Source organism: Pelistega sp. MC2, from assembly GCF_900099475.1.
Classification (GTDB): Bacteria; Pseudomonadota; Gammaproteobacteria; order Burkholderiales; family Burkholderiaceae_B; genus Taylorella; species Taylorella indica.
Genome location: NZ_LT628273.1, coordinates 145209 through 260551 on the forward strand (window position 1 = coordinate 145209; position 115343 = coordinate 260551).

Sequence of the window (115343 nt, forward strand, 5' to 3'; positions counted from 1 at the left end):
CCCCCCCCCCCCCCCTTTAGGTATCCTGGTTTTAGTGGTAAAATCAAGCTTTGATTTATCATCACTAGGTACAGTTCAATGAAAGACAATATGAAAAGCTTACAAAATAAGGGTGCTAACCATGAGCGTTACTCTTTAGATAAGAGTAAGAAAAATTTTCAAGGCGTTGTAGTGGGTACTGCCTTGCTAATCGGGGGGGGGTTGACACTAAGTGCGCAGGCTAATAGCGTACCAGATGGTACGAATCCTGTTGTTAGGTACTATGCTTTATATAAGATGGGCCAATCTACATATCAACTGCGTGAAGTGATAAAAAAAGCAGACGGTACTTATGTTTTTATGAACGACCCTAATCTCCCCGTGCCTGAAAATCAAGTGATTGCAACTAATGAGCAGCATTATATTAGTATCAAGAGTCCTTGGGCGGGCGCTGGCGATGGTAATTATGATAATAAAGGTGCCAAAGGTGCTGGGGATATTGCTATCGGTGTGGGTGCTTATGCAGATTCCGTCTATAAAGAAGGTATAAGCACAGGTAGCACAATGGCCATCGGTTCTAATGCCAAAACAGACAAACCGAATAGTGTGGTCATTGGACACCGTGCACAGGATATGAAACTGACCCTAGCTGATGGCAGCAAACTGCCAAGTGCTGGGGGTTCTGTGGTGATAGGAGAAAGGGCTGGTGAAATAACGGAGGACTTTAGTAAGTTTGACGAACGGGCTAAAGAATATCAACAACATGGGGTGAAAGCTAAAAACGACCCATTTGAAAAGGGTTCTAGGGCTATAGAAACCCCCGGTGGTGGTCGTCCACTTGCTATTGAAGGGAATGTGTTTACCGGAAGAGAGGCGGGGATAAATGCCTTTACTACTCAGAGTGTGTTGGTTGGGGCAGGCTCAGGTACAAAGCTTTTTGGTTATTCCAATACCATGCTAGGTGCATTTAGCGCTACTAATCTGCGTGGCGACTATAATACAGGTGTTGGTTATTATGCGGCTGATAAATTAAAAGGTAATGACAATATTGCCCTTGGACGTCAGTCGGGGCGAGAATTGACTGGTGATTATAATCTATCGGGCGGTACAGAATCAGGGAGAGGATTAGAAGGTAATAATAATATTTCCCTTGGGCATTCCTCGGGGAAAGCTCTAGTTGGTAGTCATAACCTTTCTAGCGGTACAGCCGCGGGGCAAAACTCAAAAGGTGATTACAATATTTCGCTAGGATACGGCTCAGGAGTGGAGTTAGAAAAAAACTATAACGTATCCGTCGGCTATGCCTCAGGGAACAAGTTAAAGGGTGAGGCTAATGTGTCGAGCGGGGTGGCTTCTGGACTAGGTCTGAAGGGAGACCATAATATCTCAAGTGGTACAAACGCAGCACGTGACCTAAAAGGTAACAAAAATATTTCCTTCGGATACAGCTCGGGTAATGAATTAGTTGGTGATGGTAATATTTCGAGCGGAGAAGGTTCAGCACAAAAATTAAAAGGTAGCAATAATATTTCCCTTGGTAGGTTATCAGGGTCACTGTCGAATGGCAGCGATAATATTTCTCTAGGAAATAGAGCTGGATATAATTTTTCAGGCAGTAAAAATATTGTCATTGGTAATAACACTAATTCTTTCGAAAAAAGGCCACCTGATATGAGAAGACTACCTATCGAAGGAGCTATTGCTATCGGTAATGACTCAGAAGTGAGGGGCAAGAATTCGGCGTCTATTGGTAATGATAACGTGGTTCATCAAAATGTTGAAAACACCTTTGTGCTTGGTAGTAAGGTTCTGGCTGATGTCGAAAATTCCGTTTATTTGGGTCATCAAACCGTAGTTACGTATGGCGACGATATAGGAACAAAGAATTGGACAGAAGGTCCAGATGGTGTAGAGGGAAATACCACAACTGCTGGTAACACAGGTGAAGTAGACAAAGCTATATTTACAGTAAATGGTGAAGAGAAAGAGCAAGATTTCACTTTTGCTGGAGCGAAAGCTTCTGGGGCGGTGAGTGTTGGTTTTAGTGGCGGTGAGCGTCGACTCCAAAACCTAGCTGCCGGTGAGATTTCGGCTACTTCCACAGATGCTATTAACGGCAGCCAGCTATTTGCAGTTGCAAGTGAAGTCTACAAAGGTCTTAACTTTGATGCCAACACGGGTGGTGTTCAGACGTCTAAGCTAGGTTCTACCGTGACGATTAAAGGTGCTGATGCGAATACAGATGCGTCTAAGTTCGATGCGGGTCAGAACCTCATGACTTCTATTGAGAAGCAGGGTGAGGATAGCGTCGTTCGAATTGCCTTAGCGAAAGACTTGACGGGTTTAAATACCATTCAATTGGGTGGTGAGAAAGGGCCTGTGATTGGTGGTCGTGATGATGGTAAGACGCTAGTTTTAAATCCGGGTGATAACGGCACATTAGGTGCACCAGTGCAGATCACGAACGTGGCGAGTGGTTTGGGTGATAAAAAACTATCTGAGCTTGAAGAGGAAGAGTTAAAACCACTACTCAATAATGCGGTAAACGTCGCTGACCTTAAGCAGTCGGTTGATGGTGTGAGTACGGGCTTAGTAGACAAAGGTCTTAACTTTAATGCCGATAACGGTGGTTCTAAAACCTCTAAGCTAGGTTCTACCGTGGCGATTAAAGGTAAAGATCAGAATATTCAGACGGAGATTAGTCAGGAAGGTGGTAACACTAATATTAGTATTGCCTTAGCGAAAGATCTTGACATTAATAGTGTCAAAGCCGGCGAGACGTCACTGAATAACGATGGCCTAAGCGTCGGTGATAAGGTAAAAGTGAGCAACACAGGCATTACCGCCGGTGATGTAAGTCTAACCACCGAAGGCATTAATGCGGGTAATACGAAGATCACGAACGTGGCGGCTGGAAAGGCAGATACCGATGCGGTGAATGTTAGTCAGCTAAAAGCAGTTGAGGCTCAAGTGAAGGCATCGTCCACCAAGCTGGTTGCTGGTGATGGTGTGACTGTTGAGTCTAAACAGTTAGCGGATAAAAGCACGGAGTACACGGTTTCAGCCAAGACGGACGGTACAACCATGACGACAGTTGGTGGTGCCATCGCAGCGAAGACCACGACCTTTAACACCACGACAGATGGTACCGTGGGTACACCGGTTACGCCTGGTGCTTTAGTGACGGCGGATACAGTTCAGTCAGCGATTAATAGCACAGGCTTTAACGTGATAGGTGCCGGTAATAAAGCCGATCCAGGTGCCGAGTTTAGCAATCAGCTGGTGAAAGCAGGTAATACCGTGACCTTCGAGGCAGGTGATAACTTGACCTTGAAGCAAGAAGGCACGCAGTTTACCTTTGCCTTAGCCAAGGATGTTAGTTTTGATAGCATCAGTGTTGGTGATGTAAAAGTGACGAATACCGGCATTACAGTAGGTGACGTTAGCTTAAGCGCGGGAGGCATTAATGCGGGTGGCAAGCAGATCACAAACGTTGCGGCTGGAAAGGCAGATACCGACGCAGTAAATGTTAGCCAGTTAAAAGCGGCTGTCGGTGGTTTTAATAATGTAGTGAACCACCTAGGTAATGAAATTCACCGCGTGGATCGTGAGGCTCGCGCTGGTACCGCCTCTGCAGCAGCAATGGCGAACTTACCGCAAGCCTATCTACCTGGTAAGAGCATGTTTGCGATTGCCAGTGCTGGTCATCGTGGTGAGCATGGTTACGCCGCTGGGTTATCCACCATCTCCGATAACGGTAAGTGGATTATTAAGAGCTCTGTCTCTGGTAATACACGTGGTGATGTAACTTACGGCGCCGGCGTGGGTTATCAGTGGTAACTTGCCATTGAGGACCTGAATAAGCTGACTTCAAGCCATTACGCGGCCTTTGATGCTAGCAATGGCTTGATTTCAAACTGCTCAATCGTCCGCCCATGCGGTGGTATCAAAGCTTAAATAGTAAGGCACCGACGAGTCGGTGCCTTAATTCTTACAAGAAGCAATCGCTTTATATCGAGCGTAGCAATTAGCTAGGCACAATGTCTAAGCCTTGCGACGCTCAGCAATATCGGCAGCAGCGGTGAAAAGTACGTCGGTTGAAGAGTTTAAGCCCGTTTCAACCGAGTCTTGAATCACACTGATGGTGACACCAATAGCAATCACCTGTGCTGCGATTTCATTACTGACACCGAATAAGCTGCACGCCATTGGAATCAGCAGTAATGAGCCACCAGGAACGCCGGAGGCGCCACAAGCGGCAACCGTAGCCAGTAAGCTCAGTAAAAAGGCGGTCGCAATATCTACCTCAATACCTAGGGTATGCACAGCGGCTAGGGTTAAGACGGCGATGGTAATTGCTGCACCAGCCATATTAATGGTGGCACCTAAGGGGATGGATACGGAATAGGTTTCCTCACGTAAGCCAAGCTTTTTAGCTAAATCCATATTGACTGAGATATTGGCTGCAGAGCTGCGTGAGAAGAATGCCATTAAACCACTTTCAGCTAAACACTGCATCACCAATGGATAGGGATTTTGGCGGATTTTGAACCATACGATGAGCGGGTTGGCAACGACCGGACTGCTGGCGACAGTACTGATTATGAAGTATGCTGACCATCTGCCGTTGCACCGTCAAGAAGCCATCTTTGAGCGCAGCGGTGTACGCATTGCCCGTTCTACGCTGGCGGATTGGGTAGGCACCTGTGGCGCACAGTTACAACCGCTCGTTGATGCTTTACGCCAAGAGGTGCTCTCGCATTCGGTATTGCATGCCGATGAGACCCCCATCACTTACATGCACCATAAAAAGGGCAAAACGCAACGTGGTTATTTCTGGGTCTATGCCCCGGGTGCTTATGAGCAGATGAAAGCGGTGATTTATGACTTTAAGCCAGGTCGCTCAGGCGCTCATGCCCGCGAATTCTTAGGCGATTGGCGCGGTAGTCTGATGTGTGATGATTACGCCGGTTATAAAGCCCTCTTTGCCGATGAGCAAGTGATTGAGGGGGGATGTTGGGCGCATGCGCGTCGCAAATTCCACGATATTTACCAAGCCAACGGCAGCTCAGTGGCTGAACAGGCCTTACAACAAATCCAACGACTTTATCACTACGAGGCCGAGGCCAGGAACTTAAGTCCACCGGAGCGATTAGCTCATCGACAACGCCACATGGAGCCGGCACTTAAGCAATTAGAAAGGTGGTTGCGCAGTCAGTTTGAGCTGGTGCCGCCGAACTCGGCGATCGCCAAAGCCATTCGTTACAGCCTGAACAATTGGCTTGCCTTGACGCGCCTCTTGGAAGACGCTCAACTGCCGATGGATAATAATGCGGTAGAGAATTTGATTCGTCCACTCGCGATTGGTCGCAAGAATTGGCTCTTTGTAGGTTCAGAGAAAGCGGGTCGACGTGCGGCTGCGGTGATGTCGTTAATTCAATCGGCTAAGCTCAATGGCCATGACCCTTATGCTTACCTTAAGGATGTGTTGGAACGATTGCCGACACAGAAAGCGAAGGACATTGCTGAGCTTCTGCCTCATCGTTGGCAAGCGCCAAACGACACCAAGAATTAACACAATGCCCCGACAAAATCGGGGCATTGAACGTTTAAAAACGGAAGTCAATCGGAGTTCACCGGACGCTTACTTTAGTAGTTGTAGGCTGACATCACTAATGGGTTCTTGTTCATTTAATGCGACTAACTGTCGTTCAGCACGGCGCGTAACAGTGCGACATATATGGGCTTGATCACTTGCTGCGCAACCACCTGGTAAGATAAATTCCTTGAGCGCGGGTAAATTCTCTAAATAAACACTAATAAAACCCTCTATACGTTGAATATGTTGCATTGTTAAGGTGTTATAGCCTGGAATACAAACTTCAGCACCAGCATCGAATAAGCAATGTTGGACGTATTGTAATTCTGCCTGAATGGAAGAAGGGTGTTTTTCATTAAGAAAGGCACTAATGAGCAATCCTATCGTAGCATTAAGCTCATCGAGACAACCTAGACATTCAATACGGTGATGATTTTTTTTGATTCTTTGTCCATCACCTAAAGAAGTGGTACCTTGATCGCCAGATTTGGTGACAATTTGATCTAAACGGTTAGTCTGCATAGTAGAAATCTGATGATAGGATAAAAAAGACCAAGAAAAATGCTACTTGGTCTGATTTAAATATAATAAGAAGAGCAAAAAAGGTAACTCTTCTTGATCCTATTATTAAAAAGAAAAGGATAAGAAGTGATTATTTGCTTTGGGGAATAATCGTTACAGGACATATGCCAGAGTTGATAATGGCATAACTAACACTGCCTAATACACCACTGAACATAGGATTAGTACCACGGGAACCCATGACAATTAAATCAATAGGATCATCTGTTTCTCTACTTTTTTTAACTAAATCTACAATAACTTCTTTCGGGTCACCAATACCCATCTCCATACTTGTTTGTAAGCCAGAAGCATCTAATAGTGCTTTTACGCCCTCTGTGCATTCACCAAAAAGCTGCTGTTGATATTCTTCAATATCGTTTTTACTAAATAGCGCTTTAGAGTGAATAGTTCGAAAACTTGGTTGAATATTTACTACACGGATATGTGCTCCAGATAGCTTTCCATGGTTGATTGCCCATTCTAAGGCACGTTTGGCATTATTTGAGGCATCGTAGGGGACAAGATACGTAAAAGACATAAAGTATACTCCAGTTGAGAAATCTATCTATAGCTTTAATTCTAAAACAAATTACAATTTTGAACCACCTCAAAAAGGGTTGTAAGCAATAGAAATAATTGTTCTTAGAAAAAAAAGTATAATGGCTAGCTAACGGTATAATGAATAAATGCTTAGTAACAAGATAATGTTGAAAAGAGGTGAGGTTAGTTGTAATGAAAGTTCTTGGTAAATCTTTATTGGCAGGTTTGGTAGGGCTGTCGTTGACTGGGTCTGTATTTGCCCAAGAGGAAGCTTCATCATCTGGTGAAATTCGTAGAATTGATGAGGCAAAAGGTAAGATTGCTATCAAACATGGTGCAATTGCTGATTTTAAATTGCCTGCGATGACACTAGTGTATGAGATTGATAAAAGCCTATTGTCAACGGTAAAACCAGGTGATCAAGTGAAATTCAAAGCAATTCATGAGAATAATCATTATATTATCAAAGAGATTAAAGTGAAATAAGATATGTCTAACCTTTTTTTCAGTGGGTGCTAAGAGAGAAGGTTATACATTGTTGATTTGACTGCTTAGGTATAAAAAACCGAGATACTTTAAAAGTGTCTCGGTTTTTTGTGTTACTTATACTTGAATAAAGTGATTATTTTTGGCCTAACATATCAGGTAGTCCAAGCGAGATTTCAGGGACATAAGTGATAAGGATAAGGAAACCAAGCATAATCATTAGCCAAGGAGTGGCGGCTTTAATAACTTTGGTGACTGGAAGTTTGGTAATTGCTGAAGAAACGAATAAATTCAACCCTACAGGTGGTGTAATCAAGCCAATTTCCATATTTACAACCATAATGATACCTAAATGGATAGGATCAATACCTAAGTGCATAGCGATAGGGAATAAAATAGGTACAAGAATTAAGATAATGGCAGATGGCTCCATAAACGCACCAGCCACTAATAACACCAAGTTAACAATGATTAGGAATTGCCATGGTGCTAAGTTCATCTCCGCTACAATCGCTGTTAGTTGCTGAGGAATTTGTTCAGTAGTGAGTACATGAGCAAATAGCATAGCATTGGCAATAATAAACATCAGCATAACGCTTAATTTACCAGCTTCTAGTAATACTTTAGGGCATTCTTTGAGGGAAATGTCTTTATAAATGAATACAGCGACAAAAAATGAATAAGCAGCTGCTACTGCGGCGGCTTCTGTTGCTGTAAAGGCTCCTGAATAAATACCGCCGAGGATGATTACCATTAGGATTAATCCCCATAGTGCTTCACGGGCAGCTTTAAACCACTCTTTAACTGTAGCGCGTGGTAAAGCAGGTAAATTTTTCATACGAGCAACAACATAAATCGCTACCATAAGAATAACGCCTAATAAAACGCCAGGCACAACGCCAGCCATAAATAAGCGACCTACGGACTGTTCTGTTGCTGCCGCATAAACAACCATTACTACTGACGGTGGAATTAGAATACCTAATGTACCTGCATTGGTAATAATACCTGTACCAAATTCGATCGGATAGCCAGAACGAACCATACCAGCAATAGCAATAGATCCAACAGCTGCTACAGTTGCTGGACTTGAACCAGATAGTGCAGCAAAAAGCATACATGACAATACTGAAGCGATAGCTAAGCCTCCACGAATATGTCCAACAGTTGCATTAGCAAAGTCAATAAGACGTTTGGCAACACCGCCAGTGGTCATAAAAGCACCAGCGAGTAGGAAAAATGGAATCGCTAAGAGGGTATAATGTTCAGAGGTTTCAAAAATTTTAACAGCAACAGAACTTAAAGAATCATTACTGAAAAAGATAATAACCAATGATCCTGCTAAACCAAGTGATACGGCAATAGGCACGCCTATAAGCATAAAGAGGAATAGGGCACCAAATAATAAAATAATAGACATTGTGTTATTCCTTATGTTCTTCGTTTAGTTTGAGGGCGTCACTAGCTTCGTCTGCTAATCCTAAATCTGTTTGTTGACCACGGAATAGACGAATCAGAATTTCGATAAAACGGAAAAAGATAAGTGTATAACCGATAGGGATAATTAAACCAATTTCCCATACTTTGATATTAAAAGTATTTAAATCTTCAGCGCCTACGTCAGCAACAAACATAGCCTGAATCCATTCAAGACTGGCGTAAGCAATGAGCGCAGCATAAAACAGGCATAGTAAACAAGCAATAATGCTAATATTGCGTTGTCCTGTTTTAGAGAATTTTTTAACGAGTACATCAATCCCAATATGACCCGCTGTACGCACCCCATAAGAGGCACCTAAGAAAATTAACATACCAAAAAATAATTTGGTCAGTGCAACACTCCATGTCATCTCCATAGCCATCGTCATGATAAAGATGCCAATGGGTTCAAGAATGGATTTGAGAGATTCAAAATAATCTGCTAAATCCAGAAATGGCTGGTACAGATTGTTGAGAACAACATAGATAAATGTTACAAGTGTCATAAGAGATAAGGAAAGAATGATAAGAATCTCTTCTAACTTATCCCAGAATTTGGACAGCAGTTTCATGGGTAATGCCTTTGAAAAGTTAAAAAGGGTAATAGTCAGCATAAAGCATGCTATTACCCCCTAATCTTATTTAATTATAGAATAATTATTTATTTGCTTCTTCGGCTGCAGAAATCAAATCAGCACCGATTTGATTTTCAAATTTTTTCCAGACTGGACGCATAGCATCACGCCATTTAGCACGCTCTTCGTCAGTTAGGGTAATAATTTCAGTTGTGCCTGCAGCAACAATTTTCTCTTTGTCTTTTAGGTTCAACTCATGAGAAACTTTGTTTACTTCAACAGTTACTTCATCTAAAGATTCTTGTAGACCTTTGCGAATGTCTTCAGGTAAACCTTCCCAGAATTTCGTATTTACGATAACCATGTAAGACAATAAACCGTGATTAGATTCGGTAATGTATTTTTGTACTTCGTGAATTTTTTGAGAGTAAATGTTTGAGTATGGGTTCTCAGCACCATTTACAACACCAGTTTGAAGACCTTGGTACATCTCAGCAAAAGCCATTTTACGTGGTACAGCTAAGATTTGTTTAAATTGAGCATCTAACACTTCAGAGTTTTGTACACGGAATTTTTGACCACGAGCATCCTCAGGTACACGTAATGCTTTGTTAGCAGACAATTGTTTTAGGTCATTGTTCCAGTAAGCTAAACCAGTAATACCTTTGTTAGTCATGCTATTTAATAGCTCTTTACCTTTTGCACTAACTTGGAATTTTTGAACGGCATTAATATCGTTAAATAAGAAAGGCAAATCGAAAAGTTGGACTTTGGGTGTGAACTTATCAAATTTAGCTAAAGATGGTGCTAACATTTGCACGTTACCAGTTAAAAGCGCTTCCATCTCTTTGCCATCACCGTATAAAGATGAGTTTGGATACACTTCAACAGTTACGCGACCAGGGAATTTCGCTTCTACTTTTTCTTTAAACATTTGAGCGCCTTGACCTTTTGGTGTCTCAGCGGCAACCACGTGAGAAAATTTGATAACGATTGGTGCGTCTGCTGCTAGTGCTTGGCTAGAGGCTAATGCACCTAAAACGGCAGCTGAAAGCATTTTTAACATAGTGCTTTTCATGGCATAAATCTCCAAAAAAGAAAAATAAACTTACAAAATAGAATAAATTTATAATAGTCTAAAAACCCGATTAATAGGGAGTCCTTACTCTCAATATAGGGTAATTACCTATATTGAGAATGGGGCAGAAGCGAATAATAGTTTAGTTTTGGTTAGACTGAATTGCCGCATCAATCAAATCTTTACCAATTTGATTTTCAAATTTTTTCCATACAGGAGACATCGCTTTTTTCCATTGATCTCTTTGATCTTTAGTGAGCTCAATAATTTCAGTAGTTTTAGCATCAAGAATACGTTGTTTATCACGAAGATTATCTTCTAGAGCTAATTTATTTACTTCAGTCGTTACTTTATCTAATACTTCCGTTAGACCTGTTTGAATGTCTTTGGGAAGTTTATTCCAGAAATCTGTATTGACAATTACCATGTAAGCAATCAAGCCATGATTACTTTCAGTTAGGTATTTTTGTACCTCATGCATTTTTTGCGAGTAAATATTTGAATAGGTATTTTCTGTACCGTTTACTGTACCTGTTTGTAAGGCTTGATAAACTTCAGCAAAAGACATTTTGCGAGGGATAGCCAATAACTGCTTAAATTGTGCATCTAGTACTTCAGAGTTTTGTACACGGAATTTTTGACCACGAGCATCTGTTGGTAATACTAATGGTTTGTTAGCAGTTAACTGTTTTAAGTCATTATTCCAATAGGCCAAACCAGTAATACCTTTATCAGCCATACTATTTAGTAGAGATTTGCCAGCATTACTTTTTGTAAAGCGTTCAACGGCATGAAGGTCATCAAATAAAAAAGGTAAATCGAATAATTGGATTTTTGGTGTGTATTTATCAAATTTAGCTAAAGATGGTGCTAGCATTTGTACATTACCAGTTAGCAGTGCTTCCATCTCTTTACCGTCACCATATAAAGATGAGTTAGGATATACTTCAACAACTACCCGTCCAGGAAACTTTTCTTCTGCATATTTTTTAAAAAGTAAGGCTCCTCTGCCTTTAGGGGTATCATCAGCCACTACATGTGAAAATTTAATAGTGATAGGTGCTGTGGTTTGTGCTTGAACTTGAGTCAATGCCGTTGTAGCTAGCACGCTAATTGCTAGTAAGTTTTTTATAAATTTAGATATAAGCATATAGTTATCTCCTGTTTTTTTAATAAATATTGAGTGTATGAGAAAACTAATAAGCTGTGTTTTGGACTTTTAAAAGAAGGTTTTTTAAAAATTAAAAGCCTAGGATATTCCCTAATAATCAATGAATTAGCTTTATTAAATTAAGTAAAAAATAAGCGAGTAAGTTAATCATAGTTACTTACTCGCTTTCAAGTTAATGCAAATTTATCAAATCGTTATAAAACATATCTTGATAAGTCTTGGCTACTTGCTGCTTCTTCTAATTTACTATCTACGTAGGCTGAGTCAATAATAACTGTAGTGCCATCTTGAACAGAGGTGGCATCGAATGATAAGTCTTCAAGGAGTTTTTCCATCACTGTATATAAACGACGTGCTCCGATATTTTCTGTTCTCTCATTTACATCAAAGGCTAAGTCAGCTAAACGTTTTAACCCCTCAGCAGTAAACTCTAATTTAACCCCTTCTGTTTCCATAAGCGCGGTATATTGTTTGGTGAGTGACGCATCTGTTTCATTTAAAATACGCACAAAATCTTCAGAGCTTAACGAATCAAGCTCAACGCGAATAGGAAAACGACCTTGTAATTCTGGAATCAGATCCGAAGGACGCGATAAGTGGAAAGCACCAGAGGCAATAAACAAAATATGGTCAGTTTTAATCATGCCGTATTTAGTATTAACCGTTGTACCTTCTACTAAAGGCAAGAGGTCGCGTTGAACGCCTTGGCGAGATACATCGGCACTGCCTCCGTCAGAGCGGTTAGCGATTTTGTCGACTTCATCTAGGAATACGATGCCGTTTTGTTCTGCATTACGAATAGCGGTATTGCGAATTTCTTCTTCGTTAACACGTTTTGCTGCTTCTTCCTCTGTTAAGAGTTTAAAGGCATTTTCAATCGTCATTTTCTTAGGTTTAGTTTTGTCCTTACCCATATTGGAGAACATGCCACGTAGCTGCTCACCTAAGTCTTCCATGCCTGCAATACCCATACCAACGATTTCCATTTGCGGTGTAGGAGGAGCTACTTCAATTTCGATCTCCATGTCATTAATGGTACCTTCACGTAGTTTCTTGCGGAAAGTTTGGCGTGCTGTATTTTCTTCACGGATTGGTTGTCCATGAGCATCACGAGCAGGTGTAACTAGGATATCTAGTATACGATCTTCAGCAGCATCTTCTGCTTGAGTACGTACACGACGCATTTCTAATTCGCGAGTCTGTTTTACAGAGATATCGACCAAATCTCTAATAATGGTATCAACATCTCTACCGACATAACCGACTTCGGTGAATTTGGTTGCTTCTACTTTAATAAAAGGGGCATTCGCTAATTTTGCTAAACGGCGTGCAATTTCTGTTTTACCCACACCAGTCGGACCAATCATTAAAATGTTTTTAGGATGAATTTCATGGCGCAAAGGCTCTGCTACTTGTTGGCGACGCCAGCGATTTCTGAGAGCAACGGCGACAGATTTTTTAGCTTTGTGTTGCCCAACAATGTGCTTATCTAACTCAGAAACGATTTCTTTTGGTGTCATAATGCTTAAGTCACTCATTTTTATTCCTTCTGTATTAGAGTTTTTCAATAATATGATTTTGGTTTGTATAGATACATAGATCACCAGCAATTTCTAACGATTTTTTTACGATTTCGTCTGGTGAAAGATTAGTATTATGCAAAAGAGCTTGGGCTGCTGATTGTGCATAGGCACCACCAGAGCCAATTGCGGCAATACCATGCTCAGGTTCTAGTACATCACCATTACCTGTTAGTACAAGTGTGTGCTCTTTATCCGCTACGATGAGCATTGCTTCAAGACGGCGTAATACTCTATCTGTACGCCAATCACGAGTTAACTCAACAGCTGCACGTAATAAATGTCCTTGGTGCTTTTCAAGTTTTGCCTCAAAACGTTCTTGTAAAGTGAAGGCATCTGCTGTAGCGCCAGCAAAACCAGCGAGAACCTTATCATGATATAGGCGTCGAATCTTGCGAGCTGTACCTTTAATAACGATATTGCCTAGTGTGACTTGTCCGTCACCCCCGATAGCGACTTCATCACCGCGACGAACGCAGACAATGGTAGTTGCGTGAAATTGTTCCATTTGCTTTCCTTAAATAAAGTGGAAAAGATTTTGTCTAAGTGGGGGATGGTTATCATTTTTCAAGTGCTGGTAAGAAAGACTACCTGTCAAAATCGTAAAGAAGGTGAAATAAAAAAGGCCACCGTGAGGATGACCTTATGTGTACTACAAACAGTTTTATAAAACGTTTGCTAATTTATGAAAAAGGCGTTTAATCACCGTAAAGCTTTTGACGTTTTTCGCGACGCTCTTGTGCTTCTAGTGATAGTGTAGCTGTTGGGCGAGCAAGTAAACGGCCTATGCCTATAGGCTCACCTGTTTCTTCACACCAGCCATATTCTTTCGATTCAATCAGTTGCAAAGAATGCTGAACTTTTTTCAGTAGTTTACGTTCACGATCACGCGTTCTTAACTCTAAAGCGTGCTCTTCTTCAATAGTAGCGCGATCGGCTGGATCAGGAACAAACTGAGTCTCTCTAAGGTTTTCTGTGGTTTTATCCGCCTTATTGAGAATATCATGCTCCAACATTTTTAAGCGATTTTTGAAAAAGGCAAGTTGAGCATCATTCATGTAGTCAGATTCAGGCATGGCTAAGATTTGTTCTTCGCTTAATAATGGCTCTTCTGTAGTGGTTGTCTTTTTTACTGATTTGGCCATGTTATTAGCCTCCTAAAATATTGAAACAGATTAAAAAGAAAAAAGTGATTTTAGGCGAGACATTGAGTCAAGCCTTGCTTGAAAATTTCTTGTGGTAATTTTCTGCCGATAAACACAATTTTGTTATGTTTTTTCTCATTGCTACCCCAAGGTTTACCTGGGTTGGTGCCTAAAATCATGTGTACCCCTTGCAGTAAATAACGTACTGGAGCACCTTTTATATAAAGAATGCCTTTGTAACGGTATAAATCAGGGCCATACACTTGGACTAAACCACTTAAAAAATCATCTAGTTTAATGGGGTCAAATGGTTTATCCGAGGTAAATAAGAAAGCACCAATTTCATCATCATGGTGCGCATGGTGATGGTCATGGTGGTGACAATGTTCATCACACTCATGGTCATGCTTGTGGTCATGATGGCAATGCTCGTCACACTCATGGTCATGATGATGGTGGTGGTGATGTTCATGGTCGTGGTGATTATCTTCTTTGAGAAATTCTGGGTCAATGTCAAGGACGGCATTGAGATTGAAGCCAGAAATATCAATAATGCTATTTAAATCTACTTCTCCAAAATTAACAGGTGTAATTTTGGCTCGTGGATTCATATGGACTAGGCGCTTATAAAGAGCTTTGTGTTCTTCCTCACTGACTAAGTCAAGTTTTGATAGTAGAATACGATCGGCAAAACCTACTTGTTGTTGTGCTTCTGGTTGGGTATCAAGTGTTTCCATACCATGTTTGGCATCAACAACAGTGATTACCGCATCCAACATATAGTAGCTAGCGACTTCTTCATCAATAAAAAATGTTTGGCAAACTGGTCCAGGATTGGCTACGCCAGTTGTTTCAATCATTACGCGCTCAAAAGAAAGCTCGCCTTTTTCACGTCGTTCTTTTAAGTCTAGTAATGTACGCTGTAAATCTCCACGTACGGTACAACATACGCAGCCATTGTTTAACTCAATGATTTCTTCTTCTGAGTCTTGAACCAACAGTTCGTTATCAATACTTTCGGGCCCAAACTCGTTTTCAATGACAGCAATGCGACGACCATGAAATTCAGTCAGAATACGTTTTAAAAGGGTTGTCTTTCCAGAACCCAAAAAACCAGTCAAAACAGTGACAGGAACCATTTTATTGCTCATTTTATTTCCTAGTGCAGGTAAAAATGCTATCAAGCCAGACAGCATAACATGTCAATACTACATGTATATGACATCATAGGTTTTAGCATAGTTTTCAAAATATCGCACCTAAATATGGGCAAAATGAAAAATAACAAGGCTGAAAGTGCAAAAAATGTATTTTCTGTGCTCAATAAGGGAAACTTGTCTATAAATTTTTGGATAAATGATTTTTTTTACAATTTGAACAAGTGGCTCGAATTTCTGTTTCGTGAGTATTAGGGCTAAAGCCAACATCATTTAAAAGAGCATTTAGCTTTTTACTAATATCAGGGGCGCTGATTTCTTTTACGGCACCACATTCGGTACAAACGGCGAGCAAGTCGTGGTGATGTTCGTGGCCTTCGTGATCCTGATGAATATGTTGACAAGCAGTCCAGCCATTAATAGCATCAAGCCTATGAATAAACCCTTCTTCGGCTAAAAAATCTAAGGCACGATAAACCGTAGCAGGCTTAGCGTTAGGCATGATAGCCTGAATTTTGCTGAGTAATTCGTAAGCTTTTAGGCTACGACCATCTTGGAGCATTAGCGCAAGAACTTGGGCTCTAATAGGTGTTAAGCGTTTTCCCCTTGCGTCACAAAGTGCTGCGGCTTCTGACAGGCTTTTTTGTACTGATTGTGGTGATAAGCTTTGCATTTACGACCCTAAAATGTAATGTTATATTATAACATTATGCTATAATGCATGAAAATAAAACGAATAGTTGATGATTATCTATGAATTTTACAATGAAAACGAGTGCTTATGGCGATTCCTTGGATGCTCAAGCGGAGGTAGTGAGTCCGACTGACTTATCCAAGTGTTCAAGTACTATATGGCTGCAGTCAGCCTATTCTAGAGTATTTCCTTTAAGCTTGTTAATTGCTTTATTATGGCTATTGGTGGCTAATGTTTTAGGTTGGATTTAAATGTTTGCCATTAGGGTGTCTGATTTGTCGGTCGGTCAACGAGACAACTCTCAAAATGAAATTTTAAAAAAAATAAATGGACAATTTGAAAAAGGTTCGATGACGGCAATACTTGGCCCTAATGGAGCTGGTAAGTCAACATTAATTAAAGCTATCACAGGGGTTATTCAGCCATCATCAGGCAGTATAGAAATTGCGCCAGATTTAACGTCAGGTATTGGATTACTTCCCCAAAAAAATGAAATTGATCATGCATTTCCCATTACTGTTTTTGACTTAGTGGCTATGGGAGCATGGAAGCGTGTCGGTGCCTTTAGAGCATATTCTTCCCAAGAAAGAGACTATATTCATCAGGCATTAACGTCAGTTGGTCTTCAACATAATGCTAATCAGTTAATAGGCACCTTGTCGGGAGGACAATTTCAGCGTGCTTTATTTGCTCGGTTGATTGTTCGACGCCCTGATGTTTATATTTTAGATGAGCCATTTACAGCGATAGATGAGCATACTAGTGCAGAGTTGATGCAAATTATGTTGGATTGGCATGCGACAGGCAAAACGGTTATTGTGGTTCTACATGATGTTGAGTTAGCAAGACAAGTTTTCCCTCAAACCCTACTATTAGCACGTGAAGTGGTTGCATGGGGGGAGACACAGTCAATATTGACTGAAGATAATTTGCAAAAAGCTCGACGGTTAGCATTACAGGGGTTCTAAGATGTATGAAATTTTTTTAGCCCCTTTTGTTGATTTTAGTTTTATGGCGAGAGGGTTGTTTGGTGGTGTCTTTCTCGCCTTATCTACTAGTTCATTAGGCGTTTTTTTAGTGCTTAGAAGAATGAGTTTAGTCGCGGATTCGATGTCTCATGCTATTTTGCCTGGCGTTGCACTAGGCTTTCTTTTTGCTGGCATGTCGATGATGGCAATGTTTATAGGTGGTTTAGTGACTGGGCTTATTGTGGCGATAGCTGCTGGCGTTATTGCTAGGTTAACTATGCTTAAAGAAGATACGAGCTTTGCGGCTTTGTACCTTATTTCTTTAGGACTTGGGGTAGTCATTGTCTCTGCTCGTGGAACCAATATGGATTTATTGCATGTGCTGTTTGGGTCAGTACTGACATTAGATGATACAGCCTTATTACTTATTATGATTATTAGTAGCGTATCTTTGCTTGTGCTTGCATTAGTTTATCGACCACTAATTATGGATTGTTTGGATCCTACCTTCTTTAAAGTAGATGGTGGAAAAGGCAAAACGCATATTGTGTTTTTATTGTTATTAGTCATGAATTTATTGTCGGGATTTCAGGTCTTAGGTACGTTAATGGTAGTGGGGATGATGCTTCTACCTGCGATTGCGGCTAAGTTTATTGGAAGAACCTTAGAACAACAAATTTTTACTTCAGTGTTGATAGGCATTTGTAGTGTATATGTTGGAATGGTAATTTCCTTTCATATTAGCCTTCCAACATCGGCTTGTATTATTCTGACTGCCGGCATTATTTATCTGCTGGCGTTAAGTTTTGGCCCACAAGGTGGGTTATTAAAGCATAAGCTAAATAGGAGAAAATAAAGATGAAGTTATTTTTGGCATTGGCATTAGGTATAAGTGTGGGTACATTCGCTCACGCAGAAAATATTAAAGTAGCGACGAGTTTTTCTATTATTGAAGACATGGTTAAAAATGTTGGTGGTGATAAGGTTGAAGTGATTAATCTTGTCGGTACTGATGCAGATATGCACCAATATGAAATGCGTCCAGAGGATATTAAACGTTTTGCCTCTCATGGTGATATTAAAGCTTTTTTTGTAAATGGCTTAGAGTTAGATTCTTGGGCTAATAATTTAGCGATGGCGGCTGATTTTTCTGGTAAGTTAGTGGCTGTATCAGATGGTATCAAGGCTCGTAAGCTCCAAGAAGAAATAATAGGTGAGGAAAGTAAAAAAGAAGAGCATGAACATGAACACGATGATGATCATCAACATGCCAAAGAGCATGCTACACATGATCATAAGGATCATGATCACGAGCATGAAGGACATGAGCATGGACATGAAGGCCATCACCATCATGGAAATATTGATCCCCACGCATGGCAAAGTTTAGAAAATGCGGTAGTGTATGTAGATAATATTGAAAAAACATTAAGTGAAGTAGATAAGGCAAATGCAACTTTTTATGCAGAGAATGCCAAAGCGTATAAAGCTAAACTAACAACCTTGAATGAAGAATTAAAAAAAGCATTTGCAGCCTTACCAGCTAATCACCGTTATTTAGTGACATCACATGAAGCATTAGGTTATTTTGCGGATGCTTATGGTTTGACAGTCTTAACTCCTTTAGGTGTTGCATCGGAGTCGGAACCATCAGCAAAAGATATAGCGAATGTCATTAAAGAAATTCGTGCGAAAAATATCCCCGCAGTATTCTTGGAAAATGTCAAAAATCCTAAATTGCTAGAGCAAATTTCACGTGAAACAGGTGCAAAAATTGGAGGCACTTTATACACAGACGCCTTAGCGAAAAGTGGGGAAGGTAGTACATATTTTGGCATGATGCAATCTAATGCACAAAAGATTTTAGAGGGCTTGAAATAATATAAGAACATGCTTTCTCAAGTAAGAGAGGCATTCGATAAATTATATTCATTAGAAAACCTGCGCGTCAAAATTAACTTATGGCTTGGATATTTTAGTAGGCAAAGCTAAAAAATAGGTTTTGTTTTTTTTACCAAGACCTATTTTTTTAGTTTGGCTCTAGGGTGAGTTTGATCATACACCTTAGCTAAATGCTGGAAGTCTAGCTTAGTGTAAATTTGAGTCGTAGAAATATTTGCATGCCCCAATAATTCTTGTACAGCTCGTAAGTCTTGAGAGGATTGTAATAAATGACTGGCAAAGCTGTGGCGTAAGACATGGGGATGTATATTAGCAGGAATATTACTTTTTATACCTAGTTTTTTGAGTTGTAGTTGAATCACTCGAGGCGTAATTCGTGCACCTCGCTCGCCCAAGAAGAGGGCGTAAGCATCTTTCTCAGAAGTATTTGGCTTTAATAATAAGGGGCGTTTGGTAAGCCAGAACTCAATGGCTTGGACGGCTTTCTCACCGAGAGGAAGAATACGCGTTTTTTTGCCTTTACCAATAACAGTGACTTCTCGTTCTTTTAAATCTAGCCAGCCTTGTGATTCATAATGACCTGATTGATGAAATTGAATATCAATATTAATCAATTCAGATAGACGTAAGCCACTCGAATAAAACAACTCAAAAATAGCTTGATCGCGTGCTGCAATGACTTCGTTGCCTGTGATGGCTTCACCAGTATCTAGCAAAGTTTTGGTTTGGTCAGTACTCAGTGCTTTTGGTAGGCTGCGAGCAATTTTAGGTGCTTTGATATCCAAGGTTGGGTTAATAGCAAGATGTGCTTGCAAACAATACCATTTATAAAAACTACGCCAGGTCGATAATAGTCGTGCTAATGATCGGGGACTATAGTCTTGAGAGTGTAATCTAGCAATAGCAGATCTAATTTGAGTAGGTGAAATTTGTAGCAGTGAATGCTGAGGGTACAGCTCTACTAATTGAGCCATATCACGTTCATAAGCAGAAAGTGTATGAGAGGAATAGCGCCTTTCTTTTGAAAGATAGTTAAGCCATTCATTGATAGCTGTAGAGCTGTCCTCAATATTCATCATTGCCTCAAGTATATGTATGTTCTATGCTGGGTCTAATTCAGGATAATCATCATCCTCAGCATTATGGCTATTTTGTTCTTGCTCGTCTTCTTGAGTGGTAATCGAAACTTCTTCATCCATAATTGAAGGAGCAAGACGTGAAATGGCAGCACTTGCTAGGTAACCAAGATTTTCAAGGAAGAATACGCCCATGTCAGGATAGAAATGTTTCGCATCTTGACTAGCAAATACTAGGGCGCCAATGGCGATGTCATTCACATACAAAGGTGCAATACCGATAGAACCAGCGGGATTACTTAACCAAGCCGCGATGCCGGGGTGGATATCTGAGCCTGTATAAGGAGCAACCAATGATTTGATATATTGTTGAACCTCAACATTTTCTTCTAGCTGGTAGTCTTCTAGTTGGTCAAACCCCCAAAGTAATAATTCAACTTCAAGTTCAGGAAAAGCGTCTTGTAAACCAGTCACAATAGCTGCTGGAATTAATTCCTCTTCTTTTTGTGCTAATAGCGTTGCACACCAATCTGTGATAGTGTCATTAATTCCTTGATTTTCAACAGCAATATCACCTAAATCATATAAATTATTTTGCGTAGAGTGTAAGCGGTCACGTAGGGTGCTTACTTGTTTTTCCAGTAACGATAATGATCCAGGTCCGTCAGGGTTAGGAACACGAATCTCAGAAAAAATATCAGCATGTTCAGTTAAAAAATTTGGGTTATTACGCAGAAACTCTGCAATTACCTCTGGAGATAGATGTTCATTTGTCATGGGTTTAATACCTGTGTTGGAATGGAGGCAACTAGTTTATCAATATCAATTGAGCCCGAATAAACAGTGGTTGCTGGTCCAGTCATTTCAATTTCTTGATGGTCATAATCAATGATTAAATCACCACCTTGAGTGTGTACGGTTACGGGGCTTTGTAAAAGACCACGGCGAATACCAGCGACAGCGGCAGCACAAGCACCAGTACCACAAGCCAATGTTTCTCCGGCACCACGCTCATAAACGCGTAACTTAATTTCATGGGTATTTACAATTTGCATAAAACCCGCATTAACTCGATTTTTAAAACGTGGATGAGACTCAATTAATGGGCCTTGTTCTAATACGGGTGCAGTAGCGATATCTTCAACTACTTGAACCACATGTGGATTAGAGATACCAACGACAGATAATGTTACCTGATCATGGTTAGGCAAAGGTAATACCCATAAGGTATCTTCACCTTGCTGAGTACTAGCTAAATCCGTTGTATCAAATGCAATGGCATCCGGTGTAAAACGAGTTTGCCCCATTTTTACTGATACCGTGTAATCCTCATGTTCTTTAAGGATAATAAGTCCTGTCGCAATTTCAGCCTTTAGAGGATTACGCCCAGATAATTTTTGCTCATGTACAAAACGCACAAAACAACGCGACCCATTACCGCAATGCTCCACTTCGCTACCATCTGCATTAAAAATACGATAGCGAAAATCAGCTTCTGGATGAGTAGGCTCTTCAACTAAAAGGATCTGATCCGCGCCAATACCAAATTGTCGATGGGCGATGGCTCTTGCACGTTCAGGAGTCATTTGTATCGATTGACGTACACCATCAAGCACCACAAAATCATTACCAACGCCATGCATTTTTGTAAAGTTCCAAATCATGCCATTAATCCTTAAGCAAGTTTGCTTTTGAGTAACTCATTGACTTGGGCTGGGTTAGCTTTGCCTTTAGCGGCTTTCATCACTTGACCAACTAAAGAGTTAAAGGCTTTTTCCTTGCCGGAACGGTACTCTTCAACAATAGCTGGGTTAGCTGCCAATACGTCATCAATCATTTTACTGATAGCCCCAGTGTCGCTAATTTGTTTTAGTCCTTTAGCCTCAATAATAGCATCTACATCAGCGTTATGCTCTCCAGCCCACATTGCTTGGAATACATCACGAGCGATTTTATTGGAAATGGTATTGTCATTAATACGCTGAATAAGTTTAGCCAGATTAGCTGGTTGAACAGGACAGTCTGAAAATTCTTTTTCATCGCGATTTAAGCTTGCCATGACATCGCCCATGACCCAGTTGGCTACAATTTTGGCGTTTTCTTTGCCAGAAGCATTAACAACTTGCTCAAAATAATCAGAAATAGGACGACTCAACGTTAATTGTGCTGCATGATAAGCAGATAAACTAAAATCTTGCTCATAACGCGCACGACGTGCCGCAGGTAATTCAGGCATGTCCGCTTTGACTTTATCCATCCATTCTTGTGAAATGATTAATGGTGGTAGATCAGGGCAAGGGAAGTAACGATAGTCATGAGCGTCTTCTTTGCTACGCATACTACGAGTTTCATCTTTTGTTTCATCGTATAGACGAGTTTCCTGAACAACTTTTCCACCGTCTTCAATCAGTTCTATTTGGCGACGAGCCTCAAATAAAATAGCTCTCTCCAAGAAACGGAATGAGTTAACGTTTTTAATTTCTGTGCGCGTTCCAAATTCACTGGCTCCTTTGGGGCGTACGGAAACGTTTGCATCTACACGGAAAGAGCCTTCTTGCATATTACCGTCACAAATGCCTAGCCAGACAACTAAGCCATGCAATGCTCGAGCATAGGCGACAGCTTCAGCAGCAGAGCGTAATTCTGGTTCAGTCACGATTTCTAATAATGGTGTACCAGCACGATTCAGGTCAATTCCTGTTGATAACTCACCATGTGGCCCAGTGAAGTCATCGTGCAGTGATTTACCAGCATCCTCTTCAAGATGGGCACGAGTAAGATTTAAGGTTTTTTCCTCTTCACCGACGAAAAAACTTACTTTACCACCAAGTACTACAGGTAGCTCAAATTGGCTAGTCTGATAGTTTTTGGGAGAGTCAGGATAGAAATAGTGTTTACGTGCGAAAATAGACAAAGGAGCAACTTTGGCGCCAATAGCTAGACCAAAGGCGATAGCTTTAGCAACGGCTTCTTTGTTCATTACTGGTAGACTGCCAGGTAATGCCATATCCACAAGGTTGGCTTGAGTATTTGGCGCAGCACCAAATGCTGTGCTACTACCAGAGAAAATTTTAGATTTGGTTGAAAGCTGTACGTGTGTTTCTAAACCAATAACAATTTCCCAGCTCATTATTTCACCTCCGCTTGGCGTAGGTGCCAATCAGTATGTTGTTGGAAGCAATCACTTAAAGCTAAAAGCTGACCCTCTTTAAAATAATTACCGATGATTTGTAAACCAATAGGTCTATTTTGTTTTTCGCCGCCAAATCCACAAGGAATAGACATTGCAGGAAGACCAGCAAGGCTTACGCCAAGTGTATAAATATCAGCTAACCAGTCGGCAGTCACATCACCTTTGTTGTCGCCAATATTTTTAGCAACAGTTGGTGTGACGGGTCCCATGATAACATCACATTTGTTGTTTAAAGCTTCTTGGAAATCATTGGCAATCATACGACGAATACGTTGCGCTTGAAGATAATAGGCATCATAGTAGCCTTGGGATAAAACGTAAGTACCGATTAAAATACGGCGTTGTACTTCTGGCCCAAAACCTTCGGCACGAGAGCGACTAATCATTTGTTCTACACCAGAATAGTCTTGTGCTCTATGGCCGTAGCGTACACCGTCATAACGCGATAAGTTACTTGAGGCTTCTGCTGGGGCAATAACATAATAGGCAGGAATAGCTAAAGCAGTACGAGGAAGTGAAATATCTACTCTTTCTGCACCTAGCTCAACAAATTTAGCAATCGCTTGCTCTACAGCTATTTTGACCTCTGTTGCAATACCCTCAGCAAAATATTCTGCAGGAATACCGATACGGATGCCTTTTAATGGTTGACTACCATTAGATTGAAATAAAGCAACTTGGTGATTAAACGCATTTTTAACGCGTTGTTGGCAGTTTTTGACGCCATCGCAGGTCATTACGCTAGTTGAATCTTTGTCATCAAAGCCACTCATTATATTGAGTAGCTCCATTAAATCTCTTGCGTTGCGTGCAATAGGACCTGCTTGATCAAGACTAGAAGCGAAAGCCACCATACCAAAACGAGAAACAGTACCATAAGTTGGTTTGATGCCAGAAACACCACAAAGCGCTGAGGGTTGGCGTACAGAGCCACCTGTATCTGTACCAGTTGTACCTAGAACAATACCAGCGGCAACAGCAGCGGCAGAGCCACCAGATGATCCTCCCGGTACTGCAGTTGTATCCCAAGGGTTAAGGCAAGCACCAAAAGCAGAGTTTTCGTTGCCTGATCCCATTGCAAATTCATCACAATTCAATTTGCCGATATTTACGCAACCTGCTTGGGCAAGTTTTTCAACAACAGTAGCATCAAAAGGGCTGACATAATTTGCTAGCATCTTACTTGCTGCTGTCGTTCTCCATCCTTTAGTCACAAAAACATCTTTGTGTGCAATGGGTAAACCAGTGAGTATTCCTTGTTCTCCCTTAGCAATAGTAGCATCAGCTTGCTTTGCTTGGGCTAAGGTTAGTTCAGGATCAATCTGTAAAAAAGCATTAAGGTGAGAAAGCTTTTCTGCTTTGTTTAAAGAATCTTGAGCGAGCTCAACAGCACTAATTTGTTTGCTATCGAGTGCAGCACGAACTTCTTGAATAGAGTTAAATAAGGTCATAATTACTCGATAACTTTAGGAACTAAAAATAAACCGTTAGATTCAGCGGGTGCATTCGCCATTAATTCAGCACGTTTTTCTAGTGAAGATGTTTCTGTGACGATGTCTTCACGTAAACGTAAACTAATTTCTTCATGCACAGATAATGGGTGAGCTAATGGAGTTACACCGCTAGTATCAACAGACTGTAATTGGGCAATTAAGCCAAGCATGCTATTTAATTCAAGAAGTGCTTGAGCTTGCTCTTGTTCATCTAATTCAAGACGAGAAAGACGAGCAATTCGATTCACATCGTTAAGTGTAAGAGACATAAAATGTATAATTTTTAAAAATAAAATGTAAAAAAAGGAAATTTACCTTAAAAGCGTATATTTATGCTGCTTAAAAATGATAAAATCTCGGAATATGTTTCATTATAAGTTAATATTAAGAGTTATCCAATTTATAACACCTTAATAAAAAACTCTTTTTGCTCACCTCACACCAAAGAAAAGACAAATGTTTGGATTTTTAAGAAATTATTTATCTACCGATATGGCAATTGACCTCGGTACTGCGAATACTTTAATTTATGTACGCGGCAAAGGAATCGTGCTAGACGAGCCATCAGTAGTGGCAATTAGACATGACGGTGGTAATGGTCGTAAAGTTATTCAAGCCGTAGGACAAGCGGCAAAACAAATGCTTGGACGTGTTCCTGGCAATATTGATGCTATCCGTCCTATGAAGGATGGTGTTATTGCTGATTTCTCTGTAACAGAGCAAATGATTAAGCAATTTATTCGCATCGTAAACCCGAGAGGACTTTTCTCTCCTAGTCCACGAATTATTGTTTGTGTACCTTGTGGATCCACACAAGTGGAACGCCGTGCGATTCGTGAGGCTGCTTTAGGGGCTGGTGCTAGCCAAGTATTTTTAATCGAAGAGCCTATGGCTGCAGCTATTGGTGCCGGGCTAAATGTCTCAGATGCCAGCGGATCTATGGTGGTTGATATCGGTGGTGGTACAACCGAAGTAGCGATTATCTCCTTAGGTGGTATGGTTTACAAAGGTTCTGTGCGTGTTGGTGGCGATAAATTTGATGAAGCTATTGTTAATTATGTTCGTCGTCATCATGGAATGCTAATTGGTGATCAAACGGCTGAAATGATTAAAAAAGAAATTGGCTCGGCGTTCCCTGGTAGTGAAGTTCGTGAGTTAGAAGTTAAAGGTCGTCATTTATCTGAAGGTGCACCACGTAGTTTTACAGTGACTTCTACAGAGATTTTAGAATCACTAACTGATCCATTAAATCAAATAGTGTCTGCTGTAAAAATCGCCTTAGAGCAAACTCCTCCAGAGTTAGGCTCGGATATTACAGAAAAAGGAATTGCCTTAACTGGTGGTGGTGCACTACTAAGAGATTTAGATAGACTTTTACAGGAAGAAACAGGGTTGCCTGTTATGGTGGCTGAAAATCCATTAACATGCGTTGTGCGAGGTTGTGGTGAAGCATTAGAGCACTTAGAGCTTCTAGGTCCTGTTTTTATTAATGAATAATTATTTTAAATAGCACTATACTACGCCTTTATTGATTGCTCATAATGCCGTAAGATAAGTTTCGTAGGGTAGTGCTAGTTTGTGTTTCAGGACATTAGATGCCACAAAATAATTCCTTGAACCTTTTTCAGCGGGGTCAGGTCTCTGGGTTGCGACTTGTTGCTTTGGGAATTTTATGTGTCATTCTTATGATTGCAGACTCTCAAACAAACTATATAGAACCCGTTAGAAAAGTCGTCGCTAGCGTTATTCATCCATTGCAGCGTGCTGCCTTATGGCCACGTGATGTTGTGGTACAAATTTATAATTGGTCAAATGCTGTTGAGTTGGTACGTACACAAACCGAAGAATCTCAACGTCAGCGAATTGGTTTAACACAGTTGTCTGTGCAAGCATCGCAGATGGCTGAAGAAAACATCCAATTACGCCGCTTGTTAGGGATTAAGAAATCAGTCAACATCCCATCTGTTGCTGTTCAAATTTTATATGCTGCACCCAATCCTTTACATCAAACCTTAGTTCTGACCAAAGGTGCTAATGATGGCATAGCACCAGGGATGCCTGTGATTGGTGAAGGTGGTTTGGTGGGGCAAATTCAACGAGTCACTGCTAATACAGCAGAGGCAGCACTCATTACCGATGAGAGAGTGTCTTTACCAGCGATTATTTTGCGCAATGGCTTACGTGTTGTAGTTTATGGTAGTGGTCATCCTAGCCGTGTAGAAGTGCGTTATTTGGCGTTGGGTGCAGATATCAAAGAGGGCGATCAACTTGTTACGAGTGGTATTGGTGGTGTTTTCCCCGCAGGATTGGCAATAGGTCAAGTCAATAAAATTGAAAAAAATTCAGCACAAGGGTTTGTTAGTGCTTATGTAGAGCCCACAGCACACCCAGAACGCTATTTGCATTTTTTAGTATTATTAACCGATGTAGCAAAAACACCATCTGATTCCGATCAGGATACGGGTAAGGATGGGCATAATGGCGAGTAAACAATCTAAACATATAGGTAATTTACGACCTATTGATTCAGGAGATGATACTTTTTACCCTCCAACAGCATTGGCGTGGGTGAGCATTTTTATTGTATTTTTGTCTTCTTTATTGCCTTGGCGAGATTGGCCAGGTTCACCTGATATTTTGTTATTGGTGTTAGCATTTTGGTGCTTTTACAATGTTAAAGGTGTTGGGTTAGTAACAGCCTTTCTCTTTGGTATCGTGATGGATGTACATGATACCAATATTCTCGGGCGGCATGCACTGTACTATATACTTGTCTTATATGCCATCATTCTTATGAGAAAACATATGTCGCAGTTCTCTGTATTTGCCCACTTTACAGCTGTGTTACCTGTATTTGTGTTGGCTGCCATACCTAGTCGATTGTTTGAGTCTTGGCTGGCGGGTGTTTGGGCTGGTTGGGGCTGGTTATGGTCTGGCGTGATTACTGCCTTGCTTTGGTTTATTGCTGATTTACTGTTTAAGTTTTTCTTTTATCAGCCAATTGATGACAACACCTTAAATTGATAGGCTTGCTATGTTCGAGTTTAGCCAGAAAACAGGCCCTGACAGAAGAAAATTGTTGATCCGCATAATTGTTGCGACGATGTTCATTTTGTTGTGCTTTAGTCTATTGATTTATAGATTGTGGGTGCTTCAAGTTGAGCGGTATCAAGGTTTTTCAGAAAGAGCAGAAAGAAATCGTATTACCTTAGTACCAATTACGCCTAGAAGAGGCGATATTGTCGACAGGAATGGTATTGTACTCGCTCGTAGTTATAGAGACTATACCATTGAAATTATTCCTGCTTACGCTAATAAAAATATTGATGAAATAGTTTCTCAAATTAAAGAATTTATTCCTATCAGTGATCTTGATTTACGTCGCTTTAAACGTCGTTTAGCTGGTTCTAACCGATTTTCATCCGTAATGCTCCGACACAATATTACCGATGAAGAGGCGGCATTATTTGCGGCTAATTCATACCGGTTCCCCGGGGTGAGTGTTAAGGCTCGTTGGGTAAGAGAGTATCCACAAGGTGAGTCTGCTGCTCATTTAGTGGGGTATGTGGGAAGAATCTCGGAAAAAGATAAAGAAAAATTAGAAAAAGATGGACTTGAGGGTGAGTATCGAGGTGCCGAAGTTATTGGTAAAAAGGGTATTGAAGCGAGTTATGAACAGTCGCTAAAGGGTAAACCAGGCTGGGAAGAAGTAGAAATTTCTGCTTCTGGTCGACCTGTTCGTGTATTGCGTAAAATTGACCCAATTCCCGGAGATAATCTACGTTTATCCATCGATATGGGATTACAAAAAATGGCTGAGGGGCTTTTTAATCATTCCAAATATTCAGAAAAAGGTGCGTTAGTTGCTATTGAGCCAGAATCAGGTGAAGTTTTGGCCTATGTATCAGCACCATCTTATGATCCTAATTTATTTGTGGATGGTATTGATGTTGAGAATTGGCGTAAATTATCTGAAAATGAAGATGCTCCTTTGCTTGATCGTCCAATTTCAGGGACCTTCCCTATCGGTTCAACATATAAACCGTTTGTTGCTTTAGCAGCATTATCGTTGGGGGTGCGTGATGCAGATACTCGATACCCTGATCCAGGCTATTTTGAATATGGTGGTCAGAGATTCCATAATGCTGGGAGAGCTGTATATGGTCCAACTAATATGCATAAGGCAATAGTCGTCTCTTCCGATACGTATTTTTTTAGTTTGGGACCAGCCTTAGGCGTGGATAGATTACATGATTTTGCTATTCAGTTTGGTTTTGGAAAGCGTACAGGTGTTGATTTACCCAATGAAAAACGTGGCATATTACCCTCAAAGGAATGGAAAAAGCAAGCCTATAAAGATCCTAAAAAGCAAACTTGGTTAGCAGGGGAAACTATTTCTGTGGCTGTAGGACAAGGATATAATGCATTGACAATTATGCAATTAGCTCAAGCAACATCTGTACTGGCTGCAGATGGTGTGTATATGCGTCCCCATGTTGTTAATTGGTTAGAAAACGAAGTTACTCGTAAGGCCGAACAAGTAGTTAAAAAACCAGAGTATACAATTCCTTTAAATCCTGCTGATATTAAAGTGATTAAGAATGCAATGACTGATGTGACTCGCTTTGGTACAGCAAAAAAAATATTTTATGGTGCAAATTATTTATCGGCTGGTAAGACGGGGACCGCTCAAGTCTTTAGCTTACGAGGTTCTCGTTATAATGCTAGGGGATTGCATAAAAAGTTACATGATCACGCACTGTACATGGGTTTCGCACCTGTGAATAATCCTAAAATTGCAGTGGCATTGATTGTTGAGAATGGTGGTTGGGGCGCGAAAGTTGCTGCCCCAATGGCAAGAAAAGTATTTGATTATTGGCTGTCCCCGAATCGACAGGAAGTGCCTGATTATGTACCGGCTTTCTTGGAAGAAGATGAGCCTAATGATGAAACTTCATCAGATGTAGAGGTTCCTTCAGAAACGCCAAGTAATCCTGAGGATAAAACACAAGATGCATTGCCAGATATTTTGGATAATATACCGTCAGGTGTAGATAGGCAAAATCCTCAACCTGATTCAAAAGAGCAAACAACCAGTCAGGGATAGTGAGAGATGAAGAATATATTGACTCAATTCTTAGTAAGAGCGATAAAGGCGTTTGACTGGCCTTTGTTGATTATTCTATTGCTATTTGCTGGTCTGGGTATGCTGGTTATGCATTCTGCTGTTGGTGAGGCAGAGGGCCGTTTTTTAGGACAAGGAAGAAATTTTATCATTGCTTTTTTTGTGATGTGGTTTGTTGCATTATGGACACCTTCACAAATAATGAAAATTGTTATTCCATTTTATGTCATTGGTTGTTTGTCGTTGTTAGCTGTACTGTTATTTGGTTATACCAGCAAAGGTGCAACACGTTGGCTTGATATTGGTTTCTTACGGATACAGCCATCAGAAATGATGAAACTATGTGTACCAATGATGTTGGCATGGTATTTTGATAAGCATAGAAGTGATTTAAAGATCTTTGATTTCTTTATTGCTGGCATTTTGTTATTAATTCCCTTTGTGTTAATTATCAAGCAGCCTGATTTGGGAACAGCTATTCTGGTATTTACCACAGGGTTTTGTGTGATTTATTTTGCTGGATTATCCTTCAAATTATTAACTCCTTTATTTATTATTGGGGTAACTGTAATTACTTTAATCTTGTATTATGAGCCTATTTTATGTCAGCCCGATTTTGATTGGGTTATCTTGCATGACTATCAGAAAACCAGAGTATGTACCTTATTAGATCCTACTTTAGATCCGCTAGGTAAAGGCTTTCATACCTTACAAGGGATGATTGCGATTGGTTCTGGTGGCATTTATGGTAAAGGCTATATGCAAGGTACTCAAACACATCTGGACTTTATCCCAGAACAAACAACGGACTTTATTTATGCAGTGTATGCTGAAGAATTTGGTATGTATGGTAGTATCTTTTTACTTATTTTATATACCTTATTATTAGCTCGTTGTTTTGTTATTGTTCTCAAAGCAAAAACACAATTTGGTGCGTTATTAGCAGGTGCTTTAACGATGATGTTTTTTGTTTATATCTTCGTCAATATGGGTATGGTTATGGGAATCTTACCGGTCGTGGGTGTGCCATTACCATTTATGAGTTATGGGGGAACAGCTCTTGTTACCTTGGGCTTAGCAAGCGGTTTACTAATGAGTATTTCTAACTATAAACCGTCAAAACCATCTAATTAACACTATATCAATAGTGCTTTTTAATCCTTAATTCGCTCTAGGACTTAGTGGGTAAACACATTTGCGTACTTGTGGTTGAGTCTGTATCTAAAAGACTTAAGCCACTTAAAAGGTTATGAATTGGACGAGGTAAAGCTAATTTGTCTAGATTCTCAGGGTGAATATCATACCATTGAGTATCCTCAATGAAGATACTGTCTTGTAGCGTATTTCGCTGAGCTGTAATCATCACCGGATGGATAATGAGTCGATAGTGTGAAAAAACATGTTCAAAACTAGCCAGTAGTTGTGTAGAAGAGTGTTTTTCTGTCGTCTGACCAAAACTATGTTTACTTAAATAACTATTCACAGCTGATAGACTTTCTTGTTCAGGTAATGATAAGAGTCCCCCCCAAATTCCTTGTTGTGGACGTTGTTGTAACAAGACATGATGATGTGCTTTGAATATCAATAAATAGGTTTCTTTGGTAGGTAATGTTTTTTTAGGTTTTTTAGTGGGCAAACTATTTTGCATATTATGTTTGGCAGCAAAACAATCCTTTTGCACTGGACACTGAGAACATTTTGCTTGAGTTCGGGTACAAATTAATGAACCCAAGTCCATTAATCCCTGATTATATTGCCCAATGTTTGTTTCATTAATAACATTTTTGTAGGCTTGTTCCCATAACTGTTTATCAATGGCACTACCATAGCCAGTAATTCCATAATAACGGCCAAATACTCGTTTAACATTACCATCCATAATGGGTGTCTTTGCATCAAAGCAAAATGCGGCAATAGAATTGGCTGTGGATTGACCAATCCCTTTTAGTTTGATGAGCTCATCGGGAGAGTGCGGAAATTCGCCTTGATAGTCTTGCCAGATGGTAACAGCACAATGATGTAAGTTACGTGCTCTAGCATAGTAACCTAGTCCTGCCCAATATGGCATCACTTCTTCTTGTGATGCCATGGCTAAATCAGCAATAGTGGGGAATCGTTGTAAAAAACGCTGGTAATAATCAATGACCGTAGTGACTTGAGTTTGTTGCAGCATAATTTCTGATAGCCAAACCCTGTACGGATCTTTGGTGCCTTGCCAAGGCAAATTGTGGCGGCCTGACTGTTGTTGCCAGGCTTGGATTTTTTGAACAAAACTTGGCATTAGAATTTAGAGTGCTTAGTCACTGACCAACGCGCTGATAGGGCAGCGATAAACATCACCAAAATAATCGCTAAAATTAGCCAAAATGCTGAAGGCAAGTTTAATGAAAATGACTGACCATAACTTTCAGATAACACCAAAATTGCATCATTCATCATGCTTAAACCAAAGATTGTTAAAACAATGGCTAATAATCCAGCAAATAAACCAGTAATTGCACCTAAGTAGAGAAAAGGGCGACGCACAAATGATTCAGTTGCCCCAACCAAACGAGCAACAGCAATTTCATCTCGTTGAAGAAGTGCCTGCATACGAACAGTATTAAAAATAGTAGCGATGACAATTATTCCTACCCCAATAGCTAAAATACCAAGTAGGACTTTGAAGAAATGCAAGATACCTTCAAGCTTTTTGAGCCAATCGCTATCAAACTGCACCATATCAACGGGTTCTAAATCGCCCCATTGATTAGCTAATTGGTTTGCCTGCTCGGTATTAATATTAGAAGCTAGGGTGATAATAATGCTATGTGGTAAAGGGTTGTTTGATAAGGCATTTAGAGAGTCGGCCCATTGTTTTGATGAGCGTAATGAATCAAGCGCTTCTTGCTTAGACACTACTTCAATTTTATCAATAGAACTAGCAAATTCTTTTTGCAATGACTCTGATAATTCTTTTGTAGAATCCAGATTAGTCGTGTTCTTCATAAACAAAGTAATGACTGGATTAACTGATACAACCTGAGTAACAGGTGCTAGGGACGTAATAATAGCACTCACGACTAAGGGGAGGGAAAGCACAAAAGCAATCACAATAATATTTGTGATTGTTGAGAATGGCGTTAGACTCAAACGACGAATAGCCGTTTTAAATGCATAAGAATGATGATGTAACCAAGTTTTCATTAGTGGTATCCCAAGTCAGTAAAGCGTCCTGGCTCAATCAGTAAAGTACGGTTTGAATAGCATTGTAGCAAAGGGCGATCATGTGAGGCGATTAACGTAGTCACGCCAACACGATTAAAATCACGAAAAACATCTAAAATAAGATGAGCATTTTCTTGGTCTAGATTTGCTGTAGGCTCATCAGCAATAAGAATACTAGGGCGATTCACAATGGCTCTAGCAATGGCAAGGCGTTGTTGCTCACCACCAGACAAGGCAATAGGATTTAACTTTTCCTTGCCACCAAGCCCAACTTTTACAATGGCTGCTCTCGCACGTGAGGCAGCTTTGTCAGGGTTAAGCCCCATCACAGATAAAGGCAACATCACATTTTCAAAAGCACTTCTATCATAGAGGAGGTGAGTGTCTTGCAGAATAATTCCTACAGCACGGCGTAAGTATGGCATCGCTCTAGGGGTGATTTTATCTACGCGTTCGCCCTTAACAGTAATAGCACCTCTACTCGGTGGCTCTAAACCGCCAATCATTTTTAATAAGGTCGATTTGCCAGCACCAGAAGGGCCAGAAATAAACACAAACTCACCACTATTAATTGTAAAGTTAATATCGGCAAGGATATTGGCACTTTGACCATAGGATTTAAAAACGTGCTGAAATTCAATCATATTGCAACTTTATACGCTATAGATAATAGATAGACATTATAGGTAAATAATAGTCAGATTGTTATCAAGCTTTTGTTTGAATTTTGATAGGCAGGTTTTCAAATTGAGTAACCCAGCAAATAGTGGCTTATTGTTCATTATGAAAATCTACTCACAGAAAGTACCGCATTAATGACAGTCTGACTATTATAAGTAAATAACGTTTTTGTTATTTTAGCACTAGATTCATCATGGTAAGGGCTGAAAACTTGAAATTCCTAAGCTATTAAATGGTATAGTCAAGAAAAGATTTTTTACAACAACTATAAGTATATGCAAAAACGAAAAATATCCTTTTCTTGGAATGATGAACGTGTCCGTTCATGGATCTATCAAGCTATTATCCTAGCGATAGTGGTATGGGTGGTATGGTATTTAGTAAGTAATACCATGGATAATCTATCCTCAAGAAATATTCAAACAGGTTTTGCATTTTTACACAAAGAGGCAGGATTTGCTATTGGTGAGTCGCTAATTGATTATCAACTTACTGATACTTATGCCAGAGCGATTAAAGTTGGTTTACTGAATACCTTATTAGTATCTTTTATCGGTATTATTTTGTCTACATTACTTGGAACCTTGATCGGTATTGGTCGATTGTCAAGTAACTGGCTAGTCAATAGATTGGCATCCATTTATGTAGAATTAATGCGCAATATTCCTTTGATGATACATTTGTTTTTTTGGTATGCATTACTGACGGAAAATTTGCCTGCACCTCGTCAAGCATTATCGCCTATTGACGGTATATTTTTATCAAATAGGGGTATCAAGATTCCTGCCTTAGAGGGTGCATCACTGCTATGGTTATTTGTCGGTTTGCTGATAGCTATACTCCTTACTTATGTCATTACTGTGGCAGCAAAGCAAAAACAACGAAAAACTGGGCAAACAACACCTGTATTTTGGATAAGTTTAGGGTTGTTTATCCTGCTACCTATGATGGGAGTATTACTTTCTGGGGGGCAATTGGAGCTGATCAAACCGGCATTAAAAGGGTTTAATTTTGTGAATGGATGGAGTTTTAGTCCAGAACTAGCTGCGTTGATAATAGGGTTAGTTTTATACACAGCAGCTTTTGTGGCTGAGATTGTGCGTTCAGGGATTCAAAGTGTTGGCAAAGGGCAATGGGAAGCAGGGGAGTCTTTAGGGCTCTCACGGCTAAAAACATTAAGGCTAATTGTCATGCCTCAAGCTATCCGTGTAATGATTCCTGCGCTGAGTAATACATTTATGAACTTAACTAAAAATAGTTCATTAGCCGTTGCTATTGGCTACCCAGATATTGTTTCTATTGTAAATACGATGCTTAGCCAAACAGGACAAGCGATTGAGGCAGTAATGATTATTATGCTGGCTTATTTTACGATTAGTGTGAGTATCGCTATATTGATGGCATGGTATAACAAACGTATGGCATTAGTGGAGAGATGAAATGACACAATTATCTTCTGAAACAATGCCAAACTCATCACGATCAGCAAAAGCATTCACATGGGTTAAAGAAAACTTATTTGCGACACCGGCTCATAGTTTGACAACTATTTTAGTCCTTTGGTTGTTATTGTTTTTGTTGCCACCAGTCATTGAATGGTTTTTTGTACAAGCGAATTTCACGGCGAGTGATGGTCAGCAATGCCACCAATCTCAGGGAGCCTGTTGGTCTTTTATTCAACATAAATATCGTTTAATTTTATTTGGTGTCTATCCTTTTGATGAGCAGTGGCGACCATTTTTAGTTACGTTATTATTGATTGGATTAATTGTTTATACCGCCATACCCAAAGCCTGGAATAAGACTATTATCCCTATTTGGATTGTTGTGTTAGCGATTGCTTGGTTGCTAATGCGAGGAGGTTTCTTCTCTCTTTCTTATATTGAAACAGCACGTTGGGGTGGACTACCCATCACCTTGATTTTATCTATCTTTGGCATATTAATAGCGACACCGCTTGGGGTTTTATTAGCATTAGGTAGACGATCAGAAATGCCTTTAATAAGGTCACTATCAATTGCTTATATTGAAATAGTCCGTGGAGTGCCGTTTATCAGTTTATTGTTTATGGCGTCGGTTATGGTGCCACTATTTTTTCCAGAAGGTGTCTCTATTGATAAGTTATTACGCGCACAAATTGCCGTGATTATTTATGTTTCAGCTTATATAGCAGAAGTGGTTCGTGGAGGTTTGCAATCCATTCCAAAAGGACAGTTTGAAGGAGCTGCCTCGTTAGGGCTGAATTACTGGCAGACCATGCGTCTCATCATTTTGCCACAGGCACTAAAAGTAGCTATCCCGCCGTTAGTGAGTATATTTATTTCCATTTTTAAAGATACTTCATTGGTGGTTATTATTGGGATTTATGATTTAACCTTATCCGCTAAAGTTGCTTTAGCTGATCCTGTTTGGCAAGGGTTTAGTATAGAAGCTTATGTCTTTATAGGATTGATTTATTTTATTTTTTGCTATGCTATGTCCCGATACTCTCGTTTTCTTGAAACTAGAGCAGAGCTTGGAAAGCAACACTAGGAGCCCCTAATTCATGACAAAAGTAATGATTGACTTAAAAGATGTCAATAAATGGTATGGTAATTTTCAAGTATTGAAAAATATCAATCTACAGGTCAAAGAAGGTGAAAGAATAGTGATTTCTGGACCCTCAGGATCAGGGAAATCTACGCTTATTCGCTGTTTAAATGGTTTAGAAACTCATCAAACTGGTACGATTACGATTAATGGAGTAGAGTTAAACCATAACCTTAAACATTTGGAAGAAATTCGCCGTGATGTTGGTATGGTATTTCAACATTTTAATTTGTTTCCCCATCTTACAGTGATTGAAAATCTTACCTTAGGACCAATTTGGGTATTAAAGCAAAGTGAAAAACAAGCGTATGAGACAGCGCTAAAGTACCTAGAAAGAGTGCGTATTGCCGATCAGGCAGATAAATATCCGGGACAGTTATCAGGAGGACAACAACAGCGGGTTGCCATTGCTCGATCACTATGTATGGCACCCAAAATCATGCTATTTGATGAGCCTACTTCAGCACTTGATCCTGAAATGGTAAAAGAAGTGTTAGAAGTAATGGTGGAATTAGCCGAAAAAGAGGGTATGACTATGCTTTGTGTTACCCATGAAATGGGTTTTGCACAGAAGGTAGCAGACTCAGTTGTGTTTATGGATCAAGGGCAAATTATTGAACAAACACCACCGGCAGAGTTTTTTACTCACCCTCGTACGGAAAGAGGGCGTCAATTTTTAGCGCAAATTTTATAGCTTAACTTTGTAACTGATTTTGTTATAATCAGAGTTTTAATAGCCATTTTCGAGAATACTATGTCGAAAAGTTACGAATCTGAAGCAACATTGTTTTTAAAACAATACAAAAAAGACCACCCAGAAACGATGGAAAAGCAGCTTGCTGGCCGTGCGAGATTGTGGGATAAAGTTGTGGATACTGAGCAACAAGAGCAGTATAAGGCTGCCCGTGTTTATCAGCAGCCTTATGTATACCTGACCAAATAATGTCTCCTGTTCAGGCGGAGTTAGACGCATTGATAGATCCTAACGTAGATACCACACCGAATGTTATTGATTCGGTGGCGTTGGCACGTCTATATGGTGAGCCTTTATTTAATATTCCCCAAGACCTTTATATACCCCCAGATGCTTTGGAAGTTTTCTTGGAAGCATTTGAGGGACCTTTGGATCTATTACTTTATCTGATTCGCAAACAAAACTTTAATGTGCTCGATATTCCTATGGCGGAAGTAACGATGCAGTATATGAGTTATGTTGAACAGATTAGGCAAAAGAATCTAGAGCTGGCAGGAGAGTATTTATTGATGGCGGCTATGCTTATTGAGATCAAATCAAGAATGCTTCTACCAGTTAAGAAGAGTGATACTGGTGAAGAGGTTGAGGATCCCCGAGCAGAGTTAGTGCGTCGTTTATTGGCCTATGAGCAAATGAAAATTGCGGCTAAACAATTAGATGAAATGCCGCAGTTAGGAAAAGATTTTGAGCGAGCCAATGCACAAGCCAATATTAGCGTTGAAAGGATGTTGCCTGATGTCAATCCAGATGATTTGCGACAGGCGTGGTTAGATATTTTAAAACGAGCTAAGTTAAATCAGCGACATCATATTAGTCGAGAACAATTATCTGTGCGAGACCATATGACACATATTTTGCGTCGCTTGTCTGATGTTCGTTTTATGGAATTTACTGAATTGTTTATGGAGCGCATTGAAGATGGTGCTCCACAGGCTGTTATTGTGGTGCATTTTATTGCTATGTTAGAGCTAAGCCGCGAATTATTGGTAGAAATTACGCAGGCAGAGCCTTACGCGCCTATTTATGTACGTTTAGCGTATACCAGTAATACAACTGTTTAAAAGGATATACCGTGAAAGTTGTTCATACTATTGAAGAATTAAGGGACCAGTTAAGAGGTCAATTACGAACAGCCTTTGTCCCTACCATGGGGAATCTACATGAAGGGCATTTATCGTTGATGCGCTTGGCTCGTCAGCATGGTGATCCTGTAGTAGCGAGTATTTTTGTCAATCGCTTGCAGTTCGGTCCGAACGAGGATTTTGATAAATATCCACGTACTTTAGCAGATGATATTGCTAAGCTAGAAGAACGCCGTGATGTGTATGTGCTATTTGCTCCTACTGAAAAAGAAATGTATCCTGAGCCGCAAAATTATCGTGTACAACCTCCTAGCGATTTAGGTAATATTTTAGAGGGTGAGTATCGCCCTGGCTTTTTCGAGGGCGTAAGTACTGTTGTGCTGAAACTATTTTCCTGTGTACAGCCTAAAGTGGCCGTATTTGGTAAAAAAGACTATCAACAATTAATGATTGTGCGTAGTATGTGTCGTCAGTTTCAGTTACCTGTACAAATTTATGCGCATGAGACTGTACGTGAGGCAAATGGGCTAGCCTTATCTTCCCGGAATCGTTATTTAAGTCAAAGTGAATATGCTGAGGCGCCAATGTTATATGCCACATTAAATGATGTAAAAAATCAGTTAATGGCAGGTAACTTGAATCGTGAAGAGCTTGAGTACAATGCCACTAAGTTACTGAATGATCGTGGTTGGAAAGTGGATTATATTGCTTTACGTAAACAAAGTAATTTATTAGTACCTACAATGGAAGAATTACAAAATAAAGAGCCATTAGTCGTACTAGCAGCCGCCAAACTTGGTAACACACGTTTGATTGATAATTTAGAAATCTAAACGTGATGTAGCTGTCTTATAGGATACTTTTATCAAATTGAAGTATCCTATCTTTTTTTGCATGATGAGTCTTTTATGTGAATAGGAGAACCATTATGCTAGAGCCATCAGTTAATTTATCTACCAATCCTTTTCAGCAACTTACGCCTAGAGAAACACAAGTTATGTGGTTGGTATCCAAAGGAATGCCGAATAAGTTATGTGCGACAAAATTAGGCTGCTCTACAAGAACCATTGAAGTCCATCGTTCTAGGATATTTCGTAAGTTAAAAGTACGTAATGCTATAGAATTAGTTTCCTTACTTCAACAAACCTTAATGCAACAAGCCTCTACTACGCATTAATGAGTTTATGATAGTGATGCAAGAGGCTTTATATTATCTCATAAGAGATAATGTAATAATTCAAGGGGGGATTGTAGTCATCATGGGTATGATGTTATTACCCACATTGATGCGCTACACAGTCTGGTCATTTTATAAGCACTACCCCAAAGACTCGCATTTTTATAGTCACCAAACATATGCTAGACGACTTTCTACTTATAAGATTCAAGGCTTGTTTGTGCTATTCATCAGCATTCTTATAGCCTATGATGCATTTGGAATTAATATTATTTATACCGATAAGCAATTTATTATCTTGCCTCTATGTTTTTTACTGATTTGGATTTTTTGTTGTGATTTCCATTTGTATTTGATTCCGTTTACTCCTTTAATTATTTTATTTTTATTGGGACTGTTATTTGAGGGGCAGCAGTTATATTGGCTTTGTGAGTATTCTTATGCAAATAGTTGTCAATGGCAGCTGTTACTCAGACAACGGGGTCAGGACTTAGTGTTGTGTATGGCGCTTTTATGGGGGACCTATTTTTTGACTCGTAAAGGCATTGGGCAAGGGGATATTTATTTTTTATCGGTATTAACGCTATTTTTTGCCGTAAAAGTCTGGTTAATACTCATCTTGGTCGCCTGTGTGTTGGGGCTAATACATTTGCTTGTGTTAAGATTACTGGGATATAAAAAACCATTTATTCCTTTTGCACCATGGATTTGTACATCGGCTTGGTGCTTGTTTTTGGTGGGTTAGGAGCAAATATGTCGCAGACTTCTCTCTTTATTGGTCTTACAGGCGGGATAGGATCTGGTAAGACAACAGTGTCGCAATATCTAGCTAAACAAGGGATTGAAGTACTGGATGCCGACCAAATCTCTCGACAATTAACCGCGCCAAATGGGTTAGCGATGGATCAAATACGAGAGGTCTTTGGGGATACGGTAATTACTCCAGAGAATGCTTTGGATAGGGATGCTATGCGCACATTAGTTTTTTCAAATCCAGAAGTAAAACAAAGATTGGAGCAAATTATTCATCCCTTGGTTCAACAAGAAATGATTAGTCAGGCATTAAGGTTGCATCATAGTCCCTATATCATCTTTGATATTCCTCTATTAATTGAGTCTATTAATCGTTATCGTCCTTTATTGAATAGAATTTGTGTGGTGGACTGTGAGCCTGAAGTACAAATTGAGAGAGTAAAAAAAAGGAATGGTTTGTCTGAGCAAACTATTCGTCAAATTCTTCAAACTCAAGCGAGTCGAGAAACAAGACTTTTATATGCAGATGATGTAATTTACAATGGAAAAGGGATAAGTTTGGATAAATTGCAAGAACAAGCATATAATTTTCATATTCAGTGGCTAAAAATGAAACCGTGATGACACCCCTATAAGTAAGGACAAGGTACTGTTTTGATTTTATATGAACACCCATTTAATGAGAGAACGCGCTTTATGATTCGTTTGGAATATTTGTTCCAACAACTTATTGCGTATAGTCAAAGTCCAACTCCTGCTAGTCAGCATGTGACTTTTTCTATGCTTTTTGAGATTATGGATGTGTGTGATCGTGGTGACTCAAGAAATTGGGTTTTACAAGAAATCGATAAACAGAAAGCGAGCTTAGAGTCTTTTCGTCATACACCGGGAGTAGATATAGAGTCTTTGGATAAAACGCTTTTACAATTGACCACTGTTGCCAAAAATCTCCAAACCTCTACCAAATTAGGTTTTTATGTAAGGGAGAATGAGTGGTTACTATCACTCAAAAATCGCTTCCTAACACCGGGTGGAACTTCTCCAATGGATTTTCCATCTTATACCGCTTGGTTAAATGGTAATGAGAGTGAAAGAGTGCGAGTCATTCAGCAGTTGATTGCACCATTTATGCCTATGTATGAAGCGATTACTCAATCGTTGCGAGTATTGCGTGAAGCAGCTTTGCCTAGCATGGAAAGTAGCAAAGACAATGGTGTATTTGAAAAAAGCATTGGTGGTAAGGTTTATCAAATGGCACGAGTTTGGTTGCCCAAAGGACAACGCATTTATCCTGAGATTAGTGGTAATAAGCACGTTATTATGATTCGCTTTTTTAGGATTAGTGAAAATTTCCGCCAACAACTTATTACAGAACCTCAAGGTTTTCGTATGGCATTGTGCCAAATTTAGTGTACTTACTTTACAAGACTGATAGAACTTACAAAAAGTTATAAGCATTTTGTTTCAATACATAGCTTTTTGTACAAAAAAACGTGAATATGGGTAAAAATATAATAGTTGCCTAATCAGTTTTTATGTATGCGTACCTTAATTAAAATTTTACTTTTATTAGTAGCAGTAATTGCAGCTTATTTTTGGTTTCAAAATAACCCTGACGTATGGAATAAATTGCTGGGGAAATCCCAAACAAACACAACCGTTACTGCGGATAACAAAACCTCAGTAGCTTCCTCGTCTGTGGGTAACAAAACAACGTCAGCAACAGGTGAGCGTAAGGCTCGTCAAGGTATGCAAGGTGCCGGTGCAATGAGTGTTGCTGTGAAAGTCATCAAGGCAGAGCATAAGTCAATTTCACAAGCGGTATCTAGTTTAGGTACTGTTGTACCATCTCAATCTGTCATCGTACGTAGCCAAGTTGATGGACCATTGCAGAAAATCCATTTTGAAGAAGGACAATTAGTCAAAAAAGGGGATTTGTTAGCAACGATTGACCCACGTCAATATGAAGCAGCACTTAATCAGGCAAAAGGGTCTTTACTTCAAAATCAGGCTAAATTAAATAATGCAAGACAAGACTTAAAACGTTATCAACTATTATTTAAACAAGATTCAATTGCTCGCCAACAAGTGGAGACACAACAGGCACTGGTGAATGAGTATGAGGGGTCGCAAAAGAGCCTACAAGCTGCTGTAGATCAAGCGGCTTTGAATCTTAGCTATACACAGATTAAAGCTCCAATTAGTGGACGTCTTGGGTTACGTACTGTGGACGTGGGAAATTTAATCTCAGCTAGTTCGACAGATGGATTAGTGACAATTACCGAGACTCAACCAATAGATGTTAGTTTTGCGATTGCTGAAAATTACATTCCAGCGGTAGCGAGTCAGTTTTATAACGGTAAAGCACTAAAAGTATTTATTTTTAATCGAGATAACTCAAAACAATTAGGTGAAGGGGTTCTCGTTTCCATGGATAATCAGGTAGATGCGACAACGGGAAGTGTTAAGTTAAAAGCGCGTTTCGACAATAAAGACTTTCAGCTATTTCCTAATCAATTTGTCAATGCCAAAATTATTATTGCTGAGCAAGAAGCTGCATTGGTGATTAGTAATGATGCGATTCAGTATGGTAATTTTGGTCCTTTTGTCTTTGTTGTTCAGCCTGATAATACCGTTAAAACTCAAAATCTTGTACTTGGTATTGTAGATAATGGTTTTACTCAAGTGGAATCAGGGCTAAGTGCTGATGAGCAAGTTGTTGTAGAAGGTCTTGACCGTTTACGTAATGGTTCCAAAGTTGAGATTCTCCCGTGAACATTTCTCGTCAATTTATTTTAAGACCAGTAGCCACCATTCTATTAATGATCGCCGTTGTGATTGGTGGTTTTTTGGCATATAAAAATTTAGCTGTTTCCGCTTTACCGCAAGTTGATTATCCAACTATTCAGGTAACGACACAGTATCCTGGTGCGAGCGCTGAGGTGATGGAATCTCTAGTGAGTAGCCCATTAGAAAAACAATTAGGGCAAATGCCAGGGCTTACATTAATGCGCTCATCAAGCTCTGCGGGTATCTCAGTGATTACCTTGCAGTTTTCTTTGACACTCTCTATGAGTGTTGCAGAGCAACAGGTTCAGGCGGCGATTAATGCAGCGAGTAATTTATTACCCTCAGACTTACCGAGTCCACCAGTATACAACAAGGTGAATCCAGCGGATACACCGGTGCTAACTTTGGCGATTACCTCTCATAGCTTGCCACTATACGAGGCGAGAGATTTAGTAGAGACTAGGATTGCTCAAAAGATTGCGCAGATTGACGGTGTAGGCTTATTAAGTATTTCTGGTGGGCAAAAACCTGCTATCCGCATTCAGGTAAATCCTCAGGCTTTAGCAAGTAATGGGTTAAGCCTAAATGATATTAAAACGGCAATTTCCAGTAATAATATTAATTCACCAACAGGTAATTTTGATGGTCCAAAGCGATCTACAACGATTTATACTGATGGACAATTAAGAAGTCCAGAGCAATATAAAAATATTATATTAACCTATCAAGACGGCGCTGCTTTGCGGCTACAAGATGTGGCACAAATCGTTAATGAGGCCGAGGATATTCGTCAGGCAGCATGGTATGGTACTGAGCCTGCTTTGTTATTGAATATTCAACGTCAGCCAAATGCAAATGTGATTGAGGTAGCAAGTAAAGTACAGGAAATGTTACCTGATTTACAAAAAAGCTTACCTCCTTCTATCGATATTGCTGTTGTGTCGGATCGCACTATTTCGGTCAAACAATCTATCTCGCATGTACAAACCGAAATGCTAATGGCGATTTTACTGGTGGTATTAGTCACATTTGTGTTTTTACATAGCTTTACCGCCACCTTTATTCCTTCTGTTGTTGTACCGCTTTCTATTATTGGTACATTTGGCATTATGTATTTTTTAGGCTTTAGCTTAAATAATTTATCATTGATGGCGCTTACGATTGCTACTGGTTTTGTGGTGGACGATGCGATTGTGATGATTGAAAATATTGCTAGGCATATTGAAGAGGGTGAGCGTCCACTTGCTGCTGCTCTAAAAGGGGCTCAGGAAATTGGTTTTACATTGGTATCGTTGACGATTTCATTAATTGCGGTATTAATTCCATTGTTATTCATGGGCGATGTTATTGGTCGATTATTTAAAGAATTTGCGGTTACTTTAGCGGTAGCTATTTTAATTTCATTAGCTATTTCTTTGACACTAACCCCCATGCTATGTGCGCGATTGTTAAAGTCACATACGGAAAACGCACAGGGGTCTATTTCTAAAATTTTAAGTAATATGATTGATAAGCTTATTCATCTGTATGATAAGGCTTTACAAGTAGTGTTACGCCATCAATTGATTACTTTAGCAGTTGCTATAGCTACCTTAGTATTTACAGCATTATTATATATTGTTGTTCCCAAAGGTTTTTTCCCTGCTCAAGATGCCGGAATGATACAGATTGTCACTGAAGCACCTCAATCTTCTTCATTTAAACAAATGTCCGAACGACAATTAAAAGTAGTAGAGCAGTTATTAAAAGATCCTGATGTGGCTAGTGTGTCTTCTTTTGTGGGTGTTGATAGCAATAATTCAACATTGAATACGGGCAGAATTTTAGTGCAATTACATACAGATCAAGAGCGAGATTCTGTGCAAGAGGTGATGGCGCGGTTCCAACAATTATTGCAGCAAAATACTGGTATTCAAGTTTTTATGCAAGCTGTTCAAGATCTTACGATTGATACGCAAGTCTCTAGGACTCAATATCAAATGACCTTGAGTTCAGTCGATGAGCAGTTACTCAAAGAGTGGGTGCCTATATTGGTAGAGCGGTTAAAAGGATTGCCGGGTTTATGGGGTGTCACGGATAATTTCCAGACAAATGGTTTACAAGTTAATGTTGATGTTGATAGAGAAGCTGCTAGTCGCTTAGGTATTTCTATGTCAGAGATTGAGGAGGCGCTTTATAATGCTTATGGGCAGCGCTTAATTTCGACAATTTTTACCCAATCAGCACAATATCGAGTTATTCTGGAGGTAGCACCAGAGTTTAGACAATCTCCAGATAGCCTAGCATCAATCTATGTGACCGGTACTAATGGTGTTGTCCAATTGGATAAGGTAGCGAAGATTTCTCAAAGTCAAGCACAGTTAGAAAAGCAACGACTTAACCAATTCCCTTCAGCGTTGATTTCATTTAATATCTCTGACGGTTATTCATTGTCAGAAATGGTAGATGAAATTTATGCACAAGCAGCAGATATTCATTTGCCAGCTAGTGTTCAATTGCAGCTACAAGGGGCAGCTCAAGCGTTTGAAGGCTCTTTAACCAATACGCTATGGCTATTATTAGCAGCAGTGTTTACGATGTATATCGTATTAGGCGTATTGTATGAAAGCTATATTCATCCTATTACGATTTTATCAACATTACCTTCTGCCGCGGTTGGTGCTTTATTAGCGTTGATATTTACTGGCAAAGAGCTAGATATGATCGGCATTATAGGGATTATTTTGCTGATTGGTATTGTGAAGAAAAATGCAATTATGATGATTGACTTTGCTTTACATGCAGAAAGAGAGCAAGGTTTATCACCTCAAGAAGCGATTTATAAAGCCGCACTATTGCGTTTTAGACCTATTATGATGACAACCTTAGCCGCTTTATTTGGTGCTGTGCCATTAATGCTATCAACAGGTATGGGTGCAGAATTGCGAGCACCATTAGGGTTGGTGATGGTTGGTGGGTTACTCTGCAGTCAGTTATTGACTATTTTTACAACACCAGTTATTTATTTATTCTTCCATCGTTTTCAAAAAAGTGAGTCAACTAGAGTGGTAGAGGAATGAGTATATCAACGCCTTTCATCAAAAGACCTATTGCTACCACACTTTTAGCGTTGGCATTAAGTGTGATGGGAGTGCTGAGCTATTTTCTTTTGCCAGTTGCTCCTTTGCCCAATATGTCTATTCCTATGATTTTTGTACAAGCATCCTTATCTGGTGCTAGTGCAGAAACTATGGCGAGTAGTGTTGCGACGCCTTTGGAGAGGGCCTTGGGAGGTATTTCTGGATTAAGCTCTATGAGTTCTAATAGCTCTGAAGGGAGTATGAGAATTTTCCTAGAGTTTGATTTTAATAAAAATATTGATGAGGCAGCTCAAGAGGTACAAGGAGCGATTAATGCAGCTAGACCATTAATGCCTAGTAGTATGCGTACGCCACCGTCATTTAAAAAATTAAACCCATCTTCCATGCCTATTATGGCGTTGGCATTAACGTCAGAAACTCATGACCAAGGGCAGTTATATGACTTGGCAAGTACTATTCTTACACAAAAACTAGCGCAAATTGAAGGGGTAGGTGAGGTCTCTTTAGGGGGAAGTTCTCTACCTGCGGTGCGTATTGACTTAAATCCTTTTACTATGAGTGCGTATGGGGTTAGTCTGAGTGAAGTACGAGAGGCTATTAATCAAACTAATACACTAAATCCAACAGGTCTTTTGGAAAATGACCAGTATCGTTGGCAAATTAAAACAAATGGTAAGTTAAGCAAAGCTAATGACTTTAGAGACTTGATTATTCGTTGGCAAAATCAAAATGCTTTAAGATTAAAAGATATTGCTAATGTATATGACTATATTGAAAGCGAATTTAATAACGGTTTTTATAATGATCAAAAAGCCATTAACGTATTAATTCGACGAGAGTCTAGTGCCAATATTATTAAAACGGTTGATAGCATTAAAGCAAGCTTACCTGAACTGCAGGCCTTATTACCAAGTACAGTAAATCTCACGGTTGTGCAAGATCGTAGTCCGAGTATCCGTGCTACTTTACATGAGGCGGAGGTGACCTTAATCGTTGCGGTGATATTAGTGATATTGGTGGTTTTGGTATTTTTAGGTAGATGGAGGGCTACACTTATTCCAGCTATCAGTGTCCCGGTATCATTATTAGGTACCTTTATTGCGATTTATTTTTTAGGTTACTCATTAAATACTATTTCGCTAATGGCATTGATTGTCGCTACAGGCTTTGTGGTGGATGACTCTATTGTTGTTTTAGAAAATATTATGCGGCATATTGAAGCAGGTGAAAAACCATTATCTGCTTCATTAAAAGGCGCAGCGGAGGTAGGTTTTACGGTACTCAGTATGAGTCTCTCATTGATTGCTGTATTTATCCCTTTGTTATTTATGAATAATTTGCTAGGGGTGTTATTTAAAGAGTTTGCGGTTACGTTATCCGTATCTATTTTGGTCTCTTTATTGATTTCTTTAACCTTAACACCTAGTCTATGTGCGCGTTGGCTAACAGCTCAGGAAGAGGAACGAGCTAAACCTATTTTTTTTCAGAGCTTTGATAAGCTTTTTAATGTTATTCAAAAGCTCTATGGTAAAACCCTAGCTATTGCTTTAAAGTTCAAGTTTATTACCCTTTTTGTATTTATAGGAACGATAGCACTAAACGTGTATATGTTTGTGATAGTCCCGAAAGGAATGTTTCCGACCCAAGATACAGGGGTGATTATGGGATTTTTTAGGGTGGATCAAGGGACATCGTTCCAAGCGATGGTGCCTAAATTAGATTACTACCGTAAAATAATTCTAGCTGATCCTAATGTCGAAACAGTAATGGGCTATGCTGGAGGACGAGGTGGTACAAATAGTAGTTTTTTAATGATTCAGCTTAAGCCAGTTAAGGATCGTGAAAAGGGAGCCCAAGAAGTTATCAATGGCTTGCGACAAAAATTTGGCAAAGTGGCTGGAGCCCAAATTTCTTTGGTGGTACAACAGGATATTCGTGCTGGTGGTGGACCTCCTGGTGGTTCGACAGGCTCTTATGATTTATTACTAAAAGCGAGTGATTTAATCGTTTTACGAGAATGGACGCCCAAAGTCAAAACAGCACTGGAAGCACTACCTGAGCTAACTGATGTGATGCAGGGTACACAAGATAGTGGACGTAGAGTTGAGCTAAAAATTAATCGTGAAGCGGCACAACGGCTAGGGGTTAGTATGAATTTGATTACTAATACACTGGGTAGTTTATTTGGGAGTGCTCAAGTCTCGGTTCTCTATGGATCACTTAATCAGTATTATGTGATTATGAGTGCAGCAAGAGAGTTTTCACAAGACCCTAATGTACTTAAAGAAATTACCTTAATCACGGCAGACGGTAAGGCTGTTCCACTTAGTGCTGTGACAGAGTTTACGACTAGTGCAGCACCATTGGGTGTACGACATCAAGGGTTGATGGTATCTGATTCTGTTTCCTATAATTTGGCAGAAGGGGTTCAATTAGAAACAGCCATGAAAGCCATTGATAAAGCGTTGGAAAGAGTATCGCTACCTACTAATCTTATTCAAGCTGAGGCGAGTGGTACATCACAATTGCTACAACAAAGTACACAGCAACAGCCGTTCTTATTCTTGGCAGCGATTATTGTAATGTATTTGGTGCTAGGAATTTTATATGAAAGTTTCGTGTTGCCATTGACGATTCTATCGACTTTGCCTTCAGCAGGGTTAGGAGCTCTGATGGCATTGATGCTAGTTGATATGGAGTTTTCTCTAATAGCCTTGATTGGGGTATTCTTATTGATTGGGATTGTGAAAAAAAATGCCATTATGATGGTAGATTTTGCTGTTAGTCGAGAAAGGGAATTGGCTATGTCACCTGAGCAAGCGATTCATGAGGCTTGCTTAGTGCGTTTTCGTCCTATTATGATGACGACAATAGCAGCTATCTTTGGTGCTGTGCCATTGATTGTCGCTACTGGTGCAGGTGTGGAGATGCGTCAACCTTTAGGTGTCACTATTGTGGGTGGATTAATTTTGAGTCAATTATTAACACTATATTCAACACCAGTCATTTATTTATTATTAGATAAAATGCGTCACCGGTTTATCAAAAAAAGCACCTAATTGTTTTTGTAAAGGTTTATCAATGATAGTGAAAAAAATCAGTATTATTCTCCTAAGTGGTTTGTTATCAGCCTGTGCAGTAGGACCTGATTATAAACAAGCCCCTGAAATTGAAATGGGTGAAAATTACAAAGCGACTACCTTTAAAGACTGGCAACAAACGGCAACGGATAGTTTAAACAGAGGCGCTTGGTGGGAGCGTTTTCAAGATACTCAGTTAAATCAATTAGTTCAAGAGCTAAATACCCATAACTATCAACTAGAACAGGCTTTGGCAAATTATGATGCAGCGCTAGCAACGATGAAAAGTGCTCAAGCCTCTTTGTTTCCTACTGTAAGTTCCGGTGCAAGTTATACCAAATCTGGTGGTAATCAGCAAAATAGTACTAATGCTTATTCAGCGACAGGAACAATTGCTTGGGAAGCTGATTTATGGGGAAAGGTACGTCGCCAAGTTGAGTCTAAACAGTATTCTGTCCAAGCCAGTGCGGCCGATATTGCCGATACAAAATTAAGTTTACAAGCTCAACTCGTTAAAGCATATATTGCCTTGCGTATGACGGATGAACAGCAAAAACTACTTAATCAAATAGTGGCTACTTATGAAAAATCGGTCAAAACAAATCAAAATCGTTATGATCAGGGTGTGGCGGCTAGGGCAGATGTGGTGGCTGCTACGGCGCAATTGGAAAATGCTAGAGCTCAGGCGATTAGTTTGCGTTCAACAAGGCAGCAATATGAAAGTGCTATTGCGGTTTTGTTAGGAAAGGCACCAACGTTATTTACCTTAAGTCCTACAACATTTAACTTAACTATGCCTAGTATCCCATTATCTGTACCATCAGCTCTATTGCTACAGCGCCCAGATATTTATTCAGCCGAGCGTTCAGTGGCTGCTGCAAATGCGGAAATTGGTGTAGCAAAAGCAGCATGGTTTCCTACATTAAGTTTAAGTGCGAGTGGAGGATTGCAGCATAGTAATTTTGCTGATTGGATTGCTGCACCCTTGAATTTTTGGTCTTTGGGTCCCCAGTTAGCGTTAAGTATTTTAGATGGTGGTGCTAGAAGAGCGGCTATTGCCACAAGTGAAGTCAATTACCGTGCAACAGTAGCTAACTATCGACAAACAGTAGTGACGGCATTAAAAGAAGTGGAAGATAATTTAACATTGATGTCTGTGTTAAAAGATCAGGATGCTGTTCAGCAAAGAGCCTTAGTGGCGGCTAGAGAATCACTAAAAATTACACGCAATCAATACCAAGCAGGTTTGGTTGATTATCTCAGTGTTTCACAGGTAGAACAGAGTACGTATAATACAGAAATTAGTGCGTTAGAATTAAAAAGTCAGCGCTTACAAGCTGCCGTTGATCTGATAATGGCGCTAGGAGGTGGATGGTCTGTACCAAATCCGGGAACCATCTCTACATCATTAACGACACAATAGAATGAGAAGAAAATATGCCTTTTTATAAATGCAAAGAAAAACAGCCTCTAACATTTGATCAAGAAGAAATTGTGAAAGGCTTGCGTGAGGTACGTCAAAAATGGCGTGCGTCGCAAAATCGCTTGAACGAAGAAGGTGGTCGTCACCTTCCGTCTCCTAGTGCGATTGATGATGCTGTTAAACAGCTAAGTGGTGCATTATTCCCGATGCGACTAGGGCCAGATGATTTAGTCCATGAAAATGAGGATTTTTATGTGGGCTATACTATTGGTCTTGCATTGAGTGCCTTATTGGCACAAATTGAATTGGAAGTACGACATCATTATCGTGATGATCAACATCACACTCCGGAAGAAATCAAGGATCAGGCCTCCTGTATTGTTCGTGCGTTTGCTAAAAAGTTACCAGAGATTCGTTCGCTCTTAGACAGTGATGTGTTGGCCGCTTATGCAGGTGACCCTGCGGCACAAAGTGTAGATGAGGTATTGCTTTGCTATCCTGGTATTCAAGCCATGATTTACCATCGTATTGCACATGAATTTTATAAATTAGGTGCTACGCTTACCGCGCGTATCATTGCTGAAATATCACATAGTGCAACAGGGATTGATATTCACCCTGGTGCAACTATTGGTGCGGGATTTTTTATCGATCATGGTACGGGAGTTGTTATTGGTGAGACGGCGATTATCGGTCGTAATGTCAGGGTATATCAAGCTGTGACCTTAGGGGCTAAGAGCTTCCCAGCAAATGAGGATGGTAGTCTTCATAAAGGGCTTGCTCGTCATCCTATCGTAGAAGATGATGTCGTTATTTATGCGGGAGCAACGATTCTAGGACGAATTACGATAGGTAAAGGAGCTGTTGTTGGTGGTAATACATGGGTAACAAATGACGTGCCAGCAGGAGAGTTTGTGCGTATTGTGAGCTCACATTCAAAGCATTGTGATTTTTAGCTGAGAGTGGTGTAAGAGTGACAATTATGCCCACCTATGGTAGCTCCATTAGGCTATATTCCTTTAAAACGAATAATACACTTGTATTACAAGTGCGGGAGAGGGTAAATGACGACAATCAGTTTGAGAGCGACGGATACTGAGAGGAAATTAATCAGAGATATAGCGAAATTACATGGTAAAACCATATCTCAGTATATTAAAGATGTTGTGCTGGATCGTATCGAAGATGAATATGACCTCAAGGCTTATGATGATGCTTTAACAGAGTTTAAGCGAAACCCGGTCGCTTATTCTTTAGAAGAAATTAAAAAGCGCCATGGTTTATAAACTCCTTTTTTCAGAGCGGTTTGATAGACAATTTAGTAAATCGGATAAATCAGTACAAAAACTACTGATAGCATGGTTTCAGAAAAACATAGAACAGACTGATAATCCTAGGCAGCATGTAAGGCTTCAAGCCATAATCGTTCCGAACAATGGCGTTATAGAATAGGCGCTTATCGAGTTATATGTGATATCCAAGACAAAGAGTTAGTCGTACTAGCCTTGGAAGTAGGGCATAGAAAAAACGTGTATATATAAATAAAGGAAGTAATGTTGACCGTATTGGATCGCCTTATTTTTTTGAGGGAAAATCTAGTATACACTTACTGAATATTTAACCATTAAGGCTATATCTTGCAAGGAGCGATAGAGGCTATAAAATTGTTTAGAGTTGAGTTTTATTACTTGATAAATATTTATATGTTGTATGCTATTCTATTCCATGGCGTTTCATACGCTACAGTCCATAATAGAATTGATTGTATCTTTTTTACAAAAAAAGAAAATAAATGAATAAAACACTTGATTATATAACGGCGATTGATCAAAATTGCCTGCCTGCCTGCCTGCCTGCCTGCCTAGGGTAGGTTTTTCTTACTCTACATTTTTCAGTATCGTACGATTAGATTCTTTAGTTTTTTATAAAACTAGCTGCATGGAGGAGTTATCCCATGCAAGTTAAGTCTAAGCAAAGAGTAACAGATCACGGAGAGGTTTTTACAAGTGAGCGTGAAGTTAACGCAATGCTTAACCTTGTAGGGAGTCAAGTTGAAAACCCTGAGAAAACGTTTTTAGAACCAGCTTGTGGAAATGGGAATTTCTTAACTGAAATTCTTAGGCGAAAGCTAGAGGCTGTATCGAGAAAGCACAAAAAAAATCAATATGAGTATGAACACCAGTCGCTTATTGCATTGGGTAGTATCTATGGTATTGATCTACTTATTGATAATATAAATGATTGTAGAGACAGACTATTTGAAATTTTTAAACAAGCCTACGTCAAACAATACCCCAATACTTTTCAACAATCATGTCTACGTTCTGCTCGGTACATTTTATCCTGCAATATATTGCAAGGTAATGCACTGACACTCAAATCAGTTGATGGTGAAAATAACATTATTTTTGCTGAGTGGAAAGCTGTTAATGGAAGTTTTATACAACGCCGAGACTATATTTTCTCTGATTTAGTCAATAAGTATAGTGAAAGAGATATGCCTTTATTTTCTGATTTAGGTGTTGAGTCTTTTATTCCTAATCCTAGTAGAAATGATTATCGTCCAACACATTTTTTGGAGTTGGGCAATGACTAATATTTCCCATATTTTATATAACCCAGATGTTCTAAATTGTTTAGCAAACTTATCAAATGATGAGGTATTTACTCCTCCAGAGATTGTTAATCAAATGCTAGATACTTTGCCTAATAATTTATGGGGAAATCCTAATGCAAAGTTTTTGGATCCAGTTTGTAAATCCGGGGTTTTTCTTAGAGAGATAGCAAAAAGATTAAATAAAGGTTTAGAAGGAAAAATTCCTGATTTACAACAAAGAATAAATCATATTTTTAGTCAACAGCTTTATGGTCTGGCAATTACAGAGATGACAGCGCTACTTTCTAGGAGAAGTGTGTATTGCGCAAAAAATGCAGCAAGTGCTTTATCAGTCTGTACTGATTTTGAGGATAATCAAGGAAATATTTATTTTCAGAAAATACCTCATACATGGGAGGGTACTACATGTAAAGAGTGTGGTGCGAGTAGGAGTGTTTATGAGCGAGAAGAGGAAGAATTAGAAAATCATGCTTATGTTTTTATTCATAAAGGATATGCACAAAAAGTACTAGGATTAGAAAAGATGAAGTTTGATGTCATTATTGGTAATCCCCCTTATCAACTTAGTGATGGTGGGGCACAGGCAAGTGCTAAGCCGATTTATCATTTATTTGTGGAACAAGCAAAAAAATTACACCCAGATTATTTAGTGATGATTACCCCATCACGTTGGTTTGCTGGGGGGCGGGGGTTAGAGGAATTCAGAAGTCAAATGCTAATGGATAGACATATTAAGGAGCTTTATGATTATCCTGATTCAACAGATTGTTTTCCGGGGGTGAGTATTGAGGGTGGTGTAAGTTACTTTTTATGGGATAAACAATACCAAGGAGATTGTATTGTAAAAACCTTAGAGAAAGGTAATGTTATTTCAGAAATGAAGCGTCCATTAAAAGAGAATAATATTGAAACATTTATTAGGTATAACGATGCAATAGCTATTCTTAGAAAAGTCCAGTATTTTGAAACAAAAAGTTTTATGGATATTGTAAGTGCTGGGAAACCATTTGGGTTAAGGACTTTCTTTTTAGGAGCCACAGAACCATATGAAAATGATTCAATTTTAATTTATCAAAATGGTGGAATAGGGTATGTTAGACGCACAGAGGTTATTACAAATGCGAACCTAATTGATGCTCATAAAGTTTATATTACATATGCTTATGGTATGGGGAATAATGAGCCTTATCAAGTAATAAATAAACCATTTTATGGAAAACCAGGTAGTTGCTGTACAGAGACTTATCTTGTTATTGGTCCATTTGAGAATGAGATGATTTGTAATAATGTGATGAGTTATATGGCAACATGTTTTTTTAGGTTTTTGGTCTTACTAAAAAAGAATACTCAGCACGGTACAAAAAAAGTTTATGAACTTGTTCCTCAACAAGATTTTTCTAAGCCTTGGACGGATCGTGAATTGTATGAAAAATATGCATTAACAGAAAGAGAAATTGCTTTTATTGAAAAAATGGTACGCCCAATGGAGTTGGATAATGTCTAGAAGGACGATTTATTATCTAAAAAGAAATAATATTTATTTTCCAACGAAAACAGCTTTTCAAAAACATCTTAAAGATATTCGTAATCGAGCAAAGCAAAATTTTAATGGTGAAATATTAGACAAAAATGATCTGAATGATTTAAAAGATTTTATTGAGGATTTTTCTGATAAAAGAGATTATCTTTGCCAGAATATTGATATCAGTAAATGTCATTTTATTATTAGAAAATCACCAAATTATTCTACAGATTGTTTGTATGTCATAGATAAAAACACAGGATTTGAGGAGCAAATTAGTACAACAAGATTTGGAAACCCACCTTCTGATTTAGAAAATTTTTGTAAGTGCTTAAGGTACGCCATCCGCAATGACAAATTACAAAAAAGACAAATTTATGCAGACAGGGAAGGTAAACGTATTGATCAGGTTGATCTGTGGCATGTTGATCCAAATTTTAAAGAGCTTGTGGCGGAGTTTCAAGCATTGCAAGGTTTAGATGATTTGAGTGTTGTGGTAACACCAAATATAGGGCAACATAATGTCCCAGAGTTATTACCAGACTATCAATATCTTGAAAATGAATTCTTAGATTTCTATAAAAATAGAGTGACAGCTTATGAGTTGCGAACTAGGAGGTAAGTAATGGAATCTGATCCAGAAATTAGTGTAGAAATGGATGATGATAAAACCAGTTTTGCTAAATTAGCAAAACCACGTATCTATGCGTATAGTGACATCCATTATAAAGGTTACTTAAAAATTGGCTATACCTCTAAATCAGTTATTGATCGTGTAAAAGCACAATACCCTATTACTACGCCAGAGCAATCATGGAAAATAGAATTAGATAAATTTGCTGTGAGAGATGATGGTGGATTATTTAAAGATTATGATGTGCATCGTGTTTTAGAGTCAAAAGGTATTAAAAGAGTTCGCGGTGAGTGGTTTGAGTGTACGGTTGATGATGTTGAAAATGCTATTCTTGAGCTAAAAACAGGTCAGCAATTAGAACCTAATCGTAGGTTTGATTTTGGTATGAGACCAGAGCAGGAACAAGCCGTAAAAAAAACAATCGCTTATTTCGAAGCATTAAAAAAAGAGAATAGTAATATAACACCTCATTTTCTATGGAATGCAAAAATGAGGTTTGGTAAAACATTTGCAACTTATCAATTAGCCAAAAAAATGGCATGGAAAAAAGTACTAATACTTACATTTAAACCTGCTGTTCAAAATGCATGGCAAGAGGATTTAAAGTCTCATATTGATTTTGTTGATTGGCAGTTTGTTGTGCGTAATGGATTAACTTATGAGGCGTGCGATAAGAGTAAACCAATTGTTTGCTTTGCTTCTTTCCAGGACTTTTTAGGTAAATCTAGATCTGGTGGTATTAAATTAAAAAATCAATGGGCTCATGAGATTAATTGGGATTGTGTAGTTTTTGACGAGTACCATTATGGAGCATGGAGAGAAACAGCAAGGGATTTATTTGAGGGGGAGGATGAGCAAGAAAGGCTTTTTGCGCAGAGTAAAGATTTAATAGAATTTGAAGAGGAAAATTTACCAATAACTACTAATCATTATTTATACCTTTCAGGTACTCCGTTTAGAGCAATGTCATCAGGAGAGTTTATTGAAGAGCAAATTTTTAATTGGACGTATTCTGATGAGCAAAAGGCTAAAAAGGAGTGGCTTGGAGAAAATAATCCTTATGATGCACTTCCTGAAATGGTGATGATGACATATCAATTGCCTGATTCTGTGCGTAGTATTGCATTGAGAGGAGAATATAATGAATTTGATTTAAATGAGTTTTTCTCTGCTACAGGTGCTGATGATCATGCCAAATTTCAACATGAAAATGAGGTACAAAAGTGGTTGGATTTTATACAGAATAAACTTAGTGAATTAAATATAGATACGCTTAGAATGGGTAAAACTAAACCTCCAATGCCTTTCTCTGATGTAGACTTGATGTCTAGTTTATTACATACCTTTTGGTTTTTACCTAATGTAGCAAGTTGTTATGCAATGAGGAATTTATTGAGAAGAGAGTGCAATCAGTTCTTTTCTCAATATCAGATTGTGGTAGCTGCTGGAAGTAGAGCTGGGGTTGGCATAGAGGCACTACCGCCTGTAAAAGAGGCAATGGGAGACAATCCACTTGAGACAAAAAGTATTACGCTTTCTTGTGGGAAGTTAACGACAGGAGTATCAGTTTCTCCTTGGGCGGGTATTTTTATGTTGAGAAATATGTCTAGTCCAGAGACTTATTTCCAGGCGGCATTTAGAGTGCAAACGCCATGGGTACTTAGAGGGAATGACTGTAATGATCCAAATAATGAAGAGATAGTAAAAAAACAATGTTATGTTTTTGATTTTGCTCCAGATAGAGCGTTGCGTCAAATATCAGATTATAGTTGTCGTTTAGATACTGAAAATAGTAATCCAGAACAGAAAGTGGCTGAGTTTATTCGCTTTTTACCTGTGCTGGCATATGATGGAAGTTCTATGCGAAAGATTGATGCTAGTGGCATTTTAGATATAGCGATGAGTGGTACAACAGCAACCATGTTAGCTAAACGTTGGGAAAGTGCTCTTTTAGTTAATGTTGACAATGCAACGCTACAAAGACTAATCAATAATGAAGATGCAATGCGAGCATTGATGAAAATAGAAGGGTTTCGTAGTTTAAATCAAGATATTACAACAATCATTAATAAGTCTGATGCAGTGAAAAAAGTTAGACAAGAAAAAGGGGATAATATAACCCAAGTAGAAAAGAAACAATTAGATAAGGAAGAGAAAGAATATAAAAGTTTGCGTAAAAAAATTCAAGAGAAATTGATTAAATTTGCAACGCGGATTCCTGTGTTTATGTATCTTTCAGATTATCGAGAACACTGTCTAAGGGATGTTATTACAAAATTAGAACCTGATTTGTTTTATAGGGTAACAGGGCTTACGCAAGATGATTTTGAGCTTTTGGCACGTCTAAATGTATTTAATGAGTCTTTAATGAACGATGCTGTGTATAAATTTAGACGTTATGAGGATTCAAGCCTATCCTATACTGGTATTGATAGGAATCAAAATAATTCTGTAGGGTTATATACAACAGTACTCTCAAGAGAAGATTCTTTAAATTATTAAATTGACAAAGCGCATCAATACCAGTGATGTGGGTTTGTTGCTTCTTAACGAGTTGATACTCAAAGCTGCTATCTCTATCGTAAGCGTCCGGTGAACACATGTATTCATTCCTGCTAAATTGCGCGACACTATGGTTTTGTGTATGTTAGGAGAAATCAATGCCGTCTTTAATGCGTATCGAGACCGCCCAACGAGTGGGAATTCAAGAGCAAGCGTCTAGCCTACTGGCACTAGATAAAATCATCCTGGTGAGTGAGGCGACAGATTTACGAGCGGGGATGGATACCTTGCGCACTAAGGCAATTCAGCGCTTTGGTCAGGTGGCACCTCACGAAGCCTATGTGTTTATGAATCGCACGCACACGCTTCTTAAATTACTCATGCACGATGCGATGGGGTCGTGGCTATGTGTTCGTCGACTACATGAAGGACGCTTTCACGGTGCAGGCTCACGGATGAATCCGGCACTGTCAGCAGAACAACTGCAGGCCTTAGCCTTGGGGCTGCCTTGGCATCGTTTAGGTGAAGCCGGTATCTATCGTTATTGTTAGTTTGATCGTGAGCTAAGTGGGGCGATCTTGTCAATTAGGTATTCTCGGGATCGCTTATTTTATCGGCATAAGGCATACTACGTCTTATGCCGAATTCTTTTGCTTTTCTTTCCTCTGATTTATCCCAGTTAACTGCTGAGCAGTTGCGCGAACTCGTGCTGCAACAACAAGCCTTAATTGCTCAACAAGACGCATTGATTGTAAAAAAAGCAGCACAGGTGGAAGAAAAGGATCTGGCCTATCGTCGTGTTCTGAGCGCTTACGAACAAGTGAAGATGGAGTTGGCGATCTTAAGACGTATCAACTTTGCTAAACGTAGCGAACAGCTCCCTGACCTACAAGCGAAACTTTTTGAAGATGACGCCCATGAGGATTTGGCTGAGCTAGAAACGATGTTAGACAACATCGGTCAGCAATTAACGTCCATGAGTGGTCAAGAGCACACACCTCGCACACCGTCTCGTATGCGTTTGCCGGCGGAATTGCCCTCGGTGGATATTCATTATACGTTGGAAAGCACGACCTGTGGTTGTGGTGCTGAGATGCGTCATCTTGGGGATGAGGTGAGTCAGAAACTGGATTATGTGCCCGGTACTTTTAGCGTGGAGAATCACATTCATCCGAAATACGTGTGTGATTGTTGCAAGACTCTCAATCAAGCGCCGGTACCTCCTCACATCATTGATAAGGGGTTGGCAACGACCGGACTGCTGGCGACAGTACTGATCATGAAGTATGCTGACCATCTGCCGTTGCACCGTCAAGAAGCCATCTTTGAGCGCAGCGGTGTACGCATTGCCCGTTCTACGCTGGCGGATTGGGTAGGCACCTGTGGCGCACAGTTACAACCGCTCGTTGATGCTTTACGCCAAGAGGTGCTCTCGCATTCGGTATTGCATGCCGATGAGACCCCCATCACTTACATGCACCATAAAAAGGGCAAAACGCAACGTGGTTATTTCTGGGTCTATGCCCCGGGTGCTTATGAGCAGATGAAAGCGGTGATTTATGACTTTAAGCCAGGTCGCTCAGGCGCTCATGCCCGCGAATTCTTAGGCGATTAGTCTGATGTGTGATGATTACGCCGGTTATAAAGCCCTCTTTGCCGATGAGCAAGTGATTGAGGGGGGATGTTGGGCGCATGCGCGTCGCAAATTCCACGATATTTACCAAGCCAACGGCAGCTCAGTGGCTGAACAGGCCTTACAACAAATCCAACGACTTTATCACTACGAGGCCGAGGCCAGGAACTTAAGTCCACCGGAGCGATTAGCCCATCGACAACGCCACATGGAGCCGGCACTTAAGCAATTAGAAAGGGGGTTGCGTAGTCAGTTTGAGCTGGTGCCGCCGAACTCGGCGATCGCCAAAGCCATTCGTTACAGCCTGAACAATTGGCTTGCCTTGACGCGCCTCTTGGAAGACGCTCAACTGCCGATGGATAATAATGCGGTAGAGAATTTGATACGTCCACTCGCGATTGGTCGCAAGAATTGGCTCTTTGTAGGTTCAGAGAAAGCGGGTCGACGTGCGGCTGCGGTGATGTCGTTAATTCAATCGGCTAAGCTCAATGGCCATGACCCTTATGCTTACCTTAAGGATGTGTTGGAACGATTGCCGACACAGAAAGCGAAGGACATTGCTGAGCTTCTGCCTCATCGTTGGCAAGCGCCAAACGACACCAAGAATTAACACAATGCCCCGACAAAATCGGGGCATTGAACGTTTAAAAACGGAAGTCAATCGGAGTTCACCGGACGCTTACTCTCTATCCACTAAAGGTTCAATTTGGAGCTCGCCAAGTTCTGTGACAATGGTTTTGCTCATTTTGCCATTGCGTCTGTTGGTTTGCTCAGATTTCTCGTGTTTAGCATAGGTGTTCTTTCATCTATGCTATTCCTTTTTAGTTGGCCAACCATGTGAGTTGTGCTAACTCATTTAGTTTGTCTGTCATTGCTTATTCTCCTATCTAGGGGATTTATAAGCAGTTACACAGTTTTAGGGAAAGTCTCTGAGAGACAGTCGCATATGTTTGGATTCTTAAAATTTTCTATTACTTTAAACGGACTTACTTAATTCCACCACATAATCAATGAGCTGAGGATTATGTTGGCGTATTTTCCACAAATCGTATTCCGCTTGCATATTTAGCCAATAGTTTGGACTTGTATTCAGCCCCTTTGCTAATCGTAGAGCAGTTTCTGCTGTAATAGCTGTTTTACCGTGTAATATACGAGATAAAGATACTCGAGAAATACCTAATTTTTGTGCAGCTTCAGTAACGGTGATTCCTTCGAGGTATTCTTGTAAGACTTCTCCAGGATGCGCTGGATTAAACATAATATATTCCTTAGTGATAATTTTGATAGTCAACAATCTCTGCGTTACCATCTTGAAATTTAAAGGTTATTCGCCAACTTCCATTAACAGAAACCGCCCAATGCCCTTTTAAATTTTTATGTAATGAATGTAAGTTCCAATGAGGAGCATTCATATCATTGGGATTATTAGCATTGTTTAATGCTGTTAATAATAGGCGTAATTTAGTTGCATGGCGCGCTTGTATGCCTCTAGTTGAGCCAGTTCTAAAAAATAGTGGTTAAAAGACACTATCATTCTTTACACCTTTTACATGTTAACAGTGTACAAAAATACCCTTTTTTTGTAAAGACTAAGGATACACTTTTGAATGGATGTTCTAAACATGCCAAGTTTTTGATGTAAAAAACTTGATAAAATCCATAGAGGATATCATCTCAGTTATCTCTTTTTTGTCAATCTGGAAGTGTGACAATTATGCCTACCTAACCCCTCATAAACGCCACACCATGAGCCCCATGTTCTCGTGCTTTTTCTAAGCGATTAATAGATTGCCCGCCAATGGCAAAAACAGGTCGTCCTGCTTCTTGAGCAAATTGTTGAAATTGTTCCCAACCTAGGGGCGTCTGATTAGGGTGTGAGGGAGTAGCTTCTACATGACCTAGTACGACAAAGTCTGCATTAAGAACATTTGCATAAAGAATATCGGCAAGATGGTGGCAAGATATTCCTAGCAGCTTATCGCTAGGAATAGGGCGTTCCTCTAATTGAACAGCATCTTGAGCACGTAATTGTACACCGTCAGCCAATGCCCACCATGCACGAGGATGAATACTATTGACTAATAGCTTTGCACCGTGTGCATGGCATTTCGCTAGCATTGCGTCAAAGAGTGCTTTGAGTGACGTACTACCTACACCGTCATGCCATGTAGGCTCTCGGAATTGAAATAGTTTTACGCCTTGCGCCAATAACTGTTCAAATCGTTGCCAGTAAGCTTCTTGTTGATCAGGATTGTCAAAATGACTAATCGCATAGGCTTCTGGAATGTTAAGCCATTTAAGAGGATCTACAGAGGCAGGAAGTAGTTCACCAAGTTCATGTGCTTTTTCTGGTGTTGTCCATGCAAACGCTTGTTGTTCTAGCCCACGGACTTCTCCAGTCCAAGTGTATACTCGTCGGAAAGAAAGCTCCACAGTGGTTTTTGGGTACTCATAGGTAAAATGCATCCATGGATAAGAATCCCCAATATGAATATCTAATTCTTCTTTTAATTCACGAGCCAGTGCTTGATGCTCCGTTTCGCCTGATTCTATTTTCCCTCCAGGAAATTCCCACCAACCTGCCCAAGGCTTACCCTCTGGGCGCTGTGCTAATAGAACTTGACCTTGGGGGTTGAGGACTACCCCGACAGCGACATGAATAAATGGTTTGTTCATAGTGACTCCGGAGAGTGATCAGAATCAATGGAAGACGTTAACGCTGGATTGGTAACTCCCGTAGATTTTGGTGCATGACTGGTAGATGTTGATTGATCATTTTCTAAACCCATATGTCTTGCTGTCCAATCCCGAGCAAAGTGCTTTGCCACTCGACCAGAACGAGAACCGCGTTGAATTGCCCATTGCAATGCTTCTGTGCGACTTTCTTCGATATATTGTTCTGGACAACCCATATCTCTTAACCAGTAATAGACAATGGCGAGATAATCTTCTTGACGGAAAGGATAAAAAGACAGCCATAAGCCAAAACGTTCTGATAAAGAAATTTTTTCTTCAATAGCTTCACCGGGGTGTACTTCACCGTCATCTTGATAAGCGGTGGTCAAGTTTTCACTCATATATTCAGGCATTAAATGGCGGCGATTAGAGGTTGCATAAATAAGCACATTATCACTACTAGCAGCGATTGAACCATCGAGAATAGACTTAAGTGCTTTATAACTAACTTCACCCTCATCAAAAGATAAATCATCACAGAAAATAATAAAACGCTCTGGTCGTGTATGGATTAAGTCCACAATATCACTTAAGTCACCAAGATCTGATTTATCTACCTCAATTAAACGCAGACCTTCATCATGAAATTGTGCCAGCATAGCTTTTACTAGAGAGCTTTTTCCAGTACCTCGAGCCCCTGTCATTAATACATTATTGGCAGGTTTTCCTTGGACAAAAAAACGAGTATTGCGTTCAATCGCTTCTTTTTGTTTTTCGATATGCATTAAATCGCTGGGCTCAATAGAGTCAATAACATTGATGGCTTCTAACCAAGCAGTCTCACCTTTTTTACGCCAACGGAAAGCTTTGGCATTCCAATCTGTTTGATCGGGTGTAGGAGGAAGCCATGCCTCTAACTGAGAAAGAACACCAATGGCTTTTTGAATTAAAAGGTCTAAATTATGCTGGCTCATAAGTAAAAATAGAAGTTAAGTCTAAAAATCGAAGATAAATAATATCCTGTTTAAGGGTAAGGATATCATGCTATAAATCATAAGCTATTTTCCCAATTTAAATACCCATATAGTAGAATATAGGAAATATTGTCACTTTTTAACATGGGATTACCGTGAGTATTCAAGAAATTATTAGTCCAATTGCAGATGATATGAAAGCCGTTGATGCGGTGATTCGCTCTCGTTTGAATTCTGAAGTCGTCATGATTCGCACTATTGGCGAATATATTATCAGTGCTGGTGGCAAACGTATGCGCCCCGCCATGGTGTTAATGATGGCAAATGCACTTGGATACAAGGGTAATTTGCATCATATCTTAGCGGCAGTTATTGAGTTTATTCATACCTCAACCTTATTACATGACGATGTGGTGGATGAGTCAGATATGCGTCGTGGGCGAGAGACAGCTAATGCTGTGTTTGGTAATGCGGCGAGTGTATTGGTTGGCGACTATTTATATTCACGTTCATTTGAAATGATGGTAGAAGTTGATTCAATGCGTGTGATGCAGATTCTTTCTCAAGCCACGACAGTCATTGCTGAGGGAGAAGTCTTACAACTACTTAATGTCCATGATCCAGATGTGACGGTTGAGCGTTATTTACAAGTGGTACGTTATAAAACAGCCAAATTGTTTGAGGCAGCAACGCAAGTGGGAGCAGTATTAGCTGGTGTTAGTGAAGAATTAGAAGAGGCTGCCGCTGCGTATGGTCGCCATATCGGTACAGCTTTTCAATTAATTGATGATGTGTTGGATTATTCAGGTAATGTAGAAAGTTTAGGCAAAAATGTGGGTGATGACTTACGCGAAGGTAAGCCAACCTTGCCGCTTATTCGAGTGATGGAAGTAGGTACACCGGAACAACAGCAGCTAATTCGTCAAGCCATTGAAACAGGTGAAGCAGATTTTGAGGCTGTTGCGACAGCGATTCGTTCGACAGATGCGCTTGACTATACACGCCAGATGGCAGTTAAAGAAGCACAAATGGCGCGTGATGCGTTACAAGATTTTCCTGAGTCTGCTTATAAAAAATCATTGCTTGACTTTTGCCAATTTGCGGTAGAAAGAGATCGATAGTATTTTTTTGTTGAGAAAACAAGGGTATTTCCCAATAGAGGGAAGTACCCTTTTTTATTACATTGATTTATAAGAGAATATTCTTACCCGATTATTTATTTTACTTGGAGAAAATTGTAATGAAAAAGAGTTTTACTTCAGCAGTATTAGGATTAACGGCGGTTTTTGCACTCAATATTGGTGTGGCATCTGCCAAAGAGATTATTGTAGCCACAGATACAGCATTTGTACCTTTCCAATTTAAAGAGGGAGACAAGTACACAGGCTTTGATATTGACTTATTTGATGCTGTTGCTCGTGAAGCCGGTATCCAATACAAATTACAACCAATGGACTTTAACGGTATTATCCCTAGCTTACAAACACGTAATGTGGATGCGGCTATTGCGGGTATTTCAATTAAGGAAGAACGTAAAAAAATCTTAGATTTCTCAGATCCTTATTACAATAGTGGTATTGCGATCATGGTACGTACTGAGGATGTAAACAAAATTAAGAGTCTAGATGACCTTAAAGATAAAACCATTGCCATTAAAACTGGCTCTGGTCCTGTGGATTTTGTGAAAAAGAATGTTCCTAGTGCGAAAATCAAACTTTTCCCTAATAGTGATAACTCATTCCTAGATCTACAATCAGGTAACTCAGATGCGGTTGTATATGACACTCCAAACTTGCAATATTATGCGAAAACAGTAGGTAAAGGTAAAGTGGCTGTCAGTGCTATTTTGAACAGTGATGATCAATATGGTATTGCTTTCCCGAAAGGTAGTGACCTTGTTGCCAAAGTCAATGAAGGGTTGAAAAAAGTGAGAGCAAGTGGTGAGTACGATAAAATTCATGCTAAATGGTTTGGAGAAAATCCTGCTAAGTAATCACTAACATCATCTTATTTATTCTTATGTTGCTCAGGTGATGAGTTTTAGCGATTCATCACCTGATTTTATTTATTTTATGTGGTTGTTAGCATGGATTTTGATTTTCAAGTCATTATAGATGCCTTACCCGATTTATGGAAAGGGGCACAACTTACGATAAAAATTACCTTATTAGGGTTAATAGGTGGTGTCCTTTTAGGAGGATTAGTAGGGGTTATCTTAGCCTATGTTCCTGCTTGGGCAGACAAAGAGTTTAGACAAAAGCATCCAATAGAAAGTTTGTGGCTACCAATATTATCTTGGATAGCACAGGCTTATGTATTGCTCATTCGTGGGACACCAATGGTGGTACAAGTGATGTTTATCTATTTTGCCTTCCCATTGATTTTTCAGATTAGAGTAGATGGTACGACGGCAGCTATTGCAACGTTAATAATTAATTCTGGGGCGTATATTGCTGAAATTGTTCGAGGCAGTTTATTGTCTGTATCAAAAGGCTTATATGAGGCAGGTCAGGCAATGGGGCTCCCTTTTTACAAGATTGTGACGAAAATTATTGGTCCAATCGCCTTTCGCCGCATGATTCCTGCCCTAGGAAATCAATGTATTATCAGTTTAAAAGACACTTCCATTTTTATTGTCATTGGTGTGGCTGAATTAACACGCCAAGGTCAGGAAATTATGGCGACTAACTATAGAGCTATTGAAATTTGGGGGGCCGTAGCTTTCTTTTATTTAGTGATGACGGGTATCTTTGCAATTGCATTAAAAATAATTGAGAAAAGGATGAGAATCCTATGACGACAACACCAATTGTTCAATTTAAAAATGTGACCAAAAAATTTGGCGACAACATCATTTTAGATGGTGTGGATCTCACGATTAACGAGGGAGAGGTTGTTGTAGTGATTGGTCCTTCAGGATCGGGTAAATCAACCTTTTTACGCTGTATTAACGCATTAGAGTCCATTCAGGGGGGCGATATTATCGTTGGTCATCATAGTGTTAAATCTAAGCCAAAAGAAATTCGTGAATTACGCCGTGAAGCCGGTATGGTGTTCCAACAGTTTAATTTATTTCCTCAGCTAACAGCGTTAGAAAATGTTATGTTTGGTCCTTGTCAAACCAGAGGTGTTTCACGGCAACAAGCGAAAGTTGAGGCTGAGGCCTTATTGCAAAAAGTAGGCTTGGCTGAAAGAATGAATCATTATCCAAGTGAGTTATCTGGAGGGCAGCAACAACGTGTAGCCATTGCACGTGCCTTGGCAATTAAACCTAAGCTAATGTTATTTGATGAGCCTACTTCTGCATTAGATCCAGAGTTGCGTCAAGAAGTATTAAAGGTCATGCAGGATTTGGCTCAAGAGGGAATGACAATGGTAGTTGTCACGCATGAAATTAGCTTTGCAGAGAAAGTAGGTACGAGATTGATTTTTATCGATAAAGGTAAAATAGCGCATGACGGTCCTCCGTCCGAACTGATTAACCATCCTCCAAGTCAGCGTTTAAAAGATTTCTTAACGCATGTGAAGTAAAATAATCTTTTATTAAATTTTTTTGACGGAAACTATAGTATGCCTGCATATCGTTCAAAAACTTCAACACATGGTCGTAATATGGCTGGAGCACGTGCTTTGTGGCGTGCTACTGGAATGACAGATAAAGACTTTGGTAAGCCTATTATCGCCGTGGTGAACTCTTTTACTCAATTTGTACCAGGTCATGTGCATCTGAAAGATATGGGACAGCTAGTCGCACGTCAAATTGAAAAAGCAGGAGGTGTTGCCAAAGAGTTCAATACCATTGCGATTGATGACGGTATTGCGATGGGGCATGGAGGGATGTTGTATTCTCTACCGTCACGAGACTTAATTGCTGACTCAGTTGAATATATGGTCAATGCGCATTGTGCTGATGCAATGGTTTGTATATCTAACTGCGACAAGATTACCCCAGGCATGCTCATGGCAGCGATGCGGTTAAATATTCCAGTGATTTTTGTCTCTGGTGGCCCAATGGAAGCAGGTAAGGCGGATCTTCAGGGTGAAGAAAAAGTAGTCAAATTAGACCTTGTGGATGCCATGATTATGGCTGCTGACCCTAATGTTTCCGATGAAAACACGGAGATTGTGGAGCAAAATGCTTGCCCAACGTGTGGTTCTTGTTCTGGTATGTTTACAGCAAACTCAATGAACTGCTTAACAGAAGCATTAGGCCTATCTTTACCGGGAAATGGTACGATTGTGGCGACACATGAGAGTCGAAAAGCCTTATTTGAACAAGCTGGTTCTTTAATTGTTGAATTAACTAAACGCTATTATGAACAAGGTGATGAGAGTGTATTGCCTCGTAGTATTGCTTCTAAGAAAGCCTTTGAAAATGCGATGGTACTAGATGTATCAATGGGTGGCTCAACGAATACAGTCTTACACTTATTAGCGGCAGCACAAGAAGCTGGTGTGGACTTTACCATGAAGGACATTGATACCATCTCTCGTCGAGTTCCTTGTTTATCTAAAGTAGCGCCAGCGACCAATAAATATCATATCGAGGATGTACACCGTGCAGGAGGTATTTTAGGTATTCTTGCTGAGTTAAACAGAGGTGGGCTATTACATACCGAAGTGGGTAATATTCACAGCGGTACATTGGCTAAAGCGATTGAAGCTTGGGATATTAACTCTCCTCATACAAAACCAGAAACATTAGCATTTTACCGTGCGGCACCTGGTGGCGTACGGACACAAACTGCGTTTAGCCAAAATCGCTTTTATTCAGAAAATGATTTGGATCGTGCAACGGGCTGTATCAGAGATATTGAGCACGCTTATTCTAAAGACGGTGGTCTAGCTGTTCTTTATGGTAATTTGGCGACCAATGGCTGTATTGTTAAAACAGCAGGTGTTGATGAAAGTATTTTAACATTCACAGGTAAGGCTGTTGTATTTGAAAGTCAAGAAGATGCAACCGCAGGAATCCTAGGGGATAAGGTTAAAGAAGGCGATGTGGTGATTATTCGCTACGAGGGGCCTAAGGGTGGTCCTGGTATGCAAGAGATGCTTTACCCAACCTCTTATTTAAAATCCAAAGGCTTGGGTGCCAAAGCTGCACTATTAACAGATGGTCGATTCTCAGGCGGATCTTCTGGTCTTGTGATTGGTCATGCGTCACCAGAGGCAGCAGAGGGTGGAAATATTGCGCTTGTTCAAGATGGCGATGAGATCCAGATTGATATTCCCAATCGCACGATTCATTTAGCGATTTCAGAGGAGGAGCTAGCCAAGCGCCGTGCTGATATGCAGGCTAAGGGTGATAAAGCATGGCAGCCTGCTAATCGTGATCGCTATGTATCACAAGCATTGCAAGCTTATGCTGCGATGGCTACATCAGCTGACCGTGGTGCTGTGCGTGATTTAAATCAATTAAAACGTCATAAATAATTTATCTTTACGACTGTTTTGCTCTGACCTCTATTCTTCGGAATGGAGGTTCATTTTTTAGTAAAGGTATACAAGAAATACTAACACTTATTTTAGATAGTTAACATATTAGAAAAATAAATAGGAAAGACTTTTGATGTATCAACCCTCGGTATTAATAATTACTGTCTTATTGATTTTGCTCTATGAGTTAGGGTATTTTTTTGTGATGAGACAGTGGATGGTAAGCACCTTTGTTTCTCAAGATATTCGCCAAGATTCTAGTCACCAGGCATCATTGAAGAAAATGTATGTTTTAGGAATGCGATTTGATGTGAAGATTTTGACAATTAGTCTAGGTGGCTTGTTAATTATTGCCTTGCTATTTTCTTATTTTCTTTCTCATATGGCGATGGGCGTAGCGATTGCTATAGGGCTTGTATGCCTTATTCTGAATGGGATTGTAATAGGTAATGTATATTACTTTAAAACTTATCAAAATCACTACGATATTTTTATGTTTGGTTTAGTCGATGATGATACCAAAGCTGTGTTAAAAAATATTCTGGATGATTATCCAATTTTGCGGTTAATACTGATTGTATCGTTAAGTGCGGTTGTTCCTGCTGTATTTGCGTATTATGCTATTGATCAGCAATGGTTTACTCTCCCATCAACAGCAGCACAAATAGTTTTGACTGTTGTCGTTGTGTTGTTATTAGCACTAGGGATGCGAGGGACAATTCATTCCAAACCATTGGGTAAAGGGCACTCACAAGTATGCCAATTAGGGATTATCAATAAAATGGTTCCTAATGGTGTGACGGCTATGCAATGGGCATTTACAGACAATAAAGAGCAAATTTCATTTAGTCCGGTTAGCCAAGAAGAGGGAGATGACTTATTAGGAAAATTAGGTTATGCAGATGGGTTTTATCAACAAACACCAGTGAATAAGGAGTTAGTACAAGCCGCACCACATGTAGTTGTTGCCATAATGGAAAGTTTTGGGACTAATGTCTTGGTGTTTGATGATCCTATAAAAAATGATTTATTAGGTCGCTTAAGGCCTATGTTGGATAAGAGTTTTTATTTTTCACGGTTTTGTGCTGATTGTAATGGTACGGCTCCAACGCTAGCGAATATGTTCTTTCATAGTCCTATCCAAAACATTAGCCAGTCTGTCGCACAGAAAATAGCACTACCAGAGACGCCCTTTAAGGTATATAAAAACAAAGGCTATAAAACAATTTTTATTACGGCTGGGAATATGATGTGGCGAGGTTTAGCCAATTATATGCCACTACAAGGCGTGGATGAAATGTATGACCAGAATGATATTATTGAGCGTTTCCCAGAGGCAAAAGCCTCAATATCTTACTGGGGAATTGCGGATGAGTTTGCTTTTGCCTTGGCCGAAACATTATTAAGAGAAAGTACTCAACCACTTTTCATCAGTATTTTATCCATGAGTAATCATCCTCCTCATGAGATACCGCCTAACTATGTTTCTAAGCCACTTGACGTAGATTGTTTACTAGATCGATTTGGCAAAAATGAACAAGAGCGCACATCAGCCCTGACTACTTATCAATATGCAAATGATTCTCTCGGTCATTTTATGCAGACTATTTATGATGATGAAATACTTGGTAGCAAAACGATTATTGCGGCTACAGGAGATCATCATTTCCGTGGGGTAAGTGTAGAGATGCCAAGCGAGCTTTTCTTATCTAAAGCGGTCCCATTTATTTTATATATTCCAGAACAGTTACAGGCGATATTACCGATAGCGTTTGATTCAAAAACGTTGGGTTCTCACAAAGATATTTTACCTACGCTATACCATGTGAGTTTATCGGATGCTCGCTATTGGCATGCTTGTGGACGAAATTTATTGGCTGAGCATAAAAATACATCCTTGGCATTTGCTTATAACGATTCGTGTTGGGCGGATGAGAAAGGCGTGGTGGATTTTAGTACCACACCCTTGACGCAATACCGTTGGCAAGATGATAGCCTACTCGTGTCAGAAGTGATGCCTATCACACCCACAGAGGAGGCTAAAATCAAGGCCTTCCAAAAATTTTTATATTGGCAGATTAATTATTTGGTTGGAAAGGGAGAGGCGCAATAAGTTGTGCCTCAATAAACCCTAAGACATAGTTAACTTTTACCCAGAGTTGCGTAAGCCAGCCGCAATACCATTAATCGTTAAGTGGACACTGCGTTCATCGCGAAGACTTTCGTAACGATTTTGGTCTTTGTTGGCTTGATGTTGACGCAAGCGTCGAATTACCTCAACTTGTAAATAATTAAGAGGATCGATATAGGCAAAACGCTCTTTTAAGGTATTAGCCAATAAAGGATTATTAGCTAGTAGCTCATCAATTTGCAAGATTTCTTTTAGGCTTGCCACTGTGAGAGTATGCTCATGCCTGATTTTGTCAAAAATAGTCTGACGTAATTTAGCATTATTAACTAGCGTACTGTATTGTTCGGCAATCCTTAAGTCGGATTTTGCTAACACCATTTCCATATTGGAGAGTGTTGTTTTAAAGAATGGCCAACCTTGCGCCATTTCACGGAGACGTTGTAAACGTTTTTCACGAGTGTTTGGTTCGCCCTCAAAGCCTTTGTCTAAATAGGTCTGTACAGCTGTACCAAAACCAAACCAACCAGGTAAGAGTAATCGGCACTGTGCCCATGAAAAGCCCCATGGAATAGCACGTAAGTCCTCTATTCGTTGTCCTTTTTTACGCGAGGCAGGTCGGGAGCCAATGTTTAACCCCGCTATTTCATTAATTGGCGTAGCAGCGAAGAAGTAATCTACAAACCCTTCTGTTCCATAAACAAGCTCTCTATAGCTTGATTGCGATAGTTTAGATAGTTGCTCCATTAAGCCACCATAATTTTCCATAAAAGCATCTGGAGCATTGGCTTTAGCACTTAATGATGCTTGTAACGTAGCGCTTAATAAATGCTCTAGATGCCATAATCCGAGAGGAGCAGAACGATATTTTTTCTGAATTACTTCGCCTTGTTCCGTTAAACGGATTTGACCAGCCACAGACCCGGGAGCTTGTGCCAGAATAGCCTCAAAACTAGATCCACCACCACGTCCCACAGCACCACCACGACCATGAAATAAACGTAGACGAATCTGGTGTTTTTTAAAGACCCTAACTAGAGCAATCTCAGTCTTGTATAAAGACCAATTAGAGGTTAAATAGCCACCATCTTTATTACTATCAGAATAGCCTAACATGACCTCTTGCAAGCCATTTTGAGCCTTTAAAACTCTATCGTGGATGATAGGAATACTTAACCAGTCATCCATAATGTTAGCCCCTGCTTCTAAGTCAGGAATAGTTTCAAATAAGGGGACAACAATTAAACCATCATTTTCTTGTATAGGAAGTAACTGACCTTGCTCATCCGCTTGGATATTAATGAGTCCACTTTGTTGCTGCAATACCAAAATTTCTAATAAGTCACTAAGAGTCTCTGTATGAGAAACAATATATTGTTTAATGGCTTGTGGACCAAACTGTTGTCTAATTTGTGCGGCGGTTTGCAGAATAAGTAGTTCTTTTGTGGTTAATTCACTGTATTTTTGCCATGTTGAATAAATAGGACGAGGGTTGGTAAGTTCTTCGAGTAACAATGAAACTTTTTGCTCTTCGCTAAGTTCTGAATAAATAAAGGGTTTACCTTCGAATAAGGTACGACTACGGGTGTAAAGCTCACTTAGGATAGTTTCATGTACATCTGAACTTTGGCGTAAATCAATGCTGGCTAAATGAAAGCCAAAAATATTCACTGATTGGATGAGATTTTTGAGACGAATATGAGAGAGTTTCTCCGCTTGATTTAAACGCAATGATTCCTCAATCATCAGTAAGTCAGTTAAAAAATCTTGTGGGGTAGTATATGGAGAGGCTGCCTTGACATGTACTAGCTGTACCGCACCATTTGAGAAAACATTAGCTGTGGCAGCCAAACGAGCGTAAATGGTAATAATCACTCTGCGATAGGGTTCATCAATACGATGAGGAGAGTGATCAATGCTGTGATCAGATGCCTCTTGCAAAGAAGAGGATACATTATGTAGCATAGTACTGAGAGATAGCTCGGTACCTAACTGATGCACTTCTTCTAGGTAATAGCTAAATAAGGTAGCCGCTTGTTTATAAAAAGCAGATTTAAGTGTACTAGCATTGACATTTGGATTGCCATCTCTATCGCCACCAATCCATGAGCCGATAGTGAGAAATGATGGTAGCTTAGTGGTAGTCTTATAACGCTTAAATAGCTCCTTATCCAAGCGTTTGTAGAGTTGAGGAATAGCTTTTAGAAAAGTGGTGGCAAAATAATTATTAACGTTATCGATTTCATTTTCAACAGTGAGTTTATTCGTACGCAACATACGAGTTAGCCATAATAATTGAATATGAGCACCGAGATTATCTAGTACTGTTTCACGATCATCTTGATCTAATTCTTGATGGTATGCTGTTAGTGTATCACTAATTGCCTGATGGGCATCCAATGTGCTTTTACGTTGAACCTCTGTGGGGTGTGCGGTGAGGACAGGTACTAGTTGGGTATGTTTTAATTTTGCTAAGAAGGTTTGACTATCGACACCATCTTTTTCGAGTAGGTCAAGTGTATAGGTAAGATTAGCATGCAATTTGTGGGTTTTTAAATGGCGTTGTTGGTCTTGATCTTCGGCAATATTGGTTAAATGTAAAAAATAACTAAAGGCACGTGCAATTTTATTAGCATCCTCATCGCTGAGTGCATCAATAGCCTTATTCAGATCTTGAATATGCTCATTAGTTGGTTCGCGGCGTGTTTTGACGGCTGCTCTACGTAGGGACTCAATTTGCTGGAACGTATTTTCACCTTCTGTCGTTAAAATGGCCTCTCCCAGCAGTTTACCTAATAAATAAATGTCTTCATGCAAACTTTTATTGACTTCTTTGATTGTATTTGACACAGCATTCCTCCCTTTTTCCATTAAAAACAACAGCGTGGATAACAACAGTATAGGGGATTTTTAGAGAATACAAAATCAGTAGGACTCTCTCAAAAAAGAAAACCAAGGGAGGTAAGAAGCGCCCAATATCTCATGAACAGTGATAATTAAACTGAATAAATAAAAAAGGGTATACGGATTTAATGGTTGATGGGGCACCTTCACCCCATCAATCTGATACCACCCTCAGATGGTTGATAGATCGACTCCGTAGTTGAGTTCCTCTGCGAAGTCCGGCAGTCCGTAACCGATGGTTTTCTTGTAGAAAGGAGAGACCTTCGCAGTCGGTGCCTTCTTCTTGTGCTTCGTGGTGTAGAGCATTCGTGCCCGCATCACCTCGAAGGAGTAACCGCGCCCTTCACGGTTCTTGTCCTTGGCCAGTCGGTTGATGGACTCCGTGTAAGCGTTGGTGACGGGCATGTCCATCTCGAAGTAGGTCATGGTCTCTTCACGCCAGTTTCCCACTGCCCTGACCAGATCGCTCCAGACTTCCTTTTGGCCCTTCGGGATGGTGGCTATCCACTCGTCCAGGGCGGCTTCTGCCTGGAGCCGTGTGGTGGCGTCCCAGATGCCGTAGAAGCGCTCCTTGTGCTCGTAGGCGGCCAGCAGTTGCGGGAACGCGCCTGTCCAGGTCTCCATGATGAGGCGCTCCCGGTCTGAGGCTTCGTGAGCGCGTTTCAGCAGGATTTTCCGGTCTCCCTTGAGAGTCCGGCTCTGGGACGGTTTCAGCTCCTTTCTGAGGCCCTTGCGCACTCTCTCTAGGGCATCGTTGGCCATGCGCACCACATGGAACTTATCGACCACGATACGGGCCTGGGGCGCTGCCCGGTAGGGGTTCCACATGTCCATGCTGACGATCTCGACCTTCTGCCGGTCTTTCAGCTTCATCAGGTAGTTGGTCACCACGTCCTGGCGGCGGGTGGCCAGCAGGTCGAGCAGGGTTCGCTCCTCAATGTTGGTCAGAATGCAGCGGTAGCGCTTGTTCAGGTATAGCTCGTCAATGCCCAGGATGCGGGGCGTCTCGAAGCGGTGCCAGCGCCCCAGGAACTCAGCGCGGGCGTTGAAGATGTCGCGCACCGTCTTCTCGTCCAGGCCGGTCTGTGCCGCCACAAAGGTGTAGGGGTGGTTGAAGGATTCCTTCTCCACGTACTCATGCAGCCGCAGTGTCATACGGAATCCATCCACCATCTCCGGTAGCTGGGGCCTGAATGTTGTCTTGCAGGCCCGGCAGGTGTATCGGCGGCGGACCACCCAGAGAGTGACCCGCTTGCCGTGGATGGGCAGATCACGATAGGGAACGTCACGCTTGCCGAACCGTACGAACTCACCCTGCACGCCGCATTCCTCGCAGGCGATGGGATCGGGCACGTCCACCTGGAAGTGCATTTCGTCGTCGGTTGATTTGCAGCCCAGTACTTGGTATTGCGGCAGGTGAAGGATGTTGTCGGGAAGTTCGGTCATGGTGTTGTATAGGCGTAGGTGTCAGTCAGATCCATCCGACTCGGCATTGGTGTTTGCTTTTTTACCCAACAAGCTGCTGGAAACGAAAAGTAAGGCACCGAGGACAATTGCAATATCAGCCAGGTTGAAGGCCGGCCAATGCCAGTCTCGCCAATAGAAATCAAAGGAATCCACAACATAGCCGCGAAAGACCCGGTCAATCAGGTTGCCCATGGTGCCACCGAGGATAAGACTGTAAGCGATGGCTTCTCCTTTATGACGATTTTCAAGGATCAGCTTGATCAGAAAAATCGAGACCACTACCGCGATTCCGATAAAAAAGTAGCGCTGCCAGCCTCCACCATTCCAAAAAAGACTGAATGCGGCACCGGTATTCCATACGTGTACCCAGTTAAAGAATGAGGTCACTGAAATAGACTCGCCATATGCCATTGATTGTTGCACCAGCCATTTTACGGCCTGATCAGACGCTGCCAGCAGGCCCGATATGGACAATAGGGCATACGGCGAGAGCTTTTTGCCAATAATGAGCATTATTTAACCCTTCAACGCCAAAATGCGTCTGGCACCGTTAAGTACAATTACCCCCGCGATGGTGCCGATAATCAGATCCGGATAATTGGACCCGGTCCACGCGACCAGAGCGCCGGCGGTGATGACCCCCAGGTTGATCACCACGTCGTTGGCCGAGAATATCCAGCTTGCCTTCATGTGCGCCCCGCCCTCCCGATGTTTGGATATGAGCAGCAGACAGGCGGTATTGGCAATCAATGCGACGAAGGCGATCGCCATCATCATCAGCGATTCAGGCTCACTACCGAAAACAAAGCGTCGCACCACCTCGACGAGTACGCCCACAGCCAAGATCAGTTGCAGTACACCAGCAAGATGCGCGGCACGTACCTGCATTTTCGCACTGCGCCCTACGGCATAGAGAGCCAGGCCATAGACGGCTGCATCGGCAAACATATCCAGGGAATCAGCGATCAGGCCGGTAGACTGGGCGATCAGGCCAGCAGTCATTTCCACCACGAACAGAAGTGCATTGATGCCGAGCAACCAGCGCAGGGTCCCGGATTCTTGCTTAGCAGAAGCTGCCGAAAACTCGGCGGCCTTGATGGTCTCCGGATTTGCAGCGACGGTTTCCTGAAGCGAGGCGCCTAGCCCCAAGGTCTTCAGTTTCGAGGTGACGGGCTCGACCTCGCCGTCATGCACGACCTTCAGCCGGCGGTTCGACAAGTCGAAGGACAGCGCCCGAATCTCCTCAAAGCCGTTCAGGGCTAGGCGAATCATTCGTTCTTCTGATGGACAGTCCATCTTCGGCACGGCATAAACACTGACCCATCTCCCTGGCGCCTCGGAGGAGGCCTGTATATCGGTATCCGCTGCGGACGTTGCATCACCGCCACAGGCGCCACCACAGGATTTGCTCATGATACTACTCCACTTGAACAATGTTGTGGTACCATTTTAAACTATAAAGCTACTATAAGGTCAATAGAGTAAAGAATCCGTTGGGGAGGAGGCTGATGCGCATTGGTCAGTTGGCGCAGTTGGTAGGGGTCGAAACACAGACGATCCGCTTCTATGAACAGCAGGGCTTGTTGCAGCCGCCTGATCGGCAGGACAACGGTTACCGTGTCTATACCGAGAAGCATGGTGAGGGGCTGGCCTTCATCCGTCGCTGCAGAATCCTGGGCCTGTCACTGGCTGAGATTCACGAACTACAGAGCTATCAGGACGACCCTCATCAGCCTTGTACCGCCGTCAACGCCTTGCTCGATGATCACATCTCTCATGTGCGGTCGCAGATAACCGCTCTGCAAGCGCTTGAGAAACAACTCGTTTCACTGAGAGCGAGTTGCAACGATGACCGGGAAGTTGAGGCGTGTGGGGTTCTTGCTGGAATTAGCGAAGGAAACATGCACCAGCAGTAGGTGAAGCATCAACCAGATAATCCGATGAGATGCCGGTCTGTCTCACTCTCATGCAAAGGTAAGATCAACCATTTAATCCGCTTACCCATAAAAAATAGTTTGAGGGGGTGGTAATACTAGATTGCTTGGGAAGGTTTACAGTAGCACTAAATTATTCCGATGAATCAATTCTTCATTATGAATACTACCCAAAATATCCGCAATTTTAGTGGTGGGTTGTCGTAGAATACGACGGGTATCTGATGAAGCATAGTTAATTAAACCACGCGCATACTCTTTACCTTGTTCATCCACACAGGCAACTAAATCCCCTCGTTTAAATACCCCGATAACATCAATAGCACCGATAGGGAGAAGACTTTTACCCTGTTCAGTAATGGCTTTAATAGCGCCAGCATCAATAATAATTTTACCTTTTACGCGTAAATGATCGGCTAGCCATTGTTTGCGAGCAGAGCGCAGGTGTGTACTTGCACGTAATTCAGTACCGATAGCTTCACCACGCGCAAGACGTGTTAAAACCTCTGGCTCGTGTCCAGACACAATGACCGTATGAGCACCTGTGTTGGCAGCACGTTTGGCAGCGAGTACCTTGGTAATCATGCCACCAGTCCCAACAAAAGAACCACTGCCTCCAGCTATTGCTTCTAAAGCAGGGTCACCCGCAGTGGCTTGATGAATAAATTTAGCTTGAGGATTTTTACGAGGGTCGCTGTCATATAGCCCTGTTTGATCTGTGAGAATGATTAAGGCTTCGGCTTCAATTAAATTAGTCACCACAGCACCAAGCGTATCATTATCCCCAAGACGAATTTCATCGGTGACAATAGTATCGTTTTCATTCACAATGGGCACCACGCCTAAATCTAATAGGGTAAATAGTGTGGCACGAGCATTGATATAGCGTAAACGGTCTGCTAAATCTTCATGGGTGAGTAGAATTTGTGAGGCTAATAAACCATGAGTAGAAAAGGCTTTTTCATAGGCTTGTATTAAACCCATTTGTCCGATAGAGGCAGCCGCTTGTTGCTTATTAACCTCTTTGGGGCGGGTCGTCCAACCGAGACGAGCCATCCCCTCAGCAATCGCTCCACTAGAAACAAGAACGACTTGTTTGCCTTGCTTATGTAATGCGGCTATCTGATCCACCCAATGAGTAACAGCCGCAAAATCAACCCCCTTACCATAATTGGTGACTAGAGAAGATCCTACTTTGATGATAATGCGGTGGGAGGATTGGATAACAGAAAGGCTAGACATAATACGTGTTACAAAAATAGACGCCAAAATGGATAATTAATAATACTACAATCTGATAGAAATTAAATATATTCTATCGGTAAGGTAATAAGGTTTTTATCAAGATATAGTTTTTGGGGGTATTGGCTGATTAAAATTCCTTTGGCAATAGTTTTGTCAGGAATAGACTGTAGTATGGCAAAGCTTTTAGCCATTTTCTTATGGGGACTGGCACTAGTTTTAATTTCTATGGGATATAACGTTTGTGCTTCCTCAATAATCAAATCGATTTCATTTTGATTCGTATCTCTATAGAAATAGAGAGGGGGACGACGTCCTTGATTGGTAAATGATTTAATAATTTCAGCCACCACAAATGTCTCAAAGAAGCGTCCACTCTGCGCACCGTTTTGTATGGTTTCTGTTGTTAGCCAGCGAGTTAAATAAGCCATTAATCCAGTATTGAGCATATATACTTTAGGTGTTTTAATCGCTCGTTTTAAGTGATTATTGCTGTAAGGATAGAGTAGAAAAATAATTCCAGAGGCTTCTAATACGCTAACCCAGCGTTTAATCGTATCAGCAGAGACACCGACTTCATTCGCTATATTTGAATAGTTGAGCAAGTCACCACTACGAGAAGCAATCGCCACCATGAATTTAGCAAAATCGCTAGGTTGGTTAATTTGGAGTGTAGTTCGGACATCTCTTTCTATATAGGTTGATACATAAGAAGAATAGTAAATTTCCCAATGTGTTTCCTGTGTATGTAGGCGAGGCATATCTCCTTTATGAATTAATTCCCATAAGTTTGTATAAGGTTTTAGATGTTGCTCGCGTTGTTGAAGATAGTCATCGTGAGGGATAAAACTATGATAAAAAGGCACATCAAAAATTTCTCTTAACGATAATCCATGCAAGGTAAGTAAAGCAATACGTCCTGCTAATGTTTCGTGCACATTTTTCATGAGTTCAAAGGCTTGAGATCCTGATAATAGGTATAAGCCATTGCGTTGAGTTTTGTCTATTTCGAGTTTAAGGAGAGAGAAAATCTCTGGTGCATACTGTACCTCATCAATGATAGCTTGTTGCCCAAAGTTCTGTAACAATAACAGCGGATCATCGTTTGCTTGTTGTAAAAGCAAAGGGTTGTCGAAAGTAAAATAAGGATAGGAGGGCGTGATGTGCTGTAATAAGGTGGATTTACCTACTTGTCGCGCACCAGTAATCAAAATAGCTGGGAACTGAGAAACTAAAGTCTCAAGTAAAGGTTGAATATGACGTGCAATATACATAGACTTTCCAGTTTAATTCCGTATATTATCTTGGATTAAACTGAAAAAATCAACAAAATTAGCAAAATTTTAAGTTTAATTCCGTATGGCATCTTGAATTAAACTTAAAAATTCTATTTTAGGCTAAGCTGTAAATCAATCCTGTGTATGATTAATATTTGAGCGATTGGCATTAAAACGAGGGTCATCAGGCTCATAGCCTTCAACTTGCTCATCATTGGCTTGGTTTTCTTTGGCTTTCTCTTGGTCGAGATAGTCTTGTAATGCCCAGACTAATTCTTGCGTTCCCTCACCACTTAGGGCAGAAATAGCAAATACTGGACCAGTCCAGCCAAATTGTTGGCAGAAGTCTTTTTTCACTTGTTCAGGATTTTCAAGCATGTCCAGTTTATTCAAGACTAGCCAACGAGGTTTTGCATAGAGCTCTTGGCTATATTTTTGTAGCTCTTTGACAATTGCTTTAGCGTCTGCAACTGATTTTTCAATTGTATCCACCTCTGGATCTAGGCTAGACACATCAACTAGGTGTAAAAGTACACGAGTGCGTGTTAAGTGGCGTAAAAATAGATGGCCTAAGCCAGCTCCCTCAGCCGCCCCTTCAATCAACCCGGGAATATCCGCTACCACAAAACTGCGAGATGGAGAGGTGCGTACCACACCTAGATTAGGGTGTAGTGTAGTAAAAGGGTAGTCGGCAATTTTGGGCTTAGCATTAGAGACGCGCGTGATAAAGGTTGATTTGCCTGCATTAGGTAAACCTAATAGCCCTACATCCGCTAAGACTTTAAGCTCTAGGCGTAGGTAACGATGCTCACCCTCTTTACCATAGGTAAATTGTCGAGGAGCACGGTTAACACTGGATTTAAAGTGGATATTGCCTAGACCACCTTGTCCACCAGCAGCAAGTGTGACCTGCTCGCCATGCTTATCCAAGTCAAACAATTGTTCACCAGTCTCTTCATCATAAATGACAGTACCCACAGGAACGCGTAGCGTAATATCATCAGCAGCTGCACCATATTGATCAGAGCCACGGCCATTTTCACCATTTTTGGCACGATGTAGACGAGCATATCTAAAATCAATTAAGGTATTGATATTGCGATCGGCAACAGCAAAAATACTACCGCCACGACCACCGTCTCCACCGTCAGGACCTCCTTTAGGAATGAATTTTTCACGACGAAAGCTGGCTGAGCCATTGCCTCCTTTGCCTGCAATTACTTCAATTTTTGCTTCATCTACAAATTTCATGAGAGTTCCTATTATTCTGTGGGTATGAGAAAACGATAGAGCTTGTATGGTATATCGATTATATAAAGAATTATCTGGTGTGAGGAGAGGATAATATCTTTTGGTTTTTCTAAATAGAGATAATTATTATATTAAGCGTAAATAAAAACGCCGCTCACTTAAGAACGGCGTTTCTTGAAGAGATAAGTAAATACTTATTCAGCAGCAATCACTGAAACAGTTTGTTTGTTTAGTGCACCACGTACTGAGAATTTTACTTGACCATCAACTAAGGCATATAAAGTGTGATCTTTGCCGATACCAACATTGTCACCTGGGTGGAAACGAGTACCACGTTGACGAACAATGATAGAACCTGCAGGGATTGATTGACCACCGTAAACTTTAACACCTAAGCGTTTCGCTTCTGAATCACGACCGTTGCGGGTTGAACCGCCACCTTTTTTCTGTGCCATGTTTTAACTCCTGCAAATTAAGCTGCGATAGATTCGATAACGATTTGAGTGTAATTTTGGCGATGACCTTGGCGCTTTTGATAGTGCTTACGGCGACGCATTTTGAAAATTTTCACTTTATCGTGACGACCATGTGCAAGAACCTTTGCTTTTACCACAGCACCAGCAACTAAAGGCGTACCTACTTTTAGAGATTCACCTTCACCTACTGATAAAACCTGATCTAGCGAGATTTCTTGCCCGATGTCTGCTGGTATCTGTTCTACCTTAAGTTTTTGACCTTGGGCAACGCGATATTGCTTGCCGCCGGTTTTTATGACCGCGTACATATGGGTAACCTCAAATTAAATAAATAACAAATCCTGCCCGATTTAGAGCAAGACTTTGATTTTAACTATAAAACTCTTTTAATGTCAAGTGGTTATGTTGAATCAAGAATGTATCTTAAGTAATCAATAAATAAAAGAGCGTGTTTTCTGATGAATTCACGCTCTTTGTTATTATTCCGACTATGAACGATAATCTGCATTAATGCTGACATAGTCATGTGAGAAGTCGCAGGTATAAACTGTTTCGCTAGTGTGACCCCTGCCTAGCACAACACGTACCAGAATCTCTGCTTCGTTCATAACTGCTTGACCTTGTTCCTCTTTGTAGTCAGGGTTGCGTCCACCGTTTACCGCCACAAGTACATTACCCAGATAAAGTTTTAGTGTGGAGGTATCTAAATCTTGTACACCTGCATAACCAATTGCAGCAAGGATTCGGCCTAAATTAGGGTCAGACGCAAAAAAGGCTGTTTTGACTAAAGGTGAATGGGCAATGGCATAAGCAATTTTTAATGCTTCTTCGCTATTTTTTGCTTCATCAATTTGAACTGTAATGAATTTTGTAGCTCCTTCGGCATCACGAACAATTTTTTGTGCAAGTTCACGAGAAATATCGGTGAGTACTTGTGCAATAGCTTCAAAAGCAGCCGTTCCCTCAATAGCCTCAACACCACTTTGACCGGTAGCGGCAATGATAAAGGAGTCGTTGGTTGATGTATCACCATCGACTGTAATCCGATTAAACGATTGATTAGCAATAGTAACAGTCAACTGTTGCAATGCTTTTTTGGAGATGGCAGCATCTGTCGCTACAAACCCTAACATGGTTGCCATATTGGGGCGTATCATGCCAGCCCCTTTGCTAATACCAGTAACGGTAACTGTTTTACCTTCAATCTGAATCTGTTTAGAAGATACTTTAGGCACTGTATCGGTAGTCATAATGCTATGAGCTGCATTAAACCACTCATTGTCAGTTAGATTAGCAACCGCAGAGGGAATTGCAGCATTGATTTTATCAACAGGTAAAGGTTCAAGAATAACACCTGTAGAGAAGGGTAGTACTTGATCACTCTCTACTTGCAACGCTTGTGCTAATGTGGCTGAGGTATTTAAGGCATTTTGATAGCCAGTTTCACCAGTGCCTGCATTGGCATTGCCGGTATTGATTAATAGTGCACGAATGTCATTATCAGAGGCAAGGCGTTGTTTACAAATTTGTACGGGAGCAGCACAAAAACGATTGGTGGTAAATACGCCAGCGACAGTAGTACCTTGGGTAAATTGAAAGACGGTGATGTCTTTTTTACCTGCTTTTTTAATACCAGCAGAAGCGATGCCAATCTTAACACCAGAAACTGGATGAATATCTTTGATGTCAGGAATCTGGAAATTAACGGGCATAAGAGTCTCCTCAAATAGGTGATAGGCTTAAAATAGATAAAGAATAGCTTAGTTAATCATAGAGTTTGCGAGAAGTCTAAGCTATTCTTTTATTCCTAGTGTGTTGTTGTTTAATTTCCACTAGCTATTTTGAGTGGTTTGGGCAACCGTAACGAATGCTTTATCAGCTGCTGCAAATGTTTTTGCCAGAATTTCTTCTGTATGACTTGCAGAAACAAAGCCAGCTTCAAAAGCAGAGGGAGCAAGGTGGACACCTTCATCCAACATTGCATGGAAAAAGACATTGAAGGCCTGAATATTACTTTGTTGGACTTCAGCAAAGCTCGTTGGAATGTTTTCTCTAAAGTAAATGCCAAACATACCACCGATAGAGTCTGCACTAAACGTAACATTATGTTGGCGAGCAAGATCAGATAAACCGTTGACTAACTCAGTAGTTGTTTTGCTGAGTACGTCATAAAAACCAGGACGGCTTAAGATTTCCAAGGTTTTTAGACCTGCGGCGACAGAAACAGGGTTACCAGATAAAGTACCTGCTTGGTAAACAGCCCCAAGAGGAGCAATTTGTTGCATAATATCTTGGCGACCACCAAAAGCACCCACAGGCATACCACCACCAATAACTTTGGCAAGTGTGGTGAGATCAGGGGTAATATTGGTTAAGCCTTGTACGCCTTTAGGACCAGCACGAAAGCCCGTCATCACTTCGTCAAAAATTAATAAAGCTCCGTATTGAGTGCATAATTCACGTAATCCCTCTAAAAAGCCTGCTTGTGGCTTAACTAAGTTCATATTACCAGCGACGGGTTCGACAATAATGCAGGCAATATCTTGACCTACTTCTGCAAAGGCTTTTTTGACTTCTTCAAGATTATTAAACGGTAAGACAATCGTATGGCTGACAAACTCTTGTGGAACGCCCGCAGAAGAAGGGTTACCAAAGGTGAGCAAGCCTGAGCCTGCTTTTACAAGTAGACTATCCGAATGTCCATGATAGCAACCTTCAAATTTGATAATTTTATTACGACCAGTAGCGCCACGAGCTAGTCGTATCGCACTCATCGTTGCTTCTGTACCAGAGCTAACGAGACGTACTTGCTCAATAGAAGGGATTAATTCGCAAATTTTTTCAGCAAGAATCACTTCACCTTCTGTTGGAGCGCCAAATGATAGACCTTTGGTGGCTGCTTCTTGTACGGCTGCCAGTACTTCGGGGTGGGCGTGACCCACAATGGCAGGTCCCCATGAGCCAAGGTAGTCAATATATTGCTTCCCTTCAATATCCCAGATATACGCACCATTGGCTTTGGCAATAAAACGCGGTGTACCACCAACCGATTTAAATGCTCGTACGGGTGAATTGACGCCACCGGGAATAGTTTGTTGGGCTCGTTGGAAAATTTCTTGATTAGTCATGATAATTCTGTTTAAAAAGTTGAATAAAATCTTTGGTTGTCTGTGCAATATCCGTTTGTTCGAATAGCCCCGAAATAACAGCAATACTATCTGCCCCTGCTTGAATGACAGGAGCTGCATTTTGTCGGGTTATGCCACCAATGGCAACCAATGTTTGAGGAGAGGATGATGTTGGTGAGAATAAATCCCGTGCCTCCCGAAATAAACGTAGAGGAGCACGCACGGCATTCGGTTTAACACTTGATGGATAAACAGCACCAAAAGCGAGATAATCAACATCATGCAGAATGGCTTTTTGCGCTAACTCAAGTTGGTTATAACAACTGACACCGATTAATAAAGAATGGGATTCTGTTTGTAAAGCTTTTTGTACAGTAAGCACACTAGCATCATCCTTGCCTAGGTGTACAGCATCTGCTTTGACAGCTAATGCAAGCTGCCAATCATCATTAATCACAAAGGTTGTCCCTGTATTTTTGCACACTTTTGCGACCATAGAGGCCTGTTCTAAGGCTACGTCAAAAGGGGTATTTTTGCGTCGCCATTGTAAGATAGGTAATCCCGCATGGCAAGCCGTTTCAATTGCTGTAAATAGTCGTGAAAAGTCATCCCATTCAGGTGTAATACCGTATAACCCAGTTGGGAAACGAGTAGTCTTTGTGAATAGTGGTTGTGATTGTTGAGGTGACTTAAGCTCGGTAGGCATTATTATTTTCATCCTCATCATCTTCGATGTCGTACTCATCGTCATCATCATCTTCATCATCTACACTTAAGGCAATTTCATAAAAGGCTAAACGATTAGGAAATGGTCTGCCCATACCTATCTGAATGAGGTGTTCTAGTTGTTTATTCGTAAAGCTAATTGCCATACGGCAGGCTTCAAATAGAGGGACTTCTTGAGCTAAAAAGCAACTCACGGCGGTTCCTATCATATCAGCAAATTCTGCTGGTGTAGAAATATGTAGTGGTTGGACAAATTGATCACGCTCACCAGAAGAGTGGTAGATAGTATGTTGGATAGTATTGTTGTCCATTTTCTCATTAAGAATAAAACAACTTTCTACACCAAGCTCAATGAGTAACGCCAATAAATCAGCCCCAGTATTGATTTGGTATTCTTCTGATAACCATGTAGAGAGATAATTTAAATCTAAAATAACAACATTTGTGTGGGGGGCGAGAAAGTCTAGGTAGACTTCATGTAATTTCTCATTAGGAACGAAATCACCGCGACGAGAAATAAAATCAGATAAATATTTACTTAATACTAAAACAGTCGGTATCTGATTGTAGTCAGCTAGGATTGACGCTACTTCCTCTATCATCTCAATAGTAAGTAGATGATTAATTTTGAAAGCGTTAACAGGTAAATCCTCTAAAATACATCGTGCCTGTGCCTCAATGATACTCGCCTCAATAGGTTCAAGTGACTCTAATTGGGTGGAGTCTTGTACGGCAAGTGCTGTAGTCACAGAACTACTGTGTGTACCGAGTAAGGAAGCAGTTACAACTTCAGCAGGTAAATGTGCGCGATGACTAGGATCGTACATATTGAAAAATAAAACACTTCCAGCAAGCATATCAATCATGGTAATAGATCCCTTAGTTAGAGTAAAATGGTAGTAGTGAAAAATTACTCTGTCTATTTTATATCAAAGGAAGAATTCATGCAGACATGGATGTGTTTAATTTGTGGTTGGGTTTATGACGAAGAGGCCGGTGCTCCAGAAGAGGGAATTCCTCCTGGCACTAAATGGGAAGATGTTCCACCTAACTGGGTATGTCCTGAATGTGGTGCACGCAAAGAAGATTTTGAAATGATGGCAATTTAAACCAAGGCTATTTAAGGGATATTGAATGCTTAGCTTTGCAAATGATCTCAACTTAAAAGGTCAGTTTTTAATAGCAACCCCCAAGGTAACCTCTGATATTTTTGCTCAAAGCGTGATTTATATGTTTGAGCACAATGCCAATGGTGCTGTAGGGATTGTGATTAATAAACCTTCAAAAGTCCCTTTTGTGGAATTACTGGGCGATCTTAGTGAGATTGATTGCCCGGAAGAGGAGATTTTGCGAAATATAGACAACACGCTTGTCTTTGCGGGTGGTCCGGTAAACCGTGATAAAGGGTATGTATTGCATAGTGCAGAGAGGTTTTATCGAGCCACGATAACTCATGAAAATATTGCATTTACCTCTTCTAGAGATGTTTTAATTGACTATGCCAAAGGGAATGGACCCAAGCATATTTTATTAGCACTAGGTTGTGCGAGTTGGGATGCAGGTCAATTAGAAAGCGAAATTATGGCAAATTTTTGGCTAACGGCACCAGCGAATGAGGCCATTATGTTTACCGCTCCCGTGGTAGAGAAACATCGTCGCGCCATTAGTTCTCTAGGTATCGAACCGAGTTCTTTATTGTGGAGTGCTGGTAATGCTTAATGATTATGAGCTTACGGTACTGGCATTTGATTTTGGGCTTAAAAAAATTGGTGTTGCTCTAGGTAATACGCTACTGAAGCAAGCAACGCCCTTAACTATTATTCAGACTGCTACGAAACAAGCTCGTTTTGAAGAAATTGAGCGATTATTAAAAAAATGGCAACCACAACAATTAGTTGTTGGACTTCCCCTAACAGAGGATGGACAAGAGCAATATGCCTCGCTACATGCACGACGCTTTGCTAATCAATTGCAAGGGAGATTCAATTTACCTGTCCAGCTTATAGATGAGCGAGGGTCAAGTCTAGAAGCTCAGCAACGCCTTGGTAATCATACCTTAGATGATGCTGTTGCTGCAGCGATTATTTTGGAGAGATATTTTGACGCGCTTTGAGTTAAAATACTGAAAATATTTTAAAGGACATTCATATGCAGTTGCCAACCGCTGAAGAGTTATATAGCAAGTTGAAAGCTGGTGTTGAGCAGTTAATCAAAACTAAGCCTGCTGACACCGTTCATTTAGTCGGTATTTATTCTGGTGGAGCGTTGATTGTTAAGCGTCTACAACAAGATTTGCATTTAAAGAATGAGGTGGGTTTTTTAAATACAAGTTTTTATCGTGATGACTTTAATAAAATTGGTCTTCACTCACAAAAACAGCCTACACAGATTCCCTTTGATGTAGAAGGCAAAAATATTATCGTTGTTGACGATATTCTATATACAGGACGTACTATTAGAGCCACAATGAATGAGCTATTTGATTATGGTCGCCCTGCGTCAATTAGTTTAGCTGTGTTGCTAGATCGTGGTGGCAGACAGTTACCTATTGCTGCCGATATTGTCGGTGCACATATTCCCTTAGAGAAAGGCACTAATTTTGTTCTTTCACAAAATGAGCAGCAATTGTTTGATTTAGATATTGAAAAGGAATGATTCCGTGCAAAATCCTCAACTCAATAAACATGGTGAATTGACTCACCTTTTAAGTACAGAGGGACTTTCTAAAAATATTATTACGCATATTTTAGACACCGCACAAAGTTTTGTCCCATTAGCCGAGCGCGATATTAAAAAAGTCCCACTGTTGCGTGGAAAAAGTGTTTTTAATCTATTTTTTGAAAATTCAACACGTACTAGAACAACGTTTGAGATTGCCGCAAAACGTTTGTCTGCGGATGTATATAACTTGAATATTAATTCATCCTCTACGGCAAAAGGAGAGACGTTACTGGATACCATTAGTAATTTGACGGCGATGCAAGCAGATATTTTTGTCGTTCGTCATGAAGCGAGTGGTGCGCCTTATTTAATTGCTCAACATGTAGAGCCACACATTCATGTCGTGAATGCAGGTGATGGTCGGCATGCACACCCTACTCAAGCATTATTGGATATGTACACAATTAGACATTTCAAAAAAGATTTTTCTAATTTAACAGTCGCTATCGTAGGGGATATCTTGCATTCTCGAGTGGCACGCTCAGATATTCATGCCTTAACAACATTGGGTGTTGCAGAAATCCGTGCCATTGGACCATTGACTCTACTGCCTGAAGGCTTGGAGCAGATGGGAGTGAGAGTATTTACTAATATGGCAGAAGGATTGAAAGGTGTCGATGTTGTGATTATGTTGCGCCTTCAACATGAACGTATGAAAGGGGCTCTTTTACCATCCTCTCAAGAGTATTTTAAACATTATGGATTAACAGAAGAAAAACTTGCTTTGGCAAAATCTGATGCTATCGTGATGCATCCGGGGCCTATGAACCGTGGGGTAGAGATAGATTCGGCTGTAGCAGATGGACCTCAAGCGGTGATTTTAAATCAGGTAACATTTGGGATAGCAGTGCGTATGGCGGTAATGAGTATTGTGGCGGGAGCGAGTGTATGAAATTGCGTATCATCAACGGCAGATTAATCGACCCTAGTTCAAAAAGAGATGAGCAAGTCACAGTAGATATTGCGGCTGGGCGTATCGTAGGCATTAATGCAGAAGATAGCTCACCAGTTGATCAGGTAATTGATGCAAAAGGGAAAGCGATTATCCCTGGATTAGTAGATTTGTCTGTGCGCTTACGGGAGCCAGGTAACGAATATAGAGCAACATTAGAGTCAGAAATGAATGCGGCACTGGCAGGCGGTGTAACTAGTTTAGTATTGCCTCCAGATACAGATCCTAGTCTGGATGAGCCCGGTCTAGTAGAAATGTTAAAGCATCGCGCACGTCAATTAAATCAAGCTAATTTGTATCCTTTAGGGGCAATGACTATTGGTCTAAAGGGTGAAACATTGACTGAGATGGCTGAGCTCACTGAAGCAGGATGCGTAGCTTTTTCTCAAGCGAACAAAGGGTTACTCAACTTATCAACGCTGAATAGAGCGATGATGTATGCTAAAACCTTTGATTACACGCTATGGATTCAGCCGTCAGAAGAGGATTTAGTGAGTGGTGGTGTCGCTGCTAGTGGCGCTTACGCCTCACGGATTGGTTTGGCAGGTATTCCAGTACAAGCAGAAACTATTGCATTACATACTTTATTTGAATTACAACGCAGTAATAAGGCACGTTTACACTTATGTCGATTAACCAGTGCTGAAGGAATTGAGTTGGTTCGTCAGGCAAAAGCAAGAGGACTGCCCGTAACATGCGATGTCTCTATTAATCATGTGCATTTAATTGATTCGGATATTGGCTATTTTGATAGTAACTATTGTCTATACCCTCCATTACGTTCTCAACGTGATAGAGACGCTATTACAAAAGGTTTATTAGATGGTACGATTGATGCTATTTGCTCAGACCATACACCAGTAGATGATGAGGAAAAGTTATTGCCTTTTGCTCAGGCAGAACCGGGGGCTGTAGGAGTAGAGTTGTTGTTAAGTCTCGTGTATAAATGGTCTCTAGAGCAAAAGATTCCATTTGTAGATGCTTTAGCTAAAATTACTCTTAATCCCTATCATATTCTCAAACAAGGTGCTTCAGCTTTACCGCCTTGCGGACAATTGACAATTGGATCGCCTGCAGACTTGGCCTTAGTAGACTTAGATGCTTATTGGACGGTATCTCGTGAAAATCTTGCTAGTCAAAGTGCTCACACCCCCTTTAATGGTTACGAGTTACCAGCCAAAGTGAAGATGACAATGGTGGGTGGTCGTATCGTATGGCAAGGGGAATAGATGTCCTATTTGCGCTTTACTATACGTGTTATAGGTTTGTTGTGTGTTCTTATTTTGGGATTATTTATTGCCTTTGCAATTTATGCATGGTTAGGTAAGACACAAAAAGAATGGGTATTAAGTAATTGGTCAAAATTATTAATGTCTACAACGGGTGTCAGAATTACTCAAGAAGGGCAACCGATTATGGGTGGTCCCGTCATGCTCACAGCAAATCATGTCTCTTGGATTGATATTTTTATTATTAATAGCCAACGTGCAACATCCTTTATCGCTAAGTCGGAAATACGTCAATGGCCTGTCATTGGTTGGTTAGTTGCTGCCGTAGGGACTATTTTTATTCAACGAGGCTCTCGCCAAGCGGTGATTGATATTAATGCAGGAATGGCGGATTATTTTAAAGAAAATACATGTATTGGTTTGTTCCCAGAAGGCACTACTAGTGATGGATTCACTGTTTTGCATATGTTTAGTGGTCTTTTGGAAGGAGCGATGAACGCTCGGGTTCCAATCCAACCAGTAGCGTTGTTATTTACCTATAAAGGAAAGCGTAGTGGTCGAGTGGCGTTTGTAGGGGAACAAACATTAGTAGCAAATATATGGGTACTACTCAGTAGCAAAGATGTAGGTGTTACGGTACGATTTTTACCACCAATTACTCAAGCAGGTGAAGAGGTTTTAATCCCTCGACAAGAATTAGCCGATAAAATTCGTGAACGGTTACTGCAAGAAGTAGATGTATCTATGCAAACTGATACATCTAATCCATAAGCATAGTTTTTTATAAGTTATTGCAGAGTTTTATCGTATAAAACCCTCTTTTCAGAGGAAAGAGGGTTTTGTTAGGATAGATAATACTGTAGGCTATTCTAACAAGTATTCTTTTAGAGAGTGTGCTATTTTAAAAAATTATTTGGTCCGGCTTTTGCACTCAATTTGCACAAGCTTACGATCATGTAAACGGATAGCACTTAGTTTCCCGCCCCATACACAGCCTGTATCTAGACTTAAAAGATGTTTGCGTACGAGTAGTCCTAGAGTTGACCAATGTCCAAAAATAATCGTTGTTTTTTCTGTCTTGCGACCAGGCACTTCAAACCAAGGTATTAGATTACTACTTTTGTTGAGCGCAGGAGCTTCTTTCGAGCCAAACTCCATAGAGCCGTCAGGAAAACACATTCGCATACGAGTTAAGGCATTGATAATAACGCGACGACGCTTAGATCCGGTTAAGGATTCTTTCCAGCGATTAGGCTCATTACCATACATTTTTGCAAGGTATTTTTGCCAATTTTTAGAACGCAAGGCAGAAGAAACTTCCTCAGCTAGTTCAAGCGTTTTTTTAACATCCCATTTAGCAATAACTCCCGCATGTACCATTAAATGATCTGCATCGTAATAGGCTAAAGGCTGTTGGCGAAGCCAGTTAATAATTTCCTCAGCATCTGGTGCTAATAAAATCTCATCAATGGTATCCGATTTGTTTTCACGGCGAATACCTGCATAGACAGCTAATAGGTGTAAATCATGGTTACCCAACACGCATTTAGCACGACTACCTAGTGCCATAATGGTGCGTAGTGTTCTAAGCGAGTTGGGACCGCGATTAATAAGATCGCCAGCAAACCAGAGTTGAGCATTAGGGTCTTCTTGTAACTCTGGTGTCATGAGTAATTCATCAAGGGCATCGCAACATCCTTGGATATCACCAATTGCCCAAATAGTTGGTTTTTTCGTACTATTTTGCATGGATAAATGAACTTGGTTTTTTGCGTCGCTCCATTAAATATAATGCGAGTAAAGCAAGTGTTAATGCAATCATGTTTGGTAATAAAGCCGTTAGCCAAGGTGGTAGATTATTAAGCATACCTACATTTAAGGCTAACTGATTGGCCATGAAGAAAACAATACCGATAAGTATCCCTAAAAAAACTTTAGCTCCTACACCCCCTTTGCGGGTTTGTACAAAACCAATAGGTGCAGCTAGTGTTATCATGACCAATAGGGTAAATGGGTAGCTACCTTTACGCCATAATGCCACAATATGACGATTAGTTTGAAGATGGTTTTCTTTTAGGTATTGCACATAATTTAGCAAGTTATTGGTTGACATACGATCTGGTTGTAATTCGGTAGCAACCAGACGTTGAGTGGTAAGTGATGTATCAAAACTAACACTGGGAAGAGAAGTGAATGATGAAACTTTTTCTAGAGGGGAGTCAGGGTTAGATAATACTTTCTCAATATCAATCAAACTTTCGGTAAGTTTTACTTTAGTCAATGAAAGTTTTCCTTGCTCAAACGTACCTTTTTCTGCCGTATACAAACGAGAAAATTGATTGTTTCTTGTGTCATATTCATATACTGTCACACCTGATACTTGTGTGTGAGAATTAAGATGTTGGATATTAATTACGCGATAATGATATTGATCAGCAGGCTCTCTAAACCAGTAACCGCTCTGCATTCTATTGTTGTTTTGTCCTAACAAGGAGAGTGTTAATTCACTGGTTTTTTGCTCGGCAAGAGGTGTTGCTATTTCTGATAGTAAGGAGGCAAATATCATCAAAGGAATAGTGATAACCCAGAGCATAAACAGCAGTTTTTTACTACTAATGCCAGATACCCTGAGAATCACTAATTCATTACGTTGGGCAAGACCAGCAAGGGCGACTACGGCACCAATTAATAGTCCAATAGGCAGTAAATCATATAAGCGTGTTGGTAGTTGTAAAGCTTGCATATAAAGCATAGATAAAAAAGAGAATTTCTCACTTAAATTATCTAATGCATCAATCATTTCAAAAAACGTAAATAGCCCTAGCAACACTAACAATACGGCGATAGTGGTGCGATAAATTTCACTAGCAAGATAACGACGGGCTGTACGCATATGATAAATATCCTAAATAGAGTGATTATTATAATGGTATTCAGACGATTGATTGAGAATTCTATTAAATGTCATAAAAGCTTCACAATGTATAACTGTTATCTACGGTGCTAGTTCTAGCACTATGGGATACTGACAAGGGGCATTCGTGCTTGAATAGTATTTATCCGATTGCGCATATAGCTGCTTTTAAGATGTTGGCTATACAGGATAGGGTTTGGTAATAAAGCGGCTAAGGTTGCAGCTTGTGCAGAGGATATTTTACTCACATCTTGTTTAAAGTAAACTCGGCTAGCAGCTGTTACACCAAAAGTTCTTTCACCAAGTTGCGCTGTATTAAGATAAAGCTCATAAATTCTTTGTTTAGGCATAATAATCTCAATCATGTATGTGATCACGAGTTCTTGAGCTTTCCTAAGGTAAGAACGTTTTTGACTGAGAAAAAGGTTTTTAGCTAATTGTTGGGAAATAGTTGAACCACCTCTGATTTTGACTTTATTGGCATTTTCATGTTTGAGATTAAAATAATAGGCATCAATAATAGCTTGCCATTCAACCCCAAAGTGTTGAGTGAATCGGGAGTCCTCTGAGGCGATAATTGCTTTCTTGATGTCCTTATCTATTTGTTCATAGTCTGACCAGTTGTACAGAATTTTTGGTGATACATCATCGGCAATATTCAGTGCTTGGATGCGCATAAAAGCTGTACTGCTAGGGTTAATGAAGCGATATAAGATGACATTTACCAATAAAAATAGTTGGTAAGCAAGTAAAATCACTAGTAGACCTAAGAGGGTGTATTTAACGCAGGTCTTAATAGGGGAGTGAATAATACGAATGCCTAATGTATCAGTCATAGTGTCATCAGATGTTATTTCTTAGTGGTTTTGAGCTATCTCTTGTCTAAGAATATCAATAACAGGCTCTGGATTAGGATATTTTTTTGTCCAGATTGAAAAGGCTTCTGCCCCTTGATAGACTAACATACCTAAGCCATCGGAACAGTTTTTTACACCATATTCTGAAGCTTGTTGTAAAAAAGGAGTGATCCCTGTCGCTGTATAGAGCATATCGTAAGCAAATTGACACGGTGCTATTACTTCTTTGGCGATAGTTAACGGCTCTCCACTTAAACTACTTGAACTAGCATTAATAATAATATCCCACTCTCCTGTGATATTACTTAAATCACTACTAGTAATCTTGCAAATTAAATCAGTTTCTGTTTGTCGAATCAATGTATTAAATATGTCTGCTAGGTCTGCAGCTTTATTAGGACTACGATTGGCAATATGTAAATGCGTACAACCAGCTTGAATTAAGGGTAAGATAGCACCACGAGCAGCACCACCAGCACCAATGAGCAAAATTTTTTGTTTTAGAGAAATCCCTTGGCGTAAGATATCTTTAACTAAACCGATACCATCAGTATTATCACCGTGAATTTGATTGTCTTGATACCATAGTGTATTGACTGCTCCTGCCGCTTGAGCTCTCGGTGTTAGGTGCTGTTTGGCTAACTCAAATGCCTCAAGCTTAAAAGGGACAGTAACATTTAAACCATTACCACCTTGTTGAAAAAAATGATGGACAGTTTGAGGAAAGGCATCAAGAGGGACTAAGGTTTTTGTGTACTCAACGTTTTTTAACCCACAGTATTCTGCAAATAATAAATGCATTTTAGGCGAGTAACTCTGTTTGATAGGGTTGCCAAAAACAGAAAATTTGAGTAGCGACATAAGGTTAGTCCTTTTTATTTATCTCGGCAGTAATTGAGGTGTTTAAAATATTATCTGGATTAGGTGCTATTTCAGGATTAGATTCCACACTTGAGTCTACCTCTATCTCTGTTTCAATTTCATCAAGAGATAAATTTTCAGGTAGGGTATCTGATAAGTCATCTTCTATATCAACATCTACAATAGCTGTATCCAATATTTTTAGCAAGCGTGCTTCAAACGTTAGATTGTATAAATCAATTTTATCAATGGCGATTCTGATACTGGTACCTTTTTCTAGTTCTGGTAGTCCCGCAATAGAAGTCGTAATAGGAATATCTTTTAGACGTACTAATTCTTCGCGAATGACAGTTGCCTCGACTTCGCTTAAATGCTGTTGTTGAATATAGCGTAAGCACCAGAAGCGCTCCATTCTAGCCTGATGGGTTAAATAAAGCGTATAAATAGACTCAAATTGGCTAATAATAGAGAAAATATCGATTTCTTTAGGTTTATAAGGAGCGACCAGACGTGCAGAAACCCCATGTTTTACGGCAGCGATTAACTGACGCTGATTGAATAAGTCCACATAACGGCGTAATGGTGAACTTGTCCACGCATATTGTTCTACACCAATAGTGTGGTGAGGTAAGGCATGTGTACTCATGCGTACGCGACCAAACTGTTGCTGTGAGCGAAAAATACCTGGTAACCCCAAAGAAGCCAATAGTTTTGCCCAAGTACTATTACAAAGAATCATGAATTCAGCAACAAGTAGATCGATTGGTGCATTACGAACTCGAGGGTCTAGCGTGATGATTGAGTCAGGGTCATCTGGTGAGCCTTCTAAACGGAATAAATATTCTACACGATCATTTTTTTCTGGCTTACCTCTACGTTCATCACGTTTTGCTCGTAAGAACTTAGAAAAACGCCACATAGGTTTGAATAACTCAGCGTATGGAATGTCTGCATCAGTGCTTTCCAATGCTTCAGCAGTTAATACATCCTCTAAATAGTTGTTTCGTAAGTTTTCTTTAATAAACACTCGTTCAAGTTTGGTTTCTTCATTTAAGATTTCACCAGTAGCTATATCAGCTGTCACATAGAGTGACAAAGCGGGTGAATGCTTGCCAGCATCAAGAGAGAAAGTTTTGATAACATCCTCATGTTGCATGGGAATTTTGTCACCCGGAAAATAGACGGTGGACATTCTTTTGCGTGCTGCCAAGTCAAGAGGGCTATCCCTATCAATAACAAGTGCAGGGCAGGCAATATGGATACCAAAAATATATTGATTATCTCCAAGGTGTTGAATACTAAAAGCATCATCTACTTCGGTAGTAGAAATATCATCCACTGAAAATGCCTCCACAGTCGCTGTAGGTAAGTCTTCGATGGGAGGGATGGGGATTTCTGGGTTAGCTGTACCACGAGGAAATGCAATAGCGAGGAATTTTTGACGATGTACCGCTAAAGCATTAGGGAATACGTTAAGTTTTAGGAGTAGTTCTGGTACTTGAATGCCTAATTCATTAACAGCATCAGCAAAGGCTTTCCATGCAATTGTATTTTTATCTGGGTTAGTCAAGAAACTTGGCATGATAGAGCGTAATTCTTCAGGAACAATGCCTTTGACAAAGTCTTGAGTCCATTGCTGTTGTTGTTCTGCTTGTAAGCGTTTTTTCTCTTGGGCTAGTTTAGCCGCCTGAAGAATTTCTTCAGGTGCTGGAGCATATAAACCCTTCCCCTTTCGATGGAAATACATGGGGTGGTCATGCAGAAATAGTAGCAATGCTGTTTGTTCTACTGTCCCTGCATCATCTCCGTAGTATTCTTTCGCTAGTCGCGTTACATTGAACGTTTCTTTTGGAGAAATTTCCCATAAAAACTCAATATCTAATTCTTTACTAAGCTCATTGGCTTGCTCTAATAGATGGAGGGGGGATACATCTTTGAAGGTAAAGATAACATTGGCACGTTTTATTTTTATTCGTTTACCAGAGCTACTCTCTACTTGCAAAGAAGTCTCTGCTTCGGAGAGGATTGTGCCAGTTTTAAATTGTCCTGACTCTTCAAAAAGTAAATACATGAATGAGCACTCGCCTTAGTGTTGGAAAATAAAGTCTAGTACGAAAGGAAGATATTGTTCAAAACCACTAAACGCATGGTCTTCTCCCTCCACTAGAAGTTGTGTGGCACCCTGATATTTGGCCTGCATTTCTTGCCAATCTAATAATTCATCGTGTGTACCAGCTAGTAGTAGAAAATTTTCTGGTGTTGAAATAGTAGGGATAAAAAACTTTGCCAACTCTTTGATATAACTAGCATCAAAATAAAAAGGATCGGAAGTATGATATTGTGTGCGAACATCAAGTTGAGTAGATAAATCTCTAGGTGCATAAATACTAGGGTTGATACATACAGCACGACAACCCAAGGTCTCTGCGAGATAAGTGGCGTAGTATCCACCTAGAGAGGAACCGACAATACATAGCTGGTCGTTGGGAATATTTTGCACTAGCTTTAGGCAAAGTTCTATCGCTTGTTTTGGCGAAGAAGGTAGCGAAGGCAGTAATAATTCATTGAGCTGTCCTCGTTCCTGCATAACTTTTTTAAAGAGTTGAGCCTTAGCGGACAAAGGACTTGATCTAAAACCGTGCAAATATAAAATCATCATTTATTAGAGTGCTTTTAAAAGTTTCTCATGCAAACCACCGAAGCTACCATTACTCATAATAATAATATGGTCACCTGGGTGAGCGACGCTAACAAGAGCTTGCTTTAGTGCCTCTAGGTCATGGAAGGTTTTGACCTTATCTGCTTGGTCACCAAAAATTTCTTCTGGCTTCCAGCCTAATGCGTGTTTGCCGTGGGTCTCACCAAAACAGAATGCCAAATCCGCTTGTTGTAGTGCTTCAGGTAAGCGAGCGGCCATTGTACCAAGTTTCATAGTATTAGAGCGTGGTTCAAGAACAGCAATGATCCGAGCATTACCGACACGCTTACGTAAACCATCAAGAGTCGTGGCAATGGCTGTAGGGTGGTGTGCAAAATCGTCATAAACACAAATTTGTTTAACTTCACCACGTAATTCCATGCGGCGCTTAATACCTTTGAATTGGCAAAGTGCTTCAATAGCCGTACTGGGTTCTATGCCAACTGCTTTTGCCGCAGCAATAGTGGCTAGTGCATTATTGATATTATGAGTGCCTGTGTGTGCCCAAGTAATTGTACCGATAGATTGTCCTTGGTGAAGTACCTCGAATGTTTGGCCTGCTGGGTCTCGGTGACCACATTGCCACTCTCCGTCATTACCAAAGTGAGTTTGATTTGACCAAATGCCACGAGCGATAACGCGTTCTAACGCTTCATCATGTGTAGGGGTAATCACCACACCACTTTGAGGAATGATACGAACCATATGATGGAATTGCGTTTCAATAGCAGCTAAATCAGGGAAAATATCGGCATGATCGTATTCTAAATTATTTAAAATCGCCGTTCTGGCATGATAGTGAACAAACTTTGAGCGTTTATCAAAAAAAGCTGTGTCATATTCATCTGCTTCAATGACAAAATGTTTAGAGTCGGGATTGAAACGTGCGGACACACCTAAGTCCGTTGCAATACCACCAATTAAGAAATTGGGCTTTAGACCGGCATATTCAAGTACCCATGCAAGCATAGAACTTGTCGTTGTTTTACCGTGCGTTCCAGCGACAGCTAAAACATGTTGTTGGCGTAGAATTTGTTCACCTAGCCATTGTGGGCCTGAAACATAGGGTAGATTGTTTTCTAAAATGGCTTCTATCAATGGATTGCCACGAGTCACAACATTGCCAATAATGTAGAGGTCAGGATTTAATTCTAGTTGCTCAACACCAAATCCCTCTACTAATGTAATACCTTGTTCTTCTAATTGTGTGCTCATAGGAGGGTAAACGCCAGCGTCACAACCTGTCACCTTATGACCAGCCGACCGTGCAATTATGGCTAATCCCCCCATGAAAGTACCACAAATACCTAAAATGTGAATATGCATAAAAAGTTCTCTATCTTTGTTGATGCTAGTATTTTAAGCAAATTTAGGGGTAGATTGCTTGATTAAGGCGGTTCTTTAAGAAAAACTACATTTCCTTTCAGCGTTATGTAGTAGCTCAATGGTTAGTTGTTGATTTCAAACATCGTTTTAAAAAACAACAAAAAAAACAAAACAACCGTTTTAAATTAAAGAAAAGTTTCAAAAAAATGGCAATTTTATAAGAAAATAATAGACAAATACATCATTTTGTCGTTAAATAGCGTTATTAAAGATGTCGGATAGAATAAATGCAAACAAATGTCCTCTTTATAAATGGTGCTAATTTAAATTTGCTTGGTAAAAGAGAGCCTCATATTTATGGTTCTCAATCCCTTGACGATATTAATCTTCACTTACAAGAGCAAGCTAACAAGTTAAATCTTGTTTGTCACTTTTTTCAAAGCAATAGCGAAGGCGAAATCATTAATCGTATCCATCAAGCGATGGGGAATACCGATTATATAGTGATTAACCCGGGTGCGTTTACTCATACTAGTGTTGCCTTAAGAGATGCGCTCTTAGGTGTCAATATACCGTTTATCGAAGTACATTTATCTAATATTCATGCGAGAGAAGCTTTCCGTCATCATTCTTATTTATCAGATAAGGCTGTTGCCGTACTATGTGGCTTAGGTGCCTATGGTTACGAAGCAGCGTTGTCTTTTATTGCTAATAAACGCTAATACAAAACGAGTGTTTGTCACTTGTATTTGAATTATCCAACATTGGAACTATTATGGATTTAAGAAAATTAAAAACATTAATTGATTTAGTGGCTGAATCAGGCATTGCTGAATTAGAAGTGACTGAGGGCGACGAGAGCAAAGTGCGCATTGTGAAGTTTGCTAATCAAGCTCCTCAAGTACAACATTATGCTGCACCTATGATGGCTCCTGCACCAACAGTAGCACCTGCTCCTGTGTTAGCTTCAGCTGCACCAGTGACATCTGAGCCTGTAGTGAGTGGGCATGTGGTAAAAGCTCCGATGGTAGGTACATTCTACCGTGCACCAAACCCAAGTTCTCCTCCATTTGTTGAAGTGGGTGCTTCTGTTAAAGAAGGTGACTCATTGTGTATTATCGAAGCGATGAAATTGCTTAACGAAATTGAAGCAGATAAAACAGGCGTTATTAAAGAAATTCTTGTCGAAAATGGTGAACCAGTAGAGTTTGGTCAGCCTTTATTTGTCATTGCTTAATCAAAAGCTATCTTTAATTTACACGAGACTTTTTTATGTTCCAGAAAATTTTGATTGCCAATCGTGGTGAGATTGCTTTACGCGTGCAAAGAGCTTGTCGTGAATTAGGCATTAAAACAGTGGTTGTGCATTCCGAAGCTGACCGTGACGCAAAATATGTTCGTTTAGCCGATGAATCTGTTTGCATTGGTCCAGCAGCACCACAGCAAAGTTATTTACATATGCCTGCACTTATTGCAGCGGCAGAAGTGACTGATGCAGAAGCCATTCACCCAGGTTATGGTTTTCTTTCAGAAAATGCTGATTTTGCAGAAAGGGTTGAGCGCAGTGGGTTTGTATTTATTGGACCACGTCCCGAGTCTATCCGCGTAATGGGTGACAAGGTTAGTGCAAAACAAGCGATGATTAGTGCTGGTGTGCCAGTTGTACCGGGCTCTGAGGGAGCCCTTCCTGATGATCCAGATTATATTCTAGCTACAGCAGAGCGCATTGGTTATCCCGTAATTATTAAAGCTGCTGGTGGTGGTGGTGGTCGTGGTATGCGTGTTGTTCATACTGAAGCTGCGTTATTAACAGCTGTGCAAACGACCAAAACAGAAGCTTCAGTAGCCTTCAATAATCCCGAAGTATATATGGAGAAATTCCTTGAGAATCCTCGCCATATTGAAATTCAAGTGATGGGTGACGGTGAAGGTCAGGCAGTCTGGTTAGGTGAACGTGATTGTTCAATGCAGCGTAGACACCAAAAAGTCATTGAGGAAGCACCAGCACCAGGTATTGATCGTGCCTTAGTGAGCAAAATTGGTGAACGTTGTGCAGCCGCTTGCCGCCAGATGAAATATCGTGGTGCTGGTACGTTTGAGTTTCTATACGAAAAAGGTGAGTTCTACTTTATTGAAATGAATACTCGTATTCAGGTTGAGCACACGGTGACAGAATGTATTACTGGTATTGATTTAGTTCAAGAACAAATTAAAGTAGCAGCACAACTACCATTTGGTTTACGTCAAGAAGATATCAAATTGACTGGTCATGCGATTGAATGTCGTATCAATGCAGAGGATCCATACTCGTTTGTTCCTTCTCCTGGCCTTATTACCGCGTGGCATACGCCCGGTGGCCCAGGTATTCGTTTGGATTCACATGTCTTTACAGGCTATCGTGTCCCTCCAAATTATGACTCAATGATTGCTAAGCTTATTTCTTTTGGTAGTACACGTGAACAAGCCTTAGCACGTATGGACATTGCATTATCAGAAATGGTTGTTGAGGGTATTAAAACAAATATCGCTCTACACCGAGATTTGGTTAATGATGCCAACTTTGTTGAGGGCGGTACTACTATTCATTATCTTGAGAAGAAATTGAATAAAATCAGTTAAGTATTAAAAGATCTGATGCTATATATGGTACAACCCCGCCTATGGTGGGGTTGTCGTCCTTTAAAAAAGAAACTATTGGAATGATTATGCGCGAATTAGTTCTGTTAAGTTTAGAAAGCGAAGCAGAGGAATTATCTGATTTATTATTGGAATGTGGCGTTTTGTCTGTCTCTGTTGAGGATGCTGATTTAAATACTGACCAAGAAAAGCCTTTATTTGGTGAGCCTGGTACTGAGCCTGAAGTACAAGCATGGACAAGAAATAATATTATTGCCTTATTACCAGATGAGTTATCTGTTGAGGAGATTATTTCTAATTTAAAACAATTAACTAATAAAGATTACTCTGAATTTGTGACTATTCGAGAGGTTGCTGATGAGGACTGGGTTCGCCTGACACAATCGCAATTTGACCCTATCCAAATTGCTGAACATATTTGGATTGTGCCAAGTTGGCATAAGGAAAATCCAGAGATTTTACAAGCAAATGCTGATAGTCAGAATATCCTCATCGAGTTAGATCCAGGCTTAGCATTTGGCACAGGTAGCCATCCAACCACGCATTTATGTGCACAGTGGTTAGCCAGTCATGACATCCAAGGTCTGCAAGTATTAGACTATGGGCATGGTTCAGGCATATTAGCAATTATTGCTAAAAAATTAGGAGCGGCTGAGGTAAAAGGCGTTGATATTGATGAACAGGCTGTGACAACAGGCGATTATAATGCTAAAGTCAATCAGGTTGATATTGAGTTCATGTTACCTGATGGCTTAGCTGATGGCCAGTTTGATATTGTTGTTGCTAATATTTTATCTAACCCCTTAAAGGTGCTGGCCCCTATGTTAGCAGGCAGAGTTAAAAAGGGAGGGCATCTCGTTCTCTCTGGTGTACTTGAACGTCAAGCAGAAGAGGTTGCTAATGCTTATGCGCCGTTCATGCAAATGAGCGTATGGCAGTCGGAAGAAGGTTGGGTTTGTCTACACGGTGTGAAATAAGATGAAAACATGTTGCCCCCATTGTGAAACGGTTTTAACACTAACCGAACAACAATTAGAACAGAGAAATGGTATGGTTCGCTGTGGTGTTTGCCGACAAGTGTTTAATGCGCTTGAGCATCTTTATGAGGAAGAAGATGATTACCCTGTCTTATCAGAGCAAGAGCATTCAGTACCTACTGTACAGGCGTCAAAAGTCAATCCTATTAAACGAGAAACACCAGCGTATCACGCAACAACTCGTGAAAGACAGGCAGAAGCAGTCATTGATGTTAAACCAGCAATAACACCTGATCCAGTCTATACGCCACCAGTGCAGAGTTATACGCCAGCTTCTCCCCAACAACCAAGTGTGCATATTCATTTGAATCAACCCGTGCAAAGTACACAGAGTAATTCAAATGAATCGGCTCATACCATTAGAAATGAGTCGGTTTCCTCTCAACATTACAGAGGAGAGCCTAGTTTACGGTTAAGCAATGACTATGCGGATAGTAATACTGGCGATTATTATATTGGTGATAATCAACGTCGCAGAGAAGATCACGTTATTCGTTCTGATTATGCAGAGGATCAATACGATCGTGATGATCGTGTGTATGGTGATGATGATTATGAATATGAGAGACCACGTTCTTCAGGAAGTGGCATGTTATGGTTTGTGATTGTCTTATTGGCATTATTATTAGCCGTTGGCCAGATTTTTTATGTATTCAGAAATCAAATTAGTAATACATTCCCCGCTACGCGACCATTTATTATGCAGTTATGTGGTGTCTTTAAGTGTGAAGTGGGCGTTAAGAAATCGGTTGATAATATTGCGATCATTAATCATCATCTAAACCCTGAAAAAAATACGACAGCAAAAGCTGGCGAACAAGTATTACGCTTACAGGCAACAATTGTTAATAAGACCGACCTTCCACAAGAGTGGCCAGTGTTGATTTTAAAATTAAAAAATCAACAAGGGGCTGTCATGATTAGTAAAAATATCGAACCCAAAGAGTATTTGACTAGCGAACAAGTATTACAACCACTCGCCCCCAAAGCGCAAGTACCGATTAACTTACCGTTTAAGTTAACTATCCAAGATTCGCTAAGTAGCTATGAAGTAAATGTATTTTACCCATAATAATAGGAATAAATAATGGCATCTGTTTTAGTATGTGGATCAATTGCTTTTGATACGATTACTTTATTTGAAGGACATTTCAAAGAACATATTCTTGCTGAGAATATTAAATCGTTAAGTGTATCGTTTTTTGTACCCACTATGCGTAAAGATTTTGGTGGGTGTGCAGGTAATATTGCTTATAGCTTAAATATGCTAGGTGCCCATGCGATTCCTGTGGCAACAGTGGGGAAAGACGGCTATGACTATATCCAACATTTTGATCATTTGGGTATTGATACCAAATTGATTAAAGTGTTGCCGGAAATGTTTACGGCACAATGTCATATTACAACTGACCTTGATGGCAACCAAATCGCGGCGTTTCACCCTGGTGCAATGTCACAATCGGCTGTTAATATTATCGAAAAAAATGATGCAACTTGGGCAATTGTGGGACCAGACTCAAAAGAAGGAATGTTTGCACATGCTCGACGTTTGCATGAACAAGGCATACCATTCATTTTTGATCTAGGGCAAGCTATGCCTTTATTTGATAAAAAAGATATTGAAGAGATGGTTGGCTTGGCTCAAGCGATGACGCTAAATGATTATGAAGCCTCTGTGGTAGAACAGCGGTTAGACAAATCAATTAGTGAGCTGTCACATCATCTAGAAGCGATAATCGTAACTCGTGGTGCTGAAGGGGCAAGTCTCTATATTCAAGGTGAAGAAACTAAAATTCCACCATGTAAAGCAGAAAAAGTATGTGATCCTACAGGGTGTGGAGATGCACATCGTGGTGGAGTTTTGTACGGTTTAATTAGTGGATGGTCTTGGTACGATAGTGCTTGTTTAGGTAGTTTGATGGGTACACTTAAAATTCAAGAGCAAGGCCCCCAGAATTACTCATATACCCGTACAGAAATTACTGCAAAATTGCAGGAAGCATATGGTATAGCGTTAGATAATTAAACCTAGTAGCTATTGACTAGCGTTTGTAAAACGAGTATCCCAATCATTAAAAACATCAAACTAAAGTCGAAAGGCCCAGTTTTTAATGCATTGGGTATTATTTTACGAATAGGTATCAGAAGTGGTTCTATGAGTGCACGTAAAAAACTAATAAATGGTGCCATAGGACTAACCCAACTCATAATGGCATAGAAAATACTTAGCCATAATACGACAGACAGGATTTGATTAATGAATAGTTGAAGTCCTGCAATGATAAAAACAGGTAAGCTAATAGATATACCGGGTATTTCTTCTTTGAAAATAGTCAATTTATAACTGATAAATACTTCAATCAAGCAGACTATAAATGCAATGAGCAGACTAGGAATATCAATGTTTTTACTAGATGGAATAATTTTTCTAACTGGTACAACAATAAAGTCTGAGAGTTTATAAATAAAAGCGCAGTAAGGGTTAAAAGGAGGAATCCTACGCCAGAAAACCCATGCCCTTACAATTAGCACTGTACAAAATAAAGAAGTAAAAATATTTAATAACAACATCAAGGCATCAGTCATAGTGGTGGTGCATCTCTCAGAAATAAAAGTACGCTTATATTTTAAATGATTAGTATCTTTTTATCTATGCATGTGATGGATGTATGGCAGTTAGAAAAATTGAGAGTTAGTATCCAAATAAATAATAAAAATGCCTAGACATTTTTTAGTGTCCAGGCATATGAATTAGTCGTTAAACAGGAGTGACTCTGTTTAAGGACGGTTAGAACCTACAGGGAAAGGCCAAACATTTGGAGTAACCTCTTTCTTGTGTGCACTTGCTTTTACTGGAGCAGGTGTAGTTGTTTTGGTAGATTCTACTGTACTAGTTACCTCTTCTGCAGGACTACTTACTTTTTTTTTTAGCTGGTGCCTTAGCAACAGTTTCAGTTTTAGCGGCAGCTTTAGTGGCTGCTTTTTTGGCAGGTGCTTTGGTAGCAGTGGTTTTAGCTACGGTTTTAGTGGCTGCTTTTTTAGCTGGAGCCTTGGCAGCCGTTTCAGTTTTAGCGGCAGCTTTAGTGGCTACTTTTTTAGCTGGTGCTTTTGTAGCAGTGGTTTTAGCTACGGTTTTGGTGGCTGCTTTTTTAGCTGGAGCTTTGGTAGCAGTGGTTTTAGCTACGGTTTTGGTCGCTGCTTTTTTAGCTGGAGCTTTGGTAGCAGTGGTTTTAGCTACGGTTTTAGTGGCTGCTTTTTTAGCTGGAGCCTTGGTAGTAGTTTCAGTTTTAGCGGGAGCTTTAGCTGTTGTTACTGTTTTGCTGGCTGCCACTTTTTTAGTTGCTACTTTTTTGGCAGGAGCAGCAGTTGCTACTGCCTCTGTTTTTACATTAGTATCTTTAGTTTCAGTAGACGTTGTTTTGGCTACCTTTTTAGCCGCTGCTTTTTTAGCTTGTGCCATATTACACTCCTGAGATAATTTAGTTAGGGTCCTAGTATAGATAAATTCAAAAGAATTAATACTTAAAGATTACAATATTATTGATTGAAAATCACGAAAATTTTTATTAATGTTCAATAGCTTAGCTAAATAAATAGGTGATTTTCGAGAATATTTTTGTAGACTTTTTTAAATTAATTTAAATTTAAAATAATTTTTTTAAAGAACTAATATGGAATTTTTGATTAAAAAATAATATTCTTGAATCAGAATAAATAAAAAAACGCTTGGAAAAACTAATGAAAATAATAATAGAATACTGTCTATTGTAGTGGGAGTGTATTAATAGTGGCAGATATTGATTTTAACGTTTATTTGCAATTTGGCTGAATTCTTATTCTATAAAATAATTTTTCTTCAATAAGATTAAAAAATTTTAAATTTAAATTAATTTTTAAAATAAATAAAAATAGTCTATATTTAAATCTTAATTTAAGATTTAGTATGGTATAAAACCAACATTTTCTTTGTTTTATACCAATCTAGAAAAAGTAAAACCATTCAAATTATCGTTAAAGTATAGATACTTCAAACTCAAAGCGAATGGTTTCGTCTATCACAGAAAAAGACTTTATTTTTAACTAGGCTTTATTTAAGTCTATTTAATACTGTCTGTTTGCCCAAAATAGCAAGCACTTGATCAACAGCTGGTGTCTGTTTTTGACCTGTTACTAATAAGCGTAAGGGAATACCTAACGCAGGCATTTTGACATTATGTTTAGCAAGAGTCTCTTTGATAAGTGCTGAAATAGTCTCACTTGTCCAGTCCTGAATATTTTCTGCTTGTGCAGCAAAGTCAGCCACAATACGTTTAGCATCATCAGTCACAAACTGTGTGAGTAGTTCAGGGCTTGCTTCTTTAAACGGTGCACAAAATAGCATGGCTTCATCAGCTAATTGCTCTAGTGTTTCTGCTCTATCTTTGAATAAAGCAAGTACAGAAGGTAAGTTTGTATTGAGAACATCACCACCACGAGCAACAATGCGAGGGGTTACGGAGGCAACTAATTCTTCATCACTAAGTTGTTTAATGTAATGAGCATTGACCCAGTTAAGTTTTTTGGGATCCCATTGTGCCGCAGATTTTGATAAGTGATTGGTATCAAACCATTCCACTAATTGCTCACGTGTAAAAATTTCATCGTCACCATGACTCCAACCGAGGCGAGCAAGATAATTAATCATTGCATCAGGTAAGTAACCGTCAGCATCATATTGCATGACACTTACTGCCCCATGACGTTTAGATAATTTTTGACCATCAGGACCGAGAATCATAGGTAAGTGACCATAAATAGGTAAAGGCGCATTTAGGGCTTTGAGAATATTGATTTGTCTGGGTGTATTATTCACATGGTCATCCCCCCTAATGACATGCGTAATTTGCATATCCCAATCATCTACAACAACGCAGAAATTATAAGTAGGTGAGCCATCTTGGCGAGCAATAATTAAATCATCTAATTCTTGGTTATCAATGGTAATAGTGCCTTTAAGCATATCATCCCAAGATACAGATCCCTCAGTTGGATTTTTAAAACGAACAACAGGTTTTCTTCCCTCTGGAATCGGAGGAAGTGTTTTGCCTGGTTCTGGACGCCAAGTACCGTCATATTTGGGTTTTAACCCTTTTGATTTTGCTAGCTCACGCATTTGCTCAACCTCTTCAGGCGTGCTATAGCAGTAATATGCCGTGCCTTCATTGAGCATTTGAGCGATAACTTCTTTATAGCGATCAAAACGTTTTGTTTGGTAAAAAGGTCCTTCATCATGATCTAAACCTAACCATTGCATGCCATCAATAATGGCTTGAACAGCTTCGGGTGTTGAACGTTCTAAATCGGTATCTTCGATACGAAGAACAAACACACCTTGATGATGACGAGCATAAGCCCACGAAAATAATGCAGTGCGAGCACCACCTAGATGTAAATAGCCAGTAGGTGATGGAGCAAAACGCGTACGAACAATAGACATAAAATTAAAATACGGTAAATAAATATAAATGATAACAAGCTATAAGTTTACAATATAGCTAAATAATAATTTCTCTATTTTAACTTATCTTGACCGAGAGAACGACAATGTTAAGACATCGCCTTGCTTCATTTTTTGAGCCCAAATCATTGGTCATTATTACGGATACTGATTTGCCGATATTATCAGCATTGCCTGCTTCATTAGGTAATGCAACGACGTTAGTTCAGTTATATGGGGAGCAAGAGAGTATCCCAACTATTTTTGAACAGTATCCTTTGTCAGAGCAAAAGGAATTAGCTGTTGTTTGTGTAAATCCCTCTAAATTGAATGAGGTGTTAGCTTATTTAGAACAATCCCCTCCTAAAGCCATGCTAATGCTTGCTCCAAATACTATTGATATGGAGCCAAAGGAGAGTAAACAGTTAATTTATGAGTGGTCCAAAAAACATAATGTGATGCTACTCGGCTCACGAAGTTTTGGGATTCAACGACCTCATTTAAATTTAAACTTAAGTCGTTCATCAGCAGCAAAGTCAGGAAAAATTGCTGTTGTTTCTCAGTCTAGAATGCTAGTGATGTCTATTTTAGACTGGGCGCTGGATACCAATATTGGCTTATCTGCTGTTGTTTCATTGGGTGAGGCTAATGGTATTACGTTACCTGAAGTGATTGAATATTTTGCAGGTGACCCACGCACGGATAGCATAGTCGTGTACTTGGATAAGTTATCACAAGGTAGAGAATTAATTAGTTCTATTCGAACAGCTTCCAGTGTTAAGCCCGTTGTTGTATTAAGAGCTGGTCGTACTGATAGTGACTTAAAAGGGAGCGATCAAGTATTTGATGCTGCTTTACGTCGCTCGGGCGCTGTGCGTGTTCCATATTTTGTTGACTTATTCTCATCACTCAAAGCATTGACCCATAAGCGTCGGCCAAAAGGTGGAAATATTGCGGTAATTGCTAATGGTAGGGCTCAAGCACAACTTATGCTAGATGAAATGTTATCTAGTAGTCAAATCATGAAACGTGCTGTTTTTTCTCAGGAAACAATGACGCAATTAACCCAAATATTGGGAGCGGGTTGTTTGGTGAATAATCCCATTATTGCTTATGAACCCATCACTGGGGAAAAATTAGTGGAATGTTTGAAGGTACTACAAAGCGATCCAAATGTGGATGCGATTATGCCAATTTTAGCGCCTGATGATGCGAGTGATATGCCAGAGGTCGTGAATAGTTTAGTCAGTTTTGCCCCGCGTTCTTCGAAACCAATTCTGAATACACTTATTGGTGAATATTTGATGAAGCCGTTACGTAGGATTATTGATCAATCTGGATCGCCTTCATTTAGAACACCTGAAACAGCAATTTCAGGTATGAGTGCCTTAATTTCATATCACTATAACCAGCAGTTACTGCAACAAATTCGTATTCCACTCTTTGATATTGAGGCAGCACAGACTCAAGCGGGTATTGATCTGATCAATGGACTAAGAATGCAACAGCGTAGAGAGCTTAGTAAAGAAGAATGTTATCAGTTATTGAAGTTCTATCATGCTGATATTCATTGGGGGGTGGATAAAGAAGATGAACAATATTCGGTCGATGATGATATTCCTGCCCTTAGAATTCTCGTAAAACGTGATCCAATATTTGGACCTTGGATTTATTTTGGAGAGGGTGGCCATGAGGTAAAAATTCCTGTAGATGATCAAGGGCTAGATTTGCCGCCACTTAATTCCTATTTAGCCGCACAACTGATTGAACGTAGTCGTCTATATAGACAAGAGTTGCAAATTTATATTGAACCACCTATTTTTACTAAACTACAAAAATTATTAGAGGTTGTGTCTGATTTGGTAAAAGACTTTCCGGGTATTGAAGAACTAGAGATAAATCCGATAGTCATTGGTTATCGTCATTTAAATGTACATGATATTCGTATTCAATTAACGAGCCAGACAATGCCTGATAAGCCTTTTCAAAGTGGTTATGAGCATATGGCGATTTATCCTTATCCAGGATATTTGATAGAGCACCATACGTTTAAAGATGGTCGTGAATGGACGTTGCGTCCTATACGCCCAGAGGATGCAGAACAAATGCAAGAGTTTATACGGTCATTGTCTGCTGAGTCGCGATATATGCGTTTTGTTTCAATGATGAAAGAGTTAACGCCTAAAATGCTAACGCGTTACACGTATGTAGACTATCACCGAGAGCTTGCTTTGGTTGCGACGACAATGGTGCCTAATCCAGAAAATCGTGGCTTGCCAAAAGAGATTATTATTGGTCTAGCACACTATTTACGTAATAGTGATGGTGTAGGGGCAGAATATGCCTTAGTGATCGGTGATGATTGGCAAGGTAGAGGCTTGGGTCGAAAATTGATGTCGACTTTATTAGAAGAGGCTAAAAATCAAGGTCTAGAGTATATTGAAGGAGTTGTTCTAACAAATAATAAACCGATGTTGGGTTTGATGACAGGACTTGGTCTAACGAATGATCCTGACCCTGAGGATCCTGCTATGCGTCGAGTATGGATGTCGTTCAAATAGCAATCGAAAAGTATTTAAATAGACTAAGTAATCAGATTACTTAGTCTATTGTGGCAAGTTTTTTTGTGGCTATTTAACGCAAAATATGTTGTAAAAAGAGTGATAAATCATTAATTTCTGGCGCACAAACTTGGTGACCCATAGGATAGTTCTTCCTGGTGATGCTGTAATTAAGGTTTGTTAGTACATCATGACTTAGACTAGCGGCTTGTAGAGGAACAACAGGGTCAAAAGATCCGTGAGCCATAAAGATAGGTGTTTGTCGATTAGCCTCTGAAAGCTCTGCTTCAATTGTTGTGTGCAAAGGTAAATAACCAGACAAGCAAATAAGCCCAGCAAGTTTTTCAGGGTAACGTAGTCCAGTTTGTAATGTCATTGCGCAGCCTTGAGAAAAACCAGCCAGAATAATATGGTTAGTCGGAATGCCTCTATTATTTTCTTGTTTAATCAATGCTTCAATCTGTTGTTGTGATTCACGCAAACCTTGCTCATCAGCACGTTGATCCAAACTAGTTAAGTCTAAAATATCATACCAGCCACGCATTGCCATACCATTGTTGATAGTGATGGGGCGAATAGGGGCATTAGGAAAAACAAAACGAACACCAATATTAGCTGGGAGTTTTAATTCGGGTACAATTGGTAAAAAATCATTAGCGTCAGCACCTAAACCATGTAGCCAGATGATGCTATATTGCACGTCATCTTTTGTTTGAACTTCAACGGTTTCTAAAAGTTTGCTCATCACGATACCTATTTAATAATAAAGGGTTTTAGAAATTGAAATAAAGCACGATAATTTTTTTTCTGAGGTTCCTGATTCTCGTTTAAATTGGCATTATGTGTTTTTTCTTTCCGAGCCGCACGAATTAAGTTACGCAATGGTTGAATATCTATTTCAGGGTATTCAGATAATAACATAGTGAGCTCATCATCACTTTCGATAAGTCTATCTCGCAATGTTTCGAGCTGATGCATCTGAGCAGTTACTTCTTTGGATCCATTTTCCCAAACATCTAATTGATGTTTAATAGCATCAATGTCAGCATTGCGCATCAATTTGCCAACATAGTGCACTTGACGTCGTTTACCTTCACCTCTGTCTTTGATTTTTTGACAAATGCGAATAGCATCAAGGAGTTTTTCATCAAGAGGTAGCTGTTTGACTTTGTCAAAGGGTAATTCAATGACTTTTTTGCCTAAATCAGTAATCGCTAATAGTTCACGTTTAACTTGTGATTTACTGGGACCGTCATAAAAATCGTCCTCTTCGGTATAATCCATTTCATTCATATGCAATAAATATACTTTAATTAATAAATATCCGTTATCATACCCTTGAGACAGTATCAATGTCAGGTAAGTTTAACTAATATCGTTAGAAAGCATGAAAAAAAATTTTGAAGCCTTAGTACAATTTGCATTAGATGAAGCAAAAAAATTAGGGGCTAGTCAATCGGTGGCTGAAGTCTCTGAATCTAGTGGTCTATCAGTGACTGCCCGCAAAGGTAAAGTTGAAACAGTAGAAAAAACCAATGATTGTTCTTTGGGCATTACCGTTTATAAAGGGAAAGCACGAGCTTCAGCATCGACATCGTCCTTAGATAAGGATGCTATTAAAACGACAGTAAAAGCGGCTTGGGATATTGCACAATATACCGCAGAGGACGAATTTGCTGGTTTACCTGACAAAGAAGATTTAGCCACAAAGTTTCCCGATCTGAAACTTTATAAACCTTGGGATATTTCTTCCCAAGAGGCGATTGATTTAGCGATCGAAGTAGAGGATGCCGCACTATCTTATTCTTCAGATATCACTAATTCTGATGGAGGATCGATTAATACCAGTTCGGGTAGATTTGTCTTAGCGAATTCGCATGGCTTTATGGCAGGCTACCCTTATTCGAATCATGGTATGTCTGTGGTTGTGATTGCTGGCAAAGGTCAAAAAATGCAACGTGATTATTGGTATACCTCAGATCGCTACCCAGAACGTTTAGCTAAGCCGAAAGCTGTAGGTGAATATGCTGCGCAACGTGCTTTAGCGAGGCTAGGTGCTAGCCGGTTACCAACCGGCAAATATCCTGTTTTATTTGAGGCACCTTTGGCGATTGGTTTATTAGGTGCATTTACCCAAGCAATTAGTGGTGGTGCTTTATATCGAAAATCGAGTTTTTTGTGTGACAGCTTAGACACACAAGTGATGGCAGAGCATCTAAATATTATCGATGACCCGTTTATCAAGGGAGCTATGGGGAGTTCAGCGTTTGATGAAGAGGGTGTTCGTACACAAAAACGGCAGTTATTAGAAAACGGTATATTAAGAGGGTATTTGCTTTCAACCTATACCGCTCGTAAACTTGGCATGCGTACAACAGGGAATGCGGGTGGATCACATAATCTGAGTATTACTTCTTCACTGACTAAAAAACAGGATTCTTTTGAGCAAATGTTGAGAAAAATGGGTACTGGCTTATTAGTCACCGACTTAATGGGACAGGGCGTAAATTACGTTACTGGTGATTATTCTCGAGGAGCATTTGGTTATTGGGTGGAAAACGGAATAATTCAATATCCTGTTCAGGAAATCACCATTGCCAGCAATCTTAAGGATATGTTTAGACAAATTGTGGCGATTGGTAGTGATACTTATACTCGTGGCTCAAAAACATCGGGGTCAATACTAATTGAACAAATGTCAGTAGCTGGTATATAAAGGATGATAATTGCTTTTTGTCGCATTAAAAATCATTTTGCAACAAGACAGCTCTTAGTGCAAGACATAAAAATTGAAAATTAAAGTTTTAAGGAGAAATCAATGGAACGTCGTTCGTTTTTGAAAAAAGCGGGTATGGGTGCCATTGCGGGTAGTGCTGTAATTGGTGCGCCAGCAATTGCTCAAGAAAACCCAGAAATTAAATGGCGCATGGTGTCAAGCTTCCCTCGTAGCTTACCTGCGTTATATGGTACTGGTGAAAAATTTGTGAAATATGTGAAAGAGATGACAGGCGGTAAATTCCAAATTGACTCTTTCCCACCAGGTGAAATCGTTCCTGCTCTTCAAGTAATGGATGCTGTTTCTAATAATACTGTTCAAGCTGGTCATAGCTGTGGTTACTACTATTTTGGTAAAAATCCAGCGTTCTGTTTTGATACAGCGGTGCCTTTTGGTTTGACTGCACGTCAAATGAGTGCATGGATGATCGAAGGTAATGGTATGAAGCTGCTTCGTGAGCTATTTGACGGAGTAAATATCGTTAACTTCATGCTAGGTAACACAGCGGCACAAATGGGTGGTTGGTACCGTAAAGAGTTAAAAACCAAAGATGATTTCAAAGGTTTGAAAATGCGTACATCAGGGATGAATGGTGCTTTACTTGCTCGCCTAGGTGTTGTTCCTCAACAATTAGCTGGTGGTGATATTTATCCATCTCTAGAAAAAGGTACATTGGACGCTGTTGAGTTCGTGGGTCCATACGATGATGAGAAATTAGGGTTTGCTAAGGTAGCTAAATACTACTACTACCCAGGTTTCTGGGAAGCTGGTCCACAGGTTTCTTTATTTACGAATAAAGATGCATTTAATGCCTTACCAGAAAACTACAAAACAGTTATCGAAACTGCGTCACGAGCTGCTACGATGGATATGACAGCTGTTTATGATGCACAAAACCCAGGTGCATTACGTCGTCTTATCGCTTCTGGTGCAGAGTTAAGAGAATTCCCTCGCGATATTATGGAAGCGGCTTATGAGGCAGCATTAGAAATGTACAAAGAGTACTGCGATAAAGATCCGATGTTCAAGAAAATCTATGACGACTACATGGGCTTCCGTGATGATGTAGCACCATGGTTTAACGTTGTAGAGGGTTCATATACACGTTTCTTATCTGCAATGATTTCTAAACACCGTAAATCATAATTAGATTTACGTAGAGAATACGTTAGGTTGTTGATAAGGTCGTACTTTCGGCGTGCAGGTTTTTCAAAATGAAAGTTAAGAGAGTTTTCTTGGCTGCTAAATTGGAAAACCTGCATGTCAAAATAGTAAGAAAGGATTGACAATGATCTAATGTAGGCAATACGTTAGGTTGTTGATAAGGTCGTACTTTCGGCGTGCAGGTTTTTCAAAATGAAAGTTAAGAGAGTTTTCTTGGCTGCTAAATTGGAAAACCTGCACGTCAAAATAGTAAGAAAGGATTATCCGTACCCTAACGTAGATAATACGTATTTTAAAAAATAAGTCGGAGTCATACTAAGTGGTGTGATTCCGATTTTTATTTGGTTACAGTGGTGGAGATAATTGTTTTGGGGAAGATTAGAAAGTACTAATAAGCTGTAGAAGTTCAGACCAAATCTGACAAATGAGTTGCAAAAAAGAGAGTTTCCCGTTTGAATAAGAGGTGCGAATCTTTTAAACAAACAAAAGGAAACTCTCATGTTACATACTACCAATAATGTGATTAAACATAAAGCAGGACTGCTTAATTTAGCAGAGCAATTAAAAAATGTGTCGCAAGCATGCAAAATTATGGGCGTATCGAGGGATACATTTTATCGCTATAAAGAATTGGTTGAAGAAGGCGGTATAGAGGCACTCATTGATCGTAATAGACGGGTGCCTAACCTTAAAAATAGAGTGGACGAAGCCACTGAGTTAGCGGTGATAGAGATGGCGATTCATTATCCTGCCTATGGTCAACTAAGAATTAGCAATGAGTTGCGTAAACAGGGAATATTTGTATCACCTAGTGGTGTTCGTTCCGTTTGGTTGCGGCACAACTTGGAGAACTTTACCAAACGTCTAAACGCCTTAGAGGCGAAAGTACAGCAAGAAGGAATTATTCTGAATGAGCAACAAATACAAGCTCTTGAACGCAAGAAAGATGAAGAGCAAGCCATGGGTGAGATTGAAACCGCGCATCCTGGCTATTTGGGTTCACAAGATACCTTTTATGTGGGGCATTTAAAAGGGGTAGGACGTATTTATCAGCAAACATATGTCGATACTTACAGTAAAGTAGCGCATTGTAAGCTATACACCTCTAAAACCCCTATTACTTCTGCAGACTTACTTAATGATCGTGTATTACCTTTTTATGCAGAGCATGATTTACCTGTATT

The 115343-nt window shown here is 40.1% G+C and carries 105 protein-coding genes and 4 pseudogenes (1 of these 109 only partly in view); 59 read left to right on the forward strand and 50 right to left on the reverse strand.

What is annotated here, in order from left to right:
- The first annotated feature begins 78 nt into the window (after positions 1 to 78).
- On the forward strand, positions 79 to 3819 hold the full coding sequence (locus BQ4443_RS00800) for a YadA family autotransporter adhesin (RefSeq protein WP_071057756.1): 3741 nt from the start codon (positions 79 to 81) through the stop codon (positions 3817 to 3819).
- Between the two features lie 204 nt (positions 3820 to 4023).
- On the opposite strand, the pseudogene sstT reads toward BQ4443_RS00800, so the two are convergent.
- A pseudogene (gene sstT / locus BQ4443_RS00805) lies at positions 4024 to 4557 on the reverse strand (serine/threonine transporter SstT); the annotation flags it as partial.
- Between sstT and BQ4443_RS00810 the strand changes: the two are divergent.
- A pseudogene (locus BQ4443_RS00810) lies at positions 4544 to 5554 on the forward strand (IS66 family transposase); the annotation flags it as partial. The pseudogenes sstT and BQ4443_RS00810 overlap by 14 nt on opposite strands.
- A gap of 69 nt (positions 5555 to 5623) precedes the next feature.
- On the opposite strand, the gene BQ4443_RS00815 reads toward BQ4443_RS00810, so the two are convergent.
- Both BQ4443_RS00815 and BQ4443_RS00820 read right to left on the reverse strand, forming a co-directional pair.
- Entirely contained in the window at positions 5624 to 6100 is a 477-nt protein-coding gene (locus BQ4443_RS00815; RefSeq protein ID WP_071057757.1) for a cob(I)yrinic acid a,c-diamide adenosyltransferase, read from the reverse strand.
- A 130-nt stretch (positions 6101 to 6230) separates the two neighbouring features.
- Entirely contained in the window at positions 6231 to 6680 is a 450-nt protein-coding gene (locus BQ4443_RS00820; RefSeq protein ID WP_023952077.1) for a universal stress protein, read from the reverse strand.
- A gap of 194 nt (positions 6681 to 6874) precedes the next feature.
- Between BQ4443_RS00820 and BQ4443_RS00825 the strand changes: the two genes are divergently transcribed.
- A complete protein-coding gene (locus BQ4443_RS00825) occupies positions 6875 to 7168 on the forward strand; it encodes a copper-binding protein (RefSeq protein ID WP_071057758.1) in 294 nt (97 codons plus the stop codon).
- 136 nt (positions 7169 to 7304) lie between these two features.
- Here the strand turns inward: BQ4443_RS00825 and BQ4443_RS00830 are convergent, their stop codons facing one another.
- The 9 genes from BQ4443_RS00830 to BQ4443_RS00870 form a co-directional block, all read right to left on the reverse strand.
- Complete coding sequence (locus BQ4443_RS00830; RefSeq protein WP_023952084.1) at positions 7305 to 8588, reverse strand: TRAP transporter large permease; 1284 nt, start codon at positions 8586 to 8588, stop codon at positions 7305 to 7307.
- A 4-nt stretch (positions 8589 to 8592) separates the two neighbouring features.
- Positions 8593 to 9219: a TRAP transporter small permease gene (locus BQ4443_RS00835; RefSeq protein ID WP_023952086.1), complete on the reverse strand. Its 627-nt coding sequence runs from the start codon at positions 9217 to 9219 to the stop codon at positions 8593 to 8595.
- 85 nt (positions 9220 to 9304) lie between these two features.
- Positions 9305 to 10300, reverse strand: coding sequence for a TRAP transporter substrate-binding protein (locus BQ4443_RS00840; RefSeq protein WP_071057759.1), 996 nt, complete (start codon positions 10298 to 10300; stop codon positions 9305 to 9307).
- Between the two features lie 142 nt (positions 10301 to 10442).
- On the reverse strand, positions 10443 to 11450 hold the full coding sequence (locus tag BQ4443_RS00845; RefSeq protein WP_071057760.1) for a TRAP transporter substrate-binding protein: 1008 nt from the start codon (positions 11448 to 11450) through the stop codon (positions 10443 to 10445).
- 215 nt (positions 11451 to 11665) lie between these two features.
- Positions 11666 to 13009: an ATP-dependent protease ATPase subunit HslU gene (hslU, locus tag BQ4443_RS00850; protein ID WP_071057761.1), complete on the reverse strand. Its 1344-nt coding sequence runs from the start codon at positions 13007 to 13009 to the stop codon at positions 11666 to 11668.
- Positions 13010 to 13025: 16 nt separating this feature from the next.
- Positions 13026 to 13559 carry an ATP-dependent protease subunit HslV gene (gene hslV, locus BQ4443_RS00855; protein WP_023952090.1) on the reverse strand — a complete coding sequence of 178 codons (534 nt, stop codon included), beginning with the start codon at positions 13557 to 13559 and terminating at the stop codon, positions 13026 to 13028.
- Positions 13560 to 13749: 190 nt separating this feature from the next.
- Positions 13750 to 14196, reverse strand: coding sequence for an RNA polymerase-binding protein DksA (dksA, locus tag BQ4443_RS00860; RefSeq protein ID WP_071057762.1), 447 nt, complete (start codon positions 14194 to 14196; stop codon positions 13750 to 13752).
- Between the two features lie 50 nt (positions 14197 to 14246).
- Entirely contained in the window at positions 14247 to 15347 is a 1101-nt protein-coding gene (locus tag BQ4443_RS00865; protein WP_023952092.1) for a CobW family GTP-binding protein, read from the reverse strand.
- 187 nt (positions 15348 to 15534) lie between these two features.
- Entirely contained in the window at positions 15535 to 16026 is a 492-nt protein-coding gene (locus BQ4443_RS00870) for a Fur family transcriptional regulator (RefSeq protein WP_023952094.1), read from the reverse strand.
- A gap of 80 nt (positions 16027 to 16106) precedes the next feature.
- Here BQ4443_RS00870 and BQ4443_RS00875 point away from each other — a divergent pair, with 80 nt between their 5' ends.
- From BQ4443_RS00875 to BQ4443_RS00890, 4 genes are read left to right on the forward strand one after another with little or no spacing between them, the layout of a single operon-like run.
- Positions 16107 to 16298 (forward strand): hypothetical protein, encoded by a 192-nt coding sequence (locus tag BQ4443_RS00875; protein WP_143000516.1) that lies wholly within the window; start codon positions 16107 to 16109, stop codon positions 16296 to 16298.
- A complete protein-coding gene (locus tag BQ4443_RS00880) occupies positions 16299 to 17015 on the forward strand; it encodes a metal ABC transporter ATP-binding protein (RefSeq protein WP_023952098.1) in 717 nt (238 codons plus the stop codon).
- 1 nt (position 17016) lies between these two features.
- Positions 17017 to 17871 (forward strand): metal ABC transporter permease, encoded by an 855-nt coding sequence (locus BQ4443_RS00885; RefSeq protein WP_023952100.1) that lies wholly within the window; start codon positions 17017 to 17019, stop codon positions 17869 to 17871.
- A 2-nt stretch (positions 17872 to 17873) separates the two neighbouring features.
- Complete coding sequence (locus tag BQ4443_RS00890) at positions 17874 to 18896, forward strand: metal ABC transporter solute-binding protein, Zn/Mn family (protein ID WP_071057763.1); 1023 nt, start codon at positions 17874 to 17876, stop codon at positions 18894 to 18896.
- Positions 18897 to 19036: 140 nt separating this feature from the next.
- On the opposite strand, the gene xerC is transcribed toward BQ4443_RS00890, so the two are convergent.
- From xerC to gatC, 6 genes are read right to left on the reverse strand one after another with little or no spacing between them, the layout of a single operon-like run.
- A complete protein-coding gene (gene xerC, locus BQ4443_RS00895; protein ID WP_023952104.1) occupies positions 19037 to 19993 on the reverse strand; it encodes a tyrosine recombinase XerC in 957 nt (318 codons plus the stop codon).
- A 24-nt stretch (positions 19994 to 20017) separates the two neighbouring features.
- Positions 20018 to 20770 carry a DUF484 family protein gene (locus BQ4443_RS00900; RefSeq protein ID WP_071057764.1) on the reverse strand — a complete coding sequence of 251 codons (753 nt, stop codon included), beginning with the start codon at positions 20768 to 20770 and terminating at the stop codon, positions 20018 to 20020.
- Positions 20767 to 21657 carry a diaminopimelate epimerase gene (gene dapF / locus BQ4443_RS00905; RefSeq protein ID WP_071057765.1) on the reverse strand — a complete coding sequence of 297 codons (891 nt, stop codon included), beginning with the start codon at positions 21655 to 21657 and terminating at the stop codon, positions 20767 to 20769. The genes BQ4443_RS00900 and dapF overlap by 4 nt, the downstream gene beginning before the upstream one ends.
- 11 nt (positions 21658 to 21668) lie before the next feature.
- A complete protein-coding gene (gatB, locus tag BQ4443_RS00910; protein ID WP_071057766.1) occupies positions 21669 to 23123 on the reverse strand; it encodes an Asp-tRNA(Asn)/Glu-tRNA(Gln) amidotransferase subunit GatB in 1455 nt (484 codons plus the stop codon).
- On the reverse strand, positions 23123 to 24637 hold the full coding sequence (gatA, locus tag BQ4443_RS00915; RefSeq protein WP_023952112.1) for an Asp-tRNA(Asn)/Glu-tRNA(Gln) amidotransferase subunit GatA: 1515 nt from the start codon (positions 24635 to 24637) through the stop codon (positions 23123 to 23125). The genes gatB and gatA overlap by 1 nt, the downstream gene beginning before the upstream one ends.
- Positions 24638 to 24639: 2 nt before the next feature.
- Positions 24640 to 24948, reverse strand: a complete 309-nt coding sequence (gene gatC / locus BQ4443_RS00920; RefSeq protein ID WP_023952114.1) for an Asp-tRNA(Asn)/Glu-tRNA(Gln) amidotransferase subunit GatC — start codon at positions 24946 to 24948, stop codon at positions 24640 to 24642.
- Between the two features lie 187 nt (positions 24949 to 25135).
- Here gatC and BQ4443_RS00925 point away from each other — a divergent pair, with 187 nt between their 5' ends.
- The 5 genes from BQ4443_RS00925 to rodA all read left to right on the forward strand — a co-directional run bounded on the left by BQ4443_RS00925 (position 25136) and on the right by rodA (position 30938).
- On the forward strand, positions 25136 to 26176 hold the full coding sequence (locus BQ4443_RS00925) for a rod shape-determining protein (protein ID WP_023952116.1): 1041 nt from the start codon (positions 25136 to 25138) through the stop codon (positions 26174 to 26176).
- 98 nt (positions 26177 to 26274) lie between these two features.
- On the forward strand, positions 26275 to 27168 hold the full coding sequence (mreC, locus tag BQ4443_RS00930) for a rod shape-determining protein MreC (protein WP_023952118.1): 894 nt from the start codon (positions 26275 to 26277) through the stop codon (positions 27166 to 27168).
- Positions 27158 to 27703: a rod shape-determining protein MreD gene (mreD, locus tag BQ4443_RS00935; protein WP_071057767.1), complete on the forward strand. Its 546-nt coding sequence runs from the start codon at positions 27158 to 27160 to the stop codon at positions 27701 to 27703. The genes mreC and mreD overlap by 11 nt, the downstream gene beginning before the upstream one ends.
- A gap of 10 nt (positions 27704 to 27713) precedes the next feature.
- Positions 27714 to 29786: a penicillin-binding protein 2 gene (gene mrdA / locus BQ4443_RS00940; RefSeq protein ID WP_071057768.1), complete on the forward strand. Its 2073-nt coding sequence runs from the start codon at positions 27714 to 27716 to the stop codon at positions 29784 to 29786.
- A 6-nt stretch (positions 29787 to 29792) separates the two neighbouring features.
- The gene (gene rodA, locus BQ4443_RS00945; RefSeq protein WP_023952120.1) at positions 29793 to 30938 is read left to right on the forward strand and encodes a rod shape-determining protein RodA; all 1146 of its coding nucleotides are present in this window, start codon (positions 29793 to 29795) and stop codon (positions 30936 to 30938) included.
- Between the two features lie 37 nt (positions 30939 to 30975).
- Here rodA and mutY read toward each other — a convergent pair whose 3' ends face one another.
- Genes mutY through BQ4443_RS00960 form a run of 3 tightly spaced genes read right to left on the reverse strand, consistent with a single transcriptional unit; the run spans position 30976 to position 33655 of the window.
- Positions 30976 to 32085, reverse strand: coding sequence for an A/G-specific adenine glycosylase (gene mutY / locus BQ4443_RS00950; protein WP_071057769.1), 1110 nt, complete (start codon positions 32083 to 32085; stop codon positions 30976 to 30978).
- Positions 32085 to 32990 (reverse strand): cell division protein FtsX, encoded by a 906-nt coding sequence (locus tag BQ4443_RS00955; RefSeq protein ID WP_023952124.1) that lies wholly within the window; start codon positions 32988 to 32990, stop codon positions 32085 to 32087. The genes mutY and BQ4443_RS00955 overlap by 1 nt, the downstream gene beginning before the upstream one ends.
- Positions 32990 to 33655, reverse strand: coding sequence for a cell division ATP-binding protein FtsE (locus BQ4443_RS00960; protein ID WP_023952126.1), 666 nt, complete (start codon positions 33653 to 33655; stop codon positions 32990 to 32992). The genes BQ4443_RS00955 and BQ4443_RS00960 overlap by 1 nt, the downstream gene beginning before the upstream one ends.
- 312 nt (positions 33656 to 33967) lie before the next feature.
- Here BQ4443_RS00960 and BQ4443_RS00965 point away from each other — a divergent pair, with 312 nt between their 5' ends.
- The 23 genes and pseudogenes from BQ4443_RS00965 to BQ4443_RS01075 all read left to right on the forward strand — a co-directional run bounded on the left by BQ4443_RS00965 (position 33968) and on the right by BQ4443_RS01075 (position 59938).
- Positions 33968 to 35131 carry an amino acid ABC transporter permease gene (locus BQ4443_RS00965; protein ID WP_071057770.1) on the forward strand — a complete coding sequence of 388 codons (1164 nt, stop codon included), beginning with the start codon at positions 33968 to 33970 and terminating at the stop codon, positions 35129 to 35131.
- Position 35132: 1 nt separating this feature from the next.
- The gene (locus tag BQ4443_RS00970; RefSeq protein ID WP_071057771.1) at positions 35133 to 36224 is read left to right on the forward strand and encodes an amino acid ABC transporter permease; all 1092 of its coding nucleotides are present in this window, start codon (positions 35133 to 35135) and stop codon (positions 36222 to 36224) included.
- 13 nt (positions 36225 to 36237) lie between these two features.
- Positions 36238 to 36975, forward strand: a complete 738-nt coding sequence (locus BQ4443_RS00975) for an amino acid ABC transporter ATP-binding protein (RefSeq protein WP_023952130.1) — start codon at positions 36238 to 36240, stop codon at positions 36973 to 36975.
- Positions 36976 to 37035: 60 nt separating this feature from the next.
- The gene (locus BQ4443_RS00980) at positions 37036 to 37224 is read left to right on the forward strand and encodes a DUF3460 family protein (RefSeq protein WP_023952132.1); all 189 of its coding nucleotides are present in this window, start codon (positions 37036 to 37038) and stop codon (positions 37222 to 37224) included.
- Positions 37224 to 38096 (forward strand): segregation and condensation protein A, encoded by an 873-nt coding sequence (locus BQ4443_RS00985; RefSeq protein WP_071057772.1) that lies wholly within the window; start codon positions 37224 to 37226, stop codon positions 38094 to 38096. The genes BQ4443_RS00980 and BQ4443_RS00985 overlap by 1 nt, the downstream gene beginning before the upstream one ends.
- Positions 38097 to 38107: 11 nt before the next feature.
- A complete protein-coding gene (panC, locus tag BQ4443_RS00990) occupies positions 38108 to 38950 on the forward strand; it encodes a pantoate--beta-alanine ligase (protein WP_071057773.1) in 843 nt (280 codons plus the stop codon).
- Positions 38951 to 39045: 95 nt separating this feature from the next.
- Complete coding sequence (locus tag BQ4443_RS00995; RefSeq protein WP_023952136.1) at positions 39046 to 39294, forward strand: response regulator transcription factor; 249 nt, start codon at positions 39046 to 39048, stop codon at positions 39292 to 39294.
- Between the two features lie 82 nt (positions 39295 to 39376).
- Complete coding sequence (locus BQ4443_RS01000) at positions 39377 to 40039, forward strand: prepilin peptidase (protein WP_071057774.1); 663 nt, start codon at positions 39377 to 39379, stop codon at positions 40037 to 40039.
- Between the two features lie 8 nt (positions 40040 to 40047).
- On the forward strand, positions 40048 to 40668 hold the full coding sequence (gene coaE / locus BQ4443_RS01005; protein ID WP_071057775.1) for a dephospho-CoA kinase: 621 nt from the start codon (positions 40048 to 40050) through the stop codon (positions 40666 to 40668).
- A 33-nt stretch (positions 40669 to 40701) separates the two neighbouring features.
- On the forward strand, positions 40702 to 41457 hold the full coding sequence (gene zapD / locus BQ4443_RS01010) for a cell division protein ZapD (protein ID WP_031274757.1): 756 nt from the start codon (positions 40702 to 40704) through the stop codon (positions 41455 to 41457).
- Positions 41458 to 41586: 129 nt separating this feature from the next.
- Entirely contained in the window at positions 41587 to 42822 is a 1236-nt protein-coding gene (locus tag BQ4443_RS01015; RefSeq protein WP_023952145.1) for an efflux RND transporter periplasmic adaptor subunit, read from the forward strand.
- Positions 42819 to 45896, forward strand: coding sequence for an efflux RND transporter permease subunit (locus tag BQ4443_RS01020; RefSeq protein WP_071057776.1), 3078 nt, complete (start codon positions 42819 to 42821; stop codon positions 45894 to 45896). Before BQ4443_RS01015 ends, BQ4443_RS01020 begins: the two co-directional genes overlap by 4 nt.
- Positions 45893 to 48976: an efflux RND transporter permease subunit gene (locus BQ4443_RS01025; RefSeq protein ID WP_071057777.1), complete on the forward strand. Its 3084-nt coding sequence runs from the start codon at positions 45893 to 45895 to the stop codon at positions 48974 to 48976. Before BQ4443_RS01020 ends, BQ4443_RS01025 begins: the two co-directional genes overlap by 4 nt.
- A 22-nt stretch (positions 48977 to 48998) precedes the next feature.
- The gene (locus BQ4443_RS01030; protein ID WP_071057778.1) at positions 48999 to 50420 is read left to right on the forward strand and encodes an efflux transporter outer membrane subunit; all 1422 of its coding nucleotides are present in this window, start codon (positions 48999 to 49001) and stop codon (positions 50418 to 50420) included.
- 14 nt (positions 50421 to 50434) lie between these two features.
- The gene (epsC, locus tag BQ4443_RS01035; protein WP_023952149.1) at positions 50435 to 51376 is read left to right on the forward strand and encodes a serine O-acetyltransferase EpsC; all 942 of its coding nucleotides are present in this window, start codon (positions 50435 to 50437) and stop codon (positions 51374 to 51376) included.
- 108 nt (positions 51377 to 51484) lie between these two features.
- Entirely contained in the window at positions 51485 to 51706 is a 222-nt protein-coding gene (relB, locus tag BQ4443_RS01040; RefSeq protein WP_071057779.1) for a type II toxin-antitoxin system RelB family antitoxin, read from the forward strand.
- 189 nt (positions 51707 to 51895) lie between these two features.
- Positions 51896 to 51961, forward strand: coding sequence for a hypothetical protein (locus tag BQ4443_RS12580; protein ID WP_256330841.1), 66 nt, complete (start codon positions 51896 to 51898; stop codon positions 51959 to 51961).
- Between the two features lie 413 nt (positions 51962 to 52374).
- Entirely contained in the window at positions 52375 to 53016 is a 642-nt protein-coding gene (locus tag BQ4443_RS01050) for a restriction endonuclease subunit M (protein ID WP_071057780.1), read from the forward strand.
- A 94-nt stretch (positions 53017 to 53110) separates the two neighbouring features.
- The gene (locus BQ4443_RS01055) at positions 53111 to 54541 is read left to right on the forward strand and encodes an Eco57I restriction-modification methylase domain-containing protein (protein ID WP_256330819.1); all 1431 of its coding nucleotides are present in this window, start codon (positions 53111 to 53113) and stop codon (positions 54539 to 54541) included.
- Complete coding sequence (locus BQ4443_RS01060) at positions 54534 to 55181, forward strand: hypothetical protein (RefSeq protein WP_071057782.1); 648 nt, start codon at positions 54534 to 54536, stop codon at positions 55179 to 55181. Before BQ4443_RS01055 ends, BQ4443_RS01060 begins: the two co-directional genes overlap by 8 nt.
- 3 nt (positions 55182 to 55184) lie before the next feature.
- Positions 55185 to 57695, forward strand: coding sequence for a GIY-YIG nuclease family protein (locus BQ4443_RS01065; RefSeq protein WP_256330822.1), 2511 nt, complete (start codon positions 55185 to 55187; stop codon positions 57693 to 57695).
- 158 nt (positions 57696 to 57853) lie between these two features.
- Entirely contained in the window at positions 57854 to 58246 is a 393-nt protein-coding gene (gene tnpB / locus BQ4443_RS01070) for an IS66 family insertion sequence element accessory protein TnpB (protein ID WP_083331814.1), read from the forward strand.
- 86 nt (positions 58247 to 58332) lie between these two features.
- A pseudogene (locus BQ4443_RS01075) lies at positions 58333 to 59938 on the forward strand (IS66 family transposase).
- A 366-nt stretch (positions 59939 to 60304) separates the two neighbouring features.
- On the opposite strand, the gene BQ4443_RS01080 reads toward BQ4443_RS01075, so the two are convergent.
- The 4 genes and pseudogenes from BQ4443_RS01080 to BQ4443_RS01090 all read right to left on the reverse strand — a co-directional run bounded on the left by BQ4443_RS01080 (position 60305) and on the right by BQ4443_RS01090 (position 62978).
- On the reverse strand, positions 60305 to 60586 hold the full coding sequence (locus BQ4443_RS01080) for a HigA family addiction module antitoxin (protein ID WP_071057783.1): 282 nt from the start codon (positions 60584 to 60586) through the stop codon (positions 60305 to 60307).
- 10 nt (positions 60587 to 60596) lie between these two features.
- Positions 60597 to 60827 (reverse strand): annotated as a pseudogene (locus tag BQ4443_RS12080) (type II toxin-antitoxin system RelE/ParE family toxin); the annotation flags it as partial.
- A 223-nt stretch (positions 60828 to 61050) separates the two neighbouring features.
- On the reverse strand, positions 61051 to 62004 hold the full coding sequence (locus BQ4443_RS01085; protein ID WP_071057784.1) for a Nudix family hydrolase: 954 nt from the start codon (positions 62002 to 62004) through the stop codon (positions 61051 to 61053).
- Entirely contained in the window at positions 62001 to 62978 is a 978-nt protein-coding gene (locus BQ4443_RS01090) for an ATP-binding protein (protein ID WP_083331815.1), read from the reverse strand. The genes BQ4443_RS01085 and BQ4443_RS01090 overlap by 4 nt, the downstream gene beginning before the upstream one ends.
- A gap of 155 nt (positions 62979 to 63133) precedes the next feature.
- On the opposite strand from BQ4443_RS01090, the gene ispB reads away from it, so the two are divergent.
- The 6 genes from ispB to BQ4443_RS01120 all read left to right on the forward strand — a co-directional run bounded on the left by ispB (position 63134) and on the right by BQ4443_RS01120 (position 70530).
- Positions 63134 to 64099, forward strand: a complete 966-nt coding sequence (gene ispB / locus BQ4443_RS01095; protein WP_071057785.1) for an octaprenyl diphosphate synthase — start codon at positions 63134 to 63136, stop codon at positions 64097 to 64099.
- A gap of 119 nt (positions 64100 to 64218) precedes the next feature.
- Positions 64219 to 64971 (forward strand): glutamine ABC transporter substrate-binding protein GlnH, encoded by a 753-nt coding sequence (gene glnH / locus BQ4443_RS01100; protein WP_071057786.1) that lies wholly within the window; start codon positions 64219 to 64221, stop codon positions 64969 to 64971.
- Between the two features lie 93 nt (positions 64972 to 65064).
- A complete protein-coding gene (locus tag BQ4443_RS01105) occupies positions 65065 to 65775 on the forward strand; it encodes an ABC transporter permease subunit (RefSeq protein ID WP_071057787.1) in 711 nt (236 codons plus the stop codon).
- Positions 65772 to 66509, forward strand: coding sequence for a glutamine ABC transporter ATP-binding protein GlnQ (glnQ, locus tag BQ4443_RS01110; RefSeq protein ID WP_023952160.1), 738 nt, complete (start codon positions 65772 to 65774; stop codon positions 66507 to 66509). The genes BQ4443_RS01105 and glnQ overlap by 4 nt, the downstream gene beginning before the upstream one ends.
- A gap of 39 nt (positions 66510 to 66548) precedes the next feature.
- Positions 66549 to 68414 (forward strand): dihydroxy-acid dehydratase, encoded by a 1866-nt coding sequence (gene ilvD / locus BQ4443_RS01115; protein WP_071057788.1) that lies wholly within the window; start codon positions 66549 to 66551, stop codon positions 68412 to 68414.
- A gap of 136 nt (positions 68415 to 68550) precedes the next feature.
- Entirely contained in the window at positions 68551 to 70530 is a 1980-nt protein-coding gene (locus BQ4443_RS01120) for an LTA synthase family protein (protein WP_071057789.1), read from the forward strand.
- A gap of 36 nt (positions 70531 to 70566) precedes the next feature.
- Here the strand turns inward: BQ4443_RS01120 and ppc are convergent, their stop codons facing one another.
- The 4 genes from ppc to BQ4443_RS01140 form a co-directional block, all read right to left on the reverse strand.
- On the reverse strand, positions 70567 to 73416 hold the full coding sequence (ppc, locus tag BQ4443_RS01125; RefSeq protein ID WP_083331816.1) for a phosphoenolpyruvate carboxylase: 2850 nt from the start codon (positions 73414 to 73416) through the stop codon (positions 70567 to 70569).
- Between the two features lie 204 nt (positions 73417 to 73620).
- Positions 73621 to 74895 (reverse strand): ISL3-like element ISPpu12 family transposase, encoded by a 1275-nt coding sequence (locus tag BQ4443_RS01130; RefSeq protein WP_071057791.1) that lies wholly within the window; start codon positions 74893 to 74895, stop codon positions 73621 to 73623.
- Positions 74896 to 74916: 21 nt separating this feature from the next.
- The gene (lspA, locus tag BQ4443_RS01135) at positions 74917 to 75429 is read right to left on the reverse strand and encodes a signal peptidase II (protein WP_023950730.1); all 513 of its coding nucleotides are present in this window, start codon (positions 75427 to 75429) and stop codon (positions 74917 to 74919) included.
- Between the two features lie 3 nt (positions 75430 to 75432).
- Positions 75433 to 76329 carry a cation efflux transmembrane domain-containing protein gene (locus tag BQ4443_RS01140; RefSeq protein ID WP_023950728.1) on the reverse strand — a complete coding sequence of 299 codons (897 nt, stop codon included), beginning with the start codon at positions 76327 to 76329 and terminating at the stop codon, positions 75433 to 75435.
- A 95-nt stretch (positions 76330 to 76424) separates the two neighbouring features.
- On the opposite strand from BQ4443_RS01140, the gene cadR reads away from it, so the two are divergent.
- A complete protein-coding gene (gene cadR / locus BQ4443_RS01145) occupies positions 76425 to 76832 on the forward strand; it encodes a Cd(II)/Pb(II)-responsive transcriptional regulator (RefSeq protein ID WP_023950726.1) in 408 nt (135 codons plus the stop codon).
- A 135-nt stretch (positions 76833 to 76967) separates the two neighbouring features.
- On the opposite strand, the gene proB is transcribed toward cadR, so the two are convergent.
- From proB to BQ4443_RS01190, 9 genes are all read right to left on the reverse strand, one after another.
- Positions 76968 to 78092, reverse strand: a complete 1125-nt coding sequence (gene proB / locus BQ4443_RS01150) for a glutamate 5-kinase (RefSeq protein ID WP_071057792.1) — start codon at positions 78090 to 78092, stop codon at positions 76968 to 76970.
- Positions 78093 to 78154: 62 nt separating this feature from the next.
- On the reverse strand, positions 78155 to 79366 hold the full coding sequence (locus tag BQ4443_RS01155; RefSeq protein WP_071057793.1) for an ATP-binding protein: 1212 nt from the start codon (positions 79364 to 79366) through the stop codon (positions 78155 to 78157).
- Between the two features lie 135 nt (positions 79367 to 79501).
- A complete protein-coding gene (gene obgE / locus BQ4443_RS01160) occupies positions 79502 to 80620 on the reverse strand; it encodes a GTPase ObgE (RefSeq protein WP_071057794.1) in 1119 nt (372 codons plus the stop codon).
- Between the two features lie 194 nt (positions 80621 to 80814).
- On the reverse strand, positions 80815 to 81075 hold the full coding sequence (gene rpmA / locus BQ4443_RS01165; protein ID WP_023950720.1) for a 50S ribosomal protein L27: 261 nt from the start codon (positions 81073 to 81075) through the stop codon (positions 80815 to 80817).
- Between the two features lie 17 nt (positions 81076 to 81092).
- Positions 81093 to 81404, reverse strand: a complete 312-nt coding sequence (gene rplU / locus BQ4443_RS01170) for a 50S ribosomal protein L21 (RefSeq protein WP_023950718.1) — start codon at positions 81402 to 81404, stop codon at positions 81093 to 81095.
- A 180-nt stretch (positions 81405 to 81584) separates the two neighbouring features.
- Complete coding sequence (gene argJ / locus BQ4443_RS01175; protein WP_023950716.1) at positions 81585 to 82808, reverse strand: bifunctional glutamate N-acetyltransferase/amino-acid acetyltransferase ArgJ; 1224 nt, start codon at positions 82806 to 82808, stop codon at positions 81585 to 81587.
- Between the two features lie 120 nt (positions 82809 to 82928).
- Positions 82929 to 84227: a glutamate-1-semialdehyde 2,1-aminomutase gene (hemL, locus tag BQ4443_RS01180; protein ID WP_031274484.1), complete on the reverse strand. Its 1299-nt coding sequence runs from the start codon at positions 84225 to 84227 to the stop codon at positions 82929 to 82931.
- Entirely contained in the window at positions 84217 to 84930 is a 714-nt protein-coding gene (thiE, locus tag BQ4443_RS01185) for a thiamine phosphate synthase (protein ID WP_023950712.1), read from the reverse strand. The genes hemL and thiE overlap by 11 nt, the downstream gene beginning before the upstream one ends.
- Positions 84914 to 85816, reverse strand: a complete 903-nt coding sequence (locus BQ4443_RS01190) for a bifunctional hydroxymethylpyrimidine kinase/phosphomethylpyrimidine kinase (protein WP_023950710.1) — start codon at positions 85814 to 85816, stop codon at positions 84914 to 84916. Before BQ4443_RS01190 ends, thiE begins: the two co-directional genes overlap by 17 nt.
- Before the next feature lie 78 nt (positions 85817 to 85894).
- Between BQ4443_RS01190 and BQ4443_RS01195 the strand changes: the two genes are divergently transcribed.
- Genes BQ4443_RS01195 through BQ4443_RS01225 form a run of 7 tightly spaced genes read left to right on the forward strand, consistent with a single transcriptional unit; the run spans position 85895 to position 90623 of the window.
- On the forward strand, positions 85895 to 86059 hold the full coding sequence (locus BQ4443_RS01195; RefSeq protein ID WP_023950708.1) for a rubredoxin: 165 nt from the start codon (positions 85895 to 85897) through the stop codon (positions 86057 to 86059).
- A gap of 25 nt (positions 86060 to 86084) precedes the next feature.
- Positions 86085 to 86669, forward strand: coding sequence for a YqgE/AlgH family protein (locus BQ4443_RS01200; RefSeq protein ID WP_023950706.1), 585 nt, complete (start codon positions 86085 to 86087; stop codon positions 86667 to 86669).
- A complete protein-coding gene (ruvX, locus tag BQ4443_RS01205) occupies positions 86662 to 87063 on the forward strand; it encodes a Holliday junction resolvase RuvX (RefSeq protein WP_023950704.1) in 402 nt (133 codons plus the stop codon). Before BQ4443_RS01200 ends, ruvX begins: the two co-directional genes overlap by 8 nt.
- A gap of 35 nt (positions 87064 to 87098) precedes the next feature.
- On the forward strand, positions 87099 to 87605 hold the full coding sequence (gene pyrR, locus BQ4443_RS01210) for a bifunctional pyr operon transcriptional regulator/uracil phosphoribosyltransferase PyrR (protein ID WP_023950702.1): 507 nt from the start codon (positions 87099 to 87101) through the stop codon (positions 87603 to 87605).
- Positions 87606 to 87609: 4 nt separating this feature from the next.
- Complete coding sequence (locus BQ4443_RS01215) at positions 87610 to 88563, forward strand: aspartate carbamoyltransferase catalytic subunit (RefSeq protein WP_023950700.1); 954 nt, start codon at positions 87610 to 87612, stop codon at positions 88561 to 88563.
- Positions 88560 to 89852, forward strand: coding sequence for a dihydroorotase (locus BQ4443_RS01220; RefSeq protein ID WP_071057795.1), 1293 nt, complete (start codon positions 88560 to 88562; stop codon positions 89850 to 89852). The genes BQ4443_RS01215 and BQ4443_RS01220 overlap by 4 nt, the downstream gene beginning before the upstream one ends.
- Positions 89853 to 90623: a lysophospholipid acyltransferase family protein gene (locus BQ4443_RS01225; RefSeq protein ID WP_071057796.1), complete on the forward strand. Its 771-nt coding sequence runs from the start codon at positions 89853 to 89855 to the stop codon at positions 90621 to 90623.
- 138 nt (positions 90624 to 90761) lie between these two features.
- Here the strand turns inward: BQ4443_RS01225 and BQ4443_RS01230 are convergent, their stop codons facing one another.
- The 7 genes from BQ4443_RS01230 to mpl all read right to left on the reverse strand — a co-directional run bounded on the left by BQ4443_RS01230 (position 90762) and on the right by mpl (position 98508).
- Entirely contained in the window at positions 90762 to 91601 is an 840-nt protein-coding gene (locus BQ4443_RS01230) for a symmetrical bis(5'-nucleosyl)-tetraphosphatase (protein ID WP_071057797.1), read from the reverse strand.
- Complete coding sequence (lptG, locus tag BQ4443_RS01235) at positions 91591 to 92745, reverse strand: LPS export ABC transporter permease LptG (RefSeq protein ID WP_071057798.1); 1155 nt, start codon at positions 92743 to 92745, stop codon at positions 91591 to 91593. Before lptG ends, BQ4443_RS01230 begins: the two co-directional genes overlap by 11 nt.
- A gap of 122 nt (positions 92746 to 92867) precedes the next feature.
- Positions 92868 to 93602, reverse strand: a complete 735-nt coding sequence (gene mtgA, locus BQ4443_RS01240) for a monofunctional biosynthetic peptidoglycan transglycosylase (protein WP_071057799.1) — start codon at positions 93600 to 93602, stop codon at positions 92868 to 92870.
- Positions 93603 to 93623: 21 nt separating this feature from the next.
- Positions 93624 to 94484 (reverse strand): shikimate dehydrogenase, encoded by an 861-nt coding sequence (gene aroE, locus BQ4443_RS01245; protein ID WP_071057800.1) that lies wholly within the window; start codon positions 94482 to 94484, stop codon positions 93624 to 93626.
- Positions 94485 to 94488: 4 nt separating this feature from the next.
- Positions 94489 to 96555: a ribonuclease catalytic domain-containing protein gene (locus BQ4443_RS01250; RefSeq protein ID WP_071057801.1), complete on the reverse strand. Its 2067-nt coding sequence runs from the start codon at positions 96553 to 96555 to the stop codon at positions 94489 to 94491.
- A gap of 15 nt (positions 96556 to 96570) precedes the next feature.
- Entirely contained in the window at positions 96571 to 97143 is a 573-nt protein-coding gene (locus tag BQ4443_RS01255; protein WP_023950684.1) for a YqiA/YcfP family alpha/beta fold hydrolase, read from the reverse strand.
- A 3-nt stretch (positions 97144 to 97146) separates the two neighbouring features.
- A complete protein-coding gene (gene mpl, locus BQ4443_RS01260; protein ID WP_071057802.1) occupies positions 97147 to 98508 on the reverse strand; it encodes a UDP-N-acetylmuramate:L-alanyl-gamma-D-glutamyl-meso-diaminopimelate ligase in 1362 nt (453 codons plus the stop codon).
- A gap of 287 nt (positions 98509 to 98795) precedes the next feature.
- On the opposite strand from mpl, the gene aroQ reads away from it, so the two are divergent.
- The 6 genes from aroQ (at position 98796) to BQ4443_RS01290 (ending at position 104208) form a co-directional block, all read left to right on the forward strand.
- Positions 98796 to 99230, forward strand: a complete 435-nt coding sequence (gene aroQ / locus BQ4443_RS01265) for a type II 3-dehydroquinate dehydratase (protein ID WP_023950680.1) — start codon at positions 98796 to 98798, stop codon at positions 99228 to 99230.
- Between the two features lie 53 nt (positions 99231 to 99283).
- Positions 99284 to 99745 carry an acetyl-CoA carboxylase biotin carboxyl carrier protein gene (gene accB, locus BQ4443_RS01270; protein WP_023950678.1) on the forward strand — a complete coding sequence of 154 codons (462 nt, stop codon included), beginning with the start codon at positions 99284 to 99286 and terminating at the stop codon, positions 99743 to 99745.
- A gap of 35 nt (positions 99746 to 99780) precedes the next feature.
- Entirely contained in the window at positions 99781 to 101127 is a 1347-nt protein-coding gene (gene accC, locus BQ4443_RS01275; protein ID WP_023950677.1) for an acetyl-CoA carboxylase biotin carboxylase subunit, read from the forward strand.
- 86 nt (positions 101128 to 101213) lie between these two features.
- Positions 101214 to 102122 (forward strand): 50S ribosomal protein L11 methyltransferase, encoded by a 909-nt coding sequence (prmA, locus tag BQ4443_RS01280; RefSeq protein WP_031274473.1) that lies wholly within the window; start codon positions 101214 to 101216, stop codon positions 102120 to 102122.
- A gap of 1 nt (position 102123) precedes the next feature.
- The gene (locus tag BQ4443_RS12375) at positions 102124 to 103254 is read left to right on the forward strand and encodes a zinc-ribbon and DUF3426 domain-containing protein (protein ID WP_071057803.1); all 1131 of its coding nucleotides are present in this window, start codon (positions 102124 to 102126) and stop codon (positions 103252 to 103254) included.
- Positions 103255 to 103269: 15 nt separating this feature from the next.
- Positions 103270 to 104208, forward strand: coding sequence for a carbohydrate kinase family protein (locus BQ4443_RS01290; protein ID WP_071057804.1), 939 nt, complete (start codon positions 103270 to 103272; stop codon positions 104206 to 104208).
- Between the two features lie 2 nt (positions 104209 to 104210).
- On the opposite strand, the gene BQ4443_RS01295 is transcribed toward BQ4443_RS01290, so the two are convergent.
- From BQ4443_RS01295 to gltX, 3 genes are all read right to left on the reverse strand, one after another.
- Positions 104211 to 104768 carry a YggT family protein gene (locus BQ4443_RS01295; protein ID WP_071057805.1) on the reverse strand — a complete coding sequence of 186 codons (558 nt, stop codon included), beginning with the start codon at positions 104766 to 104768 and terminating at the stop codon, positions 104211 to 104213.
- A 325-nt stretch (positions 104769 to 105093) separates the two neighbouring features.
- Positions 105094 to 105642, reverse strand: coding sequence for a hypothetical protein (locus tag BQ4443_RS01300; protein WP_071057806.1), 549 nt, complete (start codon positions 105640 to 105642; stop codon positions 105094 to 105096).
- A gap of 627 nt (positions 105643 to 106269) precedes the next feature.
- Positions 106270 to 107658, reverse strand: a complete 1389-nt coding sequence (gene gltX / locus BQ4443_RS01305; RefSeq protein ID WP_023953373.1) for a glutamate--tRNA ligase — start codon at positions 107656 to 107658, stop codon at positions 106270 to 106272.
- A 107-nt stretch (positions 107659 to 107765) separates the two neighbouring features.
- Here gltX and BQ4443_RS01310 point away from each other — a divergent pair, with 107 nt between their 5' ends.
- Complete coding sequence (locus BQ4443_RS01310) at positions 107766 to 110219, forward strand: bifunctional acetate--CoA ligase family protein/GNAT family N-acetyltransferase (RefSeq protein WP_023953371.1); 2454 nt, start codon at positions 107766 to 107768, stop codon at positions 110217 to 110219.
- Between the two features lie 73 nt (positions 110220 to 110292).
- Here BQ4443_RS01310 and BQ4443_RS01315 read toward each other — a convergent pair whose 3' ends face one another.
- Together BQ4443_RS01315 and yjgA are read right to left on the reverse strand one after the other, a co-directional pair.
- A complete protein-coding gene (locus BQ4443_RS01315; RefSeq protein WP_071057807.1) occupies positions 110293 to 110964 on the reverse strand; it encodes an alpha/beta hydrolase in 672 nt (223 codons plus the stop codon).
- Between the two features lie 8 nt (positions 110965 to 110972).
- Complete coding sequence (yjgA, locus tag BQ4443_RS01320) at positions 110973 to 111512, reverse strand: ribosome biogenesis factor YjgA (RefSeq protein WP_071057808.1); 540 nt, start codon at positions 111510 to 111512, stop codon at positions 110973 to 110975.
- Between the two features lie 94 nt (positions 111513 to 111606).
- On the opposite strand from yjgA, the gene pmbA reads away from it, so the two are divergent.
- The 3 genes from pmbA to BQ4443_RS01335 form a co-directional block, all read left to right on the forward strand.
- Positions 111607 to 112935: a metalloprotease PmbA gene (gene pmbA, locus BQ4443_RS01325; protein ID WP_071057809.1), complete on the forward strand. Its 1329-nt coding sequence runs from the start codon at positions 111607 to 111609 to the stop codon at positions 112933 to 112935.
- 102 nt (positions 112936 to 113037) lie between these two features.
- A complete protein-coding gene (locus BQ4443_RS01330; protein WP_071057810.1) occupies positions 113038 to 114141 on the forward strand; it encodes a TRAP transporter substrate-binding protein in 1104 nt (367 codons plus the stop codon).
- Between the two features lie 516 nt (positions 114142 to 114657).
- A protein-coding gene (locus BQ4443_RS01335; RefSeq protein WP_071057811.1) for an IS481 family transposase crosses the window boundary here: on the forward strand, positions 114658 to 115343 show its 5' portion. 349 nt of this gene lie beyond the right edge of the window; 686 of the gene's 1035 nt are visible here — the first part of the coding sequence; the start codon lies at positions 114658 to 114660; the stop codon falls past the right edge of the window.

Excerpts from the sequence above, each read along its gene's own strand:
- BQ4443_RS00820 (WP_023952077.1), bottom strand. The coding sequence starts at position 6,680 with ATGTCTTTTACGTATCTTGTCCCCTACGATGCCTCAAATAATGCCAAA.
- BQ4443_RS01015 (WP_023952145.1), top strand. The coding sequence starts at position 41,587 with ATGCGTACCTTAATTAAAATTTTACTTTTATTAGTAGCAGTAATTGCA.
- BQ4443_RS00900 (WP_071057764.1), bottom strand. The coding sequence starts at position 20,770 with ATGACAAATGAACATCTATCTCCAGAGGTAATTGCAGAGTTTCTGCGT.
- mreC (WP_023952118.1), top strand. The coding sequence starts at position 26,275 with ATGCCACAAAATAATTCCTTGAACCTTTTTCAGCGGGGTCAGGTCTCT.
- mrdA (WP_071057768.1), top strand. The coding sequence starts at position 27,714 with ATGTTCGAGTTTAGCCAGAAAACAGGCCCTGACAGAAGAAAATTGTTG.
- BQ4443_RS00800 (WP_071057756.1), top strand. The coding sequence starts at position 79 with ATGAAAGACAATATGAAAAGCTTACAAAATAAGGGTGCTAACCATGAG.
- BQ4443_RS00815 (WP_071057757.1), bottom strand. The coding sequence starts at position 6,100 with ATGCAGACTAACCGTTTAGATCAAATTGTCACCAAATCTGGCGATCAA.
- epsC (WP_023952149.1), top strand. The coding sequence starts at position 50,435 with ATGCCTTTTTATAAATGCAAAGAAAAACAGCCTCTAACATTTGATCAA.
- mreD (WP_071057767.1), top strand. The coding sequence starts at position 27,158 with ATGGCGAGTAAACAATCTAAACATATAGGTAATTTACGACCTATTGAT.
- pyrR (WP_023950702.1), top strand. The coding sequence starts at position 87,099 with ATGCAGTTGCCAACCGCTGAAGAGTTATATAGCAAGTTGAAAGCTGGT.
- BQ4443_RS01295 (WP_071057805.1), bottom strand. The coding sequence starts at position 104,768 with ATGACTGATGCCTTGATGTTGTTATTAAATATTTTTACTTCTTTATTT.
- BQ4443_RS01025 (WP_071057777.1), top strand. The coding sequence starts at position 45,893 with ATGAGTATATCAACGCCTTTCATCAAAAGACCTATTGCTACCACACTT.
- BQ4443_RS00925 (WP_023952116.1), top strand. The coding sequence starts at position 25,136 with ATGTTTGGATTTTTAAGAAATTATTTATCTACCGATATGGCAATTGAC.
- BQ4443_RS00980 (WP_023952132.1), top strand. The coding sequence starts at position 37,036 with ATGTCGAAAAGTTACGAATCTGAAGCAACATTGTTTTTAAAACAATAC.
- BQ4443_RS01220 (WP_071057795.1), top strand. The coding sequence starts at position 88,560 with ATGAAATTGCGTATCATCAACGGCAGATTAATCGACCCTAGTTCAAAA.
- accB (WP_023950678.1), top strand. The coding sequence starts at position 99,284 with ATGGATTTAAGAAAATTAAAAACATTAATTGATTTAGTGGCTGAATCA.
- BQ4443_RS01330 (WP_071057810.1), top strand. The coding sequence starts at position 113,038 with ATGGAACGTCGTTCGTTTTTGAAAAAAGCGGGTATGGGTGCCATTGCG.
- BQ4443_RS00845 (WP_071057760.1), bottom strand. The coding sequence starts at position 11,450 with ATGCTTATATCTAAATTTATAAAAAACTTACTAGCAATTAGCGTGCTA.
- prmA (WP_031274473.1), top strand. The coding sequence starts at position 101,214 with ATGCGCGAATTAGTTCTGTTAAGTTTAGAAAGCGAAGCAGAGGAATTA.
- aroQ (WP_023950680.1), top strand. The coding sequence starts at position 98,796 with ATGCAAACAAATGTCCTCTTTATAAATGGTGCTAATTTAAATTTGCTT.
- aroE (WP_071057800.1), bottom strand. The coding sequence starts at position 94,484 with ATGTCGCTACTCAAATTTTCTGTTTTTGGCAACCCTATCAAACAGAGT.
- BQ4443_RS01140 (WP_023950728.1), bottom strand. The coding sequence starts at position 76,329 with ATGAGCAAATCCTGTGGTGGCGCCTGTGGCGGTGATGCAACGTCCGCA.
- BQ4443_RS01300 (WP_071057806.1), bottom strand. The coding sequence starts at position 105,642 with ATGGCACAAGCTAAAAAAGCAGCGGCTAAAAAGGTAGCCAAAACAACG.
- BQ4443_RS01225 (WP_071057796.1), top strand. The coding sequence starts at position 89,853 with ATGTCCTATTTGCGCTTTACTATACGTGTTATAGGTTTGTTGTGTGTT.
- obgE (WP_071057794.1), bottom strand. The coding sequence starts at position 80,620 with ATGAAATTTGTAGATGAAGCAAAAATTGAAGTAATTGCAGGCAAAGGA.
- lptG (WP_071057798.1), bottom strand. The coding sequence starts at position 92,745 with ATGCGTACAGCCCGTCGTTATCTTGCTAGTGAAATTTATCGCACCACT.
- BQ4443_RS01250 (WP_071057801.1), bottom strand. The coding sequence starts at position 96,555 with ATGTATTTACTTTTTGAAGAGTCAGGACAATTTAAAACTGGCACAATC.
- BQ4443_RS01055 (WP_256330819.1), top strand. The coding sequence starts at position 53,111 with ATGCTAGATACTTTGCCTAATAATTTATGGGGAAATCCTAATGCAAAG.
- ppc (WP_083331816.1), bottom strand. The coding sequence starts at position 73,416 with ATGGAAAAAGGGAGGAATGCTGTGTCAAATACAATCAAAGAAGTCAAT.
- BQ4443_RS01060 (WP_071057782.1), top strand. The coding sequence starts at position 54,534 with ATGTCTAGAAGGACGATTTATTATCTAAAAAGAAATAATATTTATTTT.
- BQ4443_RS00995 (WP_023952136.1), top strand. The coding sequence starts at position 39,046 with ATGCTAGAGCCATCAGTTAATTTATCTACCAATCCTTTTCAGCAACTT.
- hslU (WP_071057761.1), bottom strand. The coding sequence starts at position 13,009 with ATGAGTGACTTAAGCATTATGACACCAAAAGAAATCGTTTCTGAGTTA.
- BQ4443_RS01080 (WP_071057783.1), bottom strand. The coding sequence starts at position 60,586 with ATGTTTAATCCAGCGCATCCTGGAGAAGTCTTACAAGAATACCTCGAA.
- BQ4443_RS00840 (WP_071057759.1), bottom strand. The coding sequence starts at position 10,300 with ATGAAAAGCACTATGTTAAAAATGCTTTCAGCTGCCGTTTTAGGTGCA.
- BQ4443_RS01255 (WP_023950684.1), bottom strand. The coding sequence starts at position 97,143 with ATGATGATTTTATATTTGCACGGTTTTAGATCAAGTCCTTTGTCCGCT.
- BQ4443_RS01090 (WP_083331815.1), bottom strand. The coding sequence starts at position 62,978 with ATGAGCCAGCATAATTTAGACCTTTTAATTCAAAAAGCCATTGGTGTT.
- BQ4443_RS00885 (WP_023952100.1), top strand. The coding sequence starts at position 17,017 with ATGTATGAAATTTTTTTAGCCCCTTTTGTTGATTTTAGTTTTATGGCG.
- ilvD (WP_071057788.1), top strand. The coding sequence starts at position 66,549 with ATGCCTGCATATCGTTCAAAAACTTCAACACATGGTCGTAATATGGCT.
- gatC (WP_023952114.1), bottom strand. The coding sequence starts at position 24,948 with ATGTCTCTTACACTTAACGATGTGAATCGAATTGCTCGTCTTTCTCGT.
- BQ4443_RS01315 (WP_071057807.1), bottom strand. The coding sequence starts at position 110,964 with ATGAGCAAACTTTTAGAAACCGTTGAAGTTCAAACAAAAGATGACGTG.
- cadR (WP_023950726.1), top strand. The coding sequence starts at position 76,425 with ATGCGCATTGGTCAGTTGGCGCAGTTGGTAGGGGTCGAAACACAGACG.
- accC (WP_023950677.1), top strand. The coding sequence starts at position 99,781 with ATGTTCCAGAAAATTTTGATTGCCAATCGTGGTGAGATTGCTTTACGC.
- hslV (WP_023952090.1), bottom strand. The coding sequence starts at position 13,559 with ATGGAACAATTTCACGCAACTACCATTGTCTGCGTTCGTCGCGGTGAT.
- BQ4443_RS01195 (WP_023950708.1), top strand. The coding sequence starts at position 85,895 with ATGCAGACATGGATGTGTTTAATTTGTGGTTGGGTTTATGACGAAGAG.
- BQ4443_RS01000 (WP_071057774.1), top strand. The coding sequence starts at position 39,377 with ATGGGTATGATGTTATTACCCACATTGATGCGCTACACAGTCTGGTCA.
- thiE (WP_023950712.1), bottom strand. The coding sequence starts at position 84,930 with ATGCCTACCGAGCTTAAGTCACCTCAACAATCACAACCACTATTCACA.
- BQ4443_RS00955 (WP_023952124.1), bottom strand. The coding sequence starts at position 32,990 with ATGAAAACTTGGTTACATCATCATTCTTATGCATTTAAAACGGCTATT.
- BQ4443_RS00835 (WP_023952086.1), bottom strand. The coding sequence starts at position 9,219 with ATGAAACTGCTGTCCAAATTCTGGGATAAGTTAGAAGAGATTCTTATC.
- rpmA (WP_023950720.1), bottom strand. The coding sequence starts at position 81,075 with ATGGCACAGAAAAAAGGTGGCGGTTCAACCCGCAACGGTCGTGATTCA.
- BQ4443_RS00965 (WP_071057770.1), top strand. The coding sequence starts at position 33,968 with ATGCAAAAACGAAAAATATCCTTTTCTTGGAATGATGAACGTGTCCGT.
- dksA (WP_071057762.1), bottom strand. The coding sequence starts at position 14,196 with ATGGCCAAATCAGTAAAAAAGACAACCACTACAGAAGAGCCATTATTA.
- BQ4443_RS01310 (WP_023953371.1), top strand. The coding sequence starts at position 107,766 with ATGTTAAGACATCGCCTTGCTTCATTTTTTGAGCCCAAATCATTGGTC.
- tnpB (WP_083331814.1), top strand. The coding sequence starts at position 57,854 with ATGCCGTCTTTAATGCGTATCGAGACCGCCCAACGAGTGGGAATTCAA.
- mtgA (WP_071057799.1), bottom strand. The coding sequence starts at position 93,602 with ATGACTGATACATTAGGCATTCGTATTATTCACTCCCCTATTAAGACC.
- relB (WP_071057779.1), top strand. The coding sequence starts at position 51,485 with ATGACGACAATCAGTTTGAGAGCGACGGATACTGAGAGGAAATTAATC.
- BQ4443_RS00830 (WP_023952084.1), bottom strand. The coding sequence starts at position 8,588 with ATGTCTATTATTTTATTATTTGGTGCCCTATTCCTCTTTATGCTTATA.
- BQ4443_RS01030 (WP_071057778.1), top strand. The coding sequence starts at position 48,999 with ATGATAGTGAAAAAAATCAGTATTATTCTCCTAAGTGGTTTGTTATCA.
- yjgA (WP_071057808.1), bottom strand. The coding sequence starts at position 111,512 with ATGAATGAAATGGATTATACCGAAGAGGACGATTTTTATGACGGTCCC.
- BQ4443_RS00985 (WP_071057772.1), top strand. The coding sequence starts at position 37,224 with ATGTCTCCTGTTCAGGCGGAGTTAGACGCATTGATAGATCCTAACGTA.
- glnQ (WP_023952160.1), top strand. The coding sequence starts at position 65,772 with ATGACGACAACACCAATTGTTCAATTTAAAAATGTGACCAAAAAATTT.
- BQ4443_RS00975 (WP_023952130.1), top strand. The coding sequence starts at position 36,238 with ATGACAAAAGTAATGATTGACTTAAAAGATGTCAATAAATGGTATGGT.
- BQ4443_RS00865 (WP_023952092.1), bottom strand. The coding sequence starts at position 15,347 with ATGAGCAATAAAATGGTTCCTGTCACTGTTTTGACTGGTTTTTTGGGT.
- BQ4443_RS01230 (WP_071057797.1), bottom strand. The coding sequence starts at position 91,601 with ATGCAAAATAGTACGAAAAAACCAACTATTTGGGCAATTGGTGATATC.
- BQ4443_RS00890 (WP_071057763.1), top strand. The coding sequence starts at position 17,874 with ATGAAGTTATTTTTGGCATTGGCATTAGGTATAAGTGTGGGTACATTC.
- BQ4443_RS00875 (WP_143000516.1), top strand. The coding sequence starts at position 16,107 with ATGAATTTTACAATGAAAACGAGTGCTTATGGCGATTCCTTGGATGCT.
- BQ4443_RS00960 (WP_023952126.1), bottom strand. The coding sequence starts at position 33,655 with ATGATTGAATTTCAGCACGTTTTTAAATCCTATGGTCAAAGTGCCAAT.
- gatA (WP_023952112.1), bottom strand. The coding sequence starts at position 24,637 with ATGACCTTATTTAACTCTATTCAAGAAGTTCGTGCTGCACTCGATAGC.
- BQ4443_RS01085 (WP_071057784.1), bottom strand. The coding sequence starts at position 62,004 with ATGAACAAACCATTTATTCATGTCGCTGTCGGGGTAGTCCTCAACCCC.
- BQ4443_RS00970 (WP_071057771.1), top strand. The coding sequence starts at position 35,133 with ATGACACAATTATCTTCTGAAACAATGCCAAACTCATCACGATCAGCA.
- argJ (WP_023950716.1), bottom strand. The coding sequence starts at position 82,808 with ATGCCCGTTAATTTCCAGATTCCTGACATCAAAGATATTCATCCAGTT.
- dapF (WP_071057765.1), bottom strand. The coding sequence starts at position 21,657 with ATGATTTGGAACTTTACAAAAATGCATGGCGTTGGTAATGATTTTGTG.
- BQ4443_RS01155 (WP_071057793.1), bottom strand. The coding sequence starts at position 79,366 with ATGTATATTGCACGTCATATTCAACCTTTACTTGAGACTTTAGTTTCT.
- BQ4443_RS01065 (WP_256330822.1), top strand. The coding sequence starts at position 55,185 with ATGGAATCTGATCCAGAAATTAGTGTAGAAATGGATGATGATAAAACC.
- BQ4443_RS00825 (WP_071057758.1), top strand. The coding sequence starts at position 6,875 with ATGAAAGTTCTTGGTAAATCTTTATTGGCAGGTTTGGTAGGGCTGTCG.
- proB (WP_071057792.1), bottom strand. The coding sequence starts at position 78,092 with ATGTCTAGCCTTTCTGTTATCCAATCCTCCCACCGCATTATCATCAAA.
- BQ4443_RS01190 (WP_023950710.1), bottom strand. The coding sequence starts at position 85,816 with ATGATTGATATGCTTGCTGGAAGTGTTTTATTTTTCAATATGTACGAT.
- BQ4443_RS01105 (WP_071057787.1), top strand. The coding sequence starts at position 65,065 with ATGGATTTTGATTTTCAAGTCATTATAGATGCCTTACCCGATTTATGG.
- mpl (WP_071057802.1), bottom strand. The coding sequence starts at position 98,508 with ATGCATATTCACATTTTAGGTATTTGTGGTACTTTCATGGGGGGATTA.
- BQ4443_RS01120 (WP_071057789.1), top strand. The coding sequence starts at position 68,551 with ATGTATCAACCCTCGGTATTAATAATTACTGTCTTATTGATTTTGCTC.
- BQ4443_RS01290 (WP_071057804.1), top strand. The coding sequence starts at position 103,270 with ATGGCATCTGTTTTAGTATGTGGATCAATTGCTTTTGATACGATTACT.
- glnH (WP_071057786.1), top strand. The coding sequence starts at position 64,219 with ATGAAAAAGAGTTTTACTTCAGCAGTATTAGGATTAACGGCGGTTTTT.
- BQ4443_RS01200 (WP_023950706.1), top strand. The coding sequence starts at position 86,085 with ATGCTTAGCTTTGCAAATGATCTCAACTTAAAAGGTCAGTTTTTAATA.
- mutY (WP_071057769.1), bottom strand. The coding sequence starts at position 32,085 with ATGCCAAGTTTTGTTCAAAAAATCCAAGCCTGGCAACAACAGTCAGGC.
- pmbA (WP_071057809.1), top strand. The coding sequence starts at position 111,607 with ATGAAAAAAAATTTTGAAGCCTTAGTACAATTTGCATTAGATGAAGCA.
- rplU (WP_023950718.1), bottom strand. The coding sequence starts at position 81,404 with ATGTACGCGGTCATAAAAACCGGCGGCAAGCAATATCGCGTTGCCCAA.
- gltX (WP_023953373.1), bottom strand. The coding sequence starts at position 107,658 with ATGTCTATTGTTCGTACGCGTTTTGCTCCATCACCTACTGGCTATTTA.
- lspA (WP_023950730.1), bottom strand. The coding sequence starts at position 75,429 with ATGCTCATTATTGGCAAAAAGCTCTCGCCGTATGCCCTATTGTCCATA.
- rodA (WP_023952120.1), top strand. The coding sequence starts at position 29,793 with ATGAAGAATATATTGACTCAATTCTTAGTAAGAGCGATAAAGGCGTTT.
- BQ4443_RS00870 (WP_023952094.1), bottom strand. The coding sequence starts at position 16,026 with ATGCAAAGCTTATCACCACAATCAGTACAAAAAAGCCTGTCAGAAGCC.
- coaE (WP_071057775.1), top strand. The coding sequence starts at position 40,048 with ATGTCGCAGACTTCTCTCTTTATTGGTCTTACAGGCGGGATAGGATCT.
- BQ4443_RS01130 (WP_071057791.1), bottom strand. The coding sequence starts at position 74,895 with ATGACCGAACTTCCCGACAACATCCTTCACCTGCCGCAATACCAAGTA.
- xerC (WP_023952104.1), bottom strand. The coding sequence starts at position 19,993 with ATGAATATTGAGGACAGCTCTACAGCTATCAATGAATGGCTTAACTAT.
- BQ4443_RS01050 (WP_071057780.1), top strand. The coding sequence starts at position 52,375 with ATGCAAGTTAAGTCTAAGCAAAGAGTAACAGATCACGGAGAGGTTTTT.
- BQ4443_RS12375 (WP_071057803.1), top strand. The coding sequence starts at position 102,124 with ATGAAAACATGTTGCCCCCATTGTGAAACGGTTTTAACACTAACCGAA.
- ruvX (WP_023950704.1), top strand. The coding sequence starts at position 86,662 with ATGCTTAATGATTATGAGCTTACGGTACTGGCATTTGATTTTGGGCTT.
- BQ4443_RS00880 (WP_023952098.1), top strand. The coding sequence starts at position 16,299 with ATGTTTGCCATTAGGGTGTCTGATTTGTCGGTCGGTCAACGAGACAAC.
- gatB (WP_071057766.1), bottom strand. The coding sequence starts at position 23,123 with ATGAGCTGGGAAATTGTTATTGGTTTAGAAACACACGTACAGCTTTCA.